General features: G+C 70.3%; 118 protein-coding genes and 3 tRNA genes (2 of these 121 cut by a window edge). 66 read left to right on the plus strand and 55 right to left on the minus strand.

All coding sequences use genetic code 11. From position 1 onward, the window contains the following. The 3 genes in view from AMIS_RS39240 to AMIS_RS39250 are tightly spaced (each overlapping or abutting the next) and all read left to right on the plus strand, a layout consistent with a single transcriptional unit that may run on beyond the window. Positions 1–1,039, plus strand: the 3' portion of a protein-coding gene (locus AMIS_RS39240; RefSeq protein ID WP_014448050.1) for a PDZ domain-containing protein. The gene continues 230 nt to the left of window position 1, outside the view; 1,039 of the gene's 1,269 nt are visible here — the last part of the coding sequence; the start codon falls outside the window, past its left edge; the stop codon is at positions 1,037–1,039. Further along, positions 1,036–1,722 (plus strand): ABC transporter ATP-binding protein, encoded by a 687-nt coding sequence (locus AMIS_RS39245; protein ID WP_014448051.1) that lies wholly within the window; start codon positions 1,036–1,038, stop codon positions 1,720–1,722. The genes AMIS_RS39240 and AMIS_RS39245 overlap by 4 nt, the downstream gene beginning before the upstream one ends. Further along, entirely contained in the window at positions 1,719–2,933 is a 1,215-nt protein-coding gene (locus AMIS_RS39250; RefSeq protein ID WP_014448052.1) for an ABC transporter permease, read from the plus strand. Before AMIS_RS39245 ends, AMIS_RS39250 begins: the two co-directional genes overlap by 4 nt. A gap of 15 nt (positions 2,934–2,948) precedes the next feature. Here AMIS_RS39250 and AMIS_RS39255 read toward each other — a convergent pair whose 3' ends face one another. After that, positions 2,949–3,431, minus strand: a complete 483-nt coding sequence (locus AMIS_RS39255) for a hypothetical protein (RefSeq protein ID WP_014448053.1) — start codon at positions 3,429–3,431, stop codon at positions 2,949–2,951. Positions 3,432–3,612: 181 nt separating this feature from the next. Between AMIS_RS39255 and AMIS_RS39260 the strand changes: the two genes are divergently transcribed. From AMIS_RS39260 to AMIS_RS39285, 6 genes are read left to right on the plus strand one after another with little or no spacing between them, the layout of a single operon-like run. Further along, positions 3,613–4,527, plus strand: coding sequence for an ABC transporter ATP-binding protein (locus tag AMIS_RS39260; protein ID WP_041830351.1), 915 nt, complete (start codon positions 3,613–3,615; stop codon positions 4,525–4,527). Continuing rightward, entirely contained in the window at positions 4,524–5,291 is a 768-nt protein-coding gene (locus AMIS_RS39265; protein ID WP_014448055.1) for an ABC transporter permease, read from the plus strand. Before AMIS_RS39260 ends, AMIS_RS39265 begins: the two co-directional genes overlap by 4 nt. 3 nt (positions 5,292–5,294) lie before the next feature. Further along, a complete protein-coding gene (locus AMIS_RS39270; RefSeq protein WP_014448056.1) occupies positions 5,295–6,521 on the plus strand; it encodes a sensor histidine kinase in 1,227 nt (408 codons plus the stop codon). Continuing rightward, positions 6,514–7,161: a response regulator gene (locus AMIS_RS39275; protein ID WP_014448057.1), complete on the plus strand. Its 648-nt coding sequence runs from the start codon at positions 6,514–6,516 to the stop codon at positions 7,159–7,161. Before AMIS_RS39270 ends, AMIS_RS39275 begins: the two co-directional genes overlap by 8 nt. A 49-nt stretch (positions 7,162–7,210) precedes the next feature. Further along, positions 7,211–7,564: a PadR family transcriptional regulator gene (locus tag AMIS_RS39280; protein ID WP_014448058.1), complete on the plus strand. Its 354-nt coding sequence runs from the start codon at positions 7,211–7,213 to the stop codon at positions 7,562–7,564. Beyond that, positions 7,561–8,634 (plus strand): hypothetical protein, encoded by a 1,074-nt coding sequence (locus AMIS_RS39285; protein ID WP_014448059.1) that lies wholly within the window; start codon positions 7,561–7,563, stop codon positions 8,632–8,634. The genes AMIS_RS39280 and AMIS_RS39285 overlap by 4 nt, the downstream gene beginning before the upstream one ends. 69 nt (positions 8,635–8,703) lie before the next feature. Here AMIS_RS39285 and AMIS_RS39290 read toward each other — a convergent pair whose 3' ends face one another. Genes AMIS_RS39290 through AMIS_RS39300 form a run of 3 tightly spaced genes read right to left on the minus strand, consistent with a single transcriptional unit; the run spans position 8,704 to position 11,380 of the window. Then, positions 8,704–9,282, minus strand: a complete 579-nt coding sequence (locus AMIS_RS39290) for a hypothetical protein (RefSeq protein ID WP_014448060.1) — start codon at positions 9,280–9,282, stop codon at positions 8,704–8,706. Further along, complete coding sequence (locus AMIS_RS39295; protein WP_014448061.1) at positions 9,279–10,616, minus strand: hypothetical protein; 1,338 nt, start codon at positions 10,614–10,616, stop codon at positions 9,279–9,281. The genes AMIS_RS39290 and AMIS_RS39295 overlap by 4 nt, the downstream gene beginning before the upstream one ends. Further along, on the minus strand, positions 10,613–11,380 hold the full coding sequence (locus AMIS_RS39300; protein WP_014448062.1) for an ABC transporter ATP-binding protein: 768 nt from the start codon (positions 11,378–11,380) through the stop codon (positions 10,613–10,615). The genes AMIS_RS39295 and AMIS_RS39300 overlap by 4 nt, the downstream gene beginning before the upstream one ends. Positions 11,381–11,526: 146 nt before the next feature. On the opposite strand from AMIS_RS39300, the gene AMIS_RS39305 reads away from it, so the two are divergent. Then, positions 11,527–12,741, plus strand: coding sequence for a sensor histidine kinase (locus AMIS_RS39305; RefSeq protein ID WP_014448063.1), 1,215 nt, complete (start codon positions 11,527–11,529; stop codon positions 12,739–12,741). Continuing rightward, positions 12,738–13,400, plus strand: a complete 663-nt coding sequence (locus tag AMIS_RS39310) for a response regulator (RefSeq protein WP_014448064.1) — start codon at positions 12,738–12,740, stop codon at positions 13,398–13,400. Before AMIS_RS39305 ends, AMIS_RS39310 begins: the two co-directional genes overlap by 4 nt. A gap of 56 nt (positions 13,401–13,456) precedes the next feature. Here the strand turns inward: AMIS_RS39310 and AMIS_RS39315 are convergent, their stop codons facing one another. The 4 genes from AMIS_RS39315 to AMIS_RS39330 form a co-directional block, all read right to left on the minus strand. Further along, on the minus strand, positions 13,457–14,266 hold the full coding sequence (locus tag AMIS_RS39315) for an alpha/beta fold hydrolase (protein WP_014448065.1): 810 nt from the start codon (positions 14,264–14,266) through the stop codon (positions 13,457–13,459). Positions 14,267–14,319: 53 nt separating this feature from the next. Continuing rightward, positions 14,320–14,781, minus strand: a complete 462-nt coding sequence (locus AMIS_RS39320; RefSeq protein ID WP_014448066.1) for a RidA family protein — start codon at positions 14,779–14,781, stop codon at positions 14,320–14,322. A 114-nt stretch (positions 14,782–14,895) separates the two neighbouring features. Beyond that, entirely contained in the window at positions 14,896–16,296 is a 1,401-nt protein-coding gene (locus AMIS_RS39325; protein ID WP_014448067.1) for an XRE family transcriptional regulator, read from the minus strand. Continuing rightward, entirely contained in the window at positions 16,293–17,558 is a 1,266-nt protein-coding gene (locus tag AMIS_RS39330) for a serine hydrolase domain-containing protein (protein ID WP_014448068.1), read from the minus strand. Before AMIS_RS39330 ends, AMIS_RS39325 begins: the two co-directional genes overlap by 4 nt. A 161-nt stretch (positions 17,559–17,719) precedes the next feature. On the opposite strand from AMIS_RS39330, the gene AMIS_RS39335 reads away from it, so the two are divergent. After that, entirely contained in the window at positions 17,720–18,529 is an 810-nt protein-coding gene (locus AMIS_RS39335) for a helix-turn-helix transcriptional regulator (RefSeq protein WP_041830352.1), read from the plus strand. Here AMIS_RS39335 and AMIS_RS39340 read toward each other — a convergent pair. The 7 genes from AMIS_RS39340 to AMIS_RS39370 all read right to left on the minus strand — a co-directional run bounded on the left by AMIS_RS39340 (position 18,501) and on the right by AMIS_RS39370 (position 25,118). Then, complete coding sequence (locus tag AMIS_RS39340) at positions 18,501–19,292, minus strand: SGNH/GDSL hydrolase family protein (protein ID WP_157435568.1); 792 nt, start codon at positions 19,290–19,292, stop codon at positions 18,501–18,503. The genes AMIS_RS39335 and AMIS_RS39340 overlap by 29 nt on opposite strands. Before the next feature lie 125 nt (positions 19,293–19,417). Further along, positions 19,418–20,221 (minus strand): MerR family transcriptional regulator, encoded by an 804-nt coding sequence (locus tag AMIS_RS39345; RefSeq protein WP_014448071.1) that lies wholly within the window; start codon positions 20,219–20,221, stop codon positions 19,418–19,420. A 33-nt stretch (positions 20,222–20,254) separates the two neighbouring features. Continuing rightward, entirely contained in the window at positions 20,255–20,914 is a 660-nt protein-coding gene (locus AMIS_RS39350) for a response regulator (protein WP_014448072.1), read from the minus strand. Next, entirely contained in the window at positions 20,911–22,044 is a 1,134-nt protein-coding gene (locus tag AMIS_RS39355; RefSeq protein ID WP_014448073.1) for a sensor histidine kinase, read from the minus strand. Before AMIS_RS39355 ends, AMIS_RS39350 begins: the two co-directional genes overlap by 4 nt. Continuing rightward, complete coding sequence (locus AMIS_RS39360) at positions 22,041–22,877, minus strand: CPBP family intramembrane glutamic endopeptidase (RefSeq protein ID WP_014448074.1); 837 nt, start codon at positions 22,875–22,877, stop codon at positions 22,041–22,043. The genes AMIS_RS39355 and AMIS_RS39360 overlap by 4 nt, the downstream gene beginning before the upstream one ends. Positions 22,878–22,926: 49 nt before the next feature. Beyond that, complete coding sequence (locus AMIS_RS39365) at positions 22,927–24,150, minus strand: acyltransferase family protein (protein ID WP_014448075.1); 1,224 nt, start codon at positions 24,148–24,150, stop codon at positions 22,927–22,929. Then, on the minus strand, positions 24,147–25,118 hold the full coding sequence (locus AMIS_RS39370) for an alpha/beta hydrolase (protein WP_231859184.1): 972 nt from the start codon (positions 25,116–25,118) through the stop codon (positions 24,147–24,149). The genes AMIS_RS39365 and AMIS_RS39370 overlap by 4 nt, the downstream gene beginning before the upstream one ends. A gap of 288 nt (positions 25,119–25,406) precedes the next feature. Here AMIS_RS39370 and AMIS_RS39375 point away from each other — a divergent pair, with 288 nt between their 5' ends. The 4 genes from AMIS_RS39375 (at position 25,407) to AMIS_RS39390 (ending at position 29,201) form a co-directional block, all read left to right on the plus strand. Then, positions 25,407–26,126 carry a class I SAM-dependent methyltransferase gene (locus AMIS_RS39375; protein ID WP_014448077.1) on the plus strand — a complete coding sequence of 240 codons (720 nt, stop codon included), beginning with the start codon at positions 25,407–25,409 and terminating at the stop codon, positions 26,124–26,126. A 64-nt stretch (positions 26,127–26,190) separates the two neighbouring features. Then, complete coding sequence (locus tag AMIS_RS39380; RefSeq protein ID WP_051042332.1) at positions 26,191–27,474, plus strand: sensor histidine kinase; 1,284 nt, start codon at positions 26,191–26,193, stop codon at positions 27,472–27,474. Continuing rightward, complete coding sequence (locus AMIS_RS39385) at positions 27,471–28,139, plus strand: response regulator (protein WP_014448079.1); 669 nt, start codon at positions 27,471–27,473, stop codon at positions 28,137–28,139. Before AMIS_RS39380 ends, AMIS_RS39385 begins: the two co-directional genes overlap by 4 nt. 54 nt (positions 28,140–28,193) lie before the next feature. Beyond that, on the plus strand, positions 28,194–29,201 hold the full coding sequence (locus AMIS_RS39390; protein ID WP_014448080.1) for a hypothetical protein: 1,008 nt from the start codon (positions 28,194–28,196) through the stop codon (positions 29,199–29,201). A 47-nt stretch (positions 29,202–29,248) separates the two neighbouring features. On the opposite strand, the gene AMIS_RS39395 is transcribed toward AMIS_RS39390, so the two are convergent. Together AMIS_RS39395 and AMIS_RS39400 are read right to left on the minus strand one after the other, a co-directional pair. Beyond that, positions 29,249–29,956, minus strand: coding sequence for a TetR/AcrR family transcriptional regulator (locus AMIS_RS39395; RefSeq protein ID WP_014448081.1), 708 nt, complete (start codon positions 29,954–29,956; stop codon positions 29,249–29,251). Between the two features lie 42 nt (positions 29,957–29,998). Continuing rightward, positions 29,999–31,261 (minus strand): amidohydrolase family protein, encoded by a 1,263-nt coding sequence (locus tag AMIS_RS39400; protein ID WP_014448082.1) that lies wholly within the window; start codon positions 31,259–31,261, stop codon positions 29,999–30,001. A 353-nt stretch (positions 31,262–31,614) separates the two neighbouring features. Between AMIS_RS39400 and AMIS_RS39405 the strand changes: the two genes are divergently transcribed. Continuing rightward, positions 31,615–32,304 carry a hypothetical protein gene (locus tag AMIS_RS39405; RefSeq protein WP_041830354.1) on the plus strand — a complete coding sequence of 230 codons (690 nt, stop codon included), beginning with the start codon at positions 31,615–31,617 and terminating at the stop codon, positions 32,302–32,304. 76 nt (positions 32,305–32,380) lie between these two features. Here AMIS_RS39405 and AMIS_RS39410 read toward each other — a convergent pair whose 3' ends face one another. Next, complete coding sequence (locus AMIS_RS39410) at positions 32,381–33,787, minus strand: MFS transporter (RefSeq protein WP_014448084.1); 1,407 nt, start codon at positions 33,785–33,787, stop codon at positions 32,381–32,383. Between AMIS_RS39410 and AMIS_RS39415 the strand changes: the two genes are divergently transcribed. Further along, positions 33,760–34,281, plus strand: coding sequence for a TetR/AcrR family transcriptional regulator (locus tag AMIS_RS39415; RefSeq protein WP_014448085.1), 522 nt, complete (start codon positions 33,760–33,762; stop codon positions 34,279–34,281). The genes AMIS_RS39410 and AMIS_RS39415 overlap by 28 nt on opposite strands. A 204-nt stretch (positions 34,282–34,485) precedes the next feature. On the opposite strand, the gene AMIS_RS39420 is transcribed toward AMIS_RS39415, so the two are convergent. Then, complete coding sequence (locus AMIS_RS39420) at positions 34,486–35,790, minus strand: pentapeptide repeat-containing protein (protein WP_014448086.1); 1,305 nt, start codon at positions 35,788–35,790, stop codon at positions 34,486–34,488. Between the two features lie 227 nt (positions 35,791–36,017). On the opposite strand from AMIS_RS39420, the gene AMIS_RS44900 reads away from it, so the two are divergent. Continuing rightward, positions 36,018–36,242: a hypothetical protein gene (locus tag AMIS_RS44900; protein ID WP_014448087.1), complete on the plus strand. Its 225-nt coding sequence runs from the start codon at positions 36,018–36,020 to the stop codon at positions 36,240–36,242. A 149-nt stretch (positions 36,243–36,391) separates the two neighbouring features. Here the strand turns inward: AMIS_RS44900 and AMIS_RS39430 are convergent, their stop codons facing one another. Then, entirely contained in the window at positions 36,392–37,219 is an 828-nt protein-coding gene (locus tag AMIS_RS39430; protein ID WP_014448088.1) for a LysR family transcriptional regulator, read from the minus strand. Between the two features lie 69 nt (positions 37,220–37,288). Here AMIS_RS39430 and AMIS_RS39435 point away from each other — a divergent pair, with 69 nt between their 5' ends. Beyond that, on the plus strand, positions 37,289–38,020 hold the full coding sequence (locus AMIS_RS39435; RefSeq protein WP_014448089.1) for an SDR family NAD(P)-dependent oxidoreductase: 732 nt from the start codon (positions 37,289–37,291) through the stop codon (positions 38,018–38,020). A 95-nt stretch (positions 38,021–38,115) separates the two neighbouring features. Here AMIS_RS39435 and AMIS_RS39440 read toward each other — a convergent pair whose 3' ends face one another. Further along, the gene (locus AMIS_RS39440) at positions 38,116–38,937 is read right to left on the minus strand and encodes a CPBP family intramembrane glutamic endopeptidase (RefSeq protein ID WP_014448090.1); all 822 of its coding nucleotides are present in this window, start codon (positions 38,935–38,937) and stop codon (positions 38,116–38,118) included. Positions 38,938–39,281: 344 nt separating this feature from the next. On the opposite strand from AMIS_RS39440, the gene AMIS_RS39445 reads away from it, so the two are divergent. Next, positions 39,282–40,202, plus strand: coding sequence for an SDR family NAD(P)-dependent oxidoreductase (locus AMIS_RS39445; RefSeq protein WP_014448091.1), 921 nt, complete (start codon positions 39,282–39,284; stop codon positions 40,200–40,202). Between the two features lie 124 nt (positions 40,203–40,326). Here AMIS_RS39445 and AMIS_RS39450 read toward each other — a convergent pair whose 3' ends face one another. Further along, positions 40,327–40,890 carry a TetR/AcrR family transcriptional regulator gene (locus AMIS_RS39450; protein WP_014448092.1) on the minus strand — a complete coding sequence of 188 codons (564 nt, stop codon included), beginning with the start codon at positions 40,888–40,890 and terminating at the stop codon, positions 40,327–40,329. Between the two features lie 253 nt (positions 40,891–41,143). On the opposite strand from AMIS_RS39450, the gene AMIS_RS39455 reads away from it, so the two are divergent. Continuing rightward, complete coding sequence (locus AMIS_RS39455; RefSeq protein WP_051042338.1) at positions 41,144–42,001, plus strand: alpha/beta hydrolase; 858 nt, start codon at positions 41,144–41,146, stop codon at positions 41,999–42,001. Positions 42,002–42,218: 217 nt separating this feature from the next. Here AMIS_RS39455 and AMIS_RS39460 read toward each other — a convergent pair whose 3' ends face one another. The 5 genes from AMIS_RS39460 to AMIS_RS45075 form a co-directional block, all read right to left on the minus strand. Beyond that, the gene (locus AMIS_RS39460; protein ID WP_014448094.1) at positions 42,219–43,421 is read right to left on the minus strand and encodes an alpha/beta hydrolase; all 1,203 of its coding nucleotides are present in this window, start codon (positions 43,419–43,421) and stop codon (positions 42,219–42,221) included. A gap of 89 nt (positions 43,422–43,510) precedes the next feature. Then, complete coding sequence (locus tag AMIS_RS39465; RefSeq protein ID WP_014448095.1) at positions 43,511–44,740, minus strand: serine hydrolase domain-containing protein; 1,230 nt, start codon at positions 44,738–44,740, stop codon at positions 43,511–43,513. 285 nt (positions 44,741–45,025) lie between these two features. After that, positions 45,026–45,098 (minus strand) — tRNA-Arg (locus AMIS_RS39470). A 41-nt stretch (positions 45,099–45,139) separates the two neighbouring features. Then, positions 45,140–45,229 (minus strand) — tRNA-Ser (locus AMIS_RS39475). 346 nt (positions 45,230–45,575) lie between these two features. Continuing rightward, a complete protein-coding gene (locus tag AMIS_RS45075; RefSeq protein ID WP_386933776.1) occupies positions 45,576–45,854 on the minus strand; it encodes a hypothetical protein in 279 nt (92 codons plus the stop codon). Between AMIS_RS45075 and AMIS_RS41115 the strand changes: the two genes are divergently transcribed. After that, positions 45,769–46,506, plus strand: a complete 738-nt coding sequence (locus AMIS_RS41115) for a hypothetical protein (RefSeq protein WP_014448096.1) — start codon at positions 45,769–45,771, stop codon at positions 46,504–46,506. The two genes, AMIS_RS45075 and AMIS_RS41115, sit on opposite strands and share 86 nt — an antisense overlap. On the opposite strand, the gene AMIS_RS39485 is transcribed toward AMIS_RS41115, so the two are convergent. Beyond that, positions 46,464–47,240, minus strand: a complete 777-nt coding sequence (locus AMIS_RS39485; protein ID WP_014448097.1) for a CPBP family intramembrane glutamic endopeptidase — start codon at positions 47,238–47,240, stop codon at positions 46,464–46,466. The genes AMIS_RS41115 and AMIS_RS39485 overlap by 43 nt on opposite strands. Before the next feature lie 117 nt (positions 47,241–47,357). Between AMIS_RS39485 and AMIS_RS39490 the strand changes: the two genes are divergently transcribed. Then, positions 47,358–48,470 carry a globin domain-containing protein gene (locus AMIS_RS39490; protein WP_014448098.1) on the plus strand — a complete coding sequence of 371 codons (1,113 nt, stop codon included), beginning with the start codon at positions 47,358–47,360 and terminating at the stop codon, positions 48,468–48,470. Between the two features lie 14 nt (positions 48,471–48,484). Here the strand turns inward: AMIS_RS39490 and AMIS_RS39495 are convergent, their stop codons facing one another. Then, positions 48,485–50,014, minus strand: a complete 1,530-nt coding sequence (locus AMIS_RS39495) for a peptide deformylase (RefSeq protein WP_014448099.1) — start codon at positions 50,012–50,014, stop codon at positions 48,485–48,487. Between the two features lie 327 nt (positions 50,015–50,341). On the opposite strand from AMIS_RS39495, the gene AMIS_RS39500 reads away from it, so the two are divergent. Further along, positions 50,342–51,058 carry an IucA/IucC family C-terminal-domain containing protein gene (locus tag AMIS_RS39500; RefSeq protein ID WP_051042649.1) on the plus strand — a complete coding sequence of 239 codons (717 nt, stop codon included), beginning with the start codon at positions 50,342–50,344 and terminating at the stop codon, positions 51,056–51,058. Here AMIS_RS39500 and AMIS_RS39505 read toward each other — a convergent pair whose 3' ends face one another. After that, entirely contained in the window at positions 51,059–53,047 is a 1,989-nt protein-coding gene (locus tag AMIS_RS39505; RefSeq protein WP_014448101.1) for a glycosyltransferase family protein, read from the minus strand. A gap of 276 nt (positions 53,048–53,323) precedes the next feature. On the opposite strand from AMIS_RS39505, the gene AMIS_RS39510 reads away from it, so the two are divergent. Further along, complete coding sequence (locus AMIS_RS39510; RefSeq protein WP_014448102.1) at positions 53,324–54,037, plus strand: class I SAM-dependent methyltransferase; 714 nt, start codon at positions 53,324–53,326, stop codon at positions 54,035–54,037. A 67-nt stretch (positions 54,038–54,104) separates the two neighbouring features. Here AMIS_RS39510 and AMIS_RS39515 read toward each other — a convergent pair whose 3' ends face one another. The 4 genes from AMIS_RS39515 to AMIS_RS39530 all read right to left on the minus strand — a co-directional run bounded on the left by AMIS_RS39515 (position 54,105) and on the right by AMIS_RS39530 (position 57,868). Continuing rightward, positions 54,105–54,635, minus strand: a complete 531-nt coding sequence (locus AMIS_RS39515; protein ID WP_014448103.1) for a YbhB/YbcL family Raf kinase inhibitor-like protein — start codon at positions 54,633–54,635, stop codon at positions 54,105–54,107. A gap of 270 nt (positions 54,636–54,905) precedes the next feature. Next, entirely contained in the window at positions 54,906–55,922 is a 1,017-nt protein-coding gene (locus AMIS_RS44510; RefSeq protein WP_014448104.1) for a C40 family peptidase, read from the minus strand. A 252-nt stretch (positions 55,923–56,174) separates the two neighbouring features. After that, positions 56,175–56,765 (minus strand): DUF4352 domain-containing protein, encoded by a 591-nt coding sequence (locus AMIS_RS39525; protein ID WP_014448105.1) that lies wholly within the window; start codon positions 56,763–56,765, stop codon positions 56,175–56,177. 140 nt (positions 56,766–56,905) lie between these two features. Next, positions 56,906–57,868: an NAD(P)H-quinone oxidoreductase gene (locus tag AMIS_RS39530; RefSeq protein WP_014448106.1), complete on the minus strand. Its 963-nt coding sequence runs from the start codon at positions 57,866–57,868 to the stop codon at positions 56,906–56,908. 67 nt (positions 57,869–57,935) lie between these two features. Here AMIS_RS39530 and AMIS_RS39535 point away from each other — a divergent pair. Beyond that, positions 57,936–58,020, plus strand: a tRNA-Ser gene (locus AMIS_RS39535). A 598-nt stretch (positions 58,021–58,618) separates the two neighbouring features. Here the strand turns inward: AMIS_RS39535 and soxR are convergent. Beyond that, on the minus strand, positions 58,619–59,062 hold the full coding sequence (soxR, locus tag AMIS_RS39540) for a redox-sensitive transcriptional activator SoxR (protein WP_014448107.1): 444 nt from the start codon (positions 59,060–59,062) through the stop codon (positions 58,619–58,621). 55 nt (positions 59,063–59,117) lie between these two features. Here soxR and AMIS_RS39545 point away from each other — a divergent pair, with 55 nt between their 5' ends. Then, positions 59,118–59,798 carry a thiamine pyrophosphate-dependent enzyme gene (locus AMIS_RS39545; RefSeq protein ID WP_014448108.1) on the plus strand — a complete coding sequence of 227 codons (681 nt, stop codon included), beginning with the start codon at positions 59,118–59,120 and terminating at the stop codon, positions 59,796–59,798. Between the two features lie 4 nt (positions 59,799–59,802). Next, the gene (locus AMIS_RS39550; RefSeq protein WP_014448109.1) at positions 59,803–60,669 is read left to right on the plus strand and encodes a transketolase family protein; all 867 of its coding nucleotides are present in this window, start codon (positions 59,803–59,805) and stop codon (positions 60,667–60,669) included. A 119-nt stretch (positions 60,670–60,788) separates the two neighbouring features. On the opposite strand, the gene AMIS_RS39555 is transcribed toward AMIS_RS39550, so the two are convergent. Beyond that, positions 60,789–61,193, minus strand: coding sequence for a hypothetical protein (locus tag AMIS_RS39555; protein ID WP_197537992.1), 405 nt, complete (start codon positions 61,191–61,193; stop codon positions 60,789–60,791). A gap of 192 nt (positions 61,194–61,385) precedes the next feature. Here AMIS_RS39555 and AMIS_RS39560 point away from each other — a divergent pair, with 192 nt between their 5' ends. Beyond that, positions 61,386–61,787: a PH domain-containing protein gene (locus AMIS_RS39560; protein ID WP_014448111.1), complete on the plus strand. Its 402-nt coding sequence runs from the start codon at positions 61,386–61,388 to the stop codon at positions 61,785–61,787. Between the two features lie 14 nt (positions 61,788–61,801). Here the strand turns inward: AMIS_RS39560 and AMIS_RS39565 are convergent, their stop codons facing one another. Both AMIS_RS39565 and AMIS_RS39570 read right to left on the minus strand, forming a co-directional pair. Then, entirely contained in the window at positions 61,802–62,707 is a 906-nt protein-coding gene (locus AMIS_RS39565) for a rhomboid family intramembrane serine protease (protein WP_014448112.1), read from the minus strand. A gap of 23 nt (positions 62,708–62,730) precedes the next feature. After that, positions 62,731–63,255, minus strand: a complete 525-nt coding sequence (locus AMIS_RS39570; RefSeq protein ID WP_014448113.1) for a peptidylprolyl isomerase — start codon at positions 63,253–63,255, stop codon at positions 62,731–62,733. A gap of 186 nt (positions 63,256–63,441) precedes the next feature. Between AMIS_RS39570 and AMIS_RS39575 the strand changes: the two genes are divergently transcribed. Then, positions 63,442–64,029: a hypothetical protein gene (locus tag AMIS_RS39575; RefSeq protein ID WP_014448114.1), complete on the plus strand. Its 588-nt coding sequence runs from the start codon at positions 63,442–63,444 to the stop codon at positions 64,027–64,029. Between the two features lie 6 nt (positions 64,030–64,035). Here AMIS_RS39575 and eccB read toward each other — a convergent pair whose 3' ends face one another. The 3 genes from eccB to AMIS_RS39590 all read right to left on the minus strand — a co-directional run bounded on the left by eccB (position 64,036) and on the right by AMIS_RS39590 (position 67,634). Beyond that, the gene (gene eccB / locus AMIS_RS39580; protein WP_014448115.1) at positions 64,036–65,286 is read right to left on the minus strand and encodes a type VII secretion protein EccB; all 1,251 of its coding nucleotides are present in this window, start codon (positions 65,284–65,286) and stop codon (positions 64,036–64,038) included. Between the two features lie 37 nt (positions 65,287–65,323). Continuing rightward, the gene (locus AMIS_RS39585; protein WP_014448116.1) at positions 65,324–66,451 is read right to left on the minus strand and encodes a magnesium and cobalt transport protein CorA; all 1,128 of its coding nucleotides are present in this window, start codon (positions 66,449–66,451) and stop codon (positions 65,324–65,326) included. Between the two features lie 88 nt (positions 66,452–66,539). Then, a complete protein-coding gene (locus AMIS_RS39590) occupies positions 66,540–67,634 on the minus strand; it encodes an aminotransferase-like domain-containing protein (RefSeq protein WP_014448117.1) in 1,095 nt (364 codons plus the stop codon). Between the two features lie 106 nt (positions 67,635–67,740). Between AMIS_RS39590 and AMIS_RS39595 the strand changes: the two genes are divergently transcribed. Genes AMIS_RS39595 through AMIS_RS39605 form a run of 3 tightly spaced genes read left to right on the plus strand, consistent with a single transcriptional unit; the run spans position 67,741 to position 70,218 of the window. Beyond that, positions 67,741–68,472: a phosphocholine cytidylyltransferase family protein gene (locus tag AMIS_RS39595; protein ID WP_014448118.1), complete on the plus strand. Its 732-nt coding sequence runs from the start codon at positions 67,741–67,743 to the stop codon at positions 68,470–68,472. Then, positions 68,460–69,521 carry an iron-containing alcohol dehydrogenase family protein gene (locus AMIS_RS39600; protein WP_014448119.1) on the plus strand — a complete coding sequence of 354 codons (1,062 nt, stop codon included), beginning with the start codon at positions 68,460–68,462 and terminating at the stop codon, positions 69,519–69,521. Before AMIS_RS39595 ends, AMIS_RS39600 begins: the two co-directional genes overlap by 13 nt. After that, on the plus strand, positions 69,496–70,218 hold the full coding sequence (locus AMIS_RS39605; RefSeq protein WP_014448120.1) for a CDP-alcohol phosphatidyltransferase family protein: 723 nt from the start codon (positions 69,496–69,498) through the stop codon (positions 70,216–70,218). The genes AMIS_RS39600 and AMIS_RS39605 overlap by 26 nt, the downstream gene beginning before the upstream one ends. Positions 70,219–70,224: 6 nt before the next feature. Here AMIS_RS39605 and AMIS_RS39610 read toward each other — a convergent pair whose 3' ends face one another. Continuing rightward, a complete protein-coding gene (locus tag AMIS_RS39610) occupies positions 70,225–71,739 on the minus strand; it encodes an arylsulfotransferase family protein (RefSeq protein WP_231859187.1) in 1,515 nt (504 codons plus the stop codon). Positions 71,740–71,770: 31 nt separating this feature from the next. Continuing rightward, positions 71,771–72,949 carry a glycosyltransferase family 4 protein gene (locus AMIS_RS39615; RefSeq protein WP_014448122.1) on the minus strand — a complete coding sequence of 393 codons (1,179 nt, stop codon included), beginning with the start codon at positions 72,947–72,949 and terminating at the stop codon, positions 71,771–71,773. 24 nt (positions 72,950–72,973) lie between these two features. On the opposite strand from AMIS_RS39615, the gene AMIS_RS39620 reads away from it, so the two are divergent. The 10 genes from AMIS_RS39620 to AMIS_RS39665 all read left to right on the plus strand — a co-directional run bounded on the left by AMIS_RS39620 (position 72,974) and on the right by AMIS_RS39665 (position 84,048). Continuing rightward, a complete protein-coding gene (locus AMIS_RS39620; RefSeq protein WP_014448123.1) occupies positions 72,974–73,834 on the plus strand; it encodes an Fpg/Nei family DNA glycosylase in 861 nt (286 codons plus the stop codon). 177 nt (positions 73,835–74,011) lie between these two features. Beyond that, entirely contained in the window at positions 74,012–75,601 is a 1,590-nt protein-coding gene (locus AMIS_RS39625; RefSeq protein WP_014448124.1) for a sugar transferase, read from the plus strand. Between the two features lie 70 nt (positions 75,602–75,671). Further along, on the plus strand, positions 75,672–76,877 hold the full coding sequence (locus tag AMIS_RS39630) for a sensor histidine kinase (RefSeq protein ID WP_014448125.1): 1,206 nt from the start codon (positions 75,672–75,674) through the stop codon (positions 76,875–76,877). Further along, the gene (locus AMIS_RS39635; protein ID WP_014448126.1) at positions 76,874–77,611 is read left to right on the plus strand and encodes a LytR/AlgR family response regulator transcription factor; all 738 of its coding nucleotides are present in this window, start codon (positions 76,874–76,876) and stop codon (positions 77,609–77,611) included. Before AMIS_RS39630 ends, AMIS_RS39635 begins: the two co-directional genes overlap by 4 nt. A 162-nt stretch (positions 77,612–77,773) precedes the next feature. Continuing rightward, entirely contained in the window at positions 77,774–78,466 is a 693-nt protein-coding gene (locus tag AMIS_RS39640; RefSeq protein WP_014448127.1) for a response regulator transcription factor, read from the plus strand. Continuing rightward, positions 78,463–79,500, plus strand: coding sequence for a HAMP domain-containing sensor histidine kinase (locus AMIS_RS39645; RefSeq protein WP_014448128.1), 1,038 nt, complete (start codon positions 78,463–78,465; stop codon positions 79,498–79,500). The genes AMIS_RS39640 and AMIS_RS39645 overlap by 4 nt, the downstream gene beginning before the upstream one ends. A 31-nt stretch (positions 79,501–79,531) precedes the next feature. Beyond that, entirely contained in the window at positions 79,532–79,918 is a 387-nt protein-coding gene (locus tag AMIS_RS39650) for a hypothetical protein (RefSeq protein WP_014448129.1), read from the plus strand. Further along, positions 79,915–81,540 (plus strand): sodium/solute symporter, encoded by a 1,626-nt coding sequence (locus AMIS_RS39655; protein ID WP_014448130.1) that lies wholly within the window; start codon positions 79,915–79,917, stop codon positions 81,538–81,540. Before AMIS_RS39650 ends, AMIS_RS39655 begins: the two co-directional genes overlap by 4 nt. Before the next feature lie 40 nt (positions 81,541–81,580). After that, positions 81,581–82,360, plus strand: coding sequence for an ABC transporter ATP-binding protein (locus tag AMIS_RS39660; protein ID WP_014448131.1), 780 nt, complete (start codon positions 81,581–81,583; stop codon positions 82,358–82,360). A 101-nt stretch (positions 82,361–82,461) separates the two neighbouring features. Then, the gene (locus tag AMIS_RS39665) at positions 82,462–84,048 is read left to right on the plus strand and encodes an ABC transporter permease (protein WP_231859188.1); all 1,587 of its coding nucleotides are present in this window, start codon (positions 82,462–82,464) and stop codon (positions 84,046–84,048) included. Here the strand turns inward: AMIS_RS39665 and AMIS_RS39670 are convergent. Continuing rightward, a complete protein-coding gene (locus tag AMIS_RS39670) occupies positions 84,045–84,272 on the minus strand; it encodes a hypothetical protein (protein ID WP_014448133.1) in 228 nt (75 codons plus the stop codon). The two genes, AMIS_RS39665 and AMIS_RS39670, sit on opposite strands and share 4 nt — an antisense overlap. Positions 84,273–84,359: 87 nt before the next feature. Beyond that, positions 84,360–84,602, minus strand: coding sequence for a hypothetical protein (locus tag AMIS_RS39675; protein ID WP_014448134.1), 243 nt, complete (start codon positions 84,600–84,602; stop codon positions 84,360–84,362). A 98-nt stretch (positions 84,603–84,700) separates the two neighbouring features. Between AMIS_RS39675 and AMIS_RS39680 the strand changes: the two genes are divergently transcribed. From AMIS_RS39680 to AMIS_RS39720, 9 genes are all read left to right on the plus strand, one after another. After that, positions 84,701–85,225: a flavin reductase family protein gene (locus AMIS_RS39680; protein WP_014448135.1), complete on the plus strand. Its 525-nt coding sequence runs from the start codon at positions 84,701–84,703 to the stop codon at positions 85,223–85,225. Positions 85,226–85,343: 118 nt separating this feature from the next. Next, positions 85,344–85,688, plus strand: a complete 345-nt coding sequence (locus AMIS_RS39685; protein ID WP_014448136.1) for a DUF485 domain-containing protein — start codon at positions 85,344–85,346, stop codon at positions 85,686–85,688. Beyond that, positions 85,688–87,361 (plus strand): solute symporter family protein, encoded by a 1,674-nt coding sequence (locus AMIS_RS39690; protein WP_014448137.1) that lies wholly within the window; start codon positions 85,688–85,690, stop codon positions 87,359–87,361. Before AMIS_RS39685 ends, AMIS_RS39690 begins: the two co-directional genes overlap by 1 nt. A gap of 155 nt (positions 87,362–87,516) precedes the next feature. Beyond that, positions 87,517–88,707 carry an LCP family protein gene (locus AMIS_RS39695; RefSeq protein ID WP_041830356.1) on the plus strand — a complete coding sequence of 397 codons (1,191 nt, stop codon included), beginning with the start codon at positions 87,517–87,519 and terminating at the stop codon, positions 88,705–88,707. A gap of 107 nt (positions 88,708–88,814) precedes the next feature. Further along, complete coding sequence (locus tag AMIS_RS39700; RefSeq protein ID WP_014448139.1) at positions 88,815–90,002, plus strand: LCP family protein; 1,188 nt, start codon at positions 88,815–88,817, stop codon at positions 90,000–90,002. 18 nt (positions 90,003–90,020) lie between these two features. Further along, a complete protein-coding gene (locus AMIS_RS39705) occupies positions 90,021–90,356 on the plus strand; it encodes a rhodanese-like domain-containing protein (RefSeq protein ID WP_014448140.1) in 336 nt (111 codons plus the stop codon). A 14-nt stretch (positions 90,357–90,370) separates the two neighbouring features. Beyond that, positions 90,371–91,165, plus strand: a complete 795-nt coding sequence (locus tag AMIS_RS39710) for a glycerophosphodiester phosphodiesterase (RefSeq protein WP_014448141.1) — start codon at positions 90,371–90,373, stop codon at positions 91,163–91,165. 84 nt (positions 91,166–91,249) lie between these two features. Continuing rightward, positions 91,250–92,413, plus strand: coding sequence for a sensor histidine kinase (locus AMIS_RS39715; RefSeq protein WP_014448142.1), 1,164 nt, complete (start codon positions 91,250–91,252; stop codon positions 92,411–92,413). 70 nt (positions 92,414–92,483) lie between these two features. Further along, on the plus strand, positions 92,484–93,359 hold the full coding sequence (locus AMIS_RS39720; RefSeq protein WP_014448143.1) for a DUF5926 family protein: 876 nt from the start codon (positions 92,484–92,486) through the stop codon (positions 93,357–93,359). Between the two features lie 50 nt (positions 93,360–93,409). Here the strand turns inward: AMIS_RS39720 and AMIS_RS39725 are convergent, their stop codons facing one another. Further along, positions 93,410–94,615 (minus strand): arginine deiminase, encoded by a 1,206-nt coding sequence (locus AMIS_RS39725; protein ID WP_014448144.1) that lies wholly within the window; start codon positions 94,613–94,615, stop codon positions 93,410–93,412. Between the two features lie 287 nt (positions 94,616–94,902). On the opposite strand from AMIS_RS39725, the gene AMIS_RS39730 reads away from it, so the two are divergent. From AMIS_RS39730 to pheA, 5 genes are all read left to right on the plus strand, one after another. Next, complete coding sequence (locus AMIS_RS39730; protein WP_014448145.1) at positions 94,903–95,631, plus strand: hypothetical protein; 729 nt, start codon at positions 94,903–94,905, stop codon at positions 95,629–95,631. 84 nt (positions 95,632–95,715) lie between these two features. Next, positions 95,716–96,168 carry a PAS domain-containing protein gene (locus tag AMIS_RS39735; RefSeq protein ID WP_014448146.1) on the plus strand — a complete coding sequence of 151 codons (453 nt, stop codon included), beginning with the start codon at positions 95,716–95,718 and terminating at the stop codon, positions 96,166–96,168. Positions 96,169–96,251: 83 nt separating this feature from the next. Then, on the plus strand, positions 96,252–96,644 hold the full coding sequence (locus tag AMIS_RS39740; RefSeq protein WP_014448147.1) for an ACT domain-containing protein: 393 nt from the start codon (positions 96,252–96,254) through the stop codon (positions 96,642–96,644). 39 nt (positions 96,645–96,683) lie between these two features. Continuing rightward, a complete protein-coding gene (locus tag AMIS_RS41120) occupies positions 96,684–97,289 on the plus strand; it encodes a hypothetical protein (protein ID WP_014448148.1) in 606 nt (201 codons plus the stop codon). 10 nt (positions 97,290–97,299) lie between these two features. Beyond that, positions 97,300–98,241, plus strand: coding sequence for a prephenate dehydratase (gene pheA, locus AMIS_RS39750; RefSeq protein ID WP_014448149.1), 942 nt, complete (start codon positions 97,300–97,302; stop codon positions 98,239–98,241). Positions 98,242–98,245: 4 nt separating this feature from the next. On the opposite strand, the gene AMIS_RS39755 is transcribed toward pheA, so the two are convergent. The 3 genes from AMIS_RS39755 to AMIS_RS39765 all read right to left on the minus strand — a co-directional run bounded on the left by AMIS_RS39755 (position 98,246) and on the right by AMIS_RS39765 (position 99,870). Beyond that, on the minus strand, positions 98,246–98,986 hold the full coding sequence (locus AMIS_RS39755) for an AIM24 family protein (RefSeq protein WP_014448150.1): 741 nt from the start codon (positions 98,984–98,986) through the stop codon (positions 98,246–98,248). A 26-nt stretch (positions 98,987–99,012) separates the two neighbouring features. Next, positions 99,013–99,360: a metallopeptidase family protein gene (locus tag AMIS_RS39760; protein WP_172666718.1), complete on the minus strand. Its 348-nt coding sequence runs from the start codon at positions 99,358–99,360 to the stop codon at positions 99,013–99,015. Positions 99,361–99,441: 81 nt separating this feature from the next. Further along, positions 99,442–99,870 (minus strand): OsmC family protein, encoded by a 429-nt coding sequence (locus tag AMIS_RS39765; protein ID WP_014448152.1) that lies wholly within the window; start codon positions 99,868–99,870, stop codon positions 99,442–99,444. A gap of 67 nt (positions 99,871–99,937) precedes the next feature. Here AMIS_RS39765 and AMIS_RS41125 point away from each other — a divergent pair, with 67 nt between their 5' ends. From AMIS_RS41125 to AMIS_RS39785, 4 genes are all read left to right on the plus strand, one after another. Further along, the gene (locus tag AMIS_RS41125) at positions 99,938–100,627 is read left to right on the plus strand and encodes a hypothetical protein (protein ID WP_051042342.1); all 690 of its coding nucleotides are present in this window, start codon (positions 99,938–99,940) and stop codon (positions 100,625–100,627) included. 63 nt (positions 100,628–100,690) lie between these two features. Further along, the gene (gene serS, locus AMIS_RS39775) at positions 100,691–101,953 is read left to right on the plus strand and encodes a serine--tRNA ligase (protein ID WP_014448154.1); all 1,263 of its coding nucleotides are present in this window, start codon (positions 100,691–100,693) and stop codon (positions 101,951–101,953) included. Between the two features lie 108 nt (positions 101,954–102,061). Beyond that, entirely contained in the window at positions 102,062–102,877 is an 816-nt protein-coding gene (locus AMIS_RS39780; RefSeq protein WP_014448155.1) for an HAD family hydrolase, read from the plus strand. Beyond that, a complete protein-coding gene (locus AMIS_RS39785; protein ID WP_041830357.1) occupies positions 102,877–103,671 on the plus strand; it encodes a Cof-type HAD-IIB family hydrolase in 795 nt (264 codons plus the stop codon). Before AMIS_RS39780 ends, AMIS_RS39785 begins: the two co-directional genes overlap by 1 nt. A 608-nt stretch (positions 103,672–104,279) precedes the next feature. Here the strand turns inward: AMIS_RS39785 and AMIS_RS39790 are convergent. Together AMIS_RS39790 and ddaH are read right to left on the minus strand one after the other, a co-directional pair. Then, positions 104,280–104,855, minus strand: coding sequence for a bacterial proteasome activator family protein (locus AMIS_RS39790; protein ID WP_014448157.1), 576 nt, complete (start codon positions 104,853–104,855; stop codon positions 104,280–104,282). 34 nt (positions 104,856–104,889) lie between these two features. Continuing rightward, a complete protein-coding gene (gene ddaH / locus AMIS_RS39795) occupies positions 104,890–105,720 on the minus strand; it encodes a dimethylargininase (RefSeq protein ID WP_014448158.1) in 831 nt (276 codons plus the stop codon). Positions 105,721–105,788: 68 nt separating this feature from the next. On the opposite strand from ddaH, the gene AMIS_RS39800 reads away from it, so the two are divergent. Further along, on the plus strand, positions 105,789–106,244 hold the full coding sequence (locus AMIS_RS39800; protein ID WP_041830359.1) for an Lrp/AsnC family transcriptional regulator: 456 nt from the start codon (positions 105,789–105,791) through the stop codon (positions 106,242–106,244). On the opposite strand, the gene AMIS_RS39805 is transcribed toward AMIS_RS39800, so the two are convergent. Genes AMIS_RS39805 through mobA form a run of 3 tightly spaced genes read right to left on the minus strand, consistent with a single transcriptional unit; the run spans position 106,241 to position 108,187 of the window. Further along, positions 106,241–107,308: a T3SS (YopN, CesT) and YbjN peptide-binding chaperone 1 gene (locus AMIS_RS39805; RefSeq protein WP_014448160.1), complete on the minus strand. Its 1,068-nt coding sequence runs from the start codon at positions 107,306–107,308 to the stop codon at positions 106,241–106,243. The two genes, AMIS_RS39800 and AMIS_RS39805, sit on opposite strands and share 4 nt — an antisense overlap. A gap of 49 nt (positions 107,309–107,357) precedes the next feature. Then, a complete protein-coding gene (locus AMIS_RS39810) occupies positions 107,358–107,603 on the minus strand; it encodes a DUF6457 domain-containing protein (protein ID WP_014448161.1) in 246 nt (81 codons plus the stop codon). 2 nt (positions 107,604–107,605) lie between these two features. Then, a complete protein-coding gene (gene mobA / locus AMIS_RS39815) occupies positions 107,606–108,187 on the minus strand; it encodes a molybdenum cofactor guanylyltransferase (RefSeq protein WP_014448162.1) in 582 nt (193 codons plus the stop codon). Positions 108,188–108,274: 87 nt separating this feature from the next. Here mobA and fdhD point away from each other — a divergent pair, with 87 nt between their 5' ends. The 3 genes from fdhD (at position 108,275) to AMIS_RS39825 (ending at position 110,819) form a co-directional block, all read left to right on the plus strand. Next, on the plus strand, positions 108,275–109,102 hold the full coding sequence (gene fdhD / locus AMIS_RS39820; protein WP_014448163.1) for a formate dehydrogenase accessory sulfurtransferase FdhD: 828 nt from the start codon (positions 108,275–108,277) through the stop codon (positions 109,100–109,102). Between the two features lie 71 nt (positions 109,103–109,173). Next, the gene (locus tag AMIS_RS44515) at positions 109,174–109,713 is read left to right on the plus strand and encodes an alkaline phosphatase D family protein (RefSeq protein WP_014448164.1); all 540 of its coding nucleotides are present in this window, start codon (positions 109,174–109,176) and stop codon (positions 109,711–109,713) included. A 2-nt stretch (positions 109,714–109,715) separates the two neighbouring features. Next, positions 109,716–110,819 (plus strand): alkaline phosphatase D family protein, encoded by a 1,104-nt coding sequence (locus tag AMIS_RS39825; RefSeq protein ID WP_231859445.1) that lies wholly within the window; start codon positions 109,716–109,718, stop codon positions 110,817–110,819. Positions 110,820–110,830: 11 nt separating this feature from the next. Here AMIS_RS39825 and AMIS_RS39830 read toward each other — a convergent pair whose 3' ends face one another. Continuing rightward, a protein-coding gene (locus tag AMIS_RS39830; protein WP_014448166.1) for a DUF4192 domain-containing protein crosses the window boundary here: on the minus strand, positions 110,831–111,587 show its 3' portion. Its footprint extends 260 nt past the window's final position; only the last 757 of its 1,017 coding nucleotides appear in the window; its start codon lies beyond the right edge, outside the window; its stop codon occupies positions 110,831–110,833.

The raw sequence follows: 111,587 nt of genomic DNA on the forward strand, positions 1-111,587 counted from the left end.
GCAGCCGATCACGCTGACCGGCACGGTCGCCGCCGGCACCGGCGAGGCCGGCCCGCAACTGGTCACCAAGACCTCCGCCGCGGGCCGGACCCTGCGCGAGGGAGACGTCCTGCTCGAGATCAACGGCCGCCCGGTCTTCGTCCTGAAAGGCAAGGTGCCGATGTACCGCAGTCTGACCAAGGGCGCGGAGGGCGACGACGTCCGGCAGGTGCGCGCCGCGATGCGGCGGCTGCTGCCGGGCCGTGGCGTCGCGGCCTCCGGCCCGCTCAACGAGAGCGCGCTGAGTGCCATCGGCGCCTTCTACTCCAAGCGGGGGTACGCGGCCGCGGCGCCGACCACCGAGCAGAAAGCCCAGCTCCGTCTGCTGGAGCGGGCCGTCGCCGACACCAAGGAGGCCGGCGGGCAACCGCTCGCCGACGCCAAGGCCGACCTCGCCGAGTTCCGCCGCACCTACGGCATCAGCGTCCCCAGCGGCGAGATCCTGTTCCTGCCGAAACTGCCGATCCGCCTCACCACCGTGACCGCCGGAGCGGGCACCGCGCCGACCGGTCCGGTCGGCACCGTCGCCGACCCCGCCCTCGTGGTGAACGCGACCGTCTCCCCCGAGGACGCCGAACTGCTCAAGCCCGGCATGACCGCCACCCTGAACGACACCGCCGGCGGCACCCTGACAGCGAAGGTCACCGGCCTGGGCGCCGCCTACGCGATCAAGGCCGACGACGACCAGGAGTCGTCCTCCACCGGTGTCCCGTTGCAGCTCAAACCCACCGACGCCACGAAGGCGACCGCGCTGAACGGGCAGTCGGTGCAGGTCCGCATCACGGTCGGCGACACCGGCGGGGACGTGCTCGCCGTACCCGTCGCGGCGGTCTTCACCGCCTCGGACGGGCAGTCCCGGGTCACCGTCGCGACCGAGACCGGTCAGACCCGCGACGTGCCGGTCGACCCCGGGCTGACCGCCGACGGCAACGTCCAGGTCCGCCCCCGGGACGGCGCGCAGCTGTCCGAGAACGATCGCGTGGTGGTGAGCGGCTCATGACGTACGTCCTCGCCCTGGCCGGCGTCAGCCGGACCTTCCCCACCCACCCGCCGGTGGCCGCGCTGATCGACGTCGACCTTCAGGTGGCGCGCGGTGACTACCTCGGCATCGTCGGCCCCTCCGGATCCGGCAAGTCGACCCTGCTCAACGTCCTCGGGCTGCTCGACGTGCCGACCGGCGGCAGCTACACCTTCGAGGGCGCCGAGACCACCATCATGAGCGACAGGCGGCGCACCGAGCTGCGCGGCGCCCGTATCGGGTTCGTCTTCCAGTCCTTCCACCTGCTGATGTACCGGACCGTCCTGGAGAACGTGATGCTCGGCGGCCTCTACACCGGGTTACCGGCCGCGGAACGCCGCCGCCGGGCGGTGACCGCTCTCGATCGCGTCGGCATGGGGCACCGGCACGACTTCCTGCCCAGCCGGCTCTCCGGCGGCGAGCGCCAGCGCGTCGCCATCGCCCGAGCCCTCGTCGGCGATCCCGCGCTGCTGCTCTGCGACGAGCCCACCGGCAACCTGGACAGCGCCAACACGGCATCCGTGCTCGACCTCTTCGACGAGCTCCGGGCCGGCGGCGCCACCCTGCTGGTCATCACGCACGACCCGGCGGTCGCGGCCCGGGCCGACCGGCAGGTGCGCATCGCCGACGGCCGGCTCTCCGTGATCGAAGCGGCGCGCCGATGAGCCGGCTCGCCTGGCGCGACCTGGCCACCGAGGCGATCAGCGGCATCGGCTCACGCCCGGCCCGCACCGCGCTCACCATCGCGGGCGTCGTCATGGGCATCGGCACCCTGGTCACCACCCTCGGAGTGTCCGCCACCGCCGGCAACCAGATCGCCGGACGATTCGACGCGGCCACCGCCACCGAGGTCACCGTGCACGTACCCCGACCCGGCGACCCCGCGGCGCCGCCCCCGGTGCGCTGGACCGCCCCCGACGACGTCGCCCGGCTCAACGGCGTCACCGCGGTCGCGGCCTACTCCCGTACCGAAGAAGGAAAAGACCTTCCGGTACGGGCCAACGCCGTCAAGGACCCCACCCGCATCCTCGACCGGCTCCTGCCCGTCATCGGGTCCACACCCACCCTGCTCGACGCGGCCCGCGCCGACGTCACCGCAGGCCGGTTCTTCGACTCCGGGCATGTCACACGCCGCGACCGGGTCGCCGTCCTCGGCGCCGAAGCAGCCACTCAGCTCGGCCTCACCCGCGTCGACAACCAGCCCGCCGTCCTGGTCGACGGCGAGCCGTACACCGTGATCGGCGTCCTCGGCCAGGTACGCCGCGCCGACCAGCAGGTGCTGTCCAGCGCCGTGATCCTGCCCTGGACCAGCGCCGACGACGGCCTGCACCTCGGCGGCATCACCACCGTCGCGATCACCACGGCCCTCGGCGGCGCCCAGCTCATCGCCGCGCAGGCACCCGTCGCCCTCGCACCCAACGACCCCGCCGGCCTGCAGGTCGAGGCCCCGCCCGACCCGGCCTCGCTGCGCACCGGCGTCGCCCAGGACGTCAGCGGTCTCCTGCTCGTCCTCGGCCTGGTCTCCCTGATCGTCGGCGCCCTCGGCATCGCCAACGTCACCCTCGTCACCGTCATGGAACGCACCGCCGAGATCGGCCTGCGCCGGGCCCTCGGCGCACGCCGCCGCCACATCGCCGCCCAGTTCCTCCTGGAGTCCACGGTGATCGGCCTGCTCGGCGGGATCGTCGGCGCCAGCACCGGGGTGCTCGCCGTCGTCGCGATCAGCGTCGCCCGCCAGTGGACCCCGATCGTGGACGGCGCCCTCGCCGCGGCCTCCCCGCTCGTCGGCGCCGTGGTCGGCCTGCTCGCGGGCCTCTACCCGGCCCTGCGGGCGGCCCGCATGCAACCGGTCGACGCCCTGCGCGGTCCGGGGTAGCCGCGCTGACCGGCCTCAGCCGACCGGGACGACCGTGCCGGGCTCGGCCACGGCCACCACACCGATCGGGTCCCCGTCACGCACCAGCAGCGCCCGGGTCGGCGCCTTCGCCCCACCGCTACCGGCCTCGGCGACCCACCCGGTGATGGCCTGCTGACCCTCGGTGGCCACCGCGATGCTCTTGCCCGCGCCGCCGAGTGTCACCGTCCCCTTCGGCCCGTCGAGGGTGGCGCACATGGCCGTGCCGGCGGACTCGACGTACCAGGAGTCGAAGTCACACGGCGTCGAGAGAGTGCCGAACCAGCCGCTCTTCTCACCGGTCGGCGCCGGTGTCGTCAGTTCGTCGTCGATGAGGTAGACCTCGGCCGTGCCCGGGGTCAGCTCGGCGGCCTGCGCCGGCCAGCCGGCCCACAGCACCAGTGCGGTGACCAGCACGCCCACGGAGGTGATTCCCCAGATCGCGGTGGGGCTGAACCGGGGCTTCGCCTGAGTGCTCATCGTGATTCTTCCTTCTGTCGGCGCCGGTCCGGCGCTGGTCGATCAACACCGACGACGGTACGGACGCCGATCCGCCCCGCCATCCGACCACGGTGCCCATGTCCGGTGGTACCGGGGTACCACGGCTGCTCGGCACCGCGGTCGGATGGCTGGAGGCACCCGCGTCCGTAGCGTCGTCGCGGTGATCGAAGTTCAAGAACTGACCAAGAGGTACGGCGACGTCACCGCCGTGGACGGCGTGTCGTTCCGGCTCGAGCCGGGGGTCGTCAACGGGTTCATCGGCCCGAACGGCGCCGGCAAGTCCACGACGATGCGCATGATGGTGGGCCTGGACCGGCCGACGTCCGGCCGGTGCCTGATCGGCGGCCGCCCGTACCGGGACCTGGACGCGCCGCTGCGGTCTGTCGGCGCGCTGCTCGACGCGGAGGCGATCCACCCCGGCCGCAGCGGGCGTGACCACCTGCGGTTCCTGGCCCGCAGTCACGGCATCCCCGGTGGGCGCGCCGACGAGCTGCTCGAGATGGTCGGCCTGGCCGACGCCGCCGACCGGCGCGTCCGCGGGTACTCGCTGGGCATGCGGCAGCGGCTCGGCCTGGCCGCCGCGCTGCTCGGCGACCCGGCGGCGCTGCTGCTCGACGAGCCGGCGAACGGCATGGACCCCGACGGCATCATCTGGATCCGGTCGCTGCTGCGGTCGCTGGCCCGCGAGGGACGTGCCGTCCTGGTCTCCAGTCATCTGATGGGTGAGCTGGCACAGACGGCGGACCGCCTGATCGTGCTCGGCCGGGGCCGGGTGCTCGCGGACGCGTCGGTGGTGGAACTGCTCACCCGGAACGCCACCCGGACCGTTCGTACCCGCACCGACCAGCCGGAACGCCTGGAGAAGCTGTTACGCGACCACGACGCGGCCGTCGCCCGGCGTCCCGACGGCACGCTGGAGGTCATCGGGCCGGCCGCCGAGGAGATCGCCGTGCTCGCCCACCACGCCGGCATCCTGCTGTTCGAGAACGTCACGGTGGCCGCCTCGCTGGAGGACGCCTACCTCGCTCTGACCCGGGACCACGCCCGCCCTCTCGCCGGAGGTTCCCCGCGATGAGCAACACCACCGACGTACGCCTGAGCCTGTCCCGCCTCGTCGCGGCCGAGTGGCTGAAAACGCGTACCCTCCGATCGTCCTGGGTCTGCGCCGTCGCCGCGGTGGTCCTTCCGATCGGCGGGGCGCTCCTGCAGGGGCTGGCGTACAGCGATTCTGATTTCGCCGAGGGCATGACCGCCCGTGACGCCATGACCTCGGTGTTCTCCTGGTCCGCCGCCCTCGCGCAGATCTCGATCGTGGTCTTGGCGGTGCTCGTGCTCGGCTCGGAGTACACCGCGGGCGCGATCCGGGTGACATTCGTGGCCGCGCCGCGGCGGCTCACCGTGATGGCCGCCAAGGCTCTGCTGGTCGCGGCGGTCGCGGCCGTGCTGGCGGCCCTGTCGCTGGCCCTGGGGTACGCGACCGCCTTTCCCTTCCTGCACCATGCGTCCCTGACCGGCGTGCCGTTCGGCACAGTGCTGGGACTGATCGGCGGCGAGGTCGGATACTGCGTGCTCGTGGCACTGTTCGCGTTCGCCGTCACGCTCGCGGTCCGTAACACCGCGGCCGGGATCGGCCTCACGTTCGGTGCCGTCCTGCTGCTGAGGGTGGTGCTGGCCGTGCTCGACATCTGGGTCGCGTTCGACCTGACCAGCCTCGGGTTCGCCGTCGCCGCCGACCGGGTCCTGCACGATCCGCTGTCGGCCGCGCTGCCCGTCGTCCTCGCGTGGCTGGCTGTCCCGGCCGTGCTCGGCAGCGTCACCCTGGTCCGCCGGGACGCCTGAGTGATGGAGACCGGGGCGGGTCCGGTGCGGGCCTTCTGGGCGCGCCATCCCCTGCTGGGCAGCGGGATCATCGTGGTCCTCTGCTTCCTGACCGGGCTCGGCAGCGACGTGCTGCTGTGGGGCCCGGAGCGGGCGGACCCGTGGAGTCTGGCGCTCAACGCGGTGGTGGCGTTGTCGCTGCTGTGGCGCAGGTCCCTGCCCTGGATGGTCCTCGCGGTGGTGGTGGCCGGCGACGCGCTGGCCGGCAACACCCAGGTGATGGCGTTCGCGGTGGCGATGTACTCGCTGGCGGCGCACCGGTCGCTGCACGCCGTGACGGCCGGATCCGTGGGCTCTCTTCTCGTGCTCGGAGCGGAGGCGGTTCACCGGTCGGGTCGTGACGGACTCGGGGCGTTCATCTTCTTCTACGGGATCACCGTGATCGGGTCGGTGCTTGTCGGCGCGAACGTCGCGACCCGCCGCCGATACGTGCAGGCGCTGCTCGACCGGGCCGCTCAGCTCGCCCGGGAGAAGGAGCAGGAAGGCCGGTTGGCCGCGGCTCGGGAACGCGCCCGGATCGCTCACGACCTGCACGACATCGTCGCGCACAATCTGACGATCATGGTACGGCTGGCGGACGGTGCGACGGCGGTGGCCGACACCGACCCGAACCGGTCACGCAAGGCCGTGGAGCGGGCGGCCGAGGTGGGCCGGGAGGCCATGAGGGACATGCGGCGGCTGCTCGGTGTGCTCCGCGACGGGGCCCCGGACGTACCGGGTGATCTGGAGAGCCTGGTCGAGACGTTCCGGATCGCCGGGCTGCCGGTGACCCTGCGGCGCCGCGGCCCGGATCCGGTGTCGCCCGGCCTGCAGCGGGTCGTGTTCCGTACCGTGCAGGAGGCTCTGACCAATGCGCTTCGCTATGCCGATCATCCCAGTGAGGTCCTCGTCGACCTCGACTACACCGGCCCGATCCGGATCGCGGTCACCGATGACGGCCGGGGCACCACACCGGCGCCGTCGGTCGGCAGCGAGCAGGGTCTGATCGCGCTGCGGGAACGGGCTGCCCTCTACGGCGGCACGGTGGAGGCCGGCCCGCGGGCGGTCGGCTGGGCCGTGCGCGTGACGCTGCCCCTTTCCACCGAGGACACCGCTCCAACCGGGGACGCTGCTTCAACCGGGGACGCTGCTTCAACCGGGGACACTGCTTCAACCGGGGACAACGCTTCGACCGAGGACACCGATGACTGAGATATCCCTGCTGCTCGTGGACGACCAGGAGCTGCTCCGCGAAGGCATGGCCATGGTCCTCGGCCAGGCGCCGGGCCTGCGCATCGTCGGCGAGGCCGGTGACGGGCGGGCCGGAGCGCTGCTCGCCCGTGACCTCCGTCCGGACGTGGTCCTGATGGACGTCCGCATGCCGATCATGGACGGCATCGAGGCGACCCGGGACATCGTCACGCACTGCCCCGGCACCCGCGTGCTGATCCTGACCACCTTCGACCTCGACGAGTACGCGTTCAACGGCCTGCGGGCCGGCGCCAGCGGATTCCTGCTCAAGGACGCGCCATCGGCCGAGCTCGTCGCCGCGGTCCGCACCGTCGCCGGCGGTGAGGCGGTCGTCTCGCCGCGGATCACCCGCACCCTGCTCGACCACTATCAGGGCGCCCGCACCCCGGCGGCGGGCACGACGCTGGTGGACGACCTGACCGCCCGGGAACGCGAGGTGCTGGTGGCGATCGGCCGGGGACTGTCCAATCCGGAGATTGCCGGTGAGCTGTTCCTCTCCGAGTCCACCGTCAAGACCCATGTCGGCCGGGTCCTCGCCAAGCTGGGGGTCCGGGACCGGGTCCACGCGGTGATCTGGGCGCACACCCACGGCCTCGTCTGACCACACCGGAGCCGTTGACCGATATTCAGATCATCTTTATATTGGCCGCATGCCGAAGGCGATGCGCGAGCCTACGTTCTGGATCCTCACGGCGCTCGCCGGCGGGACCCAGCACGGTTACGGCGTCATCCAGCAGGTGAGCCACCTGACCGGCGGGCAGGTCACGCTGCTCGCCGGCACGCTGTACGCGGCGCTCGACCGGCTCGCCGTGGAGGGTCTCGTCGAGATCGACCGCGAGGAGGTCGTCGACGGGCGCACGCGCCGCTACTACCGTCTGAGCTCCGGTGGCCGCGCGGCCCTGACCGATGAGACCGAGCGCTTGCAGCGCAATGCCAAAACCGCAAGACAGCAGCTGTACGGTCCGAGCACCGCCCCCGCTCGAGAAGGGCTGAACCCGGCGTGACCGCCCACTGGGGATACCGGTTCCTGGTCCGGGCGTACCCGGCCGGCCCTCGGCGCGACGAGGTGCTGGACACGCTGCTGGCCCTCGGCCGCCGCGCGCCGTCATGGCGTGAGGCCGCAAACCTGCTCCGGCACGGCTTGCGCGCCCGGCTCGGCCGGCCGGCCTCCGGGGCGGTCGTGGCCGTTGCCCTGCTGGTGGCGCTGACCACCGGGTTCTTCGCCGCCGCGCTGAGCACGCGCGCCGCGTGGGAGGCGGTGCCCGACTATCCGTCCGGCGCGCGGCTCGCCGAGATCACCACGACGGTGTTCCCGTCGCTGCCGATCGAGGGCGGCCGGGACGAGGGCCGGGTGTTCCGCGACCCGACCGGGGACCATCAGTGGCTGGAGCCGTTCAACGAGGACTTCGCGTACGCGGGCTACAGCTTCGGGCCGGCCGGCATGTACGTTTCCGGCGACTATCGGACGTGGTTCGGCCAGGCGCGGCAGCGGCTGATCGACGCTGGCTGGACGGTCCGCGAGGAGTACCCGACGGGTGCGACCGACATCGCCTCCGGCCTGCTGGAGCCGAGCGGTCGTGCCTTGGTGGCCGAGCGTGGCCCGCTGTCACTGCACCTGGAGACGACGGTCGACGTGGTCGACACCCCGGCCGGCGAGTTCTACGCGCTGGCCTCACTGAACCGCTGGCAACCGGGCTGGGTCACCGCTGTCGGCGTGGTGTTCTGGCTGCTGGGCGGGCTGGCCGGCTGGCTGGTCATCGGCTGGGCGAGCCGGCGCACCGAGGCGGTGGGCGGGATGGCACGGTTCCTCAGCGCGGCGGCGACCATCGCGGCGCTGGTGTTCCTCACGCCTCTCACGCTGCTCGGCGTGATCGGGTTCGTGGCCGAGACCTGGCGCTTCGACCGGCCCGGGCAGCCGTTCTGGTCGTGGAGCATGGTCTGGGGTTACGGCTGCAACGCCCTGGGTGTGCTGCTGCTGATCACGGCTCTGATCATCGCGGTGGCCGGCGGCCGGGCCCGCCACGAGGAGCAGATCGGGCCCGACCCGCGTTTCCACAGGTCCGGCCCCATCTAGATCGGTTTTCCAGGACCCGGCGCCACTCGCGACTTCGCGTGGTCCACATCTCTCGTCCCGGAATCCTGATCAGCTCACCGGGTCGAGCCGGCGCGGGCCGCGCGCGGTGTATGCGGCGCCACCGGTGACCGCGAGGACCACACCGACCGTCAAGGCCGTACCGCTGTCCGCAGGCTGGCCCGCCCAGGTGAGCAGATACAGCGCGAACGGACCCGGTACGGCCGGGACACCGGCGGACACGCAACCCGTCACGACCGGCAGGGTCCAGGTGAGTCGCCTGCCGAACAGCACCGCGGCCAGGCCGGCCAGCCCGGTGAAGCCGGCCGCGTCCCGCAGGACGACGGCGACCGGAACCGTGGTCACCACCGTCACCACGGCGACCGCGACCGTGCCGATCGCGATCAGATGCAGCGCGCGGCGGGGCGCCCAGCGGATCGCCGCCGTCGCGTCCAGGGTGCTGTCCGGCCCACCGAGGCCGTGGCCGAGGACGGCGACGCCCAGCGCCAGAGCGAGAGCCGCGGCGGTCACGGCGTGCCGTGACCCGGCCGGGCCGGCGCCGAGCCAGGCGACGGCGGCCATGGCCGGCACCGCCCACAGCGTCCCGGCCGGCACGTCACGGGAGCGCAGGAACAGCGTGGCGGTCCTCACCGGCCGGCTCCGAGACCGAGGGCGCCGGCCTGGTCGCCGCAGGTCAGCCCGGCGGCGCGGACCGCGGCGACACGGCGTTGCTGCTCCTGGGCCGGCAGGGCGCGCAACCTCGTCCACATCGTGTCGCGCAGTGCCTGCTCGGTTGCCGAGAAGCCGGGGCCGGGGACCGGATGACTGCCGTAGAGCCAGGCGGCCGTCACCGCCCGGGCACGCAGCACGTCGAGGTAGGCGCTTTCCTCGTTGCGGACACAGAGCGGCGTGCCGGCACCCGCCAGCACGCGGGCGGTCAGCTCGGCCGGATCGTCTGTCGCTCCGAGGTTGTCGGTGTCCAGCCACGCTTCGGCGGCCGGCTGCGGACGGCCGAGGCCGGGTACCGCCTCGTGGACCGAGGTCGGCGCGTCCGGCAGCTCGGCCATCAGGCGCAACGCGTTCCGGGAGGGCGCGACGAGGTCCGGCAGCATCCGCCGGTGCGCTGCGGTGACGCAGACCCGTGGCCCGTCGTCCGTGGTGCAGACCTCGGTGACCGCGGCCGGGTCGATCGGGAAGGCGTTCTCCGCGGTGACGGTCAGCAACGGGGCGCCCAGCAGCAGCCCGAGCGCCGGCGGGACGACGGCGAGCACCCGTACGACCCGGTTCGTCGCGAGGTACAGCACCAGTCCCCCGGCGACCAGTCCCCCGAACCACCAGGCCTGGCCGGTGGTGACGACGCCGCCGACCTCCTGGAACTCGGAGATCGTGCTGGTGAAGAAGGGGAGCAGCAGGGCCGCGCCGGGCCTGGTGGCGTCGCCGATCTTGGTCGCCTCGATCGCTGCCAGAAGGCCGGCGAGGCTGCCCGCGCCGAGCACGGCCGGCGTGTAGGCGTACGGCAGCAGGCGGCCGGCACCGAGACCGAGGACACCCGCCGCGATCAGGGCCACGACGCCGACGGCGGTCACCGCCGGCCAGCCGCTGCCGGGATGGCCGGCGACGGCCGCGACCTTCGGCGCCCCGGCTGCCAGCACGAGCAGGTAGCCGGCGACCAGGCAGAGGGCCGTGGCGAGGACGGACGGCAGCAGCCGCCGCCATCCCGGAGCCGGTGTGGCGCCGAGCAGTTCCTCCATCCGGCTGCGCCGGTCCCGGCCGGCCTGCCAGGCGCCGGCGGCCACGGCCAGCGGCCAGAGAACCACCAGCATGATGCGCTGGAAGACGGCGAGCAGATTCCACTGCTGGTCCCAGAGGCCGGTCTGCCCGGTGAGCGCGAGAACGTACAGCCCGGCCACCCCGAGCACGGCTGTTGCGGCGCCGGCCAGCAGCGCGCCGGAACGGCGCAGTTCGATGGCGATGATGCCGGTCATCGGGCCACCGCCGACGCTGCCCGGTGCCGTTCGAGCAGGGCCGAGTAACCGCGTTCGATCGGGCTGTCCCCGGCGTCGGCTGGACCACCGGCAGCCGCCACGTCGTCCGGCACCCCGTGGAACACGATGCGGCCGGCATCGGCCAGCACAACACTCGAACAGGCCGCCGCCACGTCCTCGACGAGGTGCGTGGAGACGATCACGCAGGAGCGTTCGCCGAGCTCCCGCAACAGCGCCCGGAAATCGAGCCGCTGCTTCGGGTCGAGGCCCACGGTCGGCTCGTCGAGCAGCAGCAACCGCGGTTCGTTCACGATCGCCTGGGCGATGCCCGCACGGCGCAGCATGCCCCCGGAGAGCGCCTTCATCCGTGAGCCGGCCCGATCGGCCAGACCCACCCGGTCGAGCGCGTGCCGCACGGCGCGGCGGCGCCGCGGTCCGGGCACCTCCTTGAGCCACGCCATGTACTCGACGAACTCGGACACCGTGAAGCGCGGGTAGTAGCCGAACTCCTGGGGAAGGTAACCGAGGGCGCGCCGCACCTCCCGCAGGTCGGGCCGGGCGTCCATCGGCTGCCCGAGCAGCCGGAGCCGGCCGTCGTACGGGCGCAGCACGGTGGCCAGCGCCCGGATCAGGGTGGTCTTCCCGGCGCCGTTCGGGCCGAGCAGCCCGTGAACGCCGGCGCTCAGGCTCAGGTCGACGCCGTCGACGGCCAGGTGCCGGCCCGTTCTCACTCGCAGGCCTTCAGCCTGCACTGTCGTCGTCACGAAACTCTCCGCTCCTCGTCCGGTGCAGACTCGATCCTGCGAGCACGGGGCGGAGGCCCACCTCGGCCGAGTTACCGACCGGCCTCGCGGTGACTCGGCCGAAAGAACTACGGCCGGCCGGGAGAAACGTCGTACCGTGGGCTCCTGTGCTGATCATCTTTCCGGGACGCCGGGGACCGCAGCGGGTGGCGGCGGTCCTGTTCGCCGCCGTGGTGGCGGCCCTCGTCGTCGCCGAAGGACTCGACGGCCCCACGCTGCCCGCCAAGCTCGGCGTGATCGCCAGTGGGCTGCTCGCGGTCGCGGTGCTGCTGCTCGCCGAGGCCCGCCCGTCCGCGGTCGCCGCGGCCGCGGCGCTGTCCCTCACGGTCTCGGTCGCCTGCGCGCTGGTACCGGCGCTCCGGCTCGAGCACACATTCGGCATCGTGGAGTTCGCCGCGCTGTCGGTGACGGTGATCCGCCTGGTCATGCAGCATCCGATCCGGCGGGCGGCCGGTCCGGCCGCCCTGACCATCCTGGCGATCGGTCTGCTCCCGTTGCGGGTCTTCCTCCATCCGGTCAATGTGCGGACGTTGTCGCAGGACGGCGCCCTGGTCGCGATGGTGCTGACCGCGTGGGTGCTGTTCGTCGCGCTGCTCGGCCTGTACCTGCGCCTGCTGGAGCGCCGCCGGGTCGACGCGGACCGGCTGGCCCGGCAGGCGGAACGCCTGGATCAGGCCCGTGACCTGCACGATTACGTCGCCCATCACGTGACCGCGATCGTCGCGCAGACGCAGGCCATCCGGTTCGTCACCAGCTCGGGCGCCGCGCCTTCCGCCGAGGATCTGGACCGGCTGCTGATCGGGGTCGAGCAGGCCGGCGGGCAGGCGCTCACCTCGATGCGTACGCTCGTCGGCATCCTGCGTGACGAGACACCCGCGACCGCGCCCGCCCACGGCACCCTGGACGAGATGCTGACCGCTGTCACCGGCTCCCTGCCGCCCGGCCATCCCACGCCGGTGGTCTCCGTCGACGAGTCGCTGTCCCACCTGCGGCTTCCCGACGCCACTCTCGACGCGGCGCATCACACCGTCCTGGAGGCGCTGACCAACGTGTTGCGGCACACCACCGGAACCACCCGGATCGACATCGGTGTCCGGGTCCGCCCCGGCCGGTCCGGCCTGGCCGAGGTGTCCGTCCGCAACGACGGGCAGGCCGCCGTGTCGCCGTTGCCGGCCGGCGGGTTCGGCCTGACCGGGCTCAGCGAGCGGGTTCGCGCCGCGGGCGGTGAGCTGACGGCCGGGCCGGTCACCGGCGGCTGGCAGGTCACCGCGGTTCTGCCGATCCGGCCGGAGGCGCGGCGCACGGTGCGGGGACGGCGATGACCATCAGGCTTCTGCTCGCCGACGACCAGGACATGATCCGTACGGCGTTTCGCATGATCCTCGGCACGCAGCCCGACATCGAGGTGGTGGCCGAGGCGGCGGACGGTGAGACCGCGGTGGAGCAGGCCCGCCGGCTGCGTCCCGACGTGTGCCTGCTCGACATCCGGATGCCCAGGATCGACGGGCTCGAGGCGACCCGGCTGCTGGCCGGTCCGGCCGTACGGGATCCGCTCAACGTCCTCATCGTCACGACGTTCGACCTCGACGAGTACGTCTACCAGGCGTTGCGTAACGGCGCCTGCGGCTTCCTGCTCAAGGACACGTCACCGAACCTGCTGGTGGAGGCGGTGCGCGCGGCCGCCGCCGGGACCACGCTGATCTCGCCGGCGGTGACCGTACGTCTGCTGTCGCACCTCGCCCCCCGCCGCGGGGGCGAGCCCGAGCCGCCGGAGCCGCCGCCCACCGAGCCACTCACCGAACGTGAGCTCGCCGTGGTCCGGCTGGTGGCGCACGGGCACACCAACGACGAGATCGCCGGGCGGCTCTACGTGACGCTGTCGACGGTCAAGACCCACCTGGCCAACGTGCAGCGCAAACTCAGCGCCCGCAACCGGGTCGAGATCGCCGCCTGGGCGTGGCGCAACGACGTCTGTTCCTGAACGACGAGAAGGCCGTGACCCGTTCGCACGGGCCACGGCCTTCTCGGCTGGTCAGATCATCGCGCTGTCGCGGCGCGGACGATCAGGTCCGCGACGGGGCTCGGGTTCGACACGCCGACCGCGTGCGACGCCTTGCGGATCTCGACCGTGGCGCGTGAGCCGGCCCGGTCGGCCATCCAGCGCTGCGCCGCGACCGGGATGTTCTTGTCGGCGCCGGCGACGAGGAACCACGAGGGGATCTTCTTCCATGCCGGTTCCCCGGAACCCTCGCCGAGCGCCGCGTCGCGGATCGGCCGCTGTGTGACGGCCATCAGCGTGGCCTGCTTCTTCGACACGTCGGCGGCGAACTGCTGCCGGAACAGGTCCTGCCGGATGCTGAGGTCGCTGGTGCCGTCACCGAGCGGCACGGCGGAGAGGGTGTCGCCGAGGGTGCTGCCCGGGAACTTGTTGGACAGCTCGAGCGCGCTCTCGCCCTTGTCGGGTGCGAACGCCGCGATGTAGACCAGCGCCTTGACGTCCGGGTCGCCGGCGGCGGCGTTGGTCATCACCGCGCCGCCGTACGAGTGACCGGCGAGCACGATCGGGCCCGGCACGGAGTTGATGACGGTACGCACGTAGGCCGCGTCGGAGCTGAGCCCGCGCAGCGGGTTGGCGGCGGCGACGACCGGATAGCCCCGCTTCTGCAGCCGCTCGATGACGCCGGACCAGCTCGCGGAGTCGGCGAAAGCGCCGTGTACCAGCACGACGGTCGGCTTGGCCGGGGCGTGCGTGCCGGCCACGGCGGCACCGGAACCGGCGACCGACGCGGCGCCGGTGAGGACGATGGCGGCGGCGAGGGCCGCCACCTTGGAGATGCGGATGCGCATGATGCTCTTCTCAATCAGGTACGGAACATGAACTCGGGGCGCCTCGTCTGAGGTCAGGGTGCGATCTCCACCTGCAGTTCCACCTCGACCGGACTGTCCAGGGGCAGCACCGCCAGGCCGACCGCGGAGCGGACGTGGATTCCGGCCGGGCCGAAGACGTCGTGCAGGAAGGTGGAGGCGCCGTCGAGGACCCGGGCCTGCCCGGTGAAGGACGGCAGCGAGGCGACGAACCCGGTCACCTTGACGACCCGGACCACCGCGTCGATGCCGACCAGCGCGTCCACCGCCGCAAGAGCGTTCAGAGCAGCGGTACGGGCCAGGTCGGCCGCCTGCGCCACGTCGACGCTGTCACCGACCTTGCCGGTGATCGGCAGCGTCCCGCCGACGAACGGCAGCTGGCCGGAGGTGTAGACGTGGACGCCGGAACGGACCGCCGGGGCGTAACCGCCGACGGGTGTGGCGACATGCGGCAGCGTGATGCCCAGCTCGGTGAGCCGGTCGGTCCAGATCCCCATGGTGTACGCCTCTCGTGTCGCGGCCGGGTCGCTCTGCTGCGCCCCCTGATCGATCTCACCCGGACCGGGCGCAACGGAACACGCATCACCGCACGCAGAAATACTTCTGCGTGTTCAGACCGGCGCCGGGCCGCCCGGCTCCTCCGCGGCCAGCCGCTCCCGGGCGAACAGGCGGATCAGGTTGTGGAAGCGGTACCGGCCGTCGACGTGGGCTTGCAGGAGGCTCAGCTCGACCAGCTCGTCGAGGGAGTCCTCGATACCGTCCGGGTCCGCCGGGTCGAGCGTTCTCGCGAGCCGCGCGTCGAAATCCGGGACGGGCGCCGGCGACAGGCGGCGGAACAGCCGGCGCGCCCGCGGAGACAGCTGCGCGTAGGAGAGGTTGAAGGCAGCGGCGATCCGCAGATCCCCGGCGATGAGCTGGTCGAGGCGCCGGCTCTCGTCGGCGAGCCGGTCGGCCAGGTGTCGCACCGTCCACTGCGGACGGCTCATCAGCCGGTTACCGGCGATGCGCAGCGCCAGCGGCAGCCTGCCGCACAGCTCGGCCACCTCGCCGGCCGCCTCCGGTTCCCGGTCGCCGATGATGCGCCGCAGCAGCGCCGCCGCGTCCTCGGCCGGCAGCTGGGTGAGATTGAGCCGGTGGACGCCCTCCAGCCCGGCGAGCAGCCGGCGACTGGTGATGACGGTCAGCGAGGGACCGGGGCCCGGCAGCAACGGCCGTACCTGTGACTCGTCGGCGACGTTGTCGAGCACCACCAGTGCACGCCGATGATGCAGCAGCTCCCGGTACATGCCGGCCCGGTCGGTCTCGTCCGCCGGGATGTCCTCGTCGCGGACACCGAACGCGCCGAGCACCCGGGCGAGCGTCTCCGCGGCACCCGCCGGGCGGGTGTCCATCCCCCGGAGATCGACGAAGAGGGTCCCGCCGGTGAACGTCGTGCCGAGCAGGTGAGCCGCCTGCACCGCCAGGGTGGTCTTGCCGACTCCCGCGGTTCCGGAGACCGTCACCACCGGCGCGGCCGCCGGTGCCGGCCGCGCCGAGGTGGCGACCCGGCTCAGCCGCGCCAGCTCACGGCCACGGCCGGTGAAATCGGGCACCGGGCGCGGCAGCGCACACAAGCCGCCCGCAACGGCGGCCGGCGCACCGGCCGGCAAGGCGACCGGCACGGCGGCCGGCACGGCGGTCCTCACCATCGAACGACCGGCCCTGGCCGCGGACCGGAAAGCCGCTTGCTCGATCTCGGGCAACGCCAGCGCCTCGGCCAGCGCCTGGACGGTGCGCCGCTGCGGAACGACGCTGCGTTCCCGTTCCATGTCGCTGATCGCCCGGGCGCTGACTCCCGACCGCTCCGCCAGTTCTTCCATCGTCAGTCGGGCCCTGTGCCGGTGTGCTCGCAGCCGGCGGCCGAAGGTGTCGTTCATCGTGCGGGCGGGCCGTTCGTTCCTGTCGTCGGTCTCGGTCGGTTCGTCGGTCTCGGTCGGTTCGTCGGTCTCGGACCGTTCACGGATCTCGATCACGAGGAACGACGTGCGTGCGCCCTCGCGGTGTCGGGTCGCTGCGGCATCTCGCCGAGCACGCTGACGAACAGCGCCTCGCGCAGTGCCACCTCACGCGGGTCGTCCCACAGGTGGAAACCGAGCCGGTTCATGGCGTACGCGAATCCGATGCCCGTGTCCGGATCGGCGAAGCCGAAGGAGCCGCCCAGGCCCATCGTGCCGAACGCCGTGCCGGAGGAGGATCCGAAACGGAACGCGGGGAACGGCTTCACATATCCCAGGGAGTACTGCGTGGGCAGGCGCAGCACCTGGTCGGCGAGCCCCCGGGACGGGGTTGCCGCGGGGCTCTTCAGCGCATCCAGGGTCGATGCGGTGAACCCGAGCCCGGCGCCACCGGACGCGGCCTCGCCGTAGAGCCGCGCGATCGACCCCACCCGGCCGATGCCGTTGACGGCCGGGATCTCCGCGGCCTGCACGTCGGGCCGGTTGATGTTCTCCGGGACCCCGAGCACCCGCGGGTTCTGGAACGCCCGGGCGGTCAGGCTCCACGGGTTCGCGAACGCACACGCGAAGGCCGGCGGCATCGCGTTGATGTGCAGCATCATCTCCCAGGTCCGGAACCCGTGGATCCGGGCGATCCGGCTGCGATCGGCGCTCTCCGGCAGGCCGATGTGAAAGTCGAGGTCCAGCGGCGCGGCCACCTCCTCGGCGAAGAACCGGCCCAGGTGCCGGCCCTGCGGGTCGATCCGGCTGACGAGCTCGCTCTCGTACCAGCCGAGCGTCTGACCGTGATAGCCGTGACGCTCACCCGGCGTCCATGCCGGCCGCTGCTCCGCTAGCGCGGCGGCCAGGGTCGCCGAACCGGACAGGTCACGCAGTTCGAGCCGGCGGTCGAGCGCCGGCAGCCCCGCCTGGTGAGACAGCAACTGACGCACCGTGACGTCCGCTTTACCGGCCGCGGCGAACTCCGGCCAGTAGGCGGCCACCCGCTCGTCGTAGTCGAGCAGGCCGCGGGCGTGCAGGACGGCGACCGCCATCGACGAGACGCCTTTGCTCGTCGAGAAGACCGGCACCATCGTGTCGCGTTCCCACGGCTCGCGCGTCACGCCGTCGCGGTAACCGCCCCACAGGTCGACCACCTTCCGGCCGTGGCGATAGACCACACAGGCGGCGCCGACCTCTCGCCCCAGCGCGAAGTTGCGCCGGAACGCATCCGCAACCGGGCCGTATCCCTCTTCCACCGCACCGTGAACCATGGCGGACGGCACGTCCACTCTGAGCACCAACTCGACCTCTCCTTAACCGCGGGACACCCAAAACCGGCGGGACACCGGAAACCGCGGGACACCGAACGGTGGCATGGTGAGCAGAGCCGTACCAGGGACCGGCAGTCCCTGGCACACGGCACAACCCGAGGTCAGAAGCCACGTCGTAAGATCTTGATGTGAATCGCGACGGGTTGGCAGACTTCCTGAGGCATCGGCGGGCGGCCCTGGTTCCCGCTCACCACACGGCCCGCCGAACCCGCGGATTACGGCGCGAAGAGGTCGCCGAGCGCGCATACATCTCGATCGACTACTACACGCGGCTCGAGCAGCGGCGCGGGCCACGACCGTCACCCGAGGTGGCGTCGGCGCTCTCCCGGGCGCTGGACCTGACCACCGACGAGCGCGACCATCTCTTCCACCTGATCGGTCACAACCCGCCCCAGCAGACCGCGGACCTCGACCGGGTCGACCCGGGGCTGCGCCGGGTGCTGCATGCGCTCGACGGTAACCCCGCGATGGTCATGTCGAACCTGGCACACACCCTGCTGCAGAACCGGTTGGCCCTCGAGTTGTTCGGCGACCAGACGCACTACACGGGTCTGGCCCGGAGCGGCTACTACCGGTGGTTCATGAACCCGGAGGAACGCGACCGCTATCCCGCGGACATCTACGCGGCCCAGAGCGCGACCTACGCCGCCGCCGTCCGGGCAGCGGCGGACCTGGAACCCGATCCCGCCGAAGCCGAGCAGATGATCGCGAATCTGCTGGCCGGAAGCGCCGAGTTCCGCCGGCTGTGGGACAACCACGAGGTACGGCTGTGCCGTCAGGAGACCACATCGCTGCTGCACCCGGTGGCGGGCCGGGTCGACCTCGACTGCGAGGTCGTCTTCAGCCACGACCGCCGGCAGCGGATGCTGGTCTTCACCCCGCGCGGCGGCAGGGATCTCCGCCACCTGCTCACCTCCGGACAACTGAGCAGCCGCTGACCGCGGGCCCCGGGCCCGGTACGGGGATGACGCCTTCCGCGCGGAGTGCGGCCAGCAGAGGTGGCAGGCTGACAGCGGCCGCACGCGCGTAACCCGCCGGGGAGGGGTGAAAGCGGTCGGCGCCGAACATCCGTACCGGATCGGCCTCGAAGTAGGGGTTGAGCAGCTCGGCCAGGGGGATCGGGAAACCGCCGGCGGCCACCACCGCGTCCGTCTGTGCGTGAGCCAGCCATCGGCTGCGCAGGGCGGCCAGCCACCGCAGTGGCGGCCGCAGCGGGGGCAGGACCCCGAGGTCGGGGCAGGTGCCGACGATGACCGGGCAGCCGGCGGCCCGGAGCCGCCCGACCGCCTCACCGAGATGCCGCGCCGCCGCTTTGAGCGGCGCGAACCGGGTGACGTCGTTGCCCCCGACGAAGATGATCGCGATATCCGGCTCGTGCTTCACCGCGGCCTGCACCTGGTGCGGCAGGTCCGATGACATCGCGCCGACGAAGGCCTGGCGGTGCAGGCGTACGGGCCGGCCGGCGCGGCGGGCGACAGCGGTACCCAGCAGAACGCCCAGGGTCTCCCGGGGCCTGGTCGCCCCGTAGCCGGCGGCGAAGGAGTCCCCGAGAATCGTCATGGTCAGCGGGGGACCGGGAAGCCGCGCGCCGATCAATCCCTCAGCCCGTGGCGGCGGTTGCATCGCGACCGGAACGATGCGCTGCACGCGCCGGGCCTGTCCGACGATGACCGCCACCGTGCCGGCCGCCAGGGCTGCCATCACACCCAGCACTACACCGAGAATTCCGATCACCCGCTCCGCTCTCAGGTGTCGATCTCACCCGGCTCGGGCCGCGAAGAACACGCAGAACCACATGACGAAGCAGTTCCGCATATGAATCGGACTCAGCAGGATCGGACCGGCACGCTGAACTCGACGCCGTCCTCGCGGACCAGGTGACGCAGCCGCGCGATGTCCGGGAAGGCACCGTCGAGCGGGTACGCGAGCAGCCGGCCGATCGCCGTGCAGTACTTCGCCAGCGAGGTGCGGCCCGGCATGGTTATCGACAGTTCCTCGGCGGCCTCGTACCGGTGAACCTCGGCATCCGGCGGCACGTCCGCGAGCGTCGCCGGGCCGTCCAGGAGCGGAACCTGGATCAGCCAGAACGGGCCCTCCGCAGCGGAAGCCCGTCCCGGCGCGAGCATCCGCCACGGCGTACCCGCCGGCGTCGCACCGCCCGACCGCACCGCCGTGAGCAGGTCTTCGGTCGCGGCTCTCAGGATCGCCTCGGTCAGGTCCCACTCCTGCCGGTCCCGTCCGAGCGGGGTGACCGGCGCGAGCCGCGACACCACGGTCATCGCCGGAACCCGCCGCAGGCATGGCTGCGGCGGCGCCTCGAGCAGATCCCCGGCGGTCCGGATCGCCTCGTCCTGTTCCGCGCGCCGGCGCTGGACCTCAGCCTGGTGCTCGCGCAGCAGCCCGGGCGCGACATCCGGTTCGTCGAGGGCCCGCCTGATCTCCTTGACCCCCAGGCCCGCCTCCCGCAGCACGGAGATCAACATGACGTCCGCGACCTGGTCGAAGGTGTACGAGCGGTAACCGGTCTGCTCGTCGACATGGGCCGGAACGAGCAGCCCTTCGGCGTGGTAGTACCGCAGCGTCTGCGCGGACAGGTGGGACATCTCGCTGAAGTCTTTGATCGACAACATGTCCACAGCCTGCGCCTTGCAGCGGCCACAAGGTCAAGTCACCAGGCCGCGGCGGTAGGCGTACACCACGGCCTGCACGCGGTCGCGCAGGTCGAGTTTGGTGAGGATGCGGGACACGTACGTCTTGACCGTCTCCTGACTGATCACCAGGGCCGCCGCGATCTCGCTGTTGGAGAGGCCCTCCGCGATGAGCCGGAGCACCTCCATCTCGCGCGGGGTCAGCGCGCCGCCGTCCGGGTCGCCCTCGGCCGGGCGGATGCGGGCCGCGTACCTGCCCACCAGCTGCCGGGTCACCTCCGGGGCCAGCAGCGCGGCACCGGTCGCGACCGTGCGGATGCCGTTCAGCAGCTGTGCCGGTGGTGCGTCCTTGAGCAGGAAGCCACTGGCACCCGCCCGCAGGGCCTCGTAGACGTACTCGTCAAGGTTGAAGGTCGTCACCACGAGGACTTTCACCGGCTCGGGGACCGCGGCGCCGGCCAGCAGGCGGGTCGCTTCGATGCCGTCGAGCACCGGCATCCGGACGTCCATCACCACCACGTCCGGCCGGAGCCGGGCGGCCAGGTCGACGGCCGCGCGCCCGTCGCCGCACTCGCCGACGATCTCCATATCGGACTGGGCGTTGATGATCGTCGTGAAGCCGGTGCGGATCAGCTCCTGGTCGTCGCAGACCAGCACCCGGATCGGCGCTGTCACGACGGGTTTCCGGCCGGGATCCGGGCCCGCACGAGAAAGCCGCCACCGGCCTGCGCGCCCGCGCTGAACTCTCCACCGAGGACGGTGACCCGCTCGCGGAGGCCGGCGAGGCCGCGCCCGCTGCCACCCGGTGACGCGCCGCTCGATCCCGAGCCGTCGGTGCTGATCTCCACGGTCGTCTCCCCTTTCCCGTGCCGGACGTGAACCCTGGTCGGGCTGCCGTGCGCGTACTTCAGCGCGTTCGTCAGCGCCTCCTGCACCACCCGGTACGCCGCCACCTCGGCGCTGCCGGTGGCCGCCGCCGTCCCCTCGCGGACGAACTCGACCGGCTGCCCGGCCTGCCGGGTCTGATCCACGAGAGCGTCCAGGTCACCGGCCGAGGGCGTGCGCGGGTCACCCGTACCGTGATCGGGGTTGAGCAGGTCGAGCAGCTGCCGCAGGTCGCCGACGGCCCGGCGGCCGGTGCCGGTGATCGCGTTCAAGGTCTGCTCCAGCCGCTCCGGATCACCCGTCAGATAGCGCGCCGCCTCGGCCTGCACGACCATCGCCGTCACGTGATGCGTGACGACGTCGTGCAGCTCCCGGGCGATGCGCGCGCGCTCCGCCGCACGGGTGCCCTCCTCGACATGGCGGCGGCGTTCCGCCTCGGCGGCCCGGCTCTGGCGCAGCCACGCCCCGACGCCCCAGGCGAGGGCCAGCAGCAGGTAGAACGTGGTGAACCCGGTGACGCCCTCGGTGGAGCCGAGCCGGTCCAGGGAGATCGCCAGGGTGACGTACGCCGCCGAGGCGAGAGCCACGACGACCCAGCGGCGCCGTTCCACGTAGGCGCCGGCGCTGACCAGCGCGACGGCCAGTCCGGTACCCGCGACGGTGTGGTAGCCGCGGAACTGGTCGATGGCGAAGCCGAGCGAGACCAGCGCGAGACAGACAGCGGGAAACCGGCGGCGCACGGCCAGCGGCAGGCTCTCCAGGGCGATGACACCGACGGTCAGCGCGTCGTACGGGCGGTCCGGCAGGTCGCCGAGCTGGGTGCCGTGCTGCTCCAGCGCCGGGACCACCGCCGCGAGCCCGAAACCGAGGGCGAGGGGGAGATCCCGGACCGTGACCGGGAGCTTCCGGAGCTTGATCACTGGGCGACTGTAGCGCTCGCCGGGACCTCGGCCGTGCGGCGCCGCCGACCGACGATGTGCCCGCGGCGCTTGGCCAGCAGGAGGAACACCACGGTCAGCACCACGCCGGCCAGCACCGCGTACAGGCTGCCCTCCGGCCCGAAATCGCCGCCGCTCAGCGCGGCAGGTCCCGACATCGAGGCCTCGAGCAGGCCTTTCGACTCGCCGTTACCCGACACCACGACGCTGAAGATGCCACCCGCGGCGAAGTTCCAGGCGAAGTGCAGGCCGATCGGCACCCACAGGTTCCGCGTGGCGGCGTAGCAGGCGGCCAGCATGAACCCGGCCTCGATGGCGATGGCGGTCGCGCCCCAGAAGGTGGCGTCCGGGTTCGCCAGGTGCATCGCGCCGAACACCACGCCGGTCAGGGCGAGAGCGATCCAGGTCCCGGTACGCTCCTCGATGATCCGGAACAGCACGCCCCGGAAGAGCAGTTCCTCGGTGACCGCAGCGGCCGCCATGAACCCGAGCAGACCCAGCGCTCCGGTCGGCGAGCCCCAGCCCTCGACGTGGTAACCGCCGAGGAACGCGATGTTGGCGATGACGGCCGCGAACATGGCGAACCCGATGAGCATCCCGCGGCCCACCTTCCCGCCCCAGCCGTCCCGGCCCAGTTCGGCCGGATCGCGGTATTCGGTGCGCCGCACGACCCACCGGTAGACGACAACGGCCAGCACCGCCGTCACCGCGCCGATCACCAGGGTGAGGAGGAAGCTGCCCTGGACGGCGGCGACGCCCTGCCCACCGATCAGACCGACGGCGGCGACGGCGAGAAGCTGTTTGACGAATCGCATGATGGCTCCTTCGCAGGCCGCGACCGGAGTGCCGCGGACACGAAGAAACCTATGAATTCCGGCCGCCGTAATCGTCACCGCGCGGTGGACACTTGCCGGTAGCTCGCTCGGGGGACAAGCCTCGCCCGGAGGCCCCGGTGCCGAGCGCCTCGACGCGCCGGAAGATCAGCCAGAACAGGGCGAGGACCACGGCGAACACCGGCAGCCAGAGCAGGCGGGCCGTCACCCAAGCCGGTCCGTCCGGCGCCCCGATCAGCCCGGCCGGCTCGCCCAGCACCAGATGGCCGGCCGCGCTGACGACCAGCAACGCGCTCTGATGCCACAGGAACACCGTCATCGCGGACAGGTTCAGCAGGGCCACGATCGCCCACCAGCCCGGCCGCCGCATCAGCCCGGCCAGCCGCTCCCAGGCGAGCCGGGCCACGCCGATCTGCACGAGGGCGAGTGCCACCACGAGCAGGGACGGCGGGGCCAGGTTCGATCGGTCGTCGCCGGGGACGCCGACCATGCTCGCCGGATAGTCCGCGACCAGGATCAGGAACGCGCCGGCCAGGACACCAACCAGAGCGAGCGGAGAACCCCAGCGGCGGTCGAGGCCGCCGCGGCTCAGGGAGACGCCGAGAACGTACGGCACCAGCCAGGCGGTGACGGCATTGAGGTACGCCACCTCGCCCGGCAGCCCCGGCCAGAGCTCGAAGCGTACGAGGTCGACGACGGCGACCGCGGCCAGCGGACCGAGCGCGGCCGCCGCACCGAACCGCCGTTCCGCCGCGACGACCAGCGGGGTGAGCGGCAGCAGCAGCACGAGGACGCCGACGAACCACAACGGACTGACCATCAGGTTGCTCACGGTGTGCGCGGTCCACGGCTCCACCGGTGAGCCGGACAGCGACGTACGGACCATCACCCACACCCCGAGGAACATCACGACCGGCGGCAGCAGCCGCCGCAGCCGCGAGACCAGCCAGGACGCGGTCGATCGCCCACGTCCCCGCCATCTGCTCAGCCCACGTCCGGCCGAGTAACCGGAGACGAAGAAGAACAGGCCGAGCGTTTGCAGGAACCAGGTCATCGGTACGAGCCACGGCATCGAACTGAGGGGACTCCGCTGATGCCATCCGTCGTCCGGATGCGCCACGAGTGCCGTGACCATCCAGTGCCCGACGACCACACCGGCCATCGCGAGGGCGCGCACCGCGTCGACCGTACGGTCCCGGCCGGCCGGCGTGGCCTCGGCGAGACGCCGGCTCCAGGAGATCTCGGTGGCCGTCATCGGGCGTCGTCACCCAGCCCGATCCGCGCCATCGCCAGCAGCGACGACGTGCCGGGCAGGAAATATCCGTCGTGCCCGTCCACGTCCTCGCAGGGCAGCGGGAGAGCGCCGAAGCCCGGATCGAACGGCAGGGTCGCGTGGCCGATGCCGAACAGTCGCAGTCCCGGTACCCGGCGGGTCCAGTCGTTCGGCGCGCTACCCGCCCACACCGTGGCCGGCGAGCCCAGATCCTCCCGGTCGTCGACGCCCATCCCCGGGCTGCCGATCGCGACGATGTCGGTGACCTGCGGGCTCAGCCGGGATGCGGCAAGTCCGGCGACGATGGAACCGTAGCTGTGGCCGATGACCGTCACGGCAAGCCCGGGACGGTCCAGCACGAGCCCGTCGACGAAACGCTCCAGCGCGATCGCGCCGGCCGCGGCCCGGTCCTCGCGGAACGCGTCACGGCGTACCCCCTCGGGTGGGTCGTAGCCGAGCCACGCGATGACCGCGACCTTCGCGCCGGGCTCGACCCGCAGCATCTCGGTGTGGAGCCGGCGGGCCTGCCAGGACGGCGCCCGGCGCAGCACCCCGCCGTGTCCGGAGTCGAATCCGGCCAGGGTGTCGTCGACCCCGGGCACCAGAACGGCGACCCGCTCGGCGGTGGCGAGGTCGCCGATGACCTCGGCGGCACGACCGTCACCCCGGGTGTCCAGGGCGAGGAAGGTCCGGTCGGCCCAGTCCGGACGCTGGGCGCGGTTGGCGGCGTACCGCAGCGCCGTGGGCACTCCGTCCAGGTTGCCGGCCACCCGCGGGTGCCGCGTCGTCAGGGCGGTCGCGTCCGGCGGCGGCAGGGCGGCGAAGAACGCGGCGACCTGCTCGACGGTGGCGGTCGCCGGGTCCGGGGGCCGCAGCGCGTCGGTCATCCACTGCTCCACACCGGCGAGCGGCACGGCCGGTGTGGCCTCGGTGGCGCGGAACAGCACCACGCCAGGCACTCCCACGAGCACGGCGACGAATGCCGACGCCGCTGTTCCGAGCAATCGGCGAGGCCTGCTCAGCACTATCTCTCCGCCCTTCACTCCATTCCCGGCAATGGACCGAAGTTATGAGCGGGAGTACCTCCATGTCGTCAATCCGTAGCGGGATCAACGCCGTAGTACCTGAGAGCTACGACCCATATATTCCCAGTTCAAGAGGTGCTACTTGAGCGTGACGACAGCGGGCGGCCCGCTTCCTAGATTGGGGATCCGACACCCGTTCCCAAGGAGACGCCAGTGACTATTTCACCCCGGAAAGCCGACACCGAAATCACGCTCGAATACGTCGAAAGCCTTTACCGCAAGTACGAGGCGGACCTGCGCACGGTGCGCGACGAGCAGCGCCGCCTGCGGCACGGCACTCCGCCGCTGAAGGCCCAGCTGGACGACCTCGAGGCCGAGATCACCTACCTGCTCGTCCGCGACACCCGTCCCGAGGTGATCGTCGAGATCGGCTCGCTGCACGGCTGGTCCACCAACTGGCTGCTGCGCGCCCTGCGGGACAACGGCGCCGGACGGCTCTTCACCCACGACCTGATCGACAACGCGCGCCACAACGTCGCTTCCGAACTGGCGGACGGCCGGTGGACCTTCGTGCGGGGTGACGCCCGGCAGACGCTCGACAACCATGAGTACGAGATCGACTACCTGTTCGTCGACGCCGCGCACACCGCCGCGTTCGCCCGCTGGTTCGTCGGTGAGCTGTTCCCGACCGTCCGCCCGGGCGTGCCGGTGAGCGTGCACGACGTCTTCCACAGCCGGCGCCCGTGGCCGTTCAGCGAGGGCCGTGTCGTCCTCTCCTGGCTGGCCGAGCGGAACACCGGCTACTTCACCCCGTCCCGTGCCGCGGCCCGGGACTCACACAACGCGCTGGTCGCGGTGAAGAACGAGTTGAACCTCGGTGATCCGGTGCATCACGGCCAGGACAACCCGATGATGTTCTTCCACATGCCCTGAACACGGTTAATCTGAGTCTCCATCGGACATGCGGTCGCTGAAAGGGCGAGCTGAGGAGCAGACATTGGCGCACACCTCCGCTCGTCTCCTCGCCGCGACCGGCCGGCAACTGTTCGCCCTCACCGCACGCCCGGAACCCGGCGCCGATTCCCGGCGCCCCACGCTGATGCGCGGGCTGCGGTTCATCGGGGTCGCTCTGGTGACCCTGTACACGGTCGTCGTCGGCATCGGCGTGCTCGCCGACACCCTCCCGCAGAGTTCACCGGTGATCACCGTGCTGGCCGTGGCGCAGGCCGCGCCGATCGTCCTGATCCGCTATCGGCCGATCGCCGCCTGGTGGCTCGGCCTGATCGCCGCGATGCCGTACCTGATCCTGATCGGCTCCTCCACCGGGCCGGCCATGGACAGCGTGTTCTGGCCGTGGAGCGTGGGCGGCATCGTCGCGATCCTGGCCACCGGCATGATGGTGGCCTACCAGGTTCCGTACCCGGTCGCTCTGGCCCAGTGGCTGATCGTCAGCGCCGTGTCCGTCGCCGCGGAACTGATCTTCCCGGACCGGCCGCAGCTCAACAACGGCCTGGTCCTCTCCGGCTTCTACGCCGCCGGGCTGGCCGTCATCGCGACCGCCCGCTGGCTGCGCGACGTCCGGCGCGAACTGCGCCGCCAGGTCGGGCTCACCGAACAGGAACGCGTGCAGCGGACCGCGCTCGAGGAACGCGCCCGGATCGCCCGGGAACTCCACGACGTGGTCGCCCACCACATGTCGGTGATCGCCGTCCAAGCCGAGGCCGCGCCCTACCGGGTCACCGCACTCGACCCGATCGCGGCCGAGAGCTTCACGTCGATCAGGCAGAACGCCCTGGCCGCGCTGACGGAGATGCGGCACATCCTCGGCATGCTTCGCTCCGAACAGGACATCCCCGATCGGTACGCCCCACAGCCCACCCTCGCCGACCTCGACCAGCTCTTCGACAACTGCCGCAGCGCCGGGCTGTCCCTGCGGACCGACATCCACGGTGACGTGTGGTCATTGCCGGCGCAGGTGGAGCTGATCGCCTACCGGGTGCTGCAGGAGGCGCTGAGCAACGCGATCCGTCACGCGCCAGGGTCCGACGTCGAGGTGGAGGTCGGGTACGGGCCGGCCGTACTGAATCTCCGGGTCTCCAACAGCCCCGCACCTGCCATCCCCGCGCCTCGCGCCGGCGGTCACGGCCTGACCGGGATGCGCGAGCGAGCGGCGGTCCTCGGCGCGACGTTGCGGGCCGGGCCACGCGACGACGGATGGTACGAAGTCAGCGTGGCTCTGCCCGTGACGGTCACCGCAGCCCTGCCCGTGACAGGAGGATGAGCACCATGCCGATCCGGGTGCTGGTCGTCGACGATCAGCGCATGCTACGGGAGAGCTTCGCCGTCCTGCTCAACGTCCAGCCGGACATCGAGGTCGTCGGCGAGGCGTCGAACGGCGAGGAGGCCGTCCGCCAGGCCCGCGACCTGAACCCCGACGTGATCATGATGGACGTCCGGATGCCGATCCTCGACGGCCTGAAGGCGACCCGGCGGATCCTGGCCCACGACCCCGGCATCAAGGTGCTGATGCTGACCACCTTCGACGAGGACGAATACGTGCACGAGGCCATCCGGGCCGGCGCCAAGGGCTTCCTGCTCAAGGACTCGTCGGCGCACCAGCTCGCCGACGCCATCCGCACCACCGTGTCCGGCGGCGCCGTGCTCGCCCCGTCGGTGACGAACCGGCTGATGGAGGACTTCTCCCAGCGCTCGGCCGTGCCCGCCCTCTCGTCGGCCCGGCTGGCCTCGCTGACCAACCAGGAGGTCAGGGTCCTCGGGCTGATCGCCCGCGGCATGTCCAACGCGGAGATCGCCGGCCACCTCACGGTCGGCGAACAGACCGTGAAGACCCACGTGAGCCGCATCCTCACCAAACTCAACCTGCGTGACCGTACGCAGGCAGCCGTCGTCGCCTACGAGACCGGACTGGTGATCCCGGGCCGATAGGAATCCGGTGGCGAGCCCCCGTCACACTCGAATCCCGTCTGTGAAAGGCCGCGTGTGCCCGACTCCTCCGATGACCGCCTTGCCCGGCGCGGGCAGGCCGCAACCCAGCTGGTCGCCGTCTATGCTCTGGGCTGCCTGACCCTGCCCGTGGGTGCCGGCCTGTTCGTGGGCATGCTCTTCGGCGGTGGATTGGGGCTTCTCCTGCTGCCGGTGGTGGCCGTCGGCCTGTTCTTCCTCGCCGGGACGGCCACCAGCAGCGCCTCACCGGCGACCGGACCGGTTGCCCGGCGTTTCTGGTGGGCCGTTGCGGTCACGGCGGGTGGGATGACAGGTGTCGGCGGCATCGCCTGGCTCACCACGTTCTTCGACATCGAGTACGGCGAGATGGCGCCCTGGATGCTGGCCGCCGGCCTGCCGTACACCGTGGTTGCCGCGCTCTTCCTCGGGCGGCGGCTCCGGCTCGCCGTGCTCGCCGTCGTCGTCCTTCTGGGGGCAGGCGCCGCGGTCGCCGTGCAGCAGCAGGTCCGCCAGGAGCACGCCGAGTCCCGGCGCGCCGATCTGTTGTCCCTGCTCCAGGCGCCGCTCGACCAGATCTACACGACCGAGATCCCCGGCTATCGGCGGACGACGACGCCCGTCACCGCGACGACCGACTACGAGCCGACGGACCAGGCCACCGTGAAGTACTGGCGGGAGCAGACCATCGTGGTGACCGTCTCCCGTACCGCTGTGGAAGGTCCCGATTGTGGCCCCGATCCGCTGTACGTCCCGCAGCCGGCGCCGGTCCTGCTGCCGCCGGACGCCCCGGCCGACGCACCGGCACCGGTCCAGCCGACGCCTCCTCCTCCGCCCCGGCCCGAGGAGATCAGCTGCCGGCCCGACGGCAGCTCACTGCTGTACCGCCATGCGCGCGGATCCCACGAATACATCCGCACCGACGGCGACGTCGTCCTGCGAGCCGGAGCCGGCACGGTGGTCGACGAGGCGCTGCTCAGAGCCGCTGTCCTCGCAGCCCGCCCGATCTCCGAGGACGAACTGGCGACCGAACTGCTCGGCGGCTGAGAGCAGGAGGCGCCAACGACCCCGGACGTCGGCCTGGTACTCCATCCTCACCCCCGAGGCTGCGCCGGCTCCGGCACCGCGACGGTGGAGATGCCGGCGATGATCGCGTCGAATGTCCAGGCCAGGCGCTGACCTCCGGTGCCGGAGAACAGCTCGTGGCGGGCGTGGGCGATATTCGGGCAGTCGCCGTCGGCGGCGTCGTTCAGCGCTTCGACGAAAGCGTCCTGCTCGGCCTGCGCCTCGGTCGCCTCGTTGCGCGCGCCCTGTTCCGCGGCAGTGGCGGTGGCGTGCTGCAGGAGCAGATCGACACCCCAGGCCGCCTGCGCCACCGGCACACCGCCGGCGTACAGCAACCCCAGCAGCGTGTCGACCAGCCGCACGTAATGCGGGCCCGAGGGGCGCAGTGCCAGAACCGACCGGGCCAGGCTGGGCTGACCGAGCAGCAGCTGCGTGTAGCCGGTGAGCACCCCGATCAACTCCTCCCGCCAGCGCTCGTCCACCCCACCGGGATCGGGGAGAGCGAGGCCGGCGAGCAGTTCGTCGAGGATCGCGCCGTGCAACTCGGCCATGTTCTGCACGTAGACGTAGAGCGAGGCAGGGCCGGTGTCGAGTTCGGCAGCCAGCCGACGCATCGTCACCCGCTCCAAGCCCTCCTCCTTCATGATCCGCAATGCCGCGCTGACGGCGCCCGCTCGGCTCAGCGGTGGCTTGGCCGGACGGTCACGACGGCTGACAGGAACTCGACGAGGGCTCATAACGCGATCGTATCGAACATGTTCGTGCACCACATGCCTGAATCAGCGCTCGGCGGTGACGCTCTCCAGGACGACGCGAGTGCCGCGCCGCCAGACCGCCCGGGTGTTGAGGGTGTCGCTGATGGTGGTGGTCGGGTCGCCGTCGACGAGCAGCAGATCCGCGCGCAGGCCGGGGGCGATGCGACCACGGTCGTCGAGGCCGAACCGGCGGGCCGGGGTGCTGGTGGCCGCGCGTAGAGCCTCGACCGGGGTGAGCCCAGCCCGTACGAGATATTGCAGCTCGTGATGGACGCTGGCGCCGTGCGCCAGACCGCCGAGGAAGGGCAGGGCCACCGACGCATCGGTGCCGGCCAGGATGTCGACCCCGGCATCGTGCAGGGCCTTCACGGAGGCGAGCACGTCGGCGAGGCTGCCCTGCGGGTAGTGGCCGAAGCTGGAACGAAGTGTCGTCATCCAGTCGTCGGGCAGCCGGGAGGCCACTCGGGGGTCGTCGGCCAGTTCGCCGCCGGTGATGCCCATCATCGAGGCGTTGAGGACCACGCACGGCACAACGAACGCGCCGGAACCGGCAACCAGGGTGATGATCTCATCGGTGCACGGCCGGTCCATGAACAGGTGTCCCAGGCCGCCGATTCCGGCCTCGATCGCCATCCGGGTGGCGTCGATGGTCAGCGCGTGAGCGACGGTCAGCATGCCGTGCCGCTTGGCCTCCGCGACGCCCGCGGCAAGGGTTGCCTGGTTGAGCATGGGCAGTCCGGGATGACCCTCGACGCTGCCGTCGTCAACCATGAACTTGATGTAGTCCGAGCCGGTCTCGACCAGCTGCGGGATGTACGCCACCGCCTCCTCCGGCGTGGTGGCAAACGGCATCACCGGCGGCGGGCCGGCCGGACGTGCTCCCGGCGGCGGGGTCGCGCCGGGCGGCGGGCCGGGACGGAAGTCCTCGGGGAACAACTCACTGGGGTGCCCACCGGGCGGGGTGATCCCGAACCCGGACGACCGCACGTCGGCGACCGTGTCGTCCTCGCTCAGGTACGCCCGGTTGTGCCGGGTGTTGGTGCCCTGCATCTCCAGCTCGGTCGTCACTCCGAACCGTAGAGCCAGGGCCAGGCTCGCCGGGTTGGTGTGCACGTGCGCGTCGATCAGGCCGGGCAGAAGCGTGGCGCCCCTCGCGTCGACGATCGCCGCGTCCGCCGGCGGCTCACCACCCACCGCGACGATCCGGTCGTCTTCCAGCAGCACGGTCGTGGCATCGAGCACCACGGTCCCGTCGAAGATTCGTACGTTGGTGATGGCGGTTGCCATGGTGGTTCACCTTTCATGGTGCGGGCCACGACGTTCGTCGTCGGCGGCCACTGGCCTGAAGATCGTGAAGCAGCTGACGAACGCGTTCGTCACGAACATACTGCGTGAAAAATGCGTTCGCAACGAACGCGTTCGTCGGGCTTGGATTTTGAGGGGCCACTACGGACGAGGCTCGCTGAGATACCCGAGCCCACGGCGGGATCGCCATCCCCCTACCGTCGATCTCCACCATTCCGGGCCGTCTACTCCTCCGATCAGCCAGAACTGCTTTGCCGTCCCTTGATCAACTTCCTGTCTGGTTGCAGCCTGGACTTCTCGCGCGCGACCGCGTGAGACACCGATGGGAGTTCTCGTTGACCCGCACAGCGCGTGCCGCTGCCTCACTGTCCCTGGCTCTGGCCGTCGTCGCCTCCGGCCTGGTCCTCTCCGCCGCTCCCGCGTCCGCGGCCAAGGTCAGGCCGACGATCGACGCCGCCGAGGTCACCAAGAAGGGCGCTCCGATCAAAATCGTCGGCAAGGCCGGCAAGGGCGCCACGGTGACCATCAAGTTCAACGGCAAGGCGGTGAAGAAGACCAAGGCCAACAAGTCCGGACGGTTCTCGGCCTCCGTGAAGGCCACCAAGGGCGGGAAGTTCACCGCCACCGCGAGTGGGCACACGAGCAAGGCCGACGCCATCAAGGTCTACGTGAACCAGCGGCGTTCCGAGACCCTCTACTCCGGACGCGACGGCGGCGTCGGGAACTTCAAGTCCAAGACGGTGACGTTCCGCAAGGGCGCTTCGATCACCGTGAAGGTCGCGACGGATGACATGGTCTGCACGGACTCGGCGCCGTGGATCGACCCGTGTTTCGAGTACGGCTACGCCACCGTGGCGATCCTGGCTGATCTCACCTCCGCGATGACCGGCGGCGACAAGTACTACGACACCGAGACCTTCGAGGTGTACGAGACGAGCCGGGGCATCGTCGACGTCTACTCCATCGACGCCGAGAACTGGACCGCCTCCGCCGTGCAGTCCTGGACCGCCCGCGTCTACGTCTGACCGCAGCGCCAGATCCGGTCGGAGACTTGTCGGAAGCTCGCCCGGTGACCGGGGTTACCGTTCGCCTCCCCGGGCATCAGGCGGCGGACGCGGAGCTCCGCCGAGCCGGCAGCGCTGCCACGGCGATGAGGGCGAGCACGGTCAGACCGCCTGCGGCGAGGAAGGCGGCTCGGGCGCCGGGCAGGAAATCCTGGGGGACGGCTCCGGCCGCGTACACCGAGACGATGACTGCCAGGCCGATCGCACCGCCGAGTTGCTGAGAGGTCTGCATGAGCCCGGATGCCGCGCCGGCGTCGGCGGCGGCGACGTCACCGAGGATGAGCGAGGCGGCGGGCATGAAGGTCAGCCCGGCAGCGATGCCGTTGAGCAGCAGTGGCGCCAGGACGGCGGTCGGGTAGCCACCGGTGTCGCCGATACCGCTGAGCCAGGCGTAACTCGCGGTGAGTCCCGAGCATCCGATGATCAGCAGGGGTTTCTGGCCGAAGCGTCCCACCAGCAGTGGCGTGATTCGCGACATCGCGAAGATCCCCCCGGTCATCGGCAGGAACGCCAGCCCGGCGGCGAGCGCGGAGAAGGCCAGTTCGCGCTGGAGGTACTGCACCACCAGGAAGAAGATCGACATCTGAGCGCCGAAGACGAGCGTGGTGACGATCAGCCCGGTGACGCGCCGCCGGTCACGCACCAACGCCGGCCGCAGCAGCGGGTGGGCCGCACGACGCTCGGTCACGATCAGCGCGGTCAGCAGAATCAAACCCAGGAGCAGCCCACCGAGTACGGCCGGAGAGGTCCAGCCGTGATCCGGCGCCTGGATGAGAGCCCAGACGGTGCTGGTCGCGGCGCCGGTGGCGGTGACCGCTCCGAGAACGTCGAAGCGGCCGGGCGTCCCGGGGATGGCGGCGACGAGCCGGGTGATCAGGGCGAGCACCACCAACCCGATCGGCACGTTGACGAACATGGTCCAGCGCCAGGAGCCGTACTCGGTGAGCAGGCCGCCGAGCACCAGGCCGAGGGTGCCGCCACCGACACCGACGGCGGAGAAGAGGGCGAGGGACCGGCGACGTGCCGCCTCGTCCGGTGCGCTGACGGTGAGCAGGGCCAGGACAGCCGGTGCTGCCAGAGCCGCACCGGCACCCTGCACCGCGCGGGCGGCGATCAGCCAACCCGGTGTCGGAGCGAGCCCGCCGGCCAGGGAGGCTGCGGTGAAGAGCCCGACGCCGAGGACGAAGGCCCGCCGTCGGCCGAGGACGTCGCCGAGGCGGCCTCCCAGCAGCAACAGGCCGCCGAAGGCGAGCGCGTACCCGTTCACCACCCATGACAGGGTGGCCGGGGCGAAGCCCAGACCTGCGCCGATACGGGGCAGCGCCACGTTGATGATGGTCGTGTCGAGAACGAACATGAGCTGAGCGAGAAGCATGAGAGCCATGCCGCCGGTCGCCGGCGGGACGGCGGTCCGGGATGGTTCGGTGTCGAGCGAGGTGCTCACTGGTCTGCACTCCCTGGGCACGCGGAATCGTTCCGGGGCAGAGGATCGCCAAGGAGGCCGGCGTCGGGAGCGCCACCCTCTACCGCAACTTCCCGACCCGGGAGGCGCTGATCGCGGCGGCCTATCAGAACGAGCTGGCCCGGCTCTGCGACGCCGCCCCCGAATTGCTGGCAGCCCTTCCACCGCGGGACGCGCTGCGGGCCTGGATGAGCCGGCTGATCGAGTACACCACCGCCAAATTCGGCATGGCCGAGGCCCTGCGGTCCGTCCTGGACTCAGGCGTCAACCCGTACGCCGACAGCCCGCACCGAGTGATGGCCGCGATCGAGGCGCTGCTGGCCGCCGGAGCAGCCCGCCCCGACGTCACCGCCGCCGAGGTCTTCACCCTGCTGACCGGCATCGCTCTCGCCCTCGACCGGACCGGACAGCCAGACCGGGCCGAACGCCTGCTCGACCTGGCCCTGACCGGGCTCACCGCCGAGCCGCCGCCCTGACCCGTCCGCGCCTGCCCGGGTGGGCGCTGACCGCGCGATGCGGCAGGCAGACCCGCCGTACATGTCGCCTCGGACGGCCGGCGGGGCGCCGCGCCTTCCCATGGTCATGCAACACCGCCGCCTCGTTCGCGACTACGAAACCCGGCCAGAGAACTCCGCCAGCATGAAACCGCATAACCCCAAACCACGCCAAATAGACAGCCGCTATCTCGTCGTGATGCCGGTCAGGCGCAGCTCCCCGCCCGAGGTGACGGTCCAGCCGTCCGGCCAGATGCTGTCGCCGGACGCAGCGTCGTTGACGGCCATCGCGCCGTTCAGACCCGCGTCGCCCCGGAACCGGGCGCCCTCGAAGGTGGTCAGCCCGCCGAACTCGGCGTCGGCGAAGCCGACCACCTCGTCGAAGACGGCGTACCCGAAATGGGCCCGGCCGCAGAACCGGGTGGTGCCGCTCGATGCGCTCTCAGCGGACGTCACGTCGGGTTTGAGATGACCGCCGAACCATGCCGGTCCGCCAAATCGGGCGGACCGGAACGAGGCATCCCTGCTGAACACGCCTCGAGTGAAGTCCGCCCCGCCGCTGAACCTCGTACCGTTAAAATCGGCCCGGCGCGCGAAATTGGCGGCCTTGAAATCCGCTTCCTGGGCGAAGATTCCCTGCCGGAATTCGACCCGGCTGGTGAAATGGGCGGCAACGAAGGACGCTTTGCGGAACTGGGCGCGGTCGAAAACCGCGATGCGCCGGAAGACAGCCCGGTCGAATGACGCGGCGCGGACCACCGCATCGGACATGTCGAAGTCGACGAGGGTCGCGCTGGAAAGGTTGATGTCGATGTCGAACCAGCGCTGCTCGGACGCTTCGCTCTTCAGGTGACGGACCAGGATCTGCTGTGCGGCGAGGCGGACCTGCAGCTCCTGGCCCGAGGCGATCTGCTCAGCCTTCTCGCTGTCGTTGAGCTCTTCATCATGGTCGACGCTGAACAGCGTGTAGGGCATACGGAGATACGCGCAGATGACATTGACAACGGTCTGTCGCTGATCAGGGACTTGCTGAGCGAGCCGTTCCAGCGAGTACAGCGCACCGAGCCGGACCGCCGCATGCGCCGAGCCCAGCTGCTCGATGCTTTTCGAGTACTGCTCGGTGACCCGGCGCGCTGCTGCGTCCGACTCGGTGTGCGTCTGAGCCCGCTGGCTCAGCGCATGCTGGTCCACGGCAAGCTGATGCGCCGTTTCGGTGTGCCGCTGACGGCGGATAGCCAGCAGCAGCGCGGCCATTGCGCCGGCACCGGCGACGACGCCGAACGCAAACTTGAGGACATCCAGCCGCAGCTTCGCCAGCTCGGTTCCCGTGGTGGTGTCGACGAGCAGCCACATCAAGGCCACGACGGCGAGGCCCAGGAGCGCGATGACCGTCGACGCAGCGGCAATGCCGGCATCGGTGAGCAGCCACAACCACCGCGACGGTTTGCGCTGCCCTGCCGGATTCGGCCGCGCGCCAATGTCGTTCGCCACTAAGGCATGATGACCGACCGTCGCAAATGGTCAGGTGGCGCTGGTCTAGCACTGTCTCCCCATGGTCGATATCGATGGGACCACCCCATCACGGTCAGCACCACGCGGAACGTCGGCGAGGCCGTGGTCGCACTCGGCGACTACGCGGTCGGTGCCGGAGCCACCGAGAAGAACCGAGCCAGATTCGCCCTGACCCAGAGCCTCGCCACGAAGTGCAGCGCGTCCGCATGCACGGCTCAGCCGCCATCGACCTGGCGTGGCTGGCCGCCGGCCACATCGACACCGTCGTCATGCTCGCCAACAAACCCTGGGACACCTCGGGCTGGCGTCGTCATCGCCCGCGAAGCGGGCGCGCTGGTGGTCGACCGGACCTTCTGATCCGTAGACAGCGCCGCAATCAGAAGAACTCAGGACACCGAACCGAGCTGGGCATCTCGGTGATCTTCAGATGATTTGCGCCTGGGCGGAGACCCTGCACGAACTAGCTCCGGTCCGCATGATGGCGAGCTGATGCGAAGGCGAGTTACCGGCGAAATTGTCAGCCACCGCCCTTCTTGCGAGCCGTCATCGGTCTCGTCGAAGTTGGTATCGACGGTCTCGGTCAGGTGGCGACTGCGGCGCTGACGAAGGCGGCGACTTCGCGTGAGGTGCTGCTCTGTGACCAAGCGAGGACGAGGGTGACCGAGTCGGCGTCCGGGACGGGGCGGCTGGTCAGGCCCGGCGGCAGGTGTTCGCCAAGCGTTTCCGGGACGACCGCGATGAGGCGCCCGGTCTGGATCAGGTGCAGCAGTTCGTTGCTGTCCGCGACCGGGTGGCCGGCGACGCTGGGGCGGGATTCGGGCCAGCGGGCCATGGGTTCGCCGTGCAGGTCGGCCATCGACACGGTGACGCGTTCGATGAGCCGGTGACCTCTCGGCAGGATTACTACCTGGCCCTGTGTGTGCAGGGCGTCGCTGTCGAGGCCGGTCAGGTCGTTCTGCGGGTGATGCAGCAGGGCAAGATCGGCTCGGCCGTCGCGGACCATGGCGGCGCGCTCGCCCGCACTGAAAACGAGGTCGACCGGGACGGCGCCGGGGGATGCGGCGTAGCGATCGAGGATGGCCGGTAGCAGTCCTGCGTCACCGCCGGGTTTCAGGGCCAAGGTCAGGTGTGGGGTGGTTCGTGCGGCCTTTCGGGTACGTCGGATCGCTGCTTCGACCGCGTTGAGCGCGCCACGTGCCTCGGTGAGCAGCACTTGGCCGGGTGCGGTGAGGTGGACTCGGCGGCTGGTGCGTTCCAGCAGTGTGACGCCCATCCGGCGTTCGAGGAGACGGATTGCGCGGGACAGTGGTGGCTGCGCGATGCCGAGGCGTTGAGCGGCGCGGCCGAAGTGGAGTTCTTCGGCGACTGCGACGAAGTAGCGCAGTTCGCGCGTCTCGACGTCATCCATACCTTCAGGGTATCGCCGCAGACCTGGTCGATCCTGGTCCGCGGGCGCTGCCGGTGGTGTGCTCAGGGCATGGACGAAGCACGTATCGCGCTGGTGACTGGCGCGAACAAAGGGATCGGGCGGGCCGTCGCGGAGGGTCTCGCTGAGCTGGGGATCACGGTGCTGATCGGTGCCAGAGACTCCGAACGGGGAGCGGAGGCTGCAGCGAAGATCAAGGGCGCGTCGCCGATCCGGCTGGATGTGACCGATCCCGCCGCGGTCGCTGCTGCTGCTGAGGAGGTCGGATCCCGGTTCGGCCGGCTGGACATCCTCGTCAACAACGCGGGGATCGGTGGGGATCTGGCGGCGCAGGAGCCTGGGGCAGCCCGGCTGGATGGCATCCGGGAGGTGTTCGAGACGAACCTGTTCGGGGTCGTGACGGTGACCGAGGCGATGCTGCCGCTGCTGCGGCATTCCGCTGCGGCACGGATCGTGAACGTTTCCAGCGGCACGTCGTCGAAAGCGTGGATGACCGATGCGACCCACTATCTGAGCAGATCGGCGGCGTCGCTGGGTTACCCGGTGTCCAAGGCCGCGCTGAACATGCTGACCGTGCAGTATGCGAAGGCGCTGGCCGGGGACGGGATTCTGGTGAATGCGATCGCGCCGGGTGCGTGCGACACGGATTTCGCCAAGGGTTTGCCGTTTCAGCTGTCGCGCACGGCGGCCGAGGGCGCGGCGGTGGTGGTGCGGCTGGCAACGCTGGGGCGGGAGTGTCCCAGCGGGGGGTTCTTCGACGACGGCGGAAAGGTGCCGTGGTGAGATGTCCCGGCCGCCACTGACGGCTGGGGCCAGATGTGCTGCCGACCGCCTGCGAGGGCGCGCCGTCCGGAGATGGCGCGGCGGCCGGACGTCGATCATCGGGCAGCTGCAGCGTTCGCGGCGCCCCGGCCGCCCGGCCGGACGATGTGACCGCGGCGGTGGGCCACGATCAGGAAGATCAGGGTCAGCAGGACGCCCGCGCCGACCGCCGCCACGCCGCCCTCGGGGCCGAACTCGCCGCCGGTGAACAGCTCCGGACCGGTGATCGTGACTTCGACCAGGCCCTTGCCGAGGCCGTTGCCGGACGATGTGAGGCTGAAGATGCCGGCGAGCAGGAAGTTCCAGGTGAAATGCAGGCCGATCGGCACCCACAGGTTGCGGAAGGCAGCGAAGCAGGCGGCCAGCATGAACCCGGCCTCGACGGCGATGGCCAGCGCCCCCCACAGGGTGGCCTTGTCGTTGAGCAGGTGCATCGCGCCGAACGCCACACCGGTCAGGATCAGCGACGGGTACGTGCCGAGCCGCTCCTCGACGATCCGGAACAGCACGCCCCGGAACAGCACCTCCTCGGTCACGGCCGCCGCCGCCATGAACCCGAAGATGCCCCACGTGTTCGGCATCGAGCCGAAGCCGCCGACGTGGAAGCTGCCGTTGAAGGCCAGGTTGACCGCAACCGACGCGAACATCGCCGCGCCGATCAGCGCACCCGTGACGAACCGCGAACCACCGCCGGCCAGTTCGCTGACGTCGCGATGTTCAGTGCGCCGCACCACCCAGCGGTAGGTGAGGATGGTCAGGACCGCTGACAGCAGGCCGGCGGCGAGGGTCAGCCACGGGTTGTCCTGCACCGCGCTGGTCACCTGACCGCACACCACCATGACCGCCAGCACGGCCAAGAACTGCTTCACGAAACGCATGACGGCTCCTTCACCAGCCCGCGGTCGGTGCGCCGCGGCCAGCAAGAACGCTATGGATCAGAGACCCGGAGATCGTCACCGCACAGTGGACACCTGCGCGTAGCTCTGTCGGGGGACAAGGCCCTGACCAGCAAGGCGCGGAAGGACCGATGGAGAGCGTCGCCGGCGTTGTGATCGAGCGATCCCTTCACCGCGTCCTGCTCACCCGCGTGGACCGCTCCCCTTGCGCCCTTCCTTGACGTCACCGTCTCGCCGCGCATAGCCTAACGCCGTAAGAAATCCTAACGTTGTTAGAAAGCGTGCTCGGGGCCCCGATGCCTATGCGCAATGGAATGGAGCAAGACATGCACACACTCGTCATGACAGGCGCAACCCGAGGGATCGGACGCTTCGCAGCTGCCGCCCTGTTGCACGACGACCCGCAGCTCCGGCTCGTCGTCCTCGCACGAGAGTCCACCAGCGCCGAGGCGATGCGTGAGCTGCGGGCCCACGACCGGGTCACGGTCGTGAACACCGAACTGGCAAGTATCGACAGCGTCGAGTCGGCGGGCCGAACGGTGAGTGCCCTGCTCGACGCGGGAGAACTCCCGCCACTGCGCGGGTTCGTCGGCAACGCGGGCGTCCAGTTCACCGATGCCCTGCACACCACACCGGATGGCCTGGAGACCACCTTCGCCGTGAACGTGCTCGCCAACCATCTGCTGCTGCGTGCACTCGAGTCCCGGCTCGTCAGCCCGGCCCGGATCGTGCTCACGAACAGCGGCACACACTTCGGGGATCTACGACACACGTACGGACTGACCCCCGCGCCACGCTGGGCTGACCCGAGTGTCCTGGCTCGGCCGGGCGCCTTCCCGTCGCCGGCGACCGTCGCGGCCGGGTACACCGCGTACGCGACGAGCAGGCTCGCGGCGGTGTACCTGGTGCACGAGTGGTCGAGGCGCCTGCCCGACGGCGTGGACATCGTCGCGCACAGCCCCGGCCTGGTCCCCGCCACCGGGCACGGCCGGCACGCCAAACCCTTTGCTCGCTTCCTCAACGACCGGGTCGTGCCGTTGCTCACGGTGACGCCCGCCATCGACAACGCCGCGACGGCCGGACGGCGGCTCGCCGCCACCGTCACCGGACGTACGCCCGCACCGTCCGGCTCGTACGTCGACCGCAGCCGCGTGACGCCCTCGTCGAACGAGTCTTACGACGTCGAGCGCGAGCGTGCCCTGTGGGACTACCTCGAGGCGGTGCGGCTGCACGAGGTGAACCTATGACCGGCGGGGGCGGCGGCGGCCGCCAACAAGGACGACGAGATAGTCGTCCACCCCGGCGTTGCCCCACCATGAACCCCCGTCGTCTGGTCCGTCTTCCGGCGACGGCATCCGCCTGCGGGCGCAGCTATCCCCCGACGACGGCTCGCTGTTCCTCACTGGCCTCGCGTACGAGTGTGGCGAAGTCCGGCTGCTCCGGTGTCTCCAGCCAGCGGGCGAACGCGGCCTTGAAGACCGCGATCGCCGTGTCGGCGGTCAGGCGGGCCGTGCGGGCCGGGACTCCCCGCCGCTGCAGGGCGTCAGCCAGCGCCTCGGAAAGGCTGGCCAGCTTGATCAGTTCCCGCTCCAGCAGCCCCGGGTGTGCCGTGATGACGCGCTGGCGCTGGCGGGAGGACTCGCGGTCGGCCGGGAAGACATCACCCGCGGTGCTCAGCGCGGCGGTCACCGCCGCCCACGGGGCTGCAGAGGGCGGTGCGTCGGTCACGCGCTGGACGAGATGATCGTGCAGCAGCTGGGACCCGCCGAAGAGGACCTCGCGCTTGTCCGCGAAGTGCCGGAAGTAGGTGCGCTCGGTCAGTCCCGCGCATTCGGCGATCTGGGTGACGGTGACCTGGTCGTATCCGTGCTCGTCGTAGAGCTCCAGTGCCGCCGTCTCCAGGCGCCCGCGCGCATTCGGTGTCCATCTGCCCACGCGCCGAGTGTAGGTGATGTCTGTCGCTGTCGTCGCGCGGCGGGGATCCGATGACAGCAACTGACATGACGTGCTACTTTGATGTCAGCCGCTGACATGCGGAGATGTCTCACCGAGGAGAATTACCGTGGCGCCATCGACTCTCAGTAGCAGGGACCAGGTCGAGCCGCAGTTGCGAGTGGCTCTGGACGCGGTTCCGCCCTTCGGGGTTTCCGCGGAAACACTGGCGGACTTCCGACCGGCGGTCGATGCCATGGCGCTGTCGGCGCCGGACGCACCGGGCGTCACCACCGTGGAACGGCAGGTGCCACGTGCGGACGGGACCTTCATCCCGGTCCGGGTGTACACACCCGCCGGCGACACCGCCCGCGGAGCTCTGATCTTCCTGCACGGCGGCGGAATGATCATGGGTAGCTCCGTCGGCTACGACGCTCAGAGCCGGCACTTCGCCCACACCGCGGGCTGCGTGGTGGTGGCGGTCGACTACCGGCTCGCGCCCGAGAACCCGTACCCGGCCGGCCTGGAGGACTGCTACACCGTGCTCACGTGGCTGCACACCGCAGCCGCCGACCTGGGGTTCCCGGCCGGTCGCATCGCCGTCGCCGGAGAGAGCGGAGGCGGTGGGCTCGCGGCGGGCCTCGCGCTGCTGGCCCGCGACCGCGCGGAAGTGAGCCTGTCGGCGCAGTTCCTGCAGTACCCGATGCTCGACGACCGGACCGGGACCGACACCGAACCGGACCCCCTGCCGTACGCGGGCGAGTTCGTCTGGACGGCGCACAGCAATCGCTTCGCCTGGCAGTCGGTGCTGGGCGAGGCGCACGCCGGTCCCGACGTCCCCGCGTACGCGGCACCCGCCCGGGCCATCGAGGCGGCCGGCGTGGCCCCCGCGTACATCGTCGTGGGTCAACTCGACCTGTTCGTCGGTGAAGCGCTGCGGTACGCCAGGACGCTGATCGGCAGCGGCGTGCCGACCGAGCTGCACCTCGTCCCCGGGGCCTACCACGCGTTCATGTCGTTCGCCCCCGAGGCCGAGACCTCCCGGCGTGCCTCGGACCGGTTCCTCGACGCGATCGTCCGCCACTTCCGCGAGGGCGAGGTCCCAGCGTCGTGAACTGCGCACCATGCTCGGTGCCCTCGCCGAACAGACTTCGGGACGGGCTCCGGCTGGCTCGCTCGAGACTTCGACGAGTACGGCTACCCGCCGCGCCATGGGCTTGCGAGACCTCGACGGCGTCCGGCGTCTCCTGCGATGGCGGGACGCGGTCACCTGACCGGCCCCTGGTCTGTCCGCCGGTGGTCATCGCGGGCTCGGCTTGAGATCGCCGCTCTCAACGGTGCGCCTCGAGCCATCCCTGGACATCGTTGATCACCTGCTGGTCGGGTTCGCCCAGTTCGTCCGCGAACTTCGGAGACACATTCATGGTGTGTCCCATTCCGGGATAGATGACCACTCTGTGATCCTTGTTGCCGGCCGCCGCCATTGCGGCGTCCGCGGTGAGCGCCGCTCGGGCCGGGGTTTCCAGGTCGTTCTCGCCGTTGAGCAGCAGCGCCGGGCCGGAGAACCGGGGCAGTGCCTTCCCGGCGTCCGGGAAGCGGGCGAGGTCTTTGATGTAGCTGACCAGGAAGGGGTCCAGGCCTGGGATGGCCGGGTACGCGTCAATGCCGGTGATCTTACGCAGCACCGCACCGGCCTCCGCGTCGATGGCGATCTGACCGTCATGGTCGGTGTCGGTGCTGGCCTTGATCTTCTTGCCGTCGAGCAGGACGGAGCGGAACAGGTCGGCGACCGGTTGCGGCTGGCCCACCAGACCGTCGGTTGCCTCGGTGGCGGTCAGCCGGCCATCGCCGTCGAGGTCGAACTCGTCGTGCAGCTGCAGCGGCAGGCGACCGTAGACCTGGAACGTCAGAAGTTGCTTGACCGGCTTGCCGAGGACGGCCATCGCGATCACCCCGGCCGGCTTCGGGATGCCGAAGTTGTGCGGATCGGCGGCCAGGTTGGCGGCCACGTTGGTGCCTTCGCTGTGGCCGAGCAGGAAGATCTTCGAAGGGTCCACCCGCGGTGACCTGGCCGCGAACCGGAGCACGGCGGCGGCATCCTGCTGGGTCCGGTGGTAGGGCCGCGGTGGCTCCAGCTGGGCAGGATCGGTGGTCCGTACCGGCCCGATGTCGCTCACTCCGCGCTTGTTGAAGCGCAAGGTCGCGTAACCCGCACGGCCGGCTGCCTGCGCGAGCCCTACGAAGGTCGAACCCTTGCCACCCGGCAGCGTCTGGTTCATGTCGTTGCGTCCGCTGCCGTGCAGGAACACGACCATCGGTAGATGCCCGTGGGCGGCGCTCGGATAGGTCAGTTCGGCCTTGGTGACCCAGCCGTTGCCGAGGTCGATCCGTACCTGCTCTCGGGTGATGCTGTCCCAGCCGGACGTGGCGGGCTTGGCAGCTACGTCCGCGTTGGCGACCTCGGTACCTGCGGTGAGCACAGCGGCGCAGGCGAGGACGATGAGCAGGTTCCCGTACTTCTTTGCAGTTCTCATGTCACATGTCCTTCTTCGGCGATGGCCGGCATCCAGCAGGTGGGGCCGCGACCGTCGGACGCAAGGCGCGGCCCCACCTGCCGAAGGGCTCAGCGGACGTTGCAGAGGGCGTGGTCGACCAGGTCGGTAGTGATGTCCACCGCAGGCATCCGCACACCGGGATCCGGCTTGAGCGAATCGGTGTTGATCGACACGGTGACGCTGCGGGAGCCGTCCGGGGAGACGCCGTTGCGGGTCATGAAGCCGGGGATGTCGCCGCCGTGGCTCCAGTAGCCGCCGCACGAGTTGTCCGCCCACACGATGCCCAGGCCGTATCGAGCGCCGGGCCACCTGCCTCGCAGATTGTCGTCGGTTTCCACGGTGCGTTGCATCTCGACGAGCTGGGCGCGCTTGAGCACCTTGCCGGTCACCAGTGCCCGCAGGAAGGTGTTGGCGTCGTCCGCGGTGCTGATCATCTCACCGGCGGGGCCGGCCAGGGACGGGTTCAACAGCGTGGCGTCGATCGGTTCGCCGTAGCGGGGATCCTCCGGCGTAGCGTCCGGGCCGGGGAACCGCTGGTAGCCCACCGCGTGCGGGCGCGGGATCGTCGGCGTGGTGCCGGGCAGATAGGTGTTGCGCAGGCCGAGCGGCCGGACGATCCGATCGCGGACCTCCTGCTGCCAGGTGTGGCCGGTGACCTTCTCGATGATCATCGAGGCTACGACGTACCCGGTGTTGGAGTAACTCCACCGCGAGCCGGGCGCGAAGTCGGCCGGGAACTGCATGGCCAGGCCGACGAGTTCGGCGTTTGTCCAGGTACGCAGGCGCGACTCCTGGAATCCCTCCTCGGTACCCAGGGCGGCCATGGCGTTGGTGTACTCGGGCAGGCCGCTGGTGTGCTGCAGAAGCTGCCGGACGGTGATCCTCCGGCCGTCGTTACCGTTGCCCCGGATCAGGCCGGGCAAAAACCGTTCGACCTTGTCGTCCAGCGACAGCCTGCGTTCGCCGACGAGCTGCAGCACGGTCGCCGCCACGAACGGCTTGGTGAAGCTTCCGATCCGGAACTTCGCGTCCCAAGGCACCGGGGTGCTCTTCGCAACGTTGCCGTAACCACTACGCACTCGGACGTCGCGGCGCCATGTGTCCAGTTCGACCAGCACGCCCGGTGCGCCGTACTTCCGCAGTGCGTCCGCGTCGGCCTGCAACGTGGCGCTCAGACCGGGCCGGAACGCGACAGGCGTCAGCGAGTCGATGGTCGCGGCCTGAGCATCTCCGATACCGGCCACGGCAGCTCCCGCCACCGTCGCCGCGACCATGACGGCCACAAGTGATTTCCTCATGCCGACGACGCTAGAGAGATCGCTAAGGGAAAACGTCACCACACAGTGGACACTCGGCTGTCCCTCGCACGAGGGACAGAAGGCCCGCCACCCTGGAGCTGAGGCCGCCTCGAAACCGCGCCGCGCGCCGAACTCCGCGCAAAGAGGATCCCGGCGACGCTGCCACAGCGACGATCAACATGCGACCTGTTCACCACAGTCCCACCAGCCTGGAAACGCGAGGCCGAGATGGGAAACAGAAAGGCCGTGACATGCGTTCCCGCAAGTCACGGCCTTTCAATGAAGTGCGCCCGAAGGGACTCGAACCCCTAACCTTCTGATCCGTAGTCAGATGCTCTATCCATTGAGCTACGGGCGCTCTCTCACTTGCTCAGTCAGCCTACAACACCGACTTTCGCGCGGAGACTCCGGGATTCGAACCCGGGATGGGCGATAAACCCAAACCGCATTAGCAGTGCGGCGCCATAGACCAGACTAGGCGAAGTCTCCTCGGCGACCCTGCGGCCACCGAGGCTTGACAATACCGGACCCTCGGGACGCCGCACAAAGAGGGGCGCGACAGACCCACCAAAGATCTGCCCAAGCGGTCCGCCAACAGGCGAAACGTCGCATCAGCGACTAGGCTGCGTGCGATGGAGGAGAACACCCGCCGGGAGGCCCCGCGCGCCCGTGATCCGCGGGCGCCGTTCGCCACGCCCGAGCAAAAGCCGCAAACGCCGTCGCAGCCGTCCGCCGATTCGCCCGAGCGGCCGGCCTCCGCCAAGCGGCCGGCCCGCCGCGGTGCCCCGCCGGCGGTCACTTTCCAGCCCCCGCGTCCCGGCCCGGGTGCCGAAGGTCACTCCGCAGAGCCACCATCGGGTACGCGTGAAGCACCCCCGCCGCCCCCGGCCGCCCCGAAGCCGGCGCCGAGCGTGCGCAAGCCCACACGAAAAGCGGTCCCGGCCCAGCCGGCGGCCCCCGAGGACCCGGTCGTCGAGCCGAAGAGGCCGCGAGCCCCCCGAAAAACCACGCCGGCCAAGGCAACACCGGTGAAAGCAGCCCCGGTCAAAGCAGCGCCCGTCAAAGCCGCCCCGATCGAAGCCGCGCCCGCCAAAGCAGCGCCGATCAAAGCCACCCCGGCCAAAGCCGCCGCAACCAAGACAACTCCGGCCAAGGCCGCCCCGGTCAAGGCGACCCCGCCGAAGCCCGCCGCCCCTCGCAAGGCGGCGAAGACAACAGCCCCACTCCCGGAAGCACCCCCGGCCGACCTGCTGTCCCAGCTCCTCGCCGACCCGGCCCGCTCACCGCGCACCCTCGCCGAGGCAGCCGTCCGCACCCTCGGCCCCCGAGCCCGTGACCAGATCACCGCGCTCCGGGCCACCTACCCCTCGGCCACCACCGCGGGTCTGGTCCACCTCACGGTGCAGCGCTTCACCCGCTCCGCGAGCCGGCGCGGGATCCTCGGTGCGCTCGCCGGCCCGTACTCTCCGGTGGCGGTCGCGGGCAGTGCCGCGCTGACGCACGCCGAGCTGGTGTTGCACCTGGCCGCGATCCACGGTCGGGACCCGGTGGATCCGCGCCGGGCCGACGACATCCTGGCCTGCGCCCGGTTCACGGCGCCGGAGGCGGCGGGCTGGCTCGCGCTGAAGCTCGTCGACCGGCGACTTCCCGGCACGCTCCTGGTGGCGGCCGTCCTGGCCGGTCGCACCGGTGTCGAGGCGACAGCGGTACGGGCCCGGCGGCTTTACACGGTCAGCCAGTCCAGCCAGGAGTCGGGCAGCAGCTGATAGCCGACGAACGCGGTGATGTCGAGCAGGGAGTGCGCGACGATCAGCGGCATCACCCGTTTCGTCTTCAGGAAGAAGATCGCGAAGACGACGCCCATCACGGCGTTGCCGATGAAGGCGCCGAAGCCCTGGTAGAGGTGGTAGGACCCGCGCACCACGGCGGAGATCGCGATCATCGAGGCCGGGGAGACGGCCATCGTGCGCAGCCGGGTGAGCAGGTAACCGACGACTATGACCTCTTCGAGGATGGCGTTCTGCAGGGCGGACAGGATCAGCACCGGGACCGTCCACCAGTACGGCGCGAGGGCCGACGGCACGATCTGGGCGTTGATGCCGAGCTGCAGTGACACGTACACCAGAAGAAGGCCGGGAATTCCGATGGCCGCGGCCAGCCCGAAGCCCCAGCCCAGGTCGAAGCGGGGTCGCCGGTAGTCGATGCCGAGCTCCCGGCTCGGCGCGATGTGGTCGCGCCAGAGCAGGAAGAGCACCAGCGCGACCGGGATCAGCTCGAAGAAGATGCCGAGCAGCTGCCGGGTGAGGTCGAGGTAGGGACGCGCCGACTGGGGCGCGTTGAGCACCGCGGTCTGCTGCGCGAGCGGCTGGGCGGCGGTCAGTTTGGCGGCCAGCGACACGATCGCGTAGGCGGCCGACTGGCCGAGCGAGAGCAGCAGCACGATGACGATCTCAGTGGTGTACACCCGCCGGGTGCCCCGCCGGCGCTCTTCGAGGGTCACCGGGCAACTTTACGGCAGGCATAAACGCCCTCAATTCCCCAAGCGACGCGCCGGGAGCCGTGACGAGTCGCACTTCGCGTGCGTCGTGTACCTGACTGTGCTGACCACTCTGAATCCATGGGAGACCTCGCACGCTTGCTCAAGGAGAGCTGGAGTCTCGTCGAGGAACATCAGGACAAGGTGGCCGGCTACTTCTACGCCCGCATGTTCCTGTCGCATCCGGATCTGCGAGACCTCTTCCCGGTGCACATGGACGTCCAGCGGACCCGCCTGCTGCACGCGATCGTGACGGCGGTGCAGACGCTGGAGGATCCGGAGAAGTTCGACGACTACCTGCGCGGCCTGGGACGGGATCACCGCAAGTTCCACGTGGAACCGGAACACTACGAGATCGTCGGCGGGGCGCTGATCGAGGCGATGCGGTCCTTCGCCGGCGAGCAGTGGGGCGTCGACTACGACCAGGCGTGGGCCGACGCGTACGCGGTGATCGCCTCGAAGATGCTGGCCGGCGCGGACGCCGACCCCAATCCGCCGTACTGGTACGCCGAGGTGGTCGCCCACGAGCGCCGGGCGCAGGACATCGCCGTCCTCACGGTGCTGCCGATGCAGCCGCTGGAGTTCCGCGCCGGGCAATACCTGAGCATCGAATGCACCAAGTATCAGCCGCGGCTCTGGCGGACCTATTCACCGGCGAACGCGCCGAGGCGCGACAACACCATCGAGTTCCATGTCCGTGCGGTCGGCGCCGGCTGGGTTTCCAGTGCCCTGGTACGGCGTCTCCAGGTCGGCGACATGATCAAGGTCGCCGCGCCGATGGGCACGATGACGCTGGACCGCCGCTCGACACGGGACGCGGTGTTCGTGGCCGGCGGCACCGGTCTGGCCCCGGTCAAGTCCCTGCTGGAGGAGCTGACCCGGTACAACCGGACCCGCTGGGTGCACGTCTTCTTCGGCGCACGGACCCGGGACGAGCTGTACGACCTGGCCGACCTGAACCGGCTGGCGGCGCGGTATCCCTGGCTGTCGGTGGTGACCGCGTGCAGCGACGACCCGACGTTCCCGGGCGAGCAGGGCAACATCTCGGACGTGGTGGCCCGGTACGGCCCGTGGCAGGAGCACGACTTCTTCGTCTCCGGCTCCGGCCGGATGGTGAAGGCCACCCTGAAGACGCTCGCGGAACTCCAGGTGCCCTCGGTCCGGATCAAGTACGACAGCTTCACCGAGGCCTGAGAGCCCTCGGAGGACTAGTAGTCCCAGGGACGTCCGGTCTGCTGGTACTGCGCGACCGGCACCAGTTTCGCGTCTGGTGTCATCCGGTCGACGTAGAGGCGGCCTTCCAGGTGGTCGATCTCGTGACTGATCAGCCGGGCCAGCGCCCGGTCGAACGAGGTCACCACCCGGGTCCCGTCGAACCGGGCGTGCTCCACGTCGATCCGCAGCGGCCGGGTGACGAGGCCTCGGTAGTCGAAGAAGGAGAGGCAGCCTTCGTACTGGTCGTCGCAGTCGGTGGACTCGCCGACGATGCGCGGGTTGAGCAGGACGATCGGCTGGGCGTCGTACTCCGGCGGCTGGACCACGGCGGCCGCCACCGGCACCCCGATCTGGGTCGCGGCCAGGCCCACGCCCTTGCTGAACTCGTGCAGGTCCTGCAGCCGGCCCAGCGACGTGAGCAGCCGGGTCACGGTCTCCTGGGCGGCGTTGCTCTCCCGGGGCAGCTGGAAATGCCGGGCCCGCTGCCGGAGCAGATCGGACCCGCGCTGGATGATGCCGATGCCCCGCATCCGGTGGGAGGCGCGGGGCAGGACCGGCTCCGGCGGCCCGATTTCGTCGTAGATCGGAGCGTCGGCGCCGCGGTACCGCCATTCCAGCCGGTACCGGGCGTTGAGCAGGGGCGCGTCGGTTGACCACTCGAAAATGGCGCGACCTCCCTCGGTGCGGCGTTCCAGCGGGGTACGGACGGGCACCTCGGCGGCGAGGGACGCCTCCACACCCCATACCTGTGGTTCGAAGTTCTCCGGCAGGTTGAGCCGGACGGTCAGCGATCGGGTCGGCAGCCGGACGGCGCGCTGGAACCACTGGCCCCATTTCTCCTCGCCGACCGTGTACGCGTACTCGATCGTGGTCCGCTCCCCGGGGTAGAGCGGGAACTGGCCGCGGTCGTTCGCGAACAGCAGCCAGATCTCCTTGGCCGCGTCCCGGTCGAGCTTGACCCGCCACTGCATCGGCTCGGCCGCGCTGCCCTCACCGGCCCGGGCCTCCACGTCCATCTCCTCGAAGGAGAGCGGGTTCTCCCGGTGGTGACGGTTGGAGCCGGCCGGGTCGTGCGGGTACCGATCCACGGCGATCTTCACGAGATAGCGGGTGACCGGCTCGACCCCGGCGTTGTAGAGGTCCCGGCGGACGCGGCAGCGATAGGCCCCGTCGGTGTACGCCAGCTCGGCGACCTCCTGCTCGACCACGAGCCCGGTCCCCGGCGGCAGCCACTGGACGGGCACCGGCGGGTCACGGTGGAGTGCGGAGCCGCGGGCGTGCCGGAGCTCGTCGTACTCCTGGAAGCGCTGCCAGATCATGCCGCCGGCGCCGAGCACCGCCTCGGCCCGGCGGGCGAAGTCCTCGGTCGGCTTGTGGCGGCGTCCCTCGACGTGACTGACGTAGGAGGGATCGAAGCCCATGCGCGCGGCAAGCTGCTTCTTGGTCATTCCGCGCTCGACCCGCCATTGCGCAAGCGCCGTAACGAACTGGTCTGCGGCCCGTTCAATGGGCGAGGTGGTCATCACGGATGTCCCCTTCGCGACGGCACGTTCAGTGTCGCTGGCGCTCCGTGTCCACAAGGTGCTAGTAGCGCGTTGCCGACAGATACCTTGACGAATCCGGCAAGAGCGCAACGCTACGTAAAGTAATTCTCGCCGAGGGTATTCGTCCGAAACATCCCGCTCAAGAGTGTGGTTAGGCTACCCTTAACCGGGTACGGTGGGTCGCCTCAGACCTTTGCAGTAGATCCCGGCGAGGAGATAGCGGTGCCCGTGAGCAGCACCCTGGAACTCTCTCGGTCCCGGCTCACCGATCAGCCCCTCGCTCCGGTGACGACCACGCTGCGTGCCATGTTCGGCACGAGCACCGAGATTCCCGGCCTCGCTCCCGATCTGGTGGTGCACGACCTCGTCGGCTGGACGCCTGCGGCCCGGCTCGCCGACGTGCACCTGGAGACCCTCCTCGACAACGCCTCCCACCGCTGGAACGCGCAGCCGCACGCGGCCGCCGCGCTCGCCTGGAAGGCGTACACCTACTGGCTCACCCTGCCGGCCGTTCTCGGCTGGGCCTCCGCGCGCCGCGTCCCGCTGCTCACCGCCACCGACACGGTCATCCACTTCGACGACCCGCGCCCACTGGTCAGCCTCGGCATGCGGTCGGACATCACGGTCGCGGTCCTGCCCGGCGACCCGCTCGCGCTCGTCGGCCACCCGCGGGTGCGCGTGGTCGGTGACGAGGACGCGCTGCTCGCCGAGTTCCGCCGGGCCGTCTTCGACGAGCACCTCGGCCCGCTGCTCGACGCGATCCACGACCGGGTCCGCCTCGGCAAGCGGACGCTGCTCGGCTCACTCGCGTCCGGCATCGCCTACGGCGTGCTGCGCTCAGCGGACGCGCTTCCCGGCTCGTCCGCGGAGAGCATCGACCGGCTGCTCGGCACGCTGGGCGTCCGCGACCTGATCGAGCTCTACCCGGGCCCGAGCGGCAAGCTCGACGTCCGCCGCAAGACCTGCTGCCTGGCCTTCACGCTGCCCAAGCCGAAGGTCTGCCCGGGCTGCTGCATCAAGTGATCACTTCATCCCGATCGCGGTGACCGTCGCGTCGGGGTTGTCGACGAGCGCGCGCACGTCCCACATCCACACGCCCTCGGTCCAGGTCGGGCGGAAGCCGATCAGCTCGGAGAACGTCCGCAGCATCTCGATGTCCCGGGCCTGCGGCGTCAGCACCACCACGCCGGCTTTCCAGAACCGCAGGTCGGCCAGGGTCATCTCGCGCCGGGTGTCGGTGATCTCCGGAATCGGATTGCCCTGCCGGACCGAGGTGATCAGGCCGCTGGTCGGGCGCCACGGCGGCGAGAAGATCGCGGTGCGGTCGTCCGGGTTGCGTGGGTCCTGATTGGGCAGCAGCGCGTACGCCCCGGCGATCCGCATGTCCTGACCGGTGTACGCCGACCAGCGCAGCGGGTCCGGGTAGTTGGAATCCGGCAGCGGCAGGGTGACCATCGTGTGCTCGTCGTCGACGAACTGCTTCCAGGCGCCGGACGTGACGAACTCGGGGACCGGTTCCATCAGCGTGGTCCGCAGCGGGGTCGGGGCGAGCGGCACGAGCGCCATCGCCACCGCGGTGATCATCGCCACCCGGACCGGGCCACGGGACTGCGGCTGGGTTCGGATCATGTCGGCGGCCCGCTGGCAGCCGAGCGCCAGGATGATGCCGACCATCGGCGCGATCGCCATGGCCCACCGGGTCGGGACGGCCGAGTTGAGCACCGGGACGCTGTGCAGCAATGACCAGATGCCGGGGACGCCGGTGTTCACACCGTTCAGGTAGATGCGCGGTCCGAGCGACATCGCCGCGAAGAAGATCGTGATACCGCCGATCGCCACCACCGTCGCGGTCCGGCGCATCCAGAGCACCAGACCGACGAAGAGGATCACCAGGCCCCAGCCGAAGAACGCGTTCTCCTCCGCCGGGTTCTGCGTGAGGCCGGCCGCCACCGCCTCGTTGCCGGCCACCGAACGGCTCGCGTACGCGGTGAAGGACCCCAGGTCGGCGCCGAAGTGCCGGACGAACTCGGCGAGGCCGTGGTAGCTCTGCGGACCGAAGAACTGCACGCTCAGCGGGTAGGCCAGAACGGCCAGGGTGGTCGCCGCGGCGACGCCGAGGGCGCGCAGGAAGGTGAGCACCTCGCCGCGGTGGCTCCGGCGCCGCACGATCGCCATCACCGCACAGAAGATCCCCAGCGCGACCGCGGTCATGAAGAGGATCTCGAGGTTGATGAAGGCCTGCCAGATCAGCAGACCGGCAAGGAGCAGGCCGTTCCGCACGACCCGGCGCGGCCTGCGCAGCTCCAGGGTGCGCCAGATGATCAGCGGAACGAGGAACTGCGAGACGATGTTCGGGTGGCCGCCGGCGTGCGAGACCATGCTCGGCGCGAAGGTGCAGAAGAGAGCGCCGACCCAGGCCGCCAGCCGAGACGCGACGAACCGGCGCGAGAGCACCAGATACCACGAAGTACCGGTTAATGCCAATGCACCGGTGAGAAATACGTTGAACGCCACATGTGGCCCGAACAGAAGAGTGATCGGCGTCAGTGGCAAGGAAACGGCCAACACTGAGGTGTTGGCCATCATGTTCACCCCGTCGGGGTAATTCAAGCGGTCCGAGAAGAACGGATAGACGCCATCCGTGAGCACTCGGGCACCATGCGCCAGCATCCACTCGAAGAATGCCTGATCCTGAGGATCATCGCGCAGTTCATGATCAAGATTGAGCCACAACGGCGCCGTGACGAAGAGGGCGACAGCCAGGAACGACCCGATGGCACAGACGTCCCGCCAGGTGAGCGCACGCCACGGGAGGCGGCGTCGGGCAGGGCGTATCTCCTGCTCATCAACGGTTTCCACCGCCGGCGCGACGGCGGGGCGCGTCGGGGTCACGACATCGCCCTCGAGGGCGATCAGCTCCGCGTCCAGGTCGTCGGCGGCGGTCACTTGGCGGGGCGGAAGAACGTTCTCCCCGGTCGACTGGCCTGTCGAGTCAAAACCCGTAATCGTCATAGCATCGGCGAGCCTAACCGAGGTTCCGAAGAGTTCAGCGGTGAGCGCCCGATGCGTGATAGAGCCGATATGTACGCGCGATTTCCATCCGCTCGGCCCTGTGCAGTCGCTGGGAGCTTTCGACGCGTAACCCATACGTGTACGGAGCGACCTATGTCTCAATCAAGCCAAGAAATCGGCGGTGACCCGTGCTCAACTTTCGGTTAGGCGCTTCAAGTGGTTAACTTCTCCGGTCCCGCTGTCAGCTCAGATCGGCAAGATGAGGGAACCTCACCTATGGCAGACATCACTGGAGACCAGCGGATCCAGTCCGAAGTGCTCGAAGGCCTCGCTACGGCCGTGAACCACCGCCGGTGGTTCGTCGAGCTTGCTCTCCCGTACCTCGGGGACAACCCGATCGAAATCGGGAGTGGCCTCGGTGACTACGCCATCGAGTGGGCGGAGCACCTTCCGCGGTTCACCGCGACCGAGGCCGACCCGGACCGCCTCGTCCTGCTCAAGGAGCGGATGGCGGACTACCCGAACATCGACGTGAAGCAGATGCTCCTGCCCGCGCCGGAGTCGAACGGGGAGTACAGCGCGGCCGTGTCCTACAACGTCCTCGAGCACATCGAGGACCACGTCGGCGCGCTCAGCAGCATGAAGGACCTGGTCCGCCCCGGCGGCCGAGTGATCATCATCGTGCCCGCGTTCATGTTCGCGATGAGTGACGTCGACTACGCGACCGGCCACATCCGGCGGTACACGAAGAAGACGCTCTCCGCGGCGTTCGTCGACGCCGGCCTGGAGATCGAGAAGATCCACTACGCGAACGCGCTCGGCCTCCTCGGGTACTACACGGCGACCAGCATCTTCAAGCTGGCGCCGAAGGAGGGCCCGATGGTCAAGATCTACGACTCGCTGGTGCTGCCGGTGACCAAGGCCGCCGAGCGGATCGCCAAGCCGCCGTTCGGCCAGTCGGTCTTCTGCGTCGCCCGGGTGCCGCGCTGACCGGCGTACCCATGAGGGTGTGAGAAAGGCCGCCGGGAAACCGGCGGCCTTTTCTCGATCCCGGCGCTCAGCCACGCACCTGGAAGGTCGGGCGGATGGTGGCCCGGGCCACGGTGTGGAAGGCGAGGTTGAAGCCGACGTACGCCGGAGAGGCGTCCGGCGTCACCTCGAGGCCGTCCACGTCGATCGCGTGCACGGCGAAGACGTAGCGGTGCGGGCGGTCACCGGGCGGCGGCGCGGAACCACCGTAGTTGCGCTCGCCGTAGTCGTTGCGGACGCAGAACGCGCCGTCCGGCAGCGGCTCGACGCCCCGCTCCAGCGAGGTGACCGAGACCGGCAGGTTCACCAGCACCCAGTGCCAGAACCCGCTGCCCGTCGGGGCGTCCGGATCGAAGCAGGTCACCACGAACCCGCGCGTCTCGTCCGGGAAACCGGACCAGGACAGCTGCGGCGACAGGTTTTTCCCGCCGACGCTGGTGTGCGCGTAAAGCTCGTCGAGCGGCTGCCCGTCCGTCACGTCCGTGCTGGTCACCGTGAAGGACGGGACCTGCGGCAAAAGATCGTACGGGTCGGGAGCCAGGGCACGGTCAAGACTCATGAAGGCCTCCGGCGGCATGGTGAGTAACTGATCAGGTTTTCCACTAAGCGCCGACATTAACCGTCTGATGTCACAGGCGTCTTTCGTCCCGTGTTCCGGCCGGTCGTCACTCCAACGGGTAAACGCACAGGTGGTGCGCACAGCTGGGAGCAAGCTGGGTGATGCTTCTGTCAGACATCCGACCGGGTGTGTGCGGCAGAGATCCCCGCGCCCGGTTGCGATACCGCGAGTGGGCACCCGTCATGTGGCGGGTGCCTACTGCTGTCCGGGTCATCTGCCCAGCCGCGCCACTCGCAGACCGCGGTAGACCTTGCGGTAGACCACTCCGGTCCGGCTGTTCCCCGCGTCGATCATCATGCCGCGGCCCATGTAGATCCCGACGTGACCGGGACCGACGACCAGGTCACCGGGGCGCGCCTGGGAGCGGGCCACGTTGCGGGCCCGCCGCGCCTGCCCGCCCGAGGAGTGCGGCAGGCTGAAGCCGACCTTGGCGTAGGCGCGCTTCGTGAATCCCGAGCAGTCGAACCCGTGCGGCCCCTCACCGCCCGGCACGTACCGCTTGCCGACCTGGGACCGGGCGAAAGCGATCACCGCGCTCATGTCCCGGCCGCCGCCTGCCGCGCGCAGTCGCCGGGTCGTGGTGCTGCGGGTGGTCTTGCGCACCGAGACGGCGCCGCGCGTCGCGACCGTCACACGCTTCTGTCGCACCGCAACCCGGCTCGCGACCCGGCCGTCGACACGGCCGCCGGCGCGGCGGTTCCCGGCGCGGCCGTCGACACGACCACCGACGCGGCCGTCGACGCGGATTCCGGCGCGGCCGCCACCGCGCTCCCCGACACGGAGGCCGGCGCGCTCCACGATACGAGCTCCGGCGCGTTCGGCGCTGGTTCCACCGCGCTCCGCGGCGCCGGTTCCGCCGTGTTCTGCGGCGCCGCTTCCGCCGCGGTCTGCGGCGCTGGCTCCCGCGCGCTCCGCGACGCGGATGTTGGAAACCCCGAGGCCGGAGATCTTGGGAAGCCGCAACGCGGGATTCTTGGCTGCCCGCAGCACGGGCGAGCCGACCGGCCGCATCCTCAGCGCGGCGGGCCGGCGGAGAATCGAACGGGACACCCGCTGCTGGGCCATCAGCCGATCCTCGAGCAGTCCGGGGGTGAGATCCGGGAGGTTGTGGAGACCGGGGGCCTCCGGTGTGGCCGGCAGGGGCGCGGGTACAGCTTCCGCGGCGTGCTCGGCGGGCTCTAGGGCCGGTGCGATGACGGCGAGCGCAAGCGCGCCCGCGGTCAGCACCCGGCGGGTGGACGAACCGTGCAGTGTTGCCTCCGAAATAGGCCCGGGGCACTCACGCGAATCCCATCCACAGCGCGACCGATGATGCTTAACCGCGCTTTTGCCTCCGTCGAACGCTCCGTCGAAGGTGGGCAATGGGAACCCGGACAACCATGCGTATTCCGTGGACCATGCCAACACAACATCGAATGAGCCGGGGCAGGATTCAGCTAATTGATCCCCCCGATCTCGCCAAAGATAAACGCGCTGCGGTCACCCGGCCGGTGGGAGGGTGATGCGTACGCCCGGTGTGGACTGCGCACCCTGCACGGAGAGTTCGACCAGCTCGACGTCGGACGGCACGTCGAAGGCGAGCACCCCGGTCACCGTCTCACCCGGGAGGATTTCGTTCAGCAGGGTCGGATAGCGATCGTTGAGAAACACGGCGGCCTGCTCCGCCGGGGCGTAGGCTACGCCGTCCGCGTCGTACGCCCGCTGCGCGCCGCTGTCGAAGAGCTCCGGTTCGCTGCCGTCGTTCTTCACCGTTACGTCGAGCAGACAGAAATGGCCCGACGCCCGCTGTTCCAACCCTTCCGGGCCGACCGATTCCAGGCCGCAGCGGACACCGTTCACCGCGAATGCGAAGTGACCCGCCACCGTGCCACCGGGTGCGGCGGTGGCGACCACGACGGGACGGCCCTCCGCCGTCACGACCGCCCACACGCCGAAGGTGACGAGCGCGACCACCGCGACGATTCCACCGGCGATCCACAGCTTCGCCCGCAGAGCGGCCGCACCGGGATCCAGCCCGTCGTAGTCCTCGACGGCGCGGGCAGGCGCAGAGCGGTGCGGTGCGTACGTCACGGAATTCCCCCAGTGGTCGGCTCCACAGCCGCGCCCGACGGACGCGCTGTCCGTCCATGCTGGGTTCGACACAGCGAAACAAGGCCGCGACTCGCCGCATATCCGACTTTATCGGGCATATACCTCCGCGATTATTCCCTCTAACGGGTGAGCACGATCTTTCCGAGATGGTCGCTGGACTCCATCAGCCGATGAGCCTCAGCCGCCTCCGCCAGCGGGAACGTGCTGTTGATGATCGGCTTGATCAGGCCGGCGGCCACCAGCGGCCACACCTGATCCCGCACGCCCGCCACGATCCGCGCCTTGTCCGCCGTCGGCCGGGCACGCAACGAGGTCGACGAGACACGTCCCCGTTTCGCCATCAGGGCACCGAGGTCGAGCTCGGCCTTGCTGCCGCCCTGCATCCCGATCACCGTGATCCGGCCGTTCGGCGCCAGCGACTCGATGTTGCGAGCCAGGTATTTCGCGCCGACGATGTCGAGGATCACATCAGCGCCGCGGCCATCGGTGAAGGCGAGCACCTCCCGTACGAAATCCTGGGTCTTGTAGTCGACCGCAAGCGACGCGCCCAGCGCCAGCAACCGCTCGTGCTTCTCCGCCCGCGCCGTGACAAGCACCGTCGCACCGAGCGCCACACCCAGCTGGATCGCGAACGTGCCGATCCCGCTGCCGCCGCCGTGCACCAGCAGCGTCTCGTCGGTGCGCAGCCTGTCCCGGTCCACCACGTTGGACCACACCGTGCACGCCACCTCGGGCAGCGTCGCCGCCTCCACCAGCGACAACCCGGCCGGAACCGGCAGCAACTGCCCCGCGGGAACCGCCACCTTCTCCGCATAACCCCCGCCGGCCAGCAGCGCACACACACGCTCGCCGACGTGATGCCCGTCCACACCCGGCCCCACCGCGCTGATCACCCCGGAACACTCCAGGCCCGGATAGTCCGAAGCGCCCGGCGGCGGCGGATAAAACCCCTGCCGCTGCAACACGTCCGCCCGGTTGACTGCGCTGGCCGTGACATCCACGACCACCTCGCCGTCACCTGGCTCCGGATCCGGCACCTCGGCCCACACCAGCTGCTTGTCCTCGATCACAATCGCCTGCATACGGCCGACTCTGCCCCACCGGTACGACAAGAAACCCGGGCGGGTGGCAAACTGGAGCAGCATCACGGGAGGATTCGCCTAGTGGCCGATGGCGCCGGTCTTGAAAACCGGTAAGGGGAAACTCTTCGTGGGTTCGAATCCCACATCCTCCGCACTTCTTTCCGGGTACGCGTAACAGCCGCCCCCAACCGCACCGAGCCCGTCCCGTGGAGTCCGCGCGGCCGTCTGCCCACTCCGGGCCGCTGCGCGGCCGCCGGCTACCGGTGCATGGTCAAGCGCAGGCCGTCCCGAACGCAGAAATAGTCACCAGTTGCAAGTCGCGGGAGGCGGCCCCGAGCTCACCAGTCGACTGCGACGCAAGCCCACGGTGACCCCCAGCCCCGTCACGACCACACAATGACCCCGCCCGCCATACACCGCGACACGGACACACGGTGACCCCCAACGCCGTCACGAACACACAATGACCCCACCCACCGTGCGCCGCGACGCGAGCACACGGTGACCCCCAACGCCGTCACGAACACACGGTGACCCGCCCGCCGTGCACCGCGACGCGGGCACACGGTGACCCCGGACAGCGCCGCGAGCACACGAAACTCGTCTCAGCATGGACAAGAGCACACCGATGCCCTGCGTGCGACCTGATCCCGGCTATAGCGTCGACCAAGGCTCACGATGACGCTGCGTGTGCCCTCATCCGCCCGCCGGCCAACGGGACGCGCTCCGACCCGTACCCGGGGAAGGGTTTCAATCGCCCGGCGGGTTGAGCACCATCTGCGGACCCGCTCCCCGGCCCGCAAGCCGGTCACTCGGATTGACCAGCTTGCAGCGCTGCAGTGACAGGCACCCGCACCCGATGCAGCCGGTCAACTGGTCCCGCAGCCGCTCCAGGACACTGATCCGCTCCTCCAGCCGATGCCGCCACCGAGCCGACAAACGGGACCAATCCCCCTTCGTCGGCGTGCGGTTCTCGGGAAGCGACGCCAGCGCCTCGCGGATCTCCTCCAGCGACACCCCGACCTGCTGAGCGATCTTGATGAAGGCCACCCGCCGCAACTCGGCACGGTCGTATCGCCGCTGGTTGCCGCCGGTGCGGCTGGCGTGGATCAGCCCTTCGCGCTCGTAGAAGCGCAGCGCGGACTGGGCGACACCGCTGCGGGCGGCCAACTCGCCGATGGTGAGCGATTCCATCCGGGCTCCCTGCAAACCTTGAGCTGAAGTGAACTTCAACTTGCAGCCTAGACACATGAACGCTCTCAGCGCACCTACCAGTCCGCTGCACTCGCTTCTGAGCCGGATCACCGGCGACGCGAAACACGCGCCGAGCGCCCACTCCACTCTGGACGTGCTCTGGGTGCTCTACGACCGAGTGCTGCGAATCACACCGGGAACCGTCGATGAACCGGACCGCGACCGGTTCCTGCTCTCGAAGGGGCACGGCCCGGCCGCCTACTACGCCGTGCTGGCCGCCAAGGGGTTCATCCCCGAGGAGTGGCTGGACAGTCTCGGCAGCTGGGAGAGCCCGCTCGGACACCACCCGGACCGGATGCTGATCCCCGGCGTCGAGGTCGGCACCGGGTCGCTCGGGCACGGCCTGGGACTGGCCGTCGGCACCGCGCTGGGCCTGCGAGCCCAGGGCTTCGACCGGGCACGGACGTTCGTGCTGGTCGGCGACGCGGAGCTGGACGAGGGGTCGAACCACGAGGCGATCGCGTACGCGGCCGCGATCGCGCTGCCGCTCACCACGGTCGTCATCGACAACCAGTCGTCCACGTACGGATGGCCGGGCGGGATCCCGCACCGGTTCCCCGGCTGGAGCGCCGACGTCGTCGACGGGCGCGACCACGATCAGATAGAGCGGGCACTGCGCCACCGGACCGGACGGCCGCACCTGGTCGTCGCCACCGTCGAGTCGAAGCGGGGTTGAGATCATGCGTGACACGTTCGTCGCCACCACCACGGACATCCTCGACGAGGACCCGCGTACCGCTCTGGTGATCGCGGACATCTCCGGGGACGCGTTCGCGCCGGTGATCCGGCGGCACCCCGACCGGGCGTTCAACGTCGGCATCCGGGAGCAGCTGATGGCCGGCGTCGGCGGTGGGCTGGCGCTCACCGGGATGCGGCCGTTCCTGCACTCGTACGCGCCGTTCCTGGTGGACCGGGCCTATGAGCAGATCAAGCTGGACTTCGGGCACCAGGACACCGGGGCGGTGCTGGTGAGCATCGGAGCGTCCTACGACGCGGCCGCCGAGGGGTACACCCATCAGTCACCGGGTGACGTGGCACTGCTCGACACGCTGGACGGGTGGACCGTGCACGTGCCGGGGCATCGCGACGAGGTGCCGGAACTGCTGCGGGCGGCGGCGCGGCACGACGGCCGGGTCTATGTGCGGCTGTCGGTGCAGGAGAACCGGCGGGCGTACACCAACGGCAGCGTGCTCAAGCGGGAGGGCGGGCCCCTCGTCGTCGCGGTCGGGCCGATGTTGGATCCGGTGCTGGAGGCCGTCCAAGGGCTGGGCGTGACGGTTTTTTATGTGAACACGCCCCGGCCGCTCGACGCTGATAACCTCAATGCACTGATAAATGATGAAATAGTGGTCGTCGAGCCTTATCTGGCGGGGACGTCGGCCAAAGTCGTCAGCGATGCGCTGCGCGGCCGGCCGCATCGGGCGTTGCACCTCGGGCCGGGCAGCGCCGAGGTCCGGCGGTACGGCAGCTGGCGTGATCACGCCCGGACGCAGGGCCTGGATCCGGCCGGTCTCCGCCACTCCATCACCGAGTTCCTCGGAACCTGAAAGCGACGATTCGGATGCCGGCTGAGGAAAGGCCGGCCACGGAAAGGCCCGCTGAGGAAAGACCGGCCACGGAAAGGCCGGTTGCGGAAAGGCCGCTACGGAAAGGCCGGATGGCGGCCTCAGGCGAGCACAGGCGCGCCCATCGGCGCACGCCGAGCCGGAGCAGCCACCACAGCCGGCCGACCATGAAACACCTGGCGGAGCAGCTCCTCAACCCGCCACACGGTCTCCGTGTCGGCCAGCCGCAGCCGGAACCGCTCCCGCACCCCGTCCACAGCCGTGGCGGCCAGTTCGATGCCCGGCTTGGACAGGTCGAGCCGCCACGTCACGTTGTTCAGATGGCGCAGGTAGGCGTTCAGGTGCAGCCGCTGCCGGTGCAGCGCCCGCGTCTCCTGGGTCACCACGAGACGGCGCTGAGTCAGCAGCAGGTAGTAATCGCCGGAGAGCGGCGCGCCGGGCCGTGCGCACCGGGCCACCATAACGGCGGCGTCATCCTGGTCGACGCACCTGCGGAACATTGTCATGTGCCGATTCGCGGCCGGGCTGGCCGATCCGGCGTCGGCGGCTTGGTGGAACGTACTGGCGAACACGTCCATGTGTTCTTTAACGCCGGATGAACGGATGAGTAGTCGGCGAGCCCCGTTGAATATTGAATTACAGTCGCTCAGCAAATGTGGTGCAGGTCATTCGCAGCGAAGCGCTGACATAGTTGTCGCGTGGAATGGCGCGTCAAACCGGTTCTCCCGGTCACGAAGCTGATGGGTGCGGTCGCCGCACTGGTGCTCGCCGCCGCGTTCGCCGAGGGGGACCCGCTGCGCTGGGTCCTGGCCGGCGCGCTCGCGGTCGGCGCCACCGGCTGGGCACTGCGTGATCTTCTGATTCCGGTCCGCCTGGCGGCGGACACGGACGGCGTCACGGTGGTCACCGGCGTCGCCCGCCGCCGGCATCTGCCCTGGTCGGCGATTGAGAGGGTACGGGTGGACAGCCGCTCCCGCCGAGGCCTGCGCAGCGAGATGCTGGAGATCGACGCGGGTGACGCCCTCTACCTCTACAGCGCGAACGACCTGGGCGCCCTCCCGGAGGACGTGGTGACCCAGCTGGCCGACCTCCGAAGCTGACCGGGGATGCGCCGCTAACCGAGGATGCTCTGGGTCCGCACGACGGCGGCCACCACCAGCACGGCCACCAGGACCGCGCAGCCGATCACCTGTTTCATCGTGCGGTTCGGCTGGTTGGCGTAGACGAGCGCGGCACACGCGAGCGCCCCCGCCACCAGACCGCCCAGGTGCCCGGCGATCGAGATGCCCGGGATGGTGAACGTGAAGATCAGGTTGATCACCAGCAGCGGAACCAGCTGACTGGAGTCCCGGCCGGTCCGCCTGTTGAGCACGATGGCGGCGATGACCAGGCCGAACGTCGCCGTGGACGCGCCCGCCGACGGCTGGTTGGGCGCCTGGAAGAGGTAGGCCGCCACGTTGCCGCCGACACCGGCGATCAGGTAGAGCGCGACGAACCGCGCCGGGCCGAGCTGCGCCTCCAGATAACGGCCGAGCTGCGCCACCAGCATCATGTTGAGCAGCAGGTGGAGCACGCCGTAGTGCAGGAACATGCCGGTGAACAGTCGGTACCACTCGCCGTTGGCGATGCCGTGCAGCTCACCGCTCGGATAGAGCGCGAGGCCGAGCACCTCACCCCAGTCGGTCAGCGAGGTGCCGGAGCCGAGCAGCCCCCAGCTGCCCGAGCCGAAGATCGCCCGGGGGCCGCCGAGGACCGCGGACGCGACCATGACCAGCGAGTTGATCACGATGATCGCGGTCGTCGCGTAACCGAGCTGGCCGGCACGGCTCCCGCCGAAGGCGGTGCGTGCCGGCCGCTGGTTGCGACGTCCCTCTTTGACGCAGTCCGGGCACTGGTGGCCGACGGACGCGTCGTTCATGCAGCTGGTGCAGATCGGACGCTCACACCTGCTGCACGTGATGAGCGTCTCCCGCGACGGATGGCGGTAGCACATCGGAACCGTCGAAGGCGCCTCACTCATGGCACCAAAGGTACCTTGAGCTGTCAGGAACGCTCGATCTCCACACGCTCGATCACGACGTCCTCACGCGGCCGGTCGCCCGGGCCGGTGGGGGTGTTCGCGATCGAGTCCACGACCTTCGCGGACTGCTCGTCGGCGACCTGACCGAAGATCGTGTGCCGGCGGTTCAGGTGCGGGGTCGGGGCGACCGTGATGAAGAACTGCGAGCCGTTCGTGCCCGGGCCGGCGTTCGCCATGGCGAGCAGGTACGGACGGTCGAAGCTGAGCTCCGGGTGGAACTCGTCGCCGAACTGGAAGCCCGGGCCGCCGCGCCCGGTGCCGGTCGGGTCACCCAGCTGGATCATGAAGCCGGCGATGACCCGGTGCGAGATGGTGCCGTCGTAGTACGGGCCGCTGCCCGGCTGACCGGTCCGCGGGTCCTTGTACTCCTTGGTGCCCTCGGCCAGTTCCACGAAGTTGCGGACGGTCGCCGGGGCGTGATCCGGGAAGAGCTGGAGGCGGATCGCACCGTGATTCGTGTGCAGGGTGGCGTAAATGTTCTCGGCCACGGGTACTCCCGTCTGCGGTGATGGGACTGTTCTCGTGCAATTCGGATCCTCCCCCATGTCGTGGATCCGGCGGCGAGGGGGTACCGGAAGAGGCAACATTGCCTGGGACAAGCACTACCCGGGGACCGACACAGGAGGTGGGCACTGGTGTTCGCAACATTGCGTCGTAGGAGCCGGAAGGCACGGATGCGCAACGAGCTCGGCCAGAGCGTGGATCACTTCAAGCGCGCCGCGACGATCGCCGCGCACGAGACGAGCGCGACTGTCGCACCGAAGATCAACGCTGCCAAGGACCGGGTCCAGCCGGCCGCGAGCAAGGCCAAGGACGCCGCGACGGACAGCTGGGACAGCGCTCTGGCCGCGCTGACTCCGCTGGTGGCGGCGGCCACGGACAACGTCCGGCAGGCCGGCAAGACGACGAAGAAGCAGTCCAAGAAGCAGATCAAGGCCCAGCAGAAGCAGGCCGCGAAGCTGCAGAAGAAGGCCGAGAAGGCCACCGGCCGGCAGAAGGGCCGCAAGGGCAAGCTGGCCGGTTACGCGCTGCTCGGCACCGCGGTCGGCCTCGGCGCCGCTTACGTGGCCCGTCGTCGCCGTGAGTCCCAGTGGGACGAGTACGAGCCGGCTGCGACCTCGCGGCCGGTCGGCGCGGACGATGCCGCGTTCGAGCCGGTGGAGCCCGTCGTGTACACCACGGCGACCGGCACCACCACCGCGACTGGTTCCCCCATCGCGAACGGCACCGTCAGCGACCCGACGAAGCAGGACCCCCGGTAACAGCCGTCAGGCTCGGCCGGCCCGGATCGGATCCAGGGCCGGCCCAGCCGGCAGGTAACGGACGAGCCGCTCCGGCACTCGCAGGGGCGGCACTTTCGGATACCCGAGGCGGCCCAGCAACTCCCGGCCGGCCAACTCGAACCGCATCCCGGCGTCGGTGACCAGATGCACCGTGTCACCGGCCGGGGAGACGAGCGCGCCCCGGCCACGGCCCACGTGCACGCGGTCGACAGGCGACGGGCCGGCCGGTCGCACGCCTCTCGGGAACGTCGCGTCAACCCGTACCCCGGCATGTGAATTGTCGCCCGCCAGGGTGACGCACGCGCTTGATGGACCGGCGCTGAGCCGGGGAATTCGCGGCGGGAGACGGTCCGGGGGCAGGCGCCGGGCGGACGCCGGCAGGCTGCGGAACTCCGCGCCGATCGTGACCGCGGAACCCAGCAGACGCGCCTGCACGGGGGTCAGCGGCGCGATGCCGTCCCGCAGCACTACCGCGAACTGATTACCGTCGGTCAGCACCTGGCCGACCGGACGCCCGGCAATCACCGACAGTGCTCCTGTGTCGGAGATCACCGGAGGTGCGATCTCGGGGCCGGGCGGTACGGCGTCGGTCCAGGCCGCCGGGACCGGCCACGGCCGTTCCCCGAACCAGCCCAACGCTCGCTGCGCACGGTCCGGCAGGGCGAAGCGCCGGCCTCCGGCAATCAATTGGGTACGGCCTGAGCCGTCCCGCACCAGCAGACCGTCCGGTTCGCTGCCACCGGTCGGCGGCGAGCCCACCAGCAGCGTCGTCTCCGTTCCGGCCACGCAGACCGACCACTGCCCGGTCAGCAGGTCCGCGGCGGCCGGGAGCGAGTCAGGCGCGCCCGGGATGCCCAGCGGCTCACCCAGCGGCACCTCCGCCAGCTTCTCGGCACGCACGGTCCGCAACCGCGGCCGGTCACCGCGGGTCAGCAGCAGGCCCGAGGTGTAGTTGAGCACCGGATGCAGGCGGCCGTCGGCGGGCAGGAAGACATATCGCGCGCCGGTGACCCGCTCCTGCAGGATCGCGTCCGGATCGGTCGCATCCGTCCAGGCGTTGCCGGTGAACAGCCCGTACGCCGCGGTGGCGCCCAGCGCGAGGGCAGCGACGAGCACGCCGGCCAGGGCGGTCAGAGTGCCCCGGCGCAGCGGCGGGCGCGGCGGGTCCGGATCGTGCGTGACCACCGCGGCGACCACCCGTTGCACGGCGAACCGATGCGAGTCCAGCTCATGCACCCATCGATTATCGCCGGGCCCCGCTGTTCCGGAAGCTCTAGAGCCAGCCGTTGCGGCGGAACGCGCGGTAGAGCAGCACGGTGATCACCGAAAGGATCGCGACCAGGCCGGGGTAGCCGTACTTCCAGCCCAGCTCCGGCATGTACTCGAAGTTCATGCCGTAGATGCCGGCGAACGCGGTCCAGACCGTGGCGATACCGGCCCACGCCGCGATCTTGCGCATGTCGTTGTTCTGGTCGACCGTCACCTGGGCGAGCCGTGCCTGCAGGATCGAGTTGAGCAGGTCGTCATAGGAGGACACCTGCTCGACCGTGCGGGTCAGGTGGTCCTGGACGTCCCGGAAGTACCGGCGGATCTCCTTCGGCACGACGCCGTGGCTCGCGGTGATCGCGGAGAGCGGGCGCTGCAGCGGCACCACCGCACGACGGAACTCCACGAGTTCCCGCTTCAGCTGGTAGATCTGCTGGATCGGGGCGGTCCGCTCGCGGGAGAAGACACCCTCCTCGATGATGTCCAGGTCGGCTTCCACCTGGTCGGCGACCTCGAGGTAGTTGTCGACCACGCGGTCGGTCACCGCGTACGCCACCGCCCAGGGGCCCTGCTCCAGCAGGGCGGCGCGCTGGGCCTCCAGGTCGGCCCGGACCGGCGCCATCTCGGACGCGTCGCCGTGCCGCACGGTGATCACGAAGCGATCGCCGATGAAGACCATCATCTGGCCGGTCTCGACCACCTGCGAGCTCTCGGTGAGCTCCTGGTGCGGCACGTAACGGGCGGTCCGCAGCACCAGGAAGTGCACCGCGCCGAACTGCTCCAGCTTGGGCCGCTGCTCCGCCTTGACCGCGTCCTCCACGGCCAGCTCGTGCAGCCCGTACGTCCGGGCGATCGCCGCCATCTCCTGCTCGGACGGCTGATGCAGGCCCAGCCAGACGAAACCGTCGCGCCGGGACGCCTCGATCAGCGCCTGGTCCGGGGTGAACTCACCCGGCAGACGCGTGCCGCTCACGTAGACGCCGCAGTCCACCACCGCGGTGTGCGAGCCCCGCCGGGCGGCGTGATCGGCGTGATCCCCGTTGTTGACGAACGGGTTGATCGCCCGCATCCGGTCGGCCCACAGCTTGCCGAGAGGCCGGCCACGAGTCCAAGCACCAGTTTCCCGCTCGGTCATACCAACCTCCCCCGGAGCGCCAAACCCATGGAGGCTACCTGGTGAGTTTCGCGCCGGTCCGTCAACTGCACGGACCGGCGCGGTGACCTCAGCCTCGTACCTCTTCGATCGCCTCGGCGATCCGCCGGACACCCTCGTCGATCTGGTCGACGGTGACCGCGGAGTACGCCAGGCGCAGCGAGTGCTTGCCGCCCTCGAGCAGGAAGTCACTGCCCTTGACGACCGCGACGCCCTTCTTCATGGCCGCCGGGAAGAGCTTGTCCACGTCGACGTCGGAGGGCAGGTCGACCCAGAGGAAGTAACCGCCGTCCGGCTCGGTGAACGTCGCGCCCGGGATGTGCTTGCGGATCGACTCGGCCAGGACCTTGGCCCGCTCGCCGAGCGCGGCGCTGACCGTGCGCACCGACTTCTCGATGTCACCGGAGACGCAGAACTGGTGCACGATCGCCTCGGAGACCATGCCCGGGGAGATGTAGAGGTTCGTCGCCTTCTTCGCGATCGCGTCGATCAGCGCGGCCGGGCCGACGAGGTAACCCACCCGGACGCCGGGGCAGACCGTCTTGGTGAAGCTGGAGGCGTGCACGACGGTGTTGTCGCTGTCCATGGAGAGCATCGACGGGAGCGGCTCGCCGCGGAACCGGATGTCCACGTACGGGTCGTCCTCGAAGATGATGAACTCGTACTGAGCGGCGAGGGCGAGCAGCGCCTGCCGCTTCTCCAGCGACAGCGTGAGGCCGGCCGGGTTCTGGTAGTTCGGGATGATGTGTGCCAGCTTCGGGCGGACACCGGACTCGAGCAGACCGCGCAGCTCGTCGATGTCGATGCCGTCCTCCCGCAGCGTCACCTGGTGCACCTTGGCGCCGAGGTTCTGCAGGTTGAGCAGGGTCCGGTCGTAGGTCGGCTTCTCCACGACCACGTCGTCGCCGGGCTGCACCAGGTGGCCGAAGAGGAACGCGTCCGCCTGCAGCGAGCCGTTCGTCACGATGACCTGGTCCGGCGAGACGTTGTGCTTGTCGGCGATCCACTTCCGCAGCGGGAGGTAACCGACGGACGTGCCGTAGGCGGTCACCCCGGCCGGGTCGGCGTCGAAAGCACGGGTGGCGGCGGCCTTCAGGCCCTCCACGTCGACGATGTCCAGCGACGGAGCGCCACGGGCAAAGGAGATCAGCTGCTCAGCGGTCATGACCCCCAGCTTAGAAGCTGGGTCTATACCATTTTCTGGGTGGTCCTTGCGAGTGCGGCTATCCTCGCTGGGCACCTTCATACCTTTATTTGGAAGGAACCACCCCATGATCGGTTTGGTACTCGCCGCCGGCGCTGGGCGCAGGCTGCGCCCGTACACGGACACGCTGCCGAAGGCGCTGGTCCCGGTTGACGGGGAAACCACGATCATGGACATCTCGCTGCGCAACCTGGCGGCGGCGGGGCTGACCGATGTGACGATCGTGGTCGGCTACCGCGCCGAGGCGGTCGAGGCGCGTGTCGAGGGCTTCCAGCAGAAGTACGGCGTCAAGATCTCCCTGGTCCACAACGACAAGGCCGAGGAGTGGAACAACGCCTACTCCCTGTGGCTGGCCCGGGACCACTTCGCCCAGGGCGCGCTCATGGTGAACGGTGACACCGTCCACCCGGTGAGCGTGGAGCACACGCTGCTCGCGAACCGCGGCCCGAGCATCCTTCTCGCTGTTGACACGGTGAAGAAGCTGGCCGACGAGGAGATGAAGACCGTCTTCAATGAAGATGGACAGCTCACCAAGATTACGAAGCTGATGGAGCCGTCCGAGGCCTACGGCGAATACATCGGCGCCAACATCATCGAGGCGTCCGCGGCCGGCAAGCTGGCCGACGCGCTCAAGGCCACCTGGGAGGCCAACCCCGACCAGTACTACGAGGACGGCTTCCAGGTCTACGCCGACCGTGGCGGCGAGGTCCGTGCCGCGTCGATCGGCGACCTGCCCTGGGTCGAGGTCGACAACCACGACGACCTCGCGAAGGCGCGGGACATCGCATGCCGCTACTAGCCCGTAGCGTCCAGACCCCGCTGCACATCGAGGTGCGGCGGGGCGCGGTCGCGGACCTCGGCAAGATTCTTGCCGATGGCCGCATCTCCTCCGGCGGTGACGTCGCGGTGGTGGTCGGCCCGGGCATCGGCGAGCAGATCGTCGACCTGCTGCGCCCGTCGCTGGCCTCGGCCGGCATCTACGTGACGAGTGGCGGCACGCTCGACGCCGCGCTCGAGCTCGCCGACAAGCTGCGCTCCGGCAACTACGACGCGGTCGTCGGCATCGGCGGCGGCAAGACCGTCGACACCGCGAAGTACGCGGCGAGCCGCTGGGGCCTGCCGATGGTGTCGGTGGCGACGAGTCTCGCCAACGACGGCATCGCCTCGCCGGTCGCCAGCCTGGTCAACGACGGCATCAAGGGGTCGTACGGGGTGCACATCCCGTTCGGCGTGATCGTCGACCTGGACTTCGTGGAGAACGGGCCGGACCTGGTCAACCGGGCCGGCATCGGTGACGTGATCAGCAACATCAGCGCGCTCGCCGACTGGGAGCTGGGTCGCCAGGTCCGCGGCGAGCCGGTCGACGGCATCGCCGCCTCGCTCTCCCGGATGGGCGCCGAGGCGATCCTCAACATGCCCGGCGACATGGCTGACGACGCGTTCGTCACGGTGCTGGCCGAGGCGCTGATCTCCAGCGGTCTGGCGATGGCGGTCAGCGGCAGCAGCCGGCCGTGCAGCGGGGGCTGTCACGAGATCATCCACGCCACCGACTCGCTCTTCCCGGACACCGCCTCGCACGGCGAGCTGGCCGGCTTGGGTGCGCTGTTCTGCACGTTCCTGCGCGGGGACGAGCGGCGGTTCGCCCAGATGGCCGACTGCCTGGAACGCCACCAGCTGCCGCGCACCCCGTCCGACGTCGGGCTGAACGCCGACCAATTCGTCAAGGTGATCGAGTTCGCGCCGCGAACCCGTCCGGACCGATACACGATCCTGGAGCACCTCGCGATGACTCCCGAGGAGATCCACCGGAAGCTGGCTGAATATGACGACGCCGTCGCGGCCCGCTGAGGCCCCGCCGACCGCCGCCGACTACTACGCCGCGAACCGGGGCGGCGGCCTCTTCAGCGAGGCGGTCAGTCAGCGGATCGGCGCGCAGATCGCGGTGCGGGCGCACCGGCACCACCTGTCGCCGACCGTCCTGACCGTGTTCAACCTCGGCCTGGGCTGCCTCATCTCGTTCGCGGTGATCGTGGCGGCCGGGCCGGTGGCGGACGGCTTCCCGGCGGCGCCGGTCGGCCTGCTCGCGCTGATCGGCTGGCAGCTGGCGTACGCGTTCGACTGCTCCGACGGCCAGCTGGCCCGGGTGACCGGCCAGTCCAGCCCGGCCGGCGCCCGCCTCGACGTGCTCTGCGACGTCGCGGTGCAGTCGTCGCTCGTGGCGGCGCTGGCCGCGACGGCGAAGGCGCAGGAGCCGGAGACGCCGGCGTGGCTGCTCGCCGCGTTCGCCGCCACCTGGATGGTCAACCTGGTCACCTCGGTGATGCAGACCAGCGACAAGGCGACGAGCATGGTGACCAGCCAGTCGCTGCCGGTCCGGGCGGTCAAGCTGATCCGCGACTACGGCGCGGTGGTGACGCTGGCCGGCGTCGTGCTGACCGTGGCGCCACAGTGGACCGTGTGGTTCGTGGCGCTGTTCACCCTGATCAACGGCGGGTTCCTGGCCGCGAGCATCGCGTTCACCGGCCGGGCGGCGCTGCGCGGCTGAGACTGCTCAGACCCGTACCGGAATAGCGCTGGACGAGCCGAGCACCTGACCGGTCTCGTCCAGCGCCTCCGCCACCACGTACTCCGGAATCCCGGCCACCGGGAACGACGTCTCGAAACCGGCCCGATCCGCCTCCGCCGACGCGGCCAGCCTCCCCGGCTGCCCGCCGGCCCGCGCCCGCCACCGCCGTACCCCGGTGTGCCCGTTCCAGCTCGCGCTGACGATCGTGTTGCCACCCTCGACCCGCAGACCCAGCGCCGGCTGATCCTGCGCGGCCGCGGCCCACCGTGCCTTGTACGCCCGATACGACTGGTTGTCGCCCGGAAGGTGCCCGGCCAGCCGCACCCGGCCGTCCGCGTCGTGCTCGGTGAAGTGCGGCTGCTGCCCCCACCCCACGAACGACCCGCCGTCGGCGAGTTCCCGGAAGTTGCCCTGCGTCGGTGCGGAGATCCGGTCCGGGTGCACGTACTCAGCCACGAACGTGACGGCTTCGGCCTTCTCGTCGACCCGGAACACCAGGCCGCGCGAGTACTCCTTCTCGACGGTGATCCCGGCGCCGTTGTCGAAGACGCTGTAGCTGCCGTCCCGCCGCCGCTGGAAGTCGTGCTGCCAGGAGAACGCCGACCTCTCGTCGACCTGGAAGCCGGACTTCTTGCCGCCGATCCGCCAGAGCACCTCGCCGGTGCGCCGGTGCACCTTGTAGACCGCCCAGGTGTGCCGCGCGGAGAGGAGCAGGTGCCCGTCGGCGTCCAGGCTGACCGAGTTCGGATGCAGGTAGTCGTAGGGGAGGTGGGACGAGTCGCCCTGGGGCAGCGGGGCATACGACTCGGCGACGCCGATGTGATCCCTGGCACGCCACTCGAAGACCTTCCGGCCGGTCGCCACGTCGACCTCCTGGAGCACGCCGTCGTGCAGCACCCCGTCGGCCGGTCCGCCGAGCGCCGTCAGGTCGTACGCCACCGGGTCGTACACCCAGAACAGCGCCGTCCCGCGGTCGGTGAGCACCAGATCGTGCTGGTCGGCCTGCTCGGTGCCGGTCGCCCTGATCCGGGTGATCTCCCGGTACGCCTGATCGGCGACGACGAACTCGCCCTGGCCGACGCCCTGCCCGCCGGTGCCGCCGATCGTCCCCTCCCACCAGGTCAGCACGGGCTTGCCCCGGTAGGTCTGCGGCTTGAAGTCGATCGCCACGGTCGCCGGGTCGGGCACCTTCCGGAACCAGACCGGCGAGCCCTGCTCGTCGACGATCAGCGGCCCGCGCAGCGCGGACCCGGCGAACGGGGTCAGGAAGACGAACTCACCGGACGGCTTCGACGCCGGCGTGGTGATCGTGACGTCGGGGAGGGCGTCGAGGTCGGGGCGGGAGCGATACTGGGCCGCCGGCGCCGCGGGCGCCGGCGATGTGCCCGGCTGCGCCGTCGTGGCGGGCGCGGACGACCGGCCGGCGAGGTAGCCACCTCCACCGGCCGCCACCGCTGCAGCCGCCGAGCCCAGGATCAGAGTGCGCCGAGAAATGGTCACGCCGGAGGCGGTTCCCGGCCGGACCGAAGATCTACCTCAATGAACCCTGTGAATTCATGTCCGCGTAGATCTCGATGAGCCGCTTGGTGAGCACGTCGGGGTGGAAGTGCCGCAGGTACCGCTCGCGAGCGGCGACGGCAGCCGCCGGTGCCCCGGCCCGGGCCGCCGGGAGCACGGCGGCCAGCGCGGCCGGGTCCGGCTCGGCGAGCCAACCGGCGGATCCGGCGCCCTCACCCACCATGTACGGGATGCCGCCGACCGCGGTCCCGAGCACCGCCCGGCCCGACGACATCGCCTCCAGGATCACCGTCGGCAGCACGTCCTCCCAGGTGGGCGCCGCGATCACCACGGCCGAGACGGTGCGGGCCGCGATCATCCCGGCCCGGTCGAGCGGTCCCAGGTAGAGCACGTCCGACCGCTCGGCGGCAGCCTGCTCGGCGAGCGGCCGCAACTCGCCGTCCCCGGCGATCCGCAGCACCCCGAGGGACCCGTCCGGGTGCCGTCGCCAGGCGTCCAGCAGCAGCCCGAGGCCCTTCTCGGGGGAGAGCCGGGCGCCGTAGAGGAATCCGTCACCGAGCGGCGCGGGCGTACCCGGGTCCGGCAGCCCGTTCGGCTTGATCACGATGCGCTCGGGCGCCACCCCGTAGTCGACCAGGTGCGCGGCGATCTTGTCGGTGAGCGCGATGTACCGGTCCACCGAGTGCCACGTCGGCCGATGCACCGCCAGGGTGGTCGCCATGATCGCGCTCTGCGCGGCGGATCCGCGGTAGCAGCGGTGCTTGATCGCCGGCCAGCCGAGCAGCTTGCCCCGGCAGTCCTGGCAGTTGTGGCCGTCCCGGAAGTAGAGGCCGGAGGAGCAGACCTGCCGATAGTTGTGCACGGTCTGTACGACCGGCACGTTGTGGGCGTGCGCCGTCCGGATCACCCAGGGCGAGAGCAGCGGGTAGGGGTTGTGCAGGTGCAGCACATCCGGTTTTTCGGATTTCAGTAAAGATGCGAGATCTTTCTGCGCGGAAACCCCATATATTGGATAAATCGGTAGTAGCGCCTTCTGAGCGCCCGGCATCTTCCCGATCGAGTCCGAACTCCGCTGAAACGGCACCACGTCAATGCCGGCCTCCCGCAGCTGGCCGATCTCCGTGTCCACGATGACGTTCTCACCGGACGGGATCGCCTCGCGGTACCGGTTGTGCGCTACCACCACCTTCATGGCGCGAAACGCTACCGTGAGACTGTGCCCGAACTCCCCGAGGTCGAGGCGCTCGCGGCATACCTGCGTGAGCGCGCCGTCGGCCACACCGTGGACCGTTTCGAAGTCGCCTCGTTCAGCGCGCTGAAGACGTACGATCCAGCGCCCTCCGCCGTGAAAGACCTGCCGATCACGAGCGCCGGCCGGCACGGCAAGTTCCTCGACGTCGGCATCGGTCCGGAGATCCATCTCGTCGTGCACCTGGCCCGCGCCGGCTGGCTGCACTACCGGGACTCCTTCAAGTCCCCGGCCCCGCTGAAACCGGGCAGCGGCCCGATCGCGATCCGGGTCCGGCTGGACGACGGCTCGGGGTTCGACCTGACCGAGGCCGGCACCCAGAAATCACTCGCGGCATATCTGGTCCGCGACCCGTCCGAGGTCCCCGGCGTGGCGAGGCTGGGCCCGGACGCGCTGGCTGTCTCGCGCGACGAGTTCGCCGACCGGCTCCGCGCTCAGAACGGCCAGATCAAAGGCGTGCTGACCAGCCAGGAGGTGCTGGCCGGAATCGGCAACGCCTACTCGGACGAGATCCTGCACGCGGCTAAAATGTCACCTTTTGCCCTCACCGGGAAGCTCACCGACGACCAGATCACCTCGTTGTACGAAGCGATGCGTGAGGTGGAGACCGACGCGGTCGAGCGCTCGGTCGGGCAGAAAGCGGCCGAGCTCAAGGGGGAGAAACGCGCCGGGATGCGGGTGCACGCCCGTACCGGCCTGCCCTGCCCGGCCTGCGGCGACACGGTGCGTGAGGTGTCGTTCGCGGACAAGAGCCTGCAGTACTGCCCGACGTGCCAGACCGGCGGCAAACCTCTCGCGGATCGCCGCATGTCCAAGCTGATGCGGTGAAACTGCCACCACTTGGTCACGGAGGGTGCATACCGCGATTGCTGCCACAACGTCACCTTCTCTCCGGCCGATCCATCGGTATAGTGGCCCGGTCCCTGGCAACCGTTATGACGCGAACGGGTATCGGCGGACCCGCCGACGATCCAAAGGTCGTGGCGGTGCGTAATCTTTTTCCGGATGCGGGAGGACGTAGGCGAAGTGACGACTAGCCTGCATCGCCCAACAACCGACAGCAGCCGGAGCCAGCCCGTGGGGTACGACAGCTTCGAGTGGCAGCAACAGCCGCCGCCGAGCAACGGCGTACCCCGATCCGCGTGGACCCGGCAGAAACGCCGCCTGTCCCGCTGGCACCGGCCCTACACCGCCGCCCTGATCCTCCTCGACCTGATCTCCACGCTGGTGGCGAGCTACATCGCCGACGCGTTCCTGGAGAAGTCGAAGAGCGGTTTCATCAACCGCTCCTGGGGACTCTTCGACGGCATCGAGCTGTTCAACTTCTTCGCGTACGTGGTGCTGCCCCTCGGCTGGCTCCTCCTGCTCTGGATCAACGGCACCTACGACCGGCGCTACCTCGGTCTGGGCAGTGAAGAGTTCAAGCGGGTCGTCCGCACCTCGGTCACGGTCGTGGCCAGCGTGTCCCTGCTCGCGTTCGCCACCAAGACCGACCTGTCGCGTGGCACGGTCGCCACGGTGTCGCTGAGCGCGCTCGTCTTCATCCTGCTGTCCCGCGTCGGCGCCCGGCAGTTCCTGCACTTCGCCCGCCGCAGCACCGGCCACGGCGCGCATCGGATGATCCTGGTCGGCACGCTGCCGGAGGCGCTCGAGGTCTACACGGCCGTCACGCGCAGCCCGGCCGCCGGCCTGATCCCGGTCGCCATCCACCTGACCGATGGGTACGCGGCGGCCCGCGGCATCGAGACCCCCGTCCCGGTCTACGCCGGTCGTGACGTGCTGTCGCTGGTCCGCGAGGTCGGCGCCGACACGATCGCGGTCTGCGGCTCGGCCAGCGCCGAGCCCGGCGAGCTGCGCCGTCTGGCCTGGCAGCTGGAGGGCACCGGCGTCGACCTGGTGGTCGCCCCGCAGCTCACCGACATCGCCGGCCCCCGCGTGCACATCCGCCCGATCGAGGGCCTGCCGCTGCTGCACGTCGAGGAGCCGACCCTCTCCGGCCCCGGCTGGCTGATCAAGAACCTGATGGACAGGTCCGCCGCCGCCCTCGGCCTGCTGCTGATCAGCCCGATCCTGGCGATCATCGCGATCGGCATCCGCCTCTCCGACCCCGGCCCGGTCTTCTTCCGGCAGACCCGGGTCGGCCACGACGGCCGTACCTTCCGGGTCTGGAAGTTCCGGACGATGTATGTCGACGCCGAGGAGCGCAAGGCCACCCTCGAAGAGCTCAACGAGTCCGACGGCATGCTCTTCAAGATGAAGCACGACCCTCGCATCTTCGCGTTCGGTCAGAAACTGCGCGCCACCTCACTCGACGAGCTCCCTCAGCTGATCAACGTCCTGAAGGGCGAGATGTCCCTGGTCGGCCCCCGCCCGCTCCCCGCGGACGACGGCGACTACCTGGGCGACGTCCGCCGCCGCCTCCTGGTCCGCCCCGGCATCACCGGCCTCTGGCAGGTCTCCGGCCGCTCCGACCTGAGCTGGGACGAGGCGGTTCGGCTGGACCTGTACTACGTGGACAACTGGTCCCTGACCTACGACCTGAGCATCCTCTGGCGCACCATCTTCGTGGTCCTGAAGCGCAAGGGCGCCTACTGACCCCCACCAAAGCCGCAGCGGCGCGGGTGGGGCATGGTGTTTGAGCGCTGGACGCGCCAGTATCTGACCCGTGGCGGGACAGGTCGGAAGTGTGGTCTCGGTCCTTGCCGTGCTCATCGCGCTTGCTGCCGCCGTCGCCGGCGCCCTGCGGCTGCGTGCCCGGCGGAGTATCGCCACCGCCATGCAGCGCGCCACCTACGACGTCCTGCACACCGCTGCCCTCGCCGCCGAGCCGCTGCGGGCCGGGCTCACCCCCGCGAGTGCCGGGAAGGCGGTCCGCCACCTGCGCACGCTCGTCGGCGCGGTGGGGATGGCGATCACTGACGGACAACAATGCCTGGGCTACGACGGCCGGGGATCGCACCACGAGGAACAGCTGACGGCCGCCGCCCGCCGAGCCACCGGGACGCAGCGATCCGTCGTACTCAATGGGTCTGATCTGCCGTGTGATCGGGTGGACTGTGTGGTGCGCGGGGCGGTGATCGCGCCGCTGGCCGGGCCCGACGGGACCGCGGAGGCCGCGCTGGTGGCGGTGGCCGACGATCAGCCGGCGCCGGGGCTGGTGCAGGCGACGCTGGAGGCCGCGCGGTGGGCCGGTTCACAGCTGGCGCTCGCGGAGCTGGAGTCGTCGCGGGAGCGGCTGGCGCGGGCCGAGGTCCGGGCCCTGCGCGCGCAGATCAGCCCGCATTTCATCTACAACGCGCTGACCGCGATCGCCTCGTTCGTGCGCACCGACCCGGAGCGGGCGCGCGAGCTGATCCTGGAGTTCGCCGAGTTCACCAGGTACTCGTTCCGCGCGCACGGCGAGTTCACGACGCTGGCCGAGGAGCTGCGGTCGATCGACAGGTACCTGACGATCGAGCGGGCCCGGTTCGGTGACCGGCTGCAGGTGCGGCTGCAGATCGCGCCGGAGGTGTTGCCGGTCGGCCTGCCGTTCCTCTGCCTGCAGCCGCTGGTGGAGAACGCTGTACGGCACGGACTGTCCCGCAAGCCGGGCGTCGGTATGGTGAGCATCGAAGCTCGTGACGCCGGCGCGGAGTGCCACATCACGGTGGAGGACGACGGCGTCGGCATGGACCCGGCGGTTTTCACGGAGCGGCACTTCCCCCACAGAAACGAGGAAGAGGACGGCCAGCACGTCGGTCTGGTGAATGTGGACGAGCGGCTGCGATCGGTGTTCGGCGACCACAACGGCCTGGTGGTGGAGACCGCTCCGGGCGCGGGTACGAGAGTGAGCATGCGGGTGCCGAAGTTCCATCCCGAGGTCAGGGCATGAGCCTCGTGGTCCTGGCCGTCGACGACGAGCCCCCGGCGCTGGACGAGCTGGCGTACCTGTTGAACGCGGACGGCCGGGTGGCGCACGTGCACCGCGCGGGCGACGCGACCGAGGCGTTGCGGGTGCTGCGGGACACCGAGGTGGACGCGGTGTTCCTGGACATCCGGATGCCCGGCCTGGACGGTATGGAGCTGGCCCGGATCCTGCGCCGGTTCGCGCAGCCACCGGCGATCGTCTTCGTGACCGCCTACGACGACGGCGCGGTCGACGCGTTCGATCTGGGTGTCACCGACTATGTGCGTAAGCCGGTGCGTGCCGAGCGTCTGGCCGAGTCGCTGCGCCGGGTGGCCGGTCTGCGGGCGACCACGGCGCCGCCGCTGCCTCCGGACGAGCCGGCGATTCCGGTCGAGCTGGCCGGCACCACGCGGATGCTGCCCCGGTCGGCGGTGCGGTGGGTGGAGGCGCAGGGTGACTACGCCCGGCTGCACACCGGAGAGACATCCCATTTGGTACGGGTATCGCTGGCCACCCTGGCCGAGCGGTGGGCGAATGCCGGTTTTGTCCGCATCCATCGCTCCTACCTGGTTCAACTCCGGCTGGTCACCGAGCTTCGCCTCACCAATTCCGGATATGTCGTGTCCGTCTACGGCGTCGAACTCCCGGTCAGCCGCCGCCACACCCGCGAGCTGAAGGACCGGCTGATCCGCGCCGCGAAACACGACTGGACCCGCTAATCCACACGGTTGTCCACAGCCTCACAGCTTTTCCCACAGGGTTATCCACAGGCTGAAGCCGGTTTTCTTAAGTCTCGGATCGTCTCCACAGATCGTTCACAAGTCCACCGCGCCCTCTCCCCGGCAGGCCAATAAGCTGCTGATTCCACGTACCGAGGAGGTGTGCAGCAGGTGGAGACGACCGAACGACGGGTTCTCGTGGTCGAGGACGAACGGGCGATCGCGGACGCCGTCGCGGCCCGGCTGCGCGCCGAGGGCTTCGCCGTGCAGATCGCCGGCGACGGCCCGTCCGCGGTCGAGGCGGCCCGCACGACCCGGCCCGACGTCGTGGTGCTGGACGTGATGCTGCCCGGCTTCGACGGCCTCGAGGTGTGCCGCCGGATCCAGGCGGAACGGCCGGTGCCGGTGCTCATGCTCACCGCCCGCGGCGACGAGACGGATCTGCTGGTCGGCCTCGCGGTCGGCGCGGACGACTACATGGCGAAGCCCTTCTCGATGCGCGAGCTGGCCGCCCGGGTGCACGCCCTGCTCCGCCGCGCCGAGAAGATCACCGCGGCGCACGAGAGCACGATCCGGCTCGGCGACCTGGAGATCAATCGGGCCGAGCGGCGAGTGCTGCGGGCCGGCGTCGAGGCGCATCTCACGCCGACCGAGTTCGACCTGCTCGTGCACCTGGCCGGGCGCCCGCGCACGGTGCTGCCCCGGGAGCGGCTGCTCGCCGAGGTGTGGGGCTGGGCGGACGCATCGGGCACCCGCACGGTGGACAGCCACATCAAGGCTCTGCGGCGCAAGCTCGGCGCGGACCTGATCCGCACGGTGCACGGCGTGGGGTACGCGCTGGAGGTGGACCGATGACCGTCCACAGTGCCGTGATTCGCCTGCTCAGCTGGTTGCCGACCCCGCTCGACCCGGTGCGCTCGATCAAGGCGAAGCTCTCCCTGGCGCTCGGTTTCGCCGGCGGGGCGGGCCTGCTGGTCTTCCTCTGGAGCATCGACTTCTACCGGGTGGACCTGCTCTGGATCGCGATCGCCGCCGCGCTCGGCCTGGTGACGCTGCAGGTGATGGCGCACGGCGCGACGGTTCCGCTGCGCGAGATGACGGTGGCCGCCCGCGCGATGGCCCGCGGCGACTACACCCGCCGGATCCGGACCCGCTCGCGGGACGAGGTGGGCGAGCTGGCTTCGGCGTTCAACCAGATGGCCGCCGACCTGGCGGCCGCGGACCAGCAGCGGCGCGAGCTGATCGCGAACGTCTCGCACGAGTTGCGTACGCCGATCACCGCGCTCCAGGGTCTGCTGGAGAACATCGTCGACGGTGTCGCCGAGCCGGAGCCCGCCGCGATGAGCACCGCCCTGGCACAGACGCAACGGCTCAGCCGCCTGGTCACCGACCTGCTCGACCTGTCCCGGCTGGACGCCGGAGTGGTTCCGCTGCGCCAGGACGTCATCGACGTGCCGGAGTTCCTGGACGACGCGGTGCGCGAGGCCGCCATGAACGCCGGCCCGGACGTGCGGTTCGCGGTGTCCGCCCCCGGCATGGTCATCTCCGGCGACCGCGAGCGCCTGCACCAGGTCCTCGCGAACCTGCTGGACAACGCGGCCCGGCACAGCCCGCCCGGTGGCACCGTCACGGTCCGCGCCGAACGCCGCGACGAGCATCTGCTGCTCGCCGTGGTGGATCAGGGCGTGGGCATCCCGGCCGCGGAACGGGAGCGGGTCTTCGAACGCTTCACCCGCGGCGAGCGGGCCGCCGGCGGGGGCACCGGTCTCGGCCTGGCGATCGCCCGCTGGGTGGTGCAGATGCACCGGGGTTCCATCGCGGTGGTCGAACCGGACGGCGACCGCGGCTGCCACATTCAGGTACGGCTCCCGCTGCACCCGTGCTCTTGACATTTCGTCCGGGCGGGACAGACTGCCGGACATGGCCGCCGATCAGCCCTCGTCCGCGCGTACCCGGGTGGTGCTGGCCGAGGCAGCGGCCCGGCGGGCCGCCACCGACCGGACCGGCATCGACCTCACCGAGCAGACCCCGGTCGGTGAGGCGCTGGTCAAGGGCCTGGTCCGGGCCCAGCTGGCGCTCGCGCTGCGGCTCTCGCTGGTGGTGCTGACCGGCCTCGGGACGCTGCCCCTGCTCTTCGTGGCGGCACCCGGCGTCGGTGAGTTCCGGGTGGCCGGGGTGCCGCTGCCGTGGCTGCTGCTCGGGCTGCTGTCGTTCCCGTTCCTGGTCGGGATCGGCGCGCTCTACGTGCGCTGGGCCGAGCGGAACGAGCAGGACTTCGCGTCGGTGATCCGGCGGCCGGAGCGGTGAACCCGTACCTCGGTCCCGGTCTGATCGTGGTCGTGCTGCTGACCGTGGCGATCGGCGCGTACGGCCTGCGTTTCGCCCGCACCACCTCGGACTTCCTGGTGGCGTCCCGTTCGGTGAGCCCGACCTGGAACGCGGCGGCGATCAGCGGCGAATACCTGTCGGCCGCGTCGTTCCTGGGCGTCGCCGGGCTGATCCTCTGCTACGGCGTCGACATGCTCTGGTACCCGGTGGGTTTCGCCGCCGGGTACCTCGCGCTGCTGCTCTTCGTGGCGGCGCCGCTGCGCCGGTCGGGGGCGTTCACCCTGCCGGACTTCTGCGAAGTGCGGCTGCGGTCCCGGCCACTGCGCCGGCTGGCGACCGGGTTCGTGCTCTTCATCGGCTGCCTCTACCTGCTGCCGCAGTTGCAGGGCGCCGGCCTCACGTTCGCCACGATCACCGGCGGTTCGTACGCCTGGGGCGCTCTGCTGGTCGGCGTCGTGGTGACCGCGAACGTGGCGTTCGGCGGGATGCGGGCGATCACCTTCGTGCAGGCCTTCCAGTACTGGCTGAAGCTGACGGCGCTGGCCGTACCCATGATCTTCCTGATTCTGCAGTGGCAGTCCGACGGGCGCCCGGCCGCGACGCCGCCGGAAGGCGCGGTCTTCCCGGTCGCCACCACCGTGGTGATCGAGCAGGACGCGGTCCTCGACGGGATCACCGTGGTCCGGGCCGGCGAGACGCTGCAGTTCGCGGCCGGTGACCCGGTTCCCCGGGTCAGCACCGTGGATGCCGGGTTCGGCGCGGACTGGCTGCTGCCCAGCGGCGACCGTGAGCTGTTCGCGACGTATTCACTGATTCTCGCGACGTTCCTGGGCACGATGGGCCTGCCGCACGTGCTCGTCCGCTTCTACACGAACCCGGACGGCGCCTCGGCCCGCCGCACCACGCTCGTGGTGCTCGCCATGGTGGGCCTCTTCTATCTGCTGCCCACCCTGTACGGGGTGCTCGGCCGGATCTACACCCCGCAGCTGCTGATGACCGGCCGCACCGACGCGGTGGTGCTGCTCCTGCCGGAGGCTGCGCTCGGTGGCGGCCACCTGGGCCGGCTGCTCGGCGCGCTCGTCGCGGCGGGTGCGCTCGCGGCGTTCCTCTCCACCTCGTCCGGCCTGCTCACCAGCGTGGCCGGGGTGATCTTCACGGATGTCCTGCGGGCCGGCCGCAGCGGTTCGATCCGCGAGTTCCGGCTGGCCACGGTGCTGGCCGCGGGGGTGCCGACGCTGTTCGCCCTCTTCGTGTCCGACATGGACGTCTCCGAGGTGGTGGGCCTGGCGTTCGCGGTGGCGGCGTCCAGTTTCTGCCCGTTGCTGGTGCTCGGCATCTGGTGGCGCGGTCTGACCGATGTCGGCGCGATCGCCGGAATCGTCGCCGGCGGGGGTGCCGCGGTGGTCGCGGTGCTGGTCACCGTGCTCGGCCCGCCGTTGCACGGATGGGTCGCCGCGTTCATCGAGCAGCCAGCCGCGTGGACCGTTCCGCTCGCCTTCCTGGTGATGGTCGGTGGCTCGTTGCTGACCGGTCGGCGGGCACCGGCCGACGTCGGGGCCACCATGCTCCGGCTGCACGCTCCGGAGTCCCTGCGGGTGTGACCGGTTCCGCGGAGGCGCTTCGGACCGATACGTTCGCTTCATGACCATCCCGGCACAACGCACCCCGGACGCGATGCCCGCGATGTCGCTTCGTGGTCTCGTGAAGCGTTTCGACACCCGGCTGGCCGTCTCCGGAGTGACCCTGGACGTGCCGGCGGGTTCGTTCTTCGGCCTGCTCGGCCCTAACGGGGCCGGCAAGACCACGACCCTCTCGATGGCGGTGGGTCTGTTGCGGCCCGACGCGGGCCAGGCCGTCCTGCGAGGGTACGACGTCTGGCAGTCACCACATGACGCGAAAGCCCTGGTCGGCGTCCTCCCCGACGGTGTGCGGATGTTCGACAGGCTGAGCGGCCCGGAGCTGCTCGCCTACCACGGCCTGCTCCGCGGGATGCCCGCCGACGTGGTCGACCAGCGCGCCCGTGACCTGCTCGACGTCCTGGAGCTGGGCACCGACAACCGCACCCTGGTGGTCGACTACTCGGCCGGGATGAAGAAGAAGATCGGCCTGGCCTGCGCGCTGCTGCACGCGCCCCGGCTGCTGGTGCTGGACGAGCCGTTCGAGGCGGTCGACCCGGTCTCGGCCGCGCTGATCCGCGACATCCTCCAGCGGTACGTGGCAGGCGGCGGCACCGTGGTCTTCTCCAGTCACGTCCTGGAGGTGGTGGAGCGGCTCTGCTCGCACATCGCGATCATGTCGGACGGGGTGCTGCGGCTGCACGGCACGCTCGCGCAGGTCCGCGGCGACCGCTCGCTGCAGGACGTGTTCGTGCAGGTCGTCGGCGGCCGGGTGGCGACGGGTTCGGAGCTGGCGTGGCTGTGACCCCCGAACCGGCAGTCCCCCAGCCGGCGCCGTCACCTCTGCAGCCGACGCCGCCGACGCACGAGACGCCGGTGCCTCTGCCGCCGGCGAGCGCACGGCCGGTGACCATCGGTTCGTTCGTCCGCCTCAAGCTGCGGATCACCGGCAACGGCCTGCGCGGCCGCCCGGCCCGGATCGCGGTCTTCGTCATCGGCGCGGTGCTCGCCGGGTTCGCCGCGATCGCCGGCTACGCGATCTTCGCGGTGCCCGGCCTGCTCGACGACACCCGGGCCGCCGAGCTGCTGCTGCCGTTCGGTGGCGCGCTCGTGGTCCTCGGCTGGCTGCTGCTGCCGCTGCTCTTCTTCGGCGTCGACGACTCGCTGGACCCGGCGCAGTTCGCCCTCCTGCCGCTGCCCCGCCGCCAACTGATCACCGGGCTGGGCGCCGCCGCACTGGCCGGGCTGCCGGCGCTCGCCACGCTTGCCGCGACGGCCGGGACCGTGGACTCCGCGGCGCGGCTCGGCGGTCCGGTGGCGGCCGGCGCCCAGGTGCTCGGCATCATCGTCGGACTGCTCCTCTGCGTGGCCGCCAGCCGCGCGTTGACAAGCGCTTTCTCCACCGCGCTGCGGTCGCGCCGGGCCCGTGACCTGGCGACCATCGTGCTCGCCGTGGTGGCCGCGTCGATCGGGCCGGGTCAGCTGCTGCTGCTCGGGCTGGTGAACCGGGCGGACTGGGACGGCGCCGCCACGCTCGCCTCGGTGATCGGCTGGACACCGCTCGGCGCCCCCTACACCCTGGGGCTCGATGTGGTGGCGGGACGGCTCTGGGCCGTACCCCTGAAGCTGTTGATCTCGTGTGTGGCGGTCGGCCTGTTGCTCCGGTGGTGGAGCCGGACCATCGAGGGCGCCATGGCCGGCTCCGCGGGCGCCGGACGACGCACCGCGAAGAGGGACGACGCGCGCAGCCCTGTCGAACAACTGCTGCCGCGCTGGGCGCCCCGGTCGCGGTTCGGTGCGCTGACGGCCCGCGAGACGCGCTACTGGTGGCGCGAGACCCGGCGCCGCGCCGCCCTCATCACGCTCGCCGTGGCAGGCGTCTTCCTGCCGGTCTCCACCGCCTTCGGCACGGACGGCGCCGGCGCCGGGGGACTCGCGGTCCTGGTGGGCGCGATCGCGCCCATCGGTCTGGCAAACCATTTCGGGTACGAGGGGAGCGCCAACGCCACGAACCTGGCAACCGGGGTTCCGGGGCGTCTGGAAGTGCACTCCCGGGCCGCCGCGCACGCGCTGTTCACGGTGCCGATGCTGGTCCTCGTCGCCGTGGTGACCGGGTTGGCGGCGGGGCGTCCGGCGGGGATACCGGCGCAGTTCGGGACGCTGCTCGCCACCTACGGGATGGGTCTCGCGCTGGTGCTGCCCGCCTCGGTGCTCTTCGCGTACGCGTTACCCGACCCGTCGACGCCGTTCGCGCTCTCCTCGGGCGGCGGGATCAGCAAGGCGCTGCCCAGTCTCGGCACGGTGGTCGGCGCGCTGATCGGCGCCCTCCCGGTGGTGATCGCCGGGTACCTGCTCGGGCCGGTCTGGACGTGGCTCGGGCTGCCGCTGGGTTTCGCCTACGGCCTCGGCGCGTACCTGATCGGGGCGCACCTCGCGGGTGGCCTGCTCGACCGGCGGATGCCTGAGGTGCTGGCCGCGGTCTCCACCCGTTAGCGCATCTTCCGCAGGCCGTCGCGCTTCACGAAGATCACCCGGCGCTCGGTCGCGTCACCGGACGGGTCCAGCACGTAGCCGTCGATCCAGAGCCAGCCGTCATAGGTGATCCGCGGATCCACCCGGATCACCCGGAACGTCAGGGCCCGGCTCCCGGCGAACTGGACACTCGCCGCGCCACCCACGTAAAGCACGTCCCCGGCCTGGGGCAATGCTTCACTCATGCGGGCCGCCTCCCGTGTCGCCGGATTTGACGTTACACAGGTTGCGTATGTGGATGACACCCGCGAATTGTCCACTTTCGAGTGTGATCAGGGCCGTCCGGCCGTGCGCGATCCCGGGCTGACCCGCAGACCCTCCTGCCGCACGAAGATGCGGCGGCGCTGCAGCGCGTTCCCGGCCGGGCCGAGAACGTAACCGTCCAGCCAGATCCAGCCGTCGTAGGTGGCCCGCGCGTCGACCCGGATGATCCGGAAGGTCAGCGCCCGGTCACCCGAGAACTGGACACTCGCCTCCGCGCCGACGTGCACGACGTCACCCGGTCGCAGGTCCACCGCCGCCCTCCCTCCCCTGTACAGCCGACTACAAAATAGTTTGGGATCAATCAAATGGGATAGCGGCATGCGCAATCTGTAATCGGGAGAATGATCGGGTGAACAACGACGAACCGGGCGCCCGCATCCACTCCACCGATCCGTTCGCCGTGCCGGACGCCGGTAAATCCCCGGTGCGCCGTCTGCGTGGGCGCTTCGCCGCCCCGGTCACCATCTGGACCACGCCGGGGCCGTCCGGCCTGACCGTCTCGTCCACCGTGGTGGCCGACGGAGATCCGGGCCGGATCCTCGGCCTGATCGACGAGGAGAGCGACTTCTGGGACGCGGCGGCACAGGCCGGGCGGTTCGCGGTGGTCCCGCTGACGCCGGCCGACCGCCAGCTGGCCGACCGGTTCGCCGGCCTGATGCCGTCGCCGGGCGGCCTCTTCGCCATCGGCGAGTGGCAGGAGACGCCCTACGGCCCGGTGCCCGCCGGCGCCGCCACATGGGCCGGCTGCCGGCTGGAGAGCAACCGGGAATGCGGATGGGCGCTGCTGGTGGAGGGCGTGATCGAATCGACGACCTTCCCCGGTGACGCCGCGCCGCTGGTCCACTACCGCGGGCGGTACACCGAGCTCACCTGACTGCCGCTCAGCGCAGTCAGACCACCACTCAGCGCAGACGGCTGCCGGTAGCCGGTGACCTGGCCCACACCTTCGTACGGTGCCGGAAAGCCCGTCCTGACGAAGGTGGTGAATCCCCGTGCCGGCCTCCGCCGAGAGATACCTCGAAGTGCAGCGCTCCGAGGAGTTTGCTCAACTGCGCCGCAAGCTGCGCAATTTCATCTTCCCGACGACGATTGCGTTCATCGTCTGGTACTCCCTCTATGTGCTGCTCTCCGCGTACGCGCGGGACTTCATGAGCATCAAGCTGATCGGCAACATCAACGTCGCCCTGGTCTTCGGCATCCTGCAGTTCGTCTCGACGTTCGCGATCGCCTGGTATTACGCCCGGTTCGCGGCGAAGGAGATCGACCCGCGCGCCGATGCCGTTTACCAGGAGCTGGAGAACACCCCGTCGGCCGCCGTTGATCGGAGTGCCGACTGATGGGCTCCCTCTTCGCCGCCGAGGCGGCCACCAGCGGCTCGCGGTCGCTCACCATCACGCTCTTCCTGGTCTTCGTGGCGATCACCCTCGGCATCACGGTCTGGGCGAGCCGTCAGACGAAGACCGCCACCGATTTCTACGCCGGCGGCCGGCAGTTCTCCGGCTTCCAGAACGGCATGGCGATCGGCGGCGACTACATGTCCGCCGCGTCGTTCCTCGGCATCGCGGGCCTGATCGCCCTCTACGGGTACGACGGCTTCCTCTACTCGATCGGCTTCCTGGTCGCCTGGCTCGTGGCGCTCCTGCTGGTCGCCGAGTTCCTGCGCAACTCCGGCCGGTACACGATGGCCGACGTGCTCGCGTTCCGCATGCGCCAGCGGCCGGTGCGCACCGCGGCGAGCGTCTCCACCATCGTCGTGTCGATCTTCTACCTGATCGCCCAGATGGTCGGCGCGGGCGCGCTCGTCTCGCTGCTGCTCGGCCTCAAGCCGGGCACCGAGTTCCTCGGCATGGACGCCGACACCGCGAAGGTCGCGACGATCATCCTGGTCGGCGCGCTGATGATCATTTACGTGACGGTCGGTGGCATGAAGGGCACCACCTACGTACAGATCGTCAAGGCCTTCATGCTGATGGGCGGCGCCTTCATCATGGTGCTGCTGGTCCTGGCGCACTACAAGTTCAACCTGTCCGCGCTGCTCGGCGACGCCGCGACACGATCGGGCAAGGGCTCGGCCTTCCTGGAACCGGGCCTGCGATACGGCGTCGAGACAGCCGGTGACGCGGCGAAGACCTTCTACAGCAAGATGGACCTGCTCTCGCTGGGCCTCGCGCTGGTGCTCGGCACCGCCGGTCTGCCGCACATCCTGACCCGCTTCTACACCGTGCCGACCAGCCGGATCGCGCGTAAGAGCGTGCTCTGGGCGATCGGCATCATCGGCACCTTCTACCTCTTCACCCTGGCCCTCGGCTTCGGCGCGGCGGCCCTGGTGGGCGGGGAGAACATCACCGCGCAGGACAAGGCCGGCAACACCGCCGCGCCGCAGCTCGCCCAGCAGCTCGGCATCGATTACCTGGGCGGCGACACCGGCGGCTCGATCATGCTGGCGGTGATCGCGGCGGTCGCCTTCGCGACCATCCTGGCCGTGGTGGCCGGTCTCACACTCGCGTCGTCGTCGAGCCTCGCGCACGACTTCTACGCCAACGTGATCAAGCGCGGCAACGCCTCGGAGCGGGACGAGGTCCGGGTCGCCCGGATCTCCGCCTTGATCATCGGTGCGGTCGCGATCGCCCTGTCGATCTTCGCGCAGAGCCTCAACGTGGCGTTCCTGGTCGCGCTCGCGTTCGCGGTCGCCGCGTCGGCGAACCTGCCGGCGATCCTCTACAGCCTCTTCTGGCGCCGGTTCAACACCTCGGGCGCGCTCTGGTCGATCTACGGCGGCCTGGCCTCCGCGGTGATTCTGGTGTTCTTCTCCCCGGTCGTGTCCGGCTCAGCGACGGCCATGTTCCCGGACCAGGACTGGCACTGGTTCCCGCTGTCCAACCCGGGCATCATCTCGATCCCGCTCGGATTCCTCTTCGGCTGGATCGGCACGGTCATCTCCAAGGAGACCGACCCGGAGAAGTACGCGGAGCTCGAGGTCCGGTCCGTGACCGGACACGGCGCGCACTGATCCGCTCCACAGCCACTGATCCGCTTCGGAGCACGGGCCGGCGAGTCGCCACGCCGGCCCGTGTGCTCCATCTCACGTCCTCGAAAAACTCCCACCTTCGTGCCGAAGCGAGCCGTGAGTCCAGATGATTCGCCTTCACTACGTAATCTGGATCCATGTCAGCCACCTCCTCCCCTAGCGGCTACCCCTCCGGACGGGCGTCCGTGCCCGCTTACGGGGGCCGGGCTCCGGCAGCCCGCCCCACGGGAGGCCCGCGCGACGACTACGACGACTACAACTGGGCGCCGTCGGACCCTCCGCCGCCCCGCGGCCCGGGCGGTTCCGGTGGTGGCAGCCCCTACAAGGGGCGGCGCCCGCGTCCGCGCTGGAAGCGGATCGCTCTGATCGTCGGCGTCGTGGTGCTGATCCTCGCCGTGATCGCCGGCGTCTCGGCGTACGGCTACTTCAACGGCCTGGACAACAACCTCAAGCGCACCGACGCGTTCTCCGAGATCACCGCCGACCGCCCGGCCAAGACCGTCGAGGGCGCGTTCAACATCCTGCTGGTCGGCAGCGACTCACGAGACCCGGACGCGAAACAGGACCAGAAGAACGCCTGGCGCGCCGACACGCTGATGATCATGCACGTGCCGGCCGACCACAAGTCCGCCCAACTCGTCTCGATCCCGCGTGACCTGTGGGTCCAGATCCCGAGCGGCAACAACGAGCCGTGCACCTCGGGCAGCCGGGCCAAGATCAACGCAGCTTTCGCGTTCGGCGGCATCCCGCGCGCTGTGCGGACCGTCGAGTGCATGACCGACGTGCGCATCGACCACGTCATGGCGATCGACTTCGGCGGTTTCAAGGAGGTCACCGACGCGATCGGCGGCGTCGACCTGAAGGTCGACCAGACCATCACGTCGATCCACAAGCCGTACCGGAAGTTCACCAAGGGCATGATGCACATGGACGGCGCCCAGGCGCTGGACTGGGTGCGTCAGCGCAAGCAGTTCGCCCGCGGCGACTTCGCCCGCATGCAGCACCAGCAGGAGTTCCTGAAAGCGATCATGGACAAGGCGGCGAGCAGCGGCACGCTGACCAGCCCCACCAAGCTGGACGCCTTCCTGGACTCGGTGTCGGCCGCGGTCACCGTCGACGAGACCTTCTCGCTGAAGGACATGGCGCTGCAGTTCCGGAGCCTGCGCGGCGAGAACCTGACGTTCCTCACCAGCCCGAACAAGGGCAGTGACACGATCAGCGGCCAGTCCGTGGTGGTCTCCGACCGGGAGAAGGCGATCACGCTCTACAAGGCGATGGCCGAGGACAAGATGGCGGAGTGGATGGCCGCAAACCCGACAAAGAAGTAGCTTTCCGCAGGCCGACTTCATATTGAAACTTGCTAGATCTTTAGTTGGCCGCGAAGTGTCCGTAAGGTTATGCAGCCCTTCTTTCATTCAGCCACGGGGAGAGCTGCATGACCATCACGGCCGACCAGCCACCACCGTCACCGGAAATCGACGCTCTCCCCGACCCCGAGACCCCCGCCCCGGACGAGGGCAAACCCCGTGCGAAGAAGCAGCGATCGCCGCTCTGGGCGCGACTCAGCGTCGCGTTCGGGACGGTGCTGCTGGTGGCGAGCGGGGGCGGTCTGGTCGGCGGGAAGGTTCTGATCAGCCAGACGACCGACAGCATCGCTCTGGAGAACCTGACCGGCGACGCGAAGAAGACCGAGGCCGAGGGCGGCGGCGCCACCATCGAGGGCCCGATCGACATGCTGCTCATGGGCGTGGACGCCCGGGAGCGCTGGGCCGCGGACGAGCTGCGGTCCGACACGATCATCATCCTGCACATCCCGGCCAGCCACGACCAGGCGTACCTGATCTCCATCCCTCGTGACACCGAGGTCCAGGCGCCGGAGTTCGGGCCGAGCAAGTACGAAGGCGGCACGGTCAAGGCCACCGAGGCCTTCTACTGGGGCGCGCAGAACGGTGCCGGCTGGACCGGCGGAGCCCAGCTCCTCGCGAAAACCCTGAAGAACATGACGGGCATCAGCTTCGACGGTGCCGGGATCATCAACTTCGGCGGTTTCAAGAAGGTGATCGACCAGCTCGGCGGCGTCAAGATGTGCGTCGATCAGGAGGTCACCTCCAAGCACATGAAGCTGGTCGGCGGCGAGCCGATGTGGCTGGCCGACGCCCGCAAGACCGGCAAGCCGATGAAGGACGTCGTGCACAAGGTCGGCTGCAAGGAGATGGAGGGCTGGGAGGCGCTCGACTACGCCCGCCAGCGCTACGGTCTCAAGAACGGCGACTACGACCGGCAGCGTCACCAGCAGCAGCTGATCAAGGCGATGGCGAAGAAGGCCGCCGGCAGCGGCATCCTCAGCAACCCGCTCAAGATCGGCTCGATCATCCAGTCGGCGGGCGAGGCGCTCGTGATGGACGTCGGCGACATCGAGCTCACCGACTTCGTCCTCGGTCTCTCCGGCGTCGCGGCGAACGACATGGTGCTGCTGCGGACCAACAACGGCACCTTCTCCGGCAACGGGAACGGCCGTGAGGTGCTCAACGAGAAGAGCAAGGAGATGTTCCAGGCGGTCAAGAACGACAACCTGGCGCAGTTCGTTCTCGACAACCCGGACGTCGTCGCATCCGAGAAGTGAACACGTACGCTGAGTCCCGTGTTCGGACCACAAGTACCCAGCATCACTCCTGACCAGGTCGAGCCTGGCGCCTACCTGCTCGACGTGCGCGAGCCCGACGAGTGGACGGCCGGGCACGCCCCCGGCGCCCACCACCTGCCCATGATGGAGGTGCCCGCCCGGATGGCCGAGGTGCCGACCGAGGGCGAAGTGGTGGTCGTCTGCCGGGCCGGCGGGCGCTCCGGGCAGGTCGTCGCCTACCTGATGAACAACGGGTGGGACAACCTGCGCAACCTCGACGGCGGCATGCAGGCCTGGGCGGCCGCCGGGCGTGACGTGGTCAGTGAGAACGGACAGCCCGCCCGCGTCATCTGAGACCTCCGCGCGCCATGTCCGCCGACACCTACCGTCCGCTCGTCTTCGCCCACCGCGGCGGAGCGGACGCCCTGCCCGAGCACACGCTCGGGGCGTACCTGCGCGCGCTCGACGAGGGTGCGGACGGGTTGGAGTGCGATGTCCGGCTCACCCGTGACGGCCACCTCGTCTGCGTGCACGACGGGCGGCTGGACCGGACCAGCAACGGCCACGGCCGGGTCAGCAACAAGACCCTCGCCGAGCTGGACGCGCTGAACTTCGGCTCCTGGCACCCCGGCTATCCCGCCGACGAGGAGCTGCCGGACCTGTCCCGGCTGCTCACGCTGGAACGGCTGTTGGACGCGCTGCTCTCCAGTGGGCGCCGGGTCCGGCTGCTGATCGAGACGAAACACCCCTCCCGGTACGGGGCCGAGGTGGAGCGCCGCCTGGTCCGGATGCTGCGGCACTACGGGCTGGCGGAGCCCAAGCCGGAAGACCCCGTACAGGTGACCGTGATGTCTTTCGCCGCTCTGGCGCTGCGCCGGATCCGCGCTCAGGCGCCCGCCCTGCCACGGGTCTATCTGATGGAGTTCGTGCCACCCGGGGTCGGCCGGGGCCGGCTGCCGTTCGGGGCGGGCGCGGCCGGGCCGGGCGTCGACCTGATCCGGGCCCGGCCCGGTCTGCTGCCGGCGATCCGGGCGGCCGGCCATCAGACGTACGTCTGGACCGTGAACCAGCCGGCGGACCTCGACCTCGTCCTCGCACACCGGGTGGACGGGGTGATCACCGACCGTCCCCGCTTCGTGCTGGACCGCCTCGAAGAGATGTGACCTACGACACGGAGGACGTGTCAAAGCCAGGATCCGCTTAGGTTCGTCTGCCCAAATCCCGGTGGGCGAGGCACACTCGCAGACATGCCGGACCGTCCCGACTACGTAACACTGACCCGGGGTCAGATCGCGGTCCTCGGCCGTGTCGACGCGGGCGAGGCGGGCCTGTCAGTGCTCCAGCAGGTCGTCCAGCTCGCCCAGGACGCGCTCGGTGGCCGCGGCGCCGGCTTCGCCGAGTACGCGCCGGGCCACGGCCGGATCATCGCGGCCACAGGTGTCTGCGAGCCGGCGATCGGCCGCCGCGTGGACCAGCCGTTCACCCTCGATTCGGTCAACAACGCGTTCACACATCAGATCGAGGGCGGCAGCCTGCGCCACATGCTCGGCGCGCGATGCGAGGCGGACGGGGCCGTGGCCGGTTCCCTGCATGTCTACTTCGACGACCCTCTCCCCGGCGGCGGCACCGAGCACCACGCCGTCCTGGAGCTGCTCGCCGGCCATCTGGGCCGGCTCTACGGCATGCGTTCCGGCCTGCCGGTGCACCCGGAGCCCGCACCCGACGCCGACCGGCGTCAGGAGGACCGCGACCTCTGGGTCGCGGTCACCAGCCACGAGCTGCGGACCCCGGTCACCGTCATCAAGGGGTACGCGGACACACTCACCAACCACTGGGACACGCTCGGCGAGCCGGGCCGGCGGGAAGCCGTCCGCATCATCGGCACCCGCGCCGGCGAGCTGGCCCGCCTGCTCGACCGCCTGCTCTCCGCCACCACCGACGACGGCTCGGTCGGCGCCACGCCCGCCGGCCCGTTCGACCTGGCCGAGGCGCTGCGCGAGGCGGCCGGCGAGCTGCCCGGTGCGCTGCGCCAGCGGGTCCACTTCGGGGAGCTGCCACCGGACCTGCCGAAAGCGTTCGGCAACCGGGACTCGATCACCACGATCCTGACCGAGCTCGCCACCAACGCCGAGCGCAACTCGGACCCCGGCACCCTGATCGAGGTCTGCGCCGGCATCGACGACGACACCCTCCGGTTCCGGGTCTCCGACCGGGGCATCGGCATCGCCCCGGAGCATGTGGAGCGCGCCTTCGAGCGCTACTGGCAGGCCGCCGACGGCCGCCGGCCACCCGGTGCCGGGCTCGGCCTCTACCTGGTCCGCCGGCTCGTCGAGCGGCAGAGCGGCTGGGTCTCGCTGCGGCCGAGGGAGAACGGCGGCACCGTCGCCGAGGTTCGCCTGCCCCGCGCCTGACCAGCCCGTTCCCGACACGGGGTGGCCCGCGTCACCGGTTCCCGGTGTCCACCGCCTACGCTGGTTCCTCGTGAGCAAGCGTCGGAAGTCCCGCGAAACCGCACCGAAGACCAAGCTTCGCGACATCTTCGTCGCCCGCCCCTTCGAGGGCCTGGTGGACGAGCCGGAGTGGGTCGCGCTGCGTGAACTGGTGCCGGCCGCCTCCGCGCCGCTGACCCTCAAGCCCGAAATCATCGAGGAGTACGGCGACCGCCCGGTCACCCTCTCCACGGTGCTGCCGATGGCCTGGCCGGCGATGACCCGCCGCGACGGGCGCGTCTTCATCGGTCTGCAGCGCCACGTCCAGTCCGGTGACGTCTCCCGCGACCTGGCCGTGGCGATCCTCAGCGCGCTGCGGACCAAGCCCGGCGACACGGTCGCCGTCCCTGCGCTGCCCGGCGAGGGCCCGCGCCTGCAGGACGTGCTCGTCGACGGCCCGCTCGAGATCACCCTGCACGAGGGCTTCGAGTACTGGCTGGACGCCGAGCAGGCGCAGGACGCCACCGTGAAGGCCTCCCTCGAACGGGCGAACGCCTCGATCTACCCGACCGTGCGCCTGGCCGCCGCGAAAGCCGCCTACTGGTGCCGGGTCGCGCCGGACAAGAGCCACATCCGCTGGGTGCTGCCCGAGCCGGAGGACAAGGCGCTGGACGCGCTGGCCCGGCTCTCCGCGGCCGGTGAGCTCCTGCTCGGCGAGGACACCAAGTTCGCCGGGATGTTCCGCGCGCACGGGGTGCTCGTCCCGGTCTGGGACCTTCCCGGCGAGCCGGAGGGCGCAGACTGGGAGGCGGCGCTGGCCGACTTCGCGAAGCGCTACGCCGACACCCTCGCGGCGGACGAACCGCTCGACGCCGCAGCACGCCGCGCGAAGCAGGGCTTGATCGGCCGCCAGCTCACCCTCCGCTGACCGCGGCGTGGGCGGCGCGGCGTGGGCGAGACGTGCGGGCGGCGCTGGGGTTACGGGTGATTTGGGGGAACTAGCGGATCGCGCGTGATCGGGCAGCTCATGCACCGCGGCCCGCCCCGGCCGCTGCCCAACTCCGAGCCGCTGATCCGGATCACCTCGATGCCGGCCCGTTCCAACTGCGCGTTCGTCTCGACATTTCGCTCATATGCCACGCACAGCCGGGGTGCCAGCGCGAGTGTGTTGTTCCCGTCGTCCCACTGCTCCCGCTCGGCCGTGACCGGGTCCAGGCCGGTGTCGATGATCCGCAGATGGTCCAGCCCCATCGCCTCGGCCGCCGCCTCCAGGAACGGCCGGGGCGCCCGCACCGCAAGCTCCTCGCCGAGACCCGCGGTGATCGTCCAGGCGACCAGGGAACCGGCGACGTTGGGGTACATCACCACGGCGTCCACGTCGACCATCGTGCAGACCGTGTCGAGGTGCATGGTGGCGCGTTCCTGGGCGATCGGCACGGCCAGCACGGTGTGCGCGAGCCCGGTGGCCAGCACCCGGCGGGCGAGGCGCTCGGCACCGGCCGGTGTGGTGCGTTCACCGACGCCGATGGCGAGCACGCCGGGTGCCAGGATCAGCACGTCACCGCCCTCGACGTGTTCGAGCGCGGGCTCGTACAGGAGATCCGTCCCGGCGAACCGCGGGTGATAGCGATAGATCGCGTGAGTGATCGTGGTCTCGCGGCGGCGGGCCGGCATGGCGAGGCTGGTCACCGCGACCCGGTCGCCCACCCAGAGGGAGGAATCCCTGGTGAAGAGCAGGTTGGGCAGTGGGTCGATGACGAATTCATGCCGGTCCATCATTTCGTAGACCAGGCCGCCCGCCCCCGGTTTGATCTCCTCATGGGCGAGACCCGCCATCAGGACGCCGGCCAGGCGGGCCGGTTCCAGATCCTGGAGGTACGAGGTGACGACCGCCCGCAGGGAATCGCCGAGCCGTGGATCGGCCAGCACGCCGGCGGTCAGCTCGTCACGGGCCTCGGTCACGGCGAGCGTCTCGGTCAGCAACGTTTCCAGATACAACACCTCGACGCCACGGGACCGTAAGGCCTCGGCGAACGAGTCGTGCTCCTCTTGAGCGCGGCCCACCCACGGAATAGCGTCGAAGAGCAGGGAATCGTTGTTACGTGGCGTCAGCCGGGCCAGCTCGGGACCGGGGCGATGCAGCAGGACGGTGCGCAGTGCGCTGACTTCACTGTCGACGTACACACGACCGACGTTAGCCCGTACCGAGCGCGATCAGGCGGTGACGTTCTGACTAGATCTTGGGACGGTCATGCATCAAGCGGAGGACGACGATAACTTGGAAGGGTGCGACGAGACTGCGGCACTCAGGCGTACACATGCACCATCCGAAAGAAGATGTTGTCCGTGAATGCGGCATTCATCCATAGTCCTTCACCTTTCTTTCCCCTCTCCAGACCTGTTCCGTAGGCACACGAGCACGTACGGTAGTTGGAAAAGAGAGCCCAACTGACCTTTTGCCGGAGGTCGCAGTGACTGTCTTCCCCGCCCGCCCCGCTCTGCCCGTCCCGTCCAGGCCCCTCACCGACCGCCCGTCGGCGCCTGCTGCCCTCGAGGCACCGCGTCTGACGCCGGTCGAGTGGGCGCGTCGTCGTCGCGCTGATCGTGACGCACGTCGCTTGGAGGCCGCCGGGGCGCGCGCACTCACCCGACTCGACCGCCTCGGGCCGAACTGGCACATCGTGGACTGGCCGCGCACCGACGTCATGCAGGCGTACGCCGAGCCTGACCCGACCGACGAGCGCGCCGGATTCCTCGCCATCGGCCCCGGTGGTGTCTATGCGGTGACCGTCGCCGACCACGGCCGGTCCCGTGTCCTGATCGCCGGTGACGTCGTCCAGATCAACGGCAAGCGCCCGGCGTACATCGCCGAGGCTCGCCGGGACGCTCGCCGGGCCGCCAAGGCGCTCTCCGCGGCCGTCGGCCTCAACGTTCCGGTGACCGCGGTTCTCGCGTTCGTCGGTTCCGGGGTGATCAGCGTCCACGGTCTGCCGAAAGACTGTCTCGTGGCCACCGACAAGGAGCTCGACCGCCTGCTGATCGCCGGCGGCGCGAAGATCTCCCCGGCTACCGCGAGCAAACTCTCAGCCGTCGCCCACCATCCGGGTACCTGGGCAAATGCCCCCTATCGGCCGGCCGGTGACTACCGTTGGTACAGCAACGGACAGACGGCCGCTGACAAGCGCCCCACCCGCCGGTAACGTTTCTTGCTGACGCCGTCGACAGCCGGCACGCCTCACCACGAGGCGGCCGGCAGTCGCCGCGATTGATGCGAGGAGGAGCGGGTGGCGCATGTTGAGCTCTCCCTCTCGGGAGCGTTCGTCCCCCAGGCTCGGACACCGGCCGAGGCCGAGTTCGTCACCAGCGTCGAGCGCTGGAGCGCGACGGTGTCCGTCGCCGACGAGCCGTGTCTGGTCATCGACAGCGGCGGCCTGATCCTTGCCGTCTCGCCGTCCGCCAGCGAGCTGCTCGGGCTGGGCAAGCCCGTCGAGGCGATGGGTCAGCGGCTCGGTTCCGCCCTGCGGCTGATCGACTTCACCGCGAGCGCGGGCCCGCTGGAGGAGCCGGAGGCGGAGAAGATCCCGCCGCTGCTCGCCGTGCGCAGCGAGAGCCTCGCGCGCGGGCTGCTGCGGGTGGCCGGCGAGCCGCCGCTGACGGTCGACGCGGTCTCGACGCCGCTGCGGACGGGCGACCGGGTGGCCGGTTCGTTGACCTTCCTGTCCCCGGTACGATATTGACGTCCCCTTTGTCCCCGAAGATGTGGCGTTTGACGCAGCTGAGGGGCATTGGTCGTTACACGCTCGCAACGTAGTCTGCCCTCATGCTCGATCTAGACCTGTTACCGGGTGAGTACGCGGTGTGCCGGCTGCCGGCCGGCTCGACCCTGCCCGCCACCCTGACCACGGGTCCGGACGACAAGAGTGTCATCTCGGTGACCTGGGGCGTCGACGAACTCTCGATCATCTGCCCGCAGGACCGGGTGCCGGACGGCGCGGTCGCCGACACCGCGTGGCGCTGCCTGCGGGTGACCGGGCTCGATCTGAACCTGACCATGACCGGGGTGCTCGCCTCACTGGTCGGCCCGCTCGCCGACGCACGGGTCAACATCGTGACGTTCTCGACGTACGACACGGATTACCTGCTGGTCCCGTCCGTGCGGCTCACCGAGGCGGTCAACACGCTGACCTCGGTCGGCCACCGGATCGCCGGCTGACCCCTCGCCGGATGACTTCCCGGCTCCTACGATGAGCCGGTGTCCCCCCGCACACGTCGTCTGCTGCCGGCCACCGGCCTTCTGCTGCTGGCCGGCTGTGTCGCGCAACCTCAGGCGGCCCCCGCGTTGACCGGCGTCCCAGCGCCGCCGGCGAGCGTCCCGGCGGTGGCGCCGTCGCTGCCCGGGGTCACCTTCGTGCCGCTGACCCCCACGGCGACGACACCGGCGCCGGCGCCGACCTTCACGACCTATCCCACCGTGGTGCCCACCGTCGTGCCGACGACGACCACGACGACCGCGACGGGGACGACGACCACGCCCACCACCTCGCCGACCCCGTCACCGACGCCGTCGCAGGCGAAGAAGTGCACCGGTGCGCCGACCGGCCGGCAGATCCTCACGCTGCTCAAGGACAACCCGGCCGTCCCGGACGCGGAGCTCGAAGTCGCCGGCGGCCCGTTCTGCGGCGGCGCCTGGTCCTACACCACGGTCCAGCTGAAAGGCGGCGGCGCGGAGGCGCTCTCCGTGGTGACCACCGGCAAGGGGACGACGCTGGCCCTGGTCACCGCGGGCACCGATGTCTGCAATCCCCGGGTCAAAGCCGAGGCGCCCGTCGGGATCCGCGTTCTGGCCTGCGGATACTAGACTTTCGCAAATGCCCGGTACGCCGCCAGCACGATTCGCCTACCTCGGCCCGGAAGGCACCTTCACCGAGGCCGCCCTGCGCACCATCCCGGCCGCCGAGCACGGGGTCCGCACACCGGCCCGCAGCGTCCCTGAGGCCCTGGAGGCGGTCCGCTCCGGCGAGGCGGACGCCGCCCTGGTTCCCCTGGAGAACTCGGTGGGCGGCGCCATCCCGGTCACCCTGGACGAGCTGATCACCGGCAGCCCGCTGATGATCACTCGCGAGGTGCTGCTGCCCGTCGAGTTCGTGCTGGCCGCCCGCGCCCTGACGCCGCTGGCCGAGCTGCGGACCATCGCGGCGCACCCGCAGGCGTCCGCGCAGTGCCGGCACTGGCTTCAGGCGAACGCTCCGGACGCGGTCGTCGTGGACGTGCTCTCCAACGCGACGGCGGCGCTCAGCGCGGCAGCCGGGGAGCACGACGCCGCGCTCTGCGCCCCCATCGGCGTACCCCGCAATGGTTTGACGGTGCTCGCCGAGAAGGTCGCCGACCGGGCCGACGCGGTGACCCGTTTCGCGCTGCTCACCCGCCCCGGCGCGCCGGCCGCACCGACCGGCGACGACGTGACCTCGCTGGCCGTCTCGATCCGGCACGACCAGGTGGGCGCGCTGCTCGCGGTGCTCACCGAGCTCGCGGTCCGCGGCGTCAACCTGTCCCGCATCGAGTCCCGGCCGACCGGCGAGCAGCTCGGGACGTATGTGTTCTTCCTGGACTGCACCGGGCACGTGGCCGAGCCCCGCCTCGGCGAGGCGCTGCGGGGCCTGCGGCGGATCTGCGCCGAGGTGCGGTTCCTGGGCAGCTATCCCAAGCACCGTCTGACGCCGGAGCCGCCTGTCGCGGCGCCGCCCGGTCTCTCCGACGCCGACTTCGCCGACTCGGCGGCCTGGCTGGAGAAGCTGCGCAACCCGGGCTGACGGCCTAGTCGTCGAAGAGCCCGTCCAGCAGCCCGCCCGACTTGGACGACGACGACCCGGAGGCGCCACCGGCCAGGCCACCCGGCGGTTCCTCGGACGGCTGCACGATCACGAAGCCGTGCCCGCTGAAGCTCATCGTGAAGCGCTCACCCGTGCTGCGGCCCAGCAGGTTGCCGAAGCTGAACTGCTCGGCCCGGTGGAAACCGGTCTGCAGGTTCGCCGACCAGGCGATCGCGGCCTGCGGGTCGACGTAGGTGGGCGCGTCGACGTTGAGCACCACCGGCGTGCCGTGCGTCGTCACCGCGATCCGGCCGGCGCCGGTGAAGACACAGTTGAAGAGGCCCGCGCTGGACATCATCCCGGCGCCGCTGACGACCTTGATGTCGTAGCTGAGCGACGAGTCGAAGGCCAGCACGTTCGACCCGTTGATGGAGAGCGCGTCGCCCGGCTCAAGGTCGATCAGGTGGATGTCGGCGGCACGGTCGGCGAGGAAGACGTCGCCCTGTCCGCGCACCCGCATCAGGGGCACGCCCTCACCGGTCAGCTTCTGCTTGAGGAACTTGCCGATGCCGCCCGAGCCGAGAGCCTCGAACTGCACCTGTCCCTGGTACGCCACCATCGACCCGGTCCGCGCCAGGAAATCGCCGTTCAGCTCGGCCTTGAGCAGCTTGGAGTTCTGCAGCCGGAGGCCCGGCTGAGAGGATTCCTTCTCGAGATTCTCCGTGGAGAAAAGTTCGCTGCGCATGATCCCAGCGTAGGAAATCCCGGCAACTACCCCCACCCGAGTTCGTGAAGGCGCTGGTCGTCGATCCCGAAGTGGTGGGCGATCTCGTGCACCACGGTGATCGCCACTTCCTCCACCACGTCCTCGTCGCTGTCACAGACCTGCAGTGTGGGGAGGCGGTAGATGGTGATCCGGTCGGGGAGCGTGCCGGCGTAGTCCCAGCCGCGGTCGGTGAGCGCGGTGCCCTCGTAGAGCCCGAGCAGGTCCTCACTGCCGTCCGGCGGCGCGTCCTCGACCAGGAAGACCACGTTGTTCATGAGGGACAGCAACTCGTTGGGGACCTCGTCGAGGGCGTCCCCGACGAGCTCTTCGAACCGTTCACGACTCATGTTCACCGGCACGGTGGCAATTGTGCCCGGAATTACGCATCGAGCGGGAAACCGGCACGGCACGAGGCCGCGCCGGTTCACACAACCTCAGGCGAGCTTCGCGACCAGGGTGATCGGCGCACCCGGGGAGAGCAGCCGCGAGATCGGGCAGTTCTCCTTGGCGCCCTCGGCGATTTTCTGGAACGTCGCCTCGTCGATGCCCGGGACGTCACCGACGGTCTCGAGCTCGATCCCGGTGACGCCGAAGCCGCCGTCGACCTTGTCCATGCGGACCTTGGCGACTGTCTCCACCGAGGTCGGGGTGAAACCCGCGTCGGCGAGGCCCTTCGAGAACGCCATCGAGAAACAGCCGGAGTGCGCGGCGGCGATGAGCTCCTCGGGGTTGGTCCCCTCGCCCTCCTCGAAGCGCGACTTGAAGGAGTAGTTGCCTTGCAGGCCACCCTTACCGGTCTTGACAGTGCCGGAACCCTCGGTGAGGTTCCCTTCCCAGCGAGCCGAAGCAGTACGAATAGGCATGACCAGAACGCTAGCCCATTTGCCGGTCGCTGGTCCGCAGTCGACGCAAGGGGCCATTATGGAGCGCATGTCCTCAGATTCCGAGTCCGTGATCGAATTCGGCGCGCCCGAGGCGGAGGACAGACCGCGCCGCTTCGCCTACCTGCAGGATCTCGGCTCGGACCGGCGGCTCCCGCAGCTGCTGGCCGGCCTCGGCGGTGTCGCGGCCTTCGCGTCGCTGATCTCCGAGTGGCAGGTCACAACCGTGGACACCGTCGCGCTCGCCGACGGGGAGCTGGCCGAGGCCGAGATGTTCCCGACCACCCTGATCGACCTCGGTGGCGTCGGCGCGGCGTACCTGGGCGGGCTCTTCCTGCTGGTGACCGCGGCGGTGCTGACGTTCTTCGGCCCGCCGGCCGGCCGGGGGTACGCACGGCTCGCCGGGCTCAGCCTGGGCGGTGTGCAGCTGGCCGTGCTGCTCGGCCTGGTGCAGATGCTCGGTGACCAGTCCCTGCTGGTCTCCCGGTTCCTGAGCGTGCAGCTGGGGGAGAACCCGCCGGAGGTGACCTACGGGCGAGGCCTCTGGTGCGCGCTGGCCGCGGTGACGGCGGTGGTCGCCGCTCTCTGGCTGTCCGGCCGTGACCCGGGCAGCCGCCCGGCGATCAGCCGGAAACGGGAGATCGAGACCGTGCCGGACACGCCGCTGGAGCTCACCATCACGCCGGCCAGCCCGTTCGCCGTGTCCGGCGCCGACCGGGACCAGCCGCACGAGCGGTGAGAGCGGGACATCGGGGGATATCCGGGTGATGATCGGACCGGCGTCCCGGTAGGCTCGACAACCGTGATTGACCTGCGTCTGCTCCGGGAAGACCCCGAACTGATCCGCGCCAGCCAGCGACTGCGCGGCGAGTCCACCGACCTGGTGGACGCGCTGCTGAGCGCCGACGAGGAGCGCCGGGCCGCGACCCAGCGGTTCGAGTCCGTCCGGGCCGAGCAGAAGTCCATCGGCAAAGAGGTCGCCAAGGCGAGCGGCGACGAACGGGCGGCCCTGCTCGCCCGTACCAAGGACCTGGCTCTTGAAGTGAAAGCGGCGGAAGCCGCGGCAGGCGAGGCCGAGCAGGCACTGCGTCGCGCGCACCTGGCCGTGCCGAACGTGGTGGAGGACGGCGCGCCGGCCGGTGGCGAGGACGACTTCGTGGTGCTCCGCGAGGTCGGCGCGATCCCCGAGATCGCCAACCCGAAAGACCACCTGGAGATCGGTGAGGCGCTCCGCGCGATCGACACCGAGCGCGGCGCGAAGGTGTCCGGCTCGCGGTTCTACTTCCTGACCGGTGTCGGCGCGCTGCTGCAGCTCGGCATGCTGCAACTCGCCATCCAGCAGGCGGTCGAGCACGGGTTCACCCCGTCGATCACGCCGACCCTGGTCCGTCCGGAGTCGATGGAGGGCACCGGGTTCCTGGGCTCGCACGCCAGTGAGATCTACCGGCTGGAAGCCGACGACCTCTACCTGGTCGGCACGTCGGAGGTGGCCCTCGCGGCCTACCACACGAACGAGATCATCGACCTCAGCAACGGTCCGGAGCGGTTCGCCGGCTGGTCGACGTGTTACCGGCGGGAGGCCGGCTCGCACGGCAAGGACGTGCGCGGCATCCTCCGGGTGCACCAGTTCGACAAGGTGGAGATGTTCTCGTTCTGCCGGCCGGAGGACGCCCTCGCTGAGCACCAGCGCCTGCTGGCGATGGAGGAGGAGATGCTCGCCAAGGTCGAGATCCCCTACCGGGTGATCGACGTGGCGGCCGGCGACCTGGGCACCAGCGCCTCCCGCAAGTACGACTGCGAGGCGTGGGTGCCGTCGCAGGGGCGGTACCGCGAAGTCACCTCGACGTCGAACTGCACCACGTTCCAGGCGCGCCGGCTCAACGTCCGGTACCGCGACGAGAACGGCAAGACGCAGATCGCGGCGACGCTGAACGGGACGCTCGCGACGACCCGGTGGCTGATTCCGATCCTGGAGAACCACCAGCAGCCGGACGGCTCGGTGCGGGTGCCGAAGGCGCTGCAGCCGTTCCTCGGCGGCCGTGAAGTGCTCGAGCCCGCTAAGTAAGGATCTCGCAACCGTCTGGCTACCAGTTGTCATGGCAGCTGGTAGCCGGACCGGTGTAGCGTTCTCCTTCCGCCCTCCGCGGGGGTTCACCAACCCTCGGAGGCTTCGATGCTCAAGCCCGGGCTCCCCAAACTCATCGCCACGGACCTCGACGGCACCCTCGTCCGCAGCGACGACACGGTCTCCGCGTTCACCCACGATGTTCTCGATCGGGTCCGCGCCGCCGGCATCCGGATCGTCGCGGCGACCGGCCGGGGCCCCCGGCTCACCTCCCTCGTCCGCAACGACATCCGGGTCGCCGACTACCTGGTGCTGGCGCAGGGCGGCTGGGTGCTCGACCAGGCCGAGTCCCGTTACCTGCGTCAGGCGCGACTGCCCGGCGAGGCGCTCGGGCGGGCGCTCGCCGCGCTGGAGTCGGCGATCGGCAGCCCGCTCTCGGTGATGTTCGAGGCGCTGGAGCACGACGAGTCGCCGCTCTGGGGTGACTACGACCCGACCTGGCGTTATCCGGTGACGGTCGAGACGCGTACCCGGGCGGAATGTCTCACCGGCGACGTGATCAAAGCGTTCGCCCGGTCCTTCCGGCACGACGTCGACGAGCTGCTCGCGGTCGCCCGCCGGGTGGTGCCGGCCGACCTCGCGACCGTGACCCAGGCCGGTCTCGACTACGTGGAGATCTGCCCGTCCGGCGTCGACAAGGGCACCGGTCTCGCGGTCGTCGCCGAGTCGGTCGGCGTGGACCCGGCGGACGTGCTCGTCTTCGGTGACATGCCCAACGACCTGCCGATGTTCGCCTGGGCCGGCTGGGGCCGGGTCGCCGTCGCGAACGCCCACCCGGAGCTGCTCGCCCAGGCCGACGCGGTGACGCTCACCAATGATCAGGACGGCGTGGCGGTCTTTCTCAACGAGCTATTGTCGAGGTGATGTCACGTTTCCGGCTCGTCGCGACCGATATCGACGGCACTCTGATCAACAGCGAGCGCAGGCTCTCCCCCCGCACTCTGGACGTCCTGGCCCGGGTCCCGGTCCCCGTGGTCCTGGTGACCGGGCGTCCGCTGCGGTGGCTCGACCAGCTCTACGACCAGTTGCCCCACCCGCTGCCCGCGGTCTGCGCGAACGGCGCGGTCATCTACGACCCCGACAACGACGAGGTCCTGCGCGCCGACTCGATGCCCGTCGAGGTCCTGCTGGACGTGACGAAACGCCTGCGTGACGCCGTGCCGGACGTCTCCCTCGCGGTCGAGGTGGAGGACGGGCGCGGGTTCCTCCACGAGGAGAGCTGGACGCTCCGCTGGGAGACCGACCACCGCGTCCGGGTGATCAGCTCCCCCGAGGAGCTGACCTCCCTGCCCGCGGTCAAACTGCTGGCCCGCTCCGCGACCGCCGACCCGGACGACTTCCTCGAGCTGGTCAGCCGCACCCTGGGCGGCGTCGCCGAGGCCACCCGCTCCTCCTCGTCGGCCCTGGTCGAGATCTCCGCGGCAGGCGTCACGAAAGCGGCGGGCCTGGCCTGGCTCTGCGACCGCGACGGCATCACCGCCGACCAGGTCCTGGCCTTCGGCGACATGCCCAACGACATCCCGATGCTGACCTGGGCCGGCCACGCGGTCGCCATGGGCAACGCTCACCCGGCCCTCCAGGCGACAGCGGACGCGATCTGCGCGTCGAACGACGAGGACGGCGTCGCGGCCTACCTGCAGGCAGCCTTCAACCTCTGATCGGGTACGCGTCGGACACCCCCCAACCGCACCCGCCCAGTCCCACCCCAGCCTGCGCCTCACGCCCCTCCCGCCGGCGCTTCCCGCCGCCGGCCCCGGCGCCCCGTCACCGTCCCCGGCGCCCCGTCACCGTCCCCGGCGCCGCCCCGTCACCGAAGAAGCCGCCCCAGCCGCCACGCCAGCGCCCGCCCGGCCGCCGCCAGGCCACCGCCACGCCCCCGCCCGGCCGCGCCGCTCGGCACCCCCGTTACCCGCCGCCGCTCGGCAACCGCCCTGCAGCAGCTCGGCACTCGCCCCGGCGCCCCACTACTGGGCTCGCTCATCCAGCGTCCGCCCGCGCACGAACGCGACGCACGAACGCGACGCACGAACGCGACGCACGAACGCGACGCACGAACGCGACGGGGCGCTGCGACGGGACGCCGCGGCGGCGCGGGCGGCGGCCCCCACGTGTTCGGCTCTGTTGCGGGATGGGTTGCGGGAGCGCTATCCCGGGTTCGGCGTGCGGGGGCGCCGGGGCCGGCGCTGGGAAGCGCCGGCGGAAGGGGCGTCAGGGAGCTGCCGGCCGGGACGGTTCACGTTGGGTGGGGAGGTGCCGGCGCGTACCCCTAAAGGTATTGCCCGGTCCGGCCCTGGACGTCGCCGGAGCCGGCGCCGGGAGTCGGACGGCCGGGGATCATGGCGCCGGCCGGGAGGGCCGGGCGGCCGGGGGTGCCACCGCGCATCTGTTCGAGCTGGAGGCGGGCGGCCATCTGCTGGGCGACCAGGGCGGCCTGGATGCCGTGGAAGAGACCCTCGAGCCAGCCGACCAGCTGGGCCTGCGCGATGCGGAGCTCGGCCTCGCTCGGCGGGGTGTCGCCCTCGAACGGGAGGGAGAGGCGCTCCAGTTCCTCGCGCAGTTCGGGGGCGAGGCCGTCCTCCAGCTCCTTGATCGACCGCTGGTGGATCTCCCGCAGGCGGCCGCGGCTGGCCTCGTCGATCGGAGCCGCGCGGACCTCTTCGAGCAGCTGCTTGATCATGCTGCCGATGCGCATGACCTTCGCGGGCTGCTCGATCAGGTTGCCCGGCTCCTCCGGGGTGAGCGAGCCGTCCTCGGCGAACGTGCCGATCGGGCGGCCGTCCGGGCCCACGACGATGACGGAGCCGTCTTCAGAGTGCTCAGTGGTGCGGGTGTCGTCGGTCATGGGTCCTATCTTTGCTCACCGAATCTCGTGCTGCTCATGCCCGGAGCTCGGCGACGGCGCACTTGACACTTCCGCCGCCGCGCTTGAGTTCGGAGAGGTCGACGGGCATCGGGAGGTATCCGGCGGCGCTCACCTTGCGGGCCATGCCTGTCGCCTCCGTGTTGAGGATCACGTGCCGGCCGTCGCTGACCAGGTTCAGCCCGAACGCCTCGGCGTCCTCCCGGTCGGCGAGCAGCGCGTCCGGGAAGAGCTGGGCGAGCACCCGCTGCGAGGCCGGCGAGAACGCGTCCGGGTAGTACGTGACGTGCCTGTCGTCGAGGGCAGCGAGGGCGGTGTCCAGGTGGTAGAAGGCCGGGTCGACCAGCTTCAGCGAGATCACCGGACGGCCGAGCACCTCCTGAGCCTCGGCGTGCGCGGCCGGGTCGGTGCGGAAGCCGTAGCCGGCGAGGACCAGGCCGCCGTAGGCGCCGGGCAGGTACGCGAAGTCGCCCTCACCCTCGTTGACCTGCTGCGGCTCGACGTATCGCCAGGCGAACGACGACGTGTAGAACGCCTGATGCGCGGCAGCCTCGGCGGCGCGCTGCGGATATTTGAAGCGGGCGCCGTAGACCGTGCCGTCGACGGAGAACGCGCCGTTCGCGGAGTAGACCATGTCGGGCAGCCCGGGCCGCGCGTCGAGGACGTGCACCTGGTGACCGAGGCCGGTCAGCGTGGTGCGCAGCATCTCCCACTGGGTGAGCGCCCGTCCGGCGTCGACCGCGACCTTGGTGTCCATCCACGGGTTGATGGCGTACTCAACCGTGAAATGCTCCGGGGGACACATCAGATATGTCCTGTTTCGCGGCAATCGCTCGTCGTGGCTCATGAATCTAAAGGGTAGGTAGGCTGGGGTGCAGCAAACAGCTAGAAATCTTGCTCCTCGGAGGCGATTCGTTGCAGATGGACGCCATTGACCAGCGAATCATTGCGTTGCTGGTGGCCGACGCCCGCGCCTCCTACGCCGAGATCGGCGCCAAGGTCTCGCTCTCCGCGCCGGCGGTGAAGAGGCGCGTCGATCGTTTGCGGGCCAGTGGGGTCATCAAGGGATTCACCGCCGTCATCGAGCCGGCTGCGGTCGGCTGGACCACCGAGGCGTTCGTCGAGCTGTTCTGCACCGGCCGGACCACGCCCGCGCAGATCACCGTGGCGACCCGGCGGCACCCGGAGGTCGTCGGGGCGTACACGGTTTCCGGGCAGGCGGACGCGCTCGTGCACCTGCGCGCCGCCGACATCGGGCACCTGGAGCAGGCGCTGGAAAGGCTGCGCGCGGAGCCGTTCGTGACGTCCACGCGCAGCATGGTGGTGTTGTCCCGGCTCGTGGAGACGCCGACGACGGTGGCACCCGCCTAGAGGTACATCCCGGGCCGGTGCTCGTCGGAGGGACGGTCCTTCGCCGGGACCGGCTTGTCACCCTCGACGAAGAAGCGCTTGCCGCCGAACTCGCCGTGCAGCCGGTCGTCCAGCTCGTCGGCGAGACCCGTCATCACCTGCACGGCCAGCATGAGGTGGATGGCCTGGAAGTTGCGGCCGAACACCGGGATCGACGCCCACACCGTGTCCTGCGCGCAGTAGAGCCGGCCGATCGGCATCCGGTTGGTCAGCTCGGAGAGCTTCACGTAGAGCTGCTCGGTCGGCTCGACCTCGGTCAGGATCGGGGAGAAGACGTCGACCAGGGGCGGGTTGTCCCGGACCCGGACGAAGACCATCGCCGAGCCGGCCCGGATGCCGATGTCGCCGTCCGCGTCCACCTGCAGCTGGTCGACAGTGGTCTTCGACATCGTGGCGACGACCGTGCGGACCCGCTCCTCCAGCGGCACCACGTCGGCGTCGACAGTCGCGAGCGCCGCCTCCAGGGCGTCGTCGTCCTCCAGGTCGTCGAGGTCGACCGTGCCGCCGACGGCCGGCTCGTGCCGGGCGGTGCCGAGCGGCGTCGTCTCGATCGGCTCGTCCTCCTCGTCGTGGACCAGGTAGACGAGGAACGCCGGGTGCGGGGCGCCGTAGACGTCACGCAGTGTCCGGGAGACCGCGGTGGCGAGCTCGCGCGCCTGGTCCGGCCCGCCGCGCAGGCCGAACGAGTCACCCGAGCCGGGCAGCACGCCGGGCGGGGACCAGCCGAGCGCCACCATGTCGGCGACCGCGGCACGGTCCATCCGGTACTCCGTGGGCAGCTCGGCGTTGCCGACCGCCAGCGCCTCGACGAAGCCGTCCTGCGCCACACGCATGCTCACCGAGTAGACCGCGGTGCCGGTGCCGGACGCGGTCGGGTCCAGGGTGATGTCGACGTGCGCACCCGGCTGGAGGGTGGGCAGCAGAGTGGCCAGCGCTGCGGCGAACTCCCGCCACGCCTCGGTGACCTTCGCCCGCAGATCGGCGGTGGTCGGCTCGTCGAGCAGGATGCTGTCGTCCGGCGTCATCCCGTCACCCTATCGAGCGCGAAGCCGGTGTGAACGCCCTCCACCGCCCTCAGCTTTGATCTTTACGATCGCCCCAGCTCAGCGCCAGGGCACTGATCTTCGCGGCGGCCTCCGCCGGGTCCGCGCCACGACCCACCGCAAGACCCATCAGGTACGCCGTGACCGGCGCGCCGGGCCGCAGAACGTTGTGCGCCACATCCCGGGCCACGTCGAGCAGCTCACCGGTCGGCACCTCGTCCGGCCGCACCCCGAGCTCGGCGCCGACCGCGGCGAGCCAGTCGTCCATCTCTTTCATCGTCAGCGTGCCCATTCCTCGGCGGTGCGCAGATCGTCGTCGGTGTCGCAGTCGAACCAGGGCGGCGGGCCGGGACGACGCCACGACACCTCCACCACGCGCACCTTCTCCAGCAGCGACCGCACCGGTGCGCCGTCCAGCCCGCCGCGTTCCTCGGCGAGCCGGTCCAGCGCGGCACGCAGCGCTTTCGTCCGCCAGACACCGCAGAGCACCTGGAGGTGGCCCTCGGCGTCGCGGTAGACCGCGCCCTCCATCGGGGCCGACTCCATGGTGAGCCGCAGGACGTCGATCGCCTCGCCGGTCAGGAACGGCAGGTCCGCCGCGAGCAGGGCGGTGTAGGTCACCGAGTCGGGCACCAGCGCGAGACCGGCCGCGGCGGCCGCGACCGGACCGCCACCGGGCGGCTCCTCGCGGGTCACGTGCACCGCGACGGGCAGGTCAGCGGGCACCCGGCCGACCACCACCCGGGGGTCGGCGTCGTGCACGGCGGCCAGGACACGGGTCAGCATCGACTGACCGGCGACGGGCAACGTCGGCTTGTCCGCACCACCCATTCGCCGCGCCGCACCACCGGCCAGGACCACCGCCGCAAATCCCCCCACGTGAGTACCGTATCCCGACCGCGTGCCGGGCGTGACCGCGCGCTCAGTTCAAGCCCGTACGCTTCCTACATGGGGAGGAACGTGACGCGGCGTACGGTGGTGAGCGTTGACCTGGGCGCCGTTCCCTCCACCCGGCAGAAACGCGACGAGCTCGCCGCCGAGGAGCCGCTGGAGATCAGACTCCGCAAGCAACCGCTCGCTGTGACTATGCGCACTCCCGGCCACGACATCGACCTCGCGATGGGCTTCCTCCTCAGCGAGGGCGTGATCGGCAAGGCGGACGACGTGCTGACCGCACAGCTCTGCGCCGGCACCGACACCCCGAACACGTACAACGTGGTCGACGTGGTGCTCGACTCGCACGTGCCGCCGCCGGTGACCGACCCGAGCCGGAACTTCTACACCACCAGCTCCTGCGGGGTCTGCGGCAAGGCCAGCATCGACGCGGTACGGACGAGGTCGCGCTTCGACGTGACGGGCGACGCGATGCGGATCTCGGCGCGGGTCCTCGCCGGCCTGCCGGACAAGCTGCGGGCGGCGCAGCGGGCGTTCGACCGGACCGGCGGGCTGCACGCCGCCGGACTGTTCACGGCCGGCGGCGACCTGCTGGTGCTCCGGGAGGACGTGGGCCGGCACAACGCGGTCGACAAGGTGATCGGCTGGGCGTTGCGGGAGGGCCGGCTGCCGCTGGCCGGGCACGTGCTGATGGTGTCCGGGCGGGCCAGCTTCGAGCTGACCCAGAAAGCGTGGATGGCCGGCCTGCCGCTGCTCGCGGCGGTGTCGGCGCCGAGCACGCTCGCGGTGGACCTGGCCGGCGAGGCGGGGATGACGCTCGTCGGGTTCCTCCGCGAACCACGGATGAACATCTATGCGGGCGCGCAGCGCGTCACGTTCTGACCATGTGACATTCCCGCATCCGTAAGATCGGCGGCGCATTCACATTCATCCATGGTCGCAAGTCTGCGGGCATGCCTTTATCGCGCCGTACCCTGCTGCTGACCTCCGCCGCCGGTGCCACCGCCGCGACCACTGTCTGGCCCCTCGCCGCGTCCGCGGCGCCCTATCGCGGACCGCTGCGCACCAACCCGTTCACCCTCGGGGTGGCGTCCGGCGACCCGGACCCCGACGGCTTCGTGCTCTGGACCCGGCTCGCGCCCACCCCGCTCGCCGAGGACGGTCTCGGCGGCATGCCGTACCGCAATGTCGTCGTCACCTGGGAACTCGCCGCCGACGAACGGTTCCGTAAGATCGTCCGACGCGGTGTCACGGTGGCCCGCCCGGACCGCGCGCACAGCGTCCACGTGGAACTGGACGGCCTGTCGCCGGGCCGGGAGTTCTTCTACCGGTTCCACGCCGAGCGGCACACCTCGCCGGTCGGCCGCACCCGGACCGCGCCACGGCGCTCGGCACAGGTCTCGGCGCTCGCGATGTCGTTCGTCTCCTGCTCCCAGTACGAGACGGGTACTTCACCGCGTACCGCAGGCTGGCCGAGGACGAGCCGGAACTGATCCTGCACCTCGGTGACTATCAGTACGAGTACAAGGCGGGACAATATGTGATCCCGGGTGGCAATCCGCGTGACCACGAGGGTCCGGAGACCGTGACGCTCGCCAATTACCGTCAGCGGCACGCCCAGTACAAGACCGACCCGGACCTGCAGGCCGCGCACGCCGTCGCGCCCTGGGCCGTCGTCTGGGACGACCACGAGACCGAGAACAACTGGGCCGACGAGGCGCCCGAACAACCGGACCCCGATTTCCTGGTACGGCGGGCGGCCGCGTTCCAGGCGTACTACGAGAACATGCCGCTGCGCCGCACCTCGATCCCCCGTGGCATCGACATGCAGCTGTACCGGCGGCTGCACTGGGGCCGTCTCGCCACGTTCCACATGCTCGACACCCGGCAGTACCGCGACGACCAGGGGTGCGGCGACGGGTACAAGGACTGTCCCGCCGCGATCGACCCGGCCCGCAGCATCACCGGCGCCGAGCAGGAGAAGTGGCTGCTCGACGGGTTCCGCCGATCCACCGCGCGCTGGGACGTGCTCGGCCAGCAGGTCTTCTTCGGGCAGCGGGACAACAACTCCGGCCCCGCGAAGGTGCTCAGCATGGACTCATGGGACGGGTACCAGGCGTCCCGCGACCGGATCACCCGCGGCTGGGTGGACGCGGGCGTCCGCAACCCGGTCGTGCTCACCGGTGACGTGCACGCGCACTGGGCCGACGACCTGAAGCTGAACTACGACGACCCGACGTCGAAGACGGTCGGCACCGAGCTGGTCTGCTCCTCGATCACCTCGGGCGGCGACGGCGCCGACGTGACCGGCGGCAACCACCCGTGGGCGGCCTGGAACCCGCATCTGCGGTTCTACAACAACCAGCGAGGTTACGTCCGGACCACGATCACCAAGGATGCGCTGACCGCGGACTTCGTGACACTGCCGTACGTGACGCGGGCGGGCGCTCCGGCGCACACCCGGGCCCGGTTCGTGATCGAGGACCGGGTTCCCGGGCTGAACCTGGTCGCGGACAACCCGACGCCCGGCGCGTCGGCTCTGCGGTCCACCGGCGACCTCGGCGCGGCAACCGTCGAGCAGGAGACCGCCCGCCCCTGACACGCCTTCCCTCACCGGGCCCGCCGGCGTCGGCGGGTCCGGCCGGGACGGAAGCCGTCGCCCACCATGTGCGGTGACAGACCGAACCCGAGGATCTGATGCAGCAGCCCGGCGAGCTGGTGCTGCGGCTCGGTCGCCAGGGCCCGGTCCACCGCCACCCGGGCCAGGGCGCCCCGGCCGGCCCGCCAGGCGGTGAAGCCGAGCAGGCAGGCAGGCGCCGGGACGTACACCGGCTCGACCCGGCGCAGCACGTCGGTCCAGAGCCGGATCCGCCACTCCTGCGGCCCGACCCGGTCCAGCGCGTAGTCCTCCACGGCACGATCCGCCAGCAGCACCCCCAGCCAGGCCGTCTCGGCGAGGTCGATGCCGTGCCCGGACCGGTACCGGGTCTCGGCACGGCGCACCGCGATCTGGCCGGCGTGACGGATCCGGCGCGAACACCTCCGGGCGTTCAGTTCGTCGGTGAGCAGGCCGGAGAATCGTTTCCTGGCGTGCTCGGTGGCATCGGCCATCGCGGCCCGCTCCGGGCCCTCCATCGCGGCGACCTGTGCGGTCAGGGCACGGCGGCTTGGCAGCGCCACCTCACCGCGGAACGTCGCCTCCGCCGCGACCACGCTGTCCGGCGGCAGGCAGGGAGTGCCCTCGTCGGGGCAGCAGTGGAGGTCGCCGCAGAAGTAGGACCACCAGCGCCGGTCGGTCACTCGGAGGACGTCGTTCACCCGTACCCCCAATTGGCGCAACGCCTCCGCCAGGCGCAACACCGCGGGG

Source organism: Actinoplanes missouriensis 431, from assembly GCF_000284295.1.
In the GTDB taxonomy this organism is placed as follows: domain Bacteria; phylum Actinomycetota; class Actinomycetes; order Mycobacteriales; family Micromonosporaceae; genus Actinoplanes; species Actinoplanes missouriensis.

Coding starts and splice junctions, on each gene's coding strand:
- AMIS_RS39700 (WP_014448139.1), top strand. CDS start 88,815: ATGACCATCACGGCCGACCAGCCACCACCGTCACCGGAAATCGACGCT.
- AMIS_RS39650 (WP_014448129.1), top strand. CDS start 79,532: ATGGCCGCCGATCAGCCCTCGTCCGCGCGTACCCGGGTGGTGCTGGCC.
- AMIS_RS39245 (WP_014448051.1), top strand. CDS start 1,036: ATGACGTACGTCCTCGCCCTGGCCGGCGTCAGCCGGACCTTCCCCACC.
- AMIS_RS39400 (WP_014448082.1), bottom strand. CDS start 31,261: ATGGCAACCGCCATCACCAACGTACGAATCTTCGACGGGACCGTGGTG.
- AMIS_RS39690 (WP_014448137.1), top strand. CDS start 85,688: ATGGGCTCCCTCTTCGCCGCCGAGGCGGCCACCAGCGGCTCGCGGTCG.
- AMIS_RS39635 (WP_014448126.1), top strand. CDS start 76,874: ATGAGCCTCGTGGTCCTGGCCGTCGACGACGAGCCCCCGGCGCTGGAC.
- AMIS_RS39740 (WP_014448147.1), top strand. CDS start 96,252: ATGCTCGATCTAGACCTGTTACCGGGTGAGTACGCGGTGTGCCGGCTG.
- AMIS_RS39565 (WP_014448112.1), bottom strand. CDS start 62,707: ATGAGTGAGGCGCCTTCGACGGTTCCGATGTGCTACCGCCATCCGTCG.
- soxR (WP_014448107.1), bottom strand. CDS start 59,062: ATGGAATCGCTCACCATCGGCGAGTTGGCCGCCCGCAGCGGTGTCGCC.
- AMIS_RS39385 (WP_014448079.1), top strand. CDS start 27,471: ATGAGCACCATGCCGATCCGGGTGCTGGTCGTCGACGATCAGCGCATG.
- AMIS_RS39345 (WP_014448071.1), bottom strand. CDS start 20,221: ATGTTGTCGATCAAAGACTTCAGCGAGATGTCCCACCTGTCCGCGCAG.
- AMIS_RS44515 (WP_014448164.1), top strand. CDS start 109,174: ATGCCTTTATCGCGCCGTACCCTGCTGCTGACCTCCGCCGCCGGTGCC.
- AMIS_RS39755 (WP_014448150.1), bottom strand. CDS start 98,986: ATGCGCAGCGAACTTTTCTCCACGGAGAATCTCGAGAAGGAATCCTCT.
- AMIS_RS39435 (WP_014448089.1), top strand. CDS start 37,289: ATGGACGAAGCACGTATCGCGCTGGTGACTGGCGCGAACAAAGGGATC.
- AMIS_RS39615 (WP_014448122.1), bottom strand. CDS start 72,949: ATGAAGGTGGTGGTAGCGCACAACCGGTACCGCGAGGCGATCCCGTCC.
- AMIS_RS39465 (WP_014448095.1), bottom strand. CDS start 44,740: ATGAGGAAATCACTTGTGGCCGTCATGGTCGCGGCGACGGTGGCGGGA.
- AMIS_RS39265 (WP_014448055.1), top strand. CDS start 4,524: ATGAGCAACACCACCGACGTACGCCTGAGCCTGTCCCGCCTCGTCGCG.
- AMIS_RS39310 (WP_014448064.1), top strand. CDS start 12,738: ATGACCATCAGGCTTCTGCTCGCCGACGACCAGGACATGATCCGTACG.
- AMIS_RS39785 (WP_041830357.1), top strand. CDS start 102,877: ATGTCACGTTTCCGGCTCGTCGCGACCGATATCGACGGCACTCTGATC.
- AMIS_RS39670 (WP_014448133.1), bottom strand. CDS start 84,272: ATGAGTGAAGCATTGCCCCAGGCCGGGGACGTGCTTTACGTGGGTGGC.
- AMIS_RS39275 (WP_014448057.1), top strand. CDS start 6,514: ATGACTGAGATATCCCTGCTGCTCGTGGACGACCAGGAGCTGCTCCGC.
- AMIS_RS39550 (WP_014448109.1), top strand. CDS start 59,803: ATGCGTGACACGTTCGTCGCCACCACCACGGACATCCTCGACGAGGAC.
- AMIS_RS39415 (WP_014448085.1), top strand. CDS start 33,760: ATGGTTCGGTGTCGAGCGAGGTGCTCACTGGTCTGCACTCCCTGGGCA.
- AMIS_RS39495 (WP_014448099.1), bottom strand. CDS start 50,014: ATGACCACCTCGCCCATTGAACGGGCCGCAGACCAGTTCGTTACGGCG.
- AMIS_RS39340 (WP_157435568.1), bottom strand. CDS start 19,292: ATGGCAGCCCTGGCGGCCGGCACGGTGGCGGTCATCGTCGGACAGGCC.
- AMIS_RS39255 (WP_014448053.1), bottom strand. CDS start 3,431: ATGAGCACTCAGGCGAAGCCCCGGTTCAGCCCCACCGCGATCTGGGGA.
- AMIS_RS39490 (WP_014448098.1), top strand. CDS start 47,358: ATGGGAGACCTCGCACGCTTGCTCAAGGAGAGCTGGAGTCTCGTCGAG.
- AMIS_RS39320 (WP_014448066.1), bottom strand. CDS start 14,781: ATGGGGATCTGGACCGACCGGCTCACCGAGCTGGGCATCACGCTGCCG.
- AMIS_RS39440 (WP_014448090.1), bottom strand. CDS start 38,937: ATGCGTTTCGTGAAGCAGTTCTTGGCCGTGCTGGCGGTCATGGTGGTG.
- AMIS_RS39715 (WP_014448142.1), top strand. CDS start 91,250: ATGCCGGACCGTCCCGACTACGTAACACTGACCCGGGGTCAGATCGCG.
- AMIS_RS39295 (WP_014448061.1), bottom strand. CDS start 10,616: ATGACCGGCATCATCGCCATCGAACTGCGCCGTTCCGGCGCGCTGCTG.
- AMIS_RS39810 (WP_014448161.1), bottom strand. CDS start 107,603: ATGAAAGAGATGGACGACTGGCTCGCCGCGGTCGGCGCCGAGCTCGGG.
- AMIS_RS39660 (WP_014448131.1), top strand. CDS start 81,581: ATGACCATCCCGGCACAACGCACCCCGGACGCGATGCCCGCGATGTCG.
- AMIS_RS39710 (WP_014448141.1), top strand. CDS start 90,371: ATGTCCGCCGACACCTACCGTCCGCTCGTCTTCGCCCACCGCGGCGGA.
- AMIS_RS39590 (WP_014448117.1), bottom strand. CDS start 67,634: ATGACCGCTGAGCAGCTGATCTCCTTTGCCCGTGGCGCTCCGTCGCTG.
- AMIS_RS39585 (WP_014448116.1), bottom strand. CDS start 66,451: ATGACCGAGCGGGAAACTGGTGCTTGGACTCGTGGCCGGCCTCTCGGC.
- AMIS_RS39455 (WP_051042338.1), top strand. CDS start 41,144: ATGGCGCTGTCGGCGCCGGACGCACCGGGCGTCACCACCGTGGAACGG.
- AMIS_RS39365 (WP_014448075.1), bottom strand. CDS start 24,150: ATGACGGCCACCGAGATCTCCTGGAGCCGGCGTCTCGCCGAGGCCACG.
- AMIS_RS39515 (WP_014448103.1), bottom strand. CDS start 54,635: ATGAGTCTTGACCGTGCCCTGGCTCCCGACCCGTACGATCTTTTGCCG.
- AMIS_RS39695 (WP_041830356.1), top strand. CDS start 87,517: ATGTCAGCCACCTCCTCCCCTAGCGGCTACCCCTCCGGACGGGCGTCC.
- AMIS_RS39605 (WP_014448120.1), top strand. CDS start 69,496: ATGACGACGCCGTCGCGGCCCGCTGAGGCCCCGCCGACCGCCGCCGAC.
- AMIS_RS39430 (WP_014448088.1), bottom strand. CDS start 37,219: ATGGATGACGTCGAGACGCGCGAACTGCGCTACTTCGTCGCAGTCGCC.
- AMIS_RS39500 (WP_051042649.1), top strand. CDS start 50,342: ATGTTCGGCACGAGCACCGAGATTCCCGGCCTCGCTCCCGATCTGGTG.
- AMIS_RS39395 (WP_014448081.1), bottom strand. CDS start 29,956: ATGAGCCCTCGTCGAGTTCCTGTCAGCCGTCGTGACCGTCCGGCCAAG.
- AMIS_RS39545 (WP_014448108.1), top strand. CDS start 59,118: ATGAACGCTCTCAGCGCACCTACCAGTCCGCTGCACTCGCTTCTGAGC.
- pheA (WP_014448149.1), top strand. CDS start 97,300: ATGCCCGGTACGCCGCCAGCACGATTCGCCTACCTCGGCCCGGAAGGC.
- AMIS_RS39360 (WP_014448074.1), bottom strand. CDS start 22,877: ATGCGATTCGTCAAACAGCTTCTCGCCGTCGCCGCCGTCGGTCTGATC.
- AMIS_RS39555 (WP_197537992.1), bottom strand. CDS start 61,193: ATGACAATGTTCCGCAGGTGCGTCGACCAGGATGACGCCGCCGTTATG.
- AMIS_RS39625 (WP_014448124.1), top strand. CDS start 74,012: ATGCGGGAGGACGTAGGCGAAGTGACGACTAGCCTGCATCGCCCAACA.
- AMIS_RS39460 (WP_014448094.1), bottom strand. CDS start 43,421: ATGAGAACTGCAAAGAAGTACGGGAACCTGCTCATCGTCCTCGCCTGC.
- AMIS_RS39530 (WP_014448106.1), bottom strand. CDS start 57,868: ATGCAGGCGATTGTGATCGAGGACAAGCAGCTGGTGTGGGCCGAGGTG.
- AMIS_RS41125 (WP_051042342.1), top strand. CDS start 99,938: ATGTCCTCAGATTCCGAGTCCGTGATCGAATTCGGCGCGCCCGAGGCG.
- AMIS_RS39765 (WP_014448152.1), bottom strand. CDS start 99,870: ATGCCTATTCGTACTGCTTCGGCTCGCTGGGAAGGGAACCTCACCGAG.
- AMIS_RS44900 (WP_014448087.1), top strand. CDS start 36,018: ATGCACGGCTCAGCCGCCATCGACCTGGCGTGGCTGGCCGCCGGCCAC.
- fdhD (WP_014448163.1), top strand. CDS start 108,275: ATGGGGAGGAACGTGACGCGGCGTACGGTGGTGAGCGTTGACCTGGGC.
- AMIS_RS39445 (WP_014448091.1), top strand. CDS start 39,282: ATGCACACACTCGTCATGACAGGCGCAACCCGAGGGATCGGACGCTTC.
- AMIS_RS39315 (WP_014448065.1), bottom strand. CDS start 14,266: ATGCGCATCCGCATCTCCAAGGTGGCGGCCCTCGCCGCCGCCATCGTC.
- AMIS_RS39575 (WP_014448114.1), top strand. CDS start 63,442: ATGCGCAACGAGCTCGGCCAGAGCGTGGATCACTTCAAGCGCGCCGCG.
- AMIS_RS39270 (WP_014448056.1), top strand. CDS start 5,295: ATGGAGACCGGGGCGGGTCCGGTGCGGGCCTTCTGGGCGCGCCATCCC.
- AMIS_RS39790 (WP_014448157.1), bottom strand. CDS start 104,855: ATGACCGACGACACCCGCACCACTGAGCACTCTGAAGACGGCTCCGTC.
- AMIS_RS39805 (WP_014448160.1), bottom strand. CDS start 107,308: ATGACGCCGGACGACAGCATCCTGCTCGACGAGCCGACCACCGCCGAT.
- AMIS_RS39280 (WP_014448058.1), top strand. CDS start 7,211: ATGCCGAAGGCGATGCGCGAGCCTACGTTCTGGATCCTCACGGCGCTC.
- AMIS_RS39780 (WP_014448155.1), top strand. CDS start 102,062: ATGCTCAAGCCCGGGCTCCCCAAACTCATCGCCACGGACCTCGACGGC.
- AMIS_RS39600 (WP_014448119.1), top strand. CDS start 68,460: ATGCCGCTACTAGCCCGTAGCGTCCAGACCCCGCTGCACATCGAGGTG.
- AMIS_RS39510 (WP_014448102.1), top strand. CDS start 53,324: ATGGCAGACATCACTGGAGACCAGCGGATCCAGTCCGAAGTGCTCGAA.
- AMIS_RS39250 (WP_014448052.1), top strand. CDS start 1,719: ATGAGCCGGCTCGCCTGGCGCGACCTGGCCACCGAGGCGATCAGCGGC.
- ddaH (WP_014448158.1), bottom strand. CDS start 105,720: ATGAGCCACGACGAGCGATTGCCGCGAAACAGGACATATCTGATGTGT.
- AMIS_RS39595 (WP_014448118.1), top strand. CDS start 67,741: ATGATCGGTTTGGTACTCGCCGCCGGCGCTGGGCGCAGGCTGCGCCCG.
- AMIS_RS39505 (WP_014448101.1), bottom strand. CDS start 53,047: ATGACGATTACGGGTTTTGACTCGACAGGCCAGTCGACCGGGGAGAAC.
- AMIS_RS39645 (WP_014448128.1), top strand. CDS start 78,463: ATGACCGTCCACAGTGCCGTGATTCGCCTGCTCAGCTGGTTGCCGACC.